Below are 113259 nucleotides of genomic sequence, written 5' to 3'. Positions count from 1 at the left end.
GACGGCCGGGGCATCACCCCCGACCTGATCGTCGGCGACGCCACGGGCGAGCGGGCCGAGGAGCGGGCGAGAACGGTATTGAGTGGCCTCGGAGGGGGCTCGTAGTGCGAAAATGGCCGCACTATGGCAAAGGGACTCGTGAACGTACAGGGCAAGCCTGCGAAGAAGAAGGACGCCGACAAGGCTCCTGAGCGCAAGATGATCGCGCAGAACAAGAAGGCGCGCCACGACTACCACATCATCGACACCTACGAGTGCGGTGTGGTGCTCATGGGCACCGAGGTGAAGTCGCTCCGGATGGGCCGGGCGTCGCTGGTCGACGGCTTCGTCCAGATCGACGGGCACGAGGCGTGGCTGCACAACATCCACGTGCCCGAGTACTTCCAGGGCAGCTGGACCAACCACGCGGCGAAGCGCAAGCGCAAGCTGCTGCTCCACCGCGAGGAGATCGACAAGCTGGAGTCGAAGGCGCAGGAGACGGGTCACACGATCGTGCCCCTCGCGCTGTACTTCCTGAACGGGCGCGTCAAGGTCGAGATCGCGCTCGCCAAGGGCAAGAAGGAGTACGACAAGCGGCAGACGCTGCGGGAGAAGCAGGACACGCGCGAGACGAGCCGCGCGATCGCGGCGGCGAAGCGGCGCCAGCGGGCCGCTCAGCTCTGACCCGCTCGGGCCCCGAGGGAATACGCTGGCAACGGCCCCCGTTGTTCACGTACGATGGGCCCCGCACCTCGACAGCGGGTGCGTCTTTGAAAAATCAACATGGGGATGATCGGTTTCGACAGCGGATGTCGAAGCAGGGGAAGCGTGTCGAGGAAGCGGCAATGATCTCGTAAACCATATGTCGCAACCAATAATCGCCAACTCCAAGAGCGATAACTCCCGCTTCGCCCTCGCTGCCTAATTTAGGTAACGAGTAGAAGCCTCTGTGAGGAGCGTCAGCCCGGGGGTGATCCCGACCCGGATCCTGGCGTCATTAAGGGATCTAAACCTCTAGCCCCGGTCACGGGGGCCTGAGGGAAATCAAACAGTGACTGAGCCCGTCGGAGACTTGTCCGCGTGATCTCCGGGGCTGAGAAACTCGTAGCGGACTGCACACGGAGAAGCCCTGATTCTGCACCGTTGGACGCGGGTTCGATTCCCGCCATCTCCACCGAGCGTCCGGGGGGCATGCCCCGCCCGGACACCTCATCCCATGTGGGCACAGGCCCGGCAGTCGTCACGACGACCGCCGGGCCTTTGTCATGCCGGTGGCCGAGCGCAGGACCAGGGCCATGGCCAGGACCAGGGCCAGGCCCGCCGCCATGGCGGGGACCAGGAAGCCGTACGTCGTCGTCGGGGCGTGCTCGGCCGTCCAGCCGCCCGTGGCCGAGCCGGCCGCGACGCCGCCGAGGAGCGCGGTCACCGCCAGCGTCATGCCCTCGTTGAGCCGGCCCGCCGGGGTCAGGCCCTGGATCAGCGCCATGCCCGTGACCATCGTCGGGGCGGTCGCCATGCCCGCCACCAGCAGGCCGCCCGCGAGGGCGAGGAGCGAGCCGGTCGAGGCGCCGATCAGGGGCAGGACCATCAGGACGGTCATGGCCGCCAGACAGGTGTGCAGGCGGGCCGTGCGCCGGGCGCGGCCGAAGAGCAGGCCCGCCGCGCAGGAGCCCGCGGCCTGGAGGGCGAGGACGGGGCCCGCCACCGGACCGTCCACGTGCGCCAGCGTGACGACCTCCATCGCGCCGAAGACCGCGCCCGTGGCCAGGAAGACCCCGAGCAGGGGCGCCATGCCGGGGGCGCGCAGCAGCGAGCCCGACGTGGCGGTGGTGCGGGGCGCGACCGGCGGTTCGGTGGAGCGCTGGGCCGCGAAGAGCAGGACGCCGGTGAGCAGCAGGATCGCCCCGATGAGGGTGCCGGCCTCGGGGAACAGTGCCGAGCAGAGGAACGCGGCGAGGACCGGGCCGAGCATGAAGCAGAGCTCGTCGGCGGCCTGCTCGAAGGCGTTGGCGGTGTGCAGGGACCGCGGGTCGTTCCGGAAGAGGTGGGCCCAGCGGGCGCGGGACATGCCTCCGGTGTTGGGGGTGGTGGCAGTCGCCGCGTAGGCGACGAACAGGCTCCAGGCGGGTGCCTCGTAATGCACGCACAGCAGCAGGGCGAGCGAGCCGAGCGCGGCGAGCGCGGTGGCGGGGACGGCGATCCGTGCCTGCCCGTACCGGTCGACGAGCCGCGCCGTCCGCGGTGCGACGACGGCGGTGGCGGCGAGCCCGGTCGCCGTCACGGCGCCGGCCAGCGCGTACGAGCCGTACGCACCGGCGATCATGATCACGGCGCTGACGCTGAACATCCCCATCGGCAGGCGGGCGATCAGATTGCCGAGGGTGAAGGCGCGGGTCCCGGGCAGGGCGAAGAGCCGCAGGTAGGGGTTGGTGGACGGGCGGGGTTCGCGGTAGTGGGGGGCGAGCGCGGGGCCCGCGGGGGTGAGGGTGAGGGTGGGGGTGAGGTGCGACTGCGGCATGGATCAAGGTTCGGGCCGGACGGGTCGGGCGGTCCAACACCTACTCCGTGGCCATTCACGCGCCTGCGTTGTTAAATGCGGGGTGGCCATTTCGTACGACATCGATCCACGGCTCCTGCGCGCCTTCGCCGCCGTCGCCGACGAGCTGCACTTCACCCGTGCCGCCGCCCGGCTCTACGTGGCCCAGCAGGCGCTGAGCCGCGACATCCGCCGCCTGGAGCGCGAGCTCGGCGCGGACCTGTTCGTACGGACCACCCGGCAGGTGGCGCTCACGCCGGACGGCGAACGGCTCCTTCCGTACGCGCGCGGGGTCCTGGCCGCCTGCGACGAGCTCGCCGACGCGTTCCGGACGACCCACCGGCCGCTGCTCGTCGACCTCAACAGCGTGGGTCTCTTCCACTGCCGCGTCCTGGAGCGGGCGCGGGAACTCGCTACCGAGCCGGAGCTGATGGCCCGCTTCGAGAGCGGTCTGACCGGGGCGGCCGCGCAGATCCTCGCCGGAGCGCTGGACGTCTCCTTCGGGCGGTACGGGGGGCTGGCGCCGGGGACGCGGGCGCGGCTGGACGCGCAGTTCGTACGGTACGAGCCGATGGCGGTGCTGCTGCCCGAGGGCCACCCGCTGGCGGGGCTCCCCTCCGTCCCGCTGGCCGCGCTGACGGGTGAGACCGTGTACGCGGGCGCGGGCAACGAGCGCACGGGGGAGTGGACCGATCTGGCCACCCGGCTCTTCGCCGGGCGGGGCATCACGGTCGCGCCGCCGGCGCCCATGGCGGTGGGGAAGGAGGAGTTCCGCCGGATCATGGCCAAACTCGGCACCCCGGTCCTCGCGGTCGTCGACTTCCCGCCGATGCCGGGCAGCGTGCTGCGGCCCCTCGTCGACCCCGTGCCGCTCTCCCCGGTGAGCATGGTGTGGCGCAAGGGCCTCCGCCACCCCGGCCTGGACGCGCTCCGCACGGCGGCGACGGAGCTCGGCGCCCGGGAGGGCTGGCTGCACCGCCCGGTGGGAGCCTGGCTCCCGGAGGGGGAGCCTGGACTCCCGGGGGCTTGAGCCAGGGGCCTGAGCCCGGGGGCCTGAGCCCGCGGCCCGGGCCTGGCCCCGCCCCGCGCTCACATCGGGCATCCGCGCCGGGTGAGAGCAAGGTTCCGTACGTGTCACTTCCCGCCACCGGCCTGAAACGCCGCCCCCTTAGCGTCTGACGGCAAGAGGTCCAGAGCATCTGGACGCTCGGGACCCGACACCGTGGAGGTACGTGATGGGCGGCCGGTGGATCGAACGGTGGGAGCCGGAGGACGAGGACTTCTGGCGTGAGAAAGGGGAGCGGATCGCACGGCGGAATCTCCTCTTCTCCGTGTTCTCCGAGCACATCGGCTTCTCCATCTGGAGCCTGTGGTCGGTCATGGTCCTGTTCATGGGACCGCAGTACGGCATCGACCCCGCCGGAAAGTTCTTCCTGATCGCGACCGCCACCTTCGTCGGCGCGCTCATCCGCATCCCGTACACCTTCGCCGTCGCCCGGTTCGGCGGCCGGAACTGGACGATCTTCAGCGCGCTGCTGCTCCTCCTGCCGACCGGGCTCGCCTACGCGGTGATGGAGCCGGGCACCTCGTACAACACCTTCCTGCTGGTGGCCGCGCTCACCGGCGTCGGCGGCGGCAACTTCGCCTCCTCCATGACCAACATCAACGCCTTCTTCCCGCTGCGGAAGAAGGGCTGGGCGCTCGGCCTCAACGCCGGCGGCGGCAACATCGGCGTCCCCGTCGTCCAGCTCGTCGGCCTGCTCGTCATCGGCACCGCCGGCGCCCTGCACCCGCGGATCGTCCTCGGCGTCTACATCCCGCTCATCGTCGTCGCCGCCGTGTGCTCCGCGCTCTTCATGGACAACCTCGCGCCGGTGAAGAACGACACCGGGGCGGTCAAGGAAGCCGTGGCGGCCAAGCACACCTGGATCATGGCCTTCCTCTACATCGGCACCTTCGGCTCCTTCATCGGCTACAGCTTCGCCTTCGGCCTGGTGCTCCAGACCCAGTTCGGCCGCACCCCGCTCCAGGCCGCCTCGCTCACCTTCATCGGCCCGCTGCTCGGCTCCCTGATCCGGCCCGTCGGCGGCTCCCTCGCCGACAAGCACGGCGGCGCCCGCATCACCCTGTGGAACTTCGCCGGGATGGCGGTGGCGACCGGTGTCGTGATCTACGCCTCCGTCATCGAGTCGCTCGCCGTCTTCCTCGTCGGCTTCATCGCTCTCTTCGTCCTCTCCGGGCTCGGCAACGGCTCCACGTTCAAGATGATCCCCGCGATCTTCCTCGCACAGGGCCACCGCAAGGGCCTGTCCGGCGAGGAGGCGGAGGCGTACGGCCGCAGGCTCTCCGGGGCCTCCATGGGCCTGATCGGCGCGGTGGGAGCACTCGGCGGGCTCGGCATCAACCTCGCCTTCCGGCAGTCCTTCCAGACGGCCGGCACCGGCACCGGCGCCTTCGTCGCCTTCCTGGCCTTCTACGCCGCCTGCATGGTCGTGACCTGGGCGGTATACCTTCGCCGCCCGCCCGTCGTACCGGACACGGCCGAGGGCGCGGCAGGTGCCTCGGACGAGACGTCGCCGCGGCTCGGCTACGCCAAGGTGTGATCCGGAGTGGTCCGTAACGGCCAGGAAATACCGGCGAACCGAGTCTGTCACGCATCCCCGTCAGGCTCGGTCGTCATGTACGAGCAAGAGCAGGGTCCCCTCGCGGGGTTCACCGTCGGAGTCACGGCGGCGCGGCGCGCGGACGAGCTGAGCGCGCTCCTTCGCCGCCGGGGCGCGGCCGTGGTCCACGGCCCGGCACTCCGGATCGTGCCGCTCGCGGACGACACGGAACTGCTCGCCGCCACCAAGGACCTCATCGACCACGCCCCGGACGTCGTCGTCGCCACCACGGCGATCGGCTTCCGGGGCTGGGTCGAGGCGGCGGACGGCTGGGGCTACGGCGAGGAGCTCCTCGACTGCCTGCGGGGCGTGGAACTCCTCGCCCGTGGGCCGAAGGTCAAGGGAGCGGTACGGGCGGCGGGGCTCACCGAGTCCTGGTCGCCGTCGTCCGAGTCCATGGCCGAGGTCCTCGACCGGCTGCTCGCCGAGGGGGTGACCGGGCGGCGGATCGCGCTCCAGCTGCACGGGGAGCCGCTTCCCGGGTTCGTGGAGGCGCTGGAGGCGGGCGGTGCCGAGGTCGTCGGCGTACCGGTCTACCGGTGGATGCCGCCGGAGGACATCGGGCCGCTGGACCGGCTTCTCGACGGGGTGCTGGCCGGCACGCTCGACGCGGTCACCTTCACCAGCGCACCGGCCGCCGCGTCCCTGCTGACCCGGGCGCAGGACCGCGGCGTCCTGCCGGAACTCCTCGCGGCGCTGCGGCAGGAGGTGCTCTCCGTCTGCGTGGGGCCGGTGACGGCGCTGCCGCTCCAGGCGCACGGCATCGACACGCTCCAGCCCGAGCGCTTCCGGCTCGGGCCGCTGGTGCAGCTGCTCTGCCAGGAACTGCCTTCCCGGGCCCGCACGCTCCCGGTGGCCGGCCACCGCATCGAGATCCGCGGCCACGCGGTCCTCGTCGACGGTCACCTGCACCCGGTCCCGCCGGCCGGGATGGCGCTGCTCGACACCCTGGCCCGGCGACCCGGCTGGGTCGTCTCCCGCGCCGACCTGCTGCGCGCGCTTCCGGGCGCGGGCCGCGACGAGCACGCCGTGGAGACGGCGATGGCCCGGCTGCGGACGGCCCTCGGCACGCCGAAACTGATCCAGACGGTGGTCAAGCGGGGGTACCGGCTGGCGCTGGACCCGGTGGCGGACACAAAGTACGCCGACGGGTAGGGCTCGCGCCCGGTGCCCGGCGCGGCCGCCCCCTGTTCCAGCGGGTCCTCCACGACGATCCGCCGCCGAGGGTCTAGTCGGGCAGCGGGTTCGAGGGGCACTCTGGTCGGGCGCCCGACCAGCCCCACGACCGCGAGGTGGTGACAGGGTCATGACCGTACGGTTCGACTCCGGGCGGATCTGCCTGGATCTGGCCGCCCAGCCGCTCGACCGCACCGAGGCGCTCGACGCCTTCCTGCGCACCACCGGACTCGTCCCGGCCGCCACCCCGCTGCGCGCCCTCGACGCCCACTGGCTCGCCCGCTTCCGCGAACTGCGCGACAGCGTCGAGGAGTTGGTGAGCGCCCAGGTCGACGGCCGGCGTGCCGACCCGGCCCTGGAGCGGATCAACGAGCTCGCCGCCGCCTCCGCCCCGCCCGCGCCCCGCGCCGTCCGCACGGAAGCCGGGGCACTCGTACGGACGTTGTGCGACGAACCCGACTGCCGCGCGCTGCTCGCCGCCGTCGCCCGGGACGCCGTCGATCTCCTCACGGACCCGGCCGCCCGCGCTCTCCTCAGACGGTGCGAGGGCGACAACTGCGCCCGCTGCTACCTCGACACGTCGCGAGGGCGCCGCCGGCGCTGGTGCTCCAGCGGAACGTGCGGCAACCGTGAACGCGTTGCCCGGCATCGGGCAGCCCGGCGCGGGATCGTGACCGTCTGAAAAAACCTCGCGCGCCGTTGAGTCGATCCCGCCCCCGCCCCGTACCTCTGGGCGACAGCAGGGTCTCGACCGGGAGGTTCAGGTGCGCAAGGATGCGGCCGTGGCCGATGACCGTCCGCATCGGGCACGGCATCGCAGCGAGGTGTCACGCTTCCGACTCGACGTCCCCGACGAGGAGTTGATGCGCGCCCTCTACCGCGAACACGCCGGGCCCCTGCTCGCCTATGTACTGCGCCTCGTCGCCGGCGACCGCCAGCGAGCCGAGGATGTGGTGCAGGAGACGCTCATTCGTGCCTGGAAGAACGCCGGCCGGCTCAACCGGGCGACCGGCTCCGTCCGACCTTGGCTGGTGACGGTCGCCCGGCGCATCGTCATCGACGGCCACCGAAGCCGGCAGGCCCGGCCGCAGGAGGTGGATCCGTCACCGCTCGAGGTCCTGCCCGCGGAGGACGAGATCGACAAGGCGCTGTGGCTGATGACGCTCTCTGACGCGCTCGACGATTTGACCCCCGCCCACCGGGAAGTGTTGGTCGAGACCTACTTCAAGGGGCGTACGGTCAACGAGGCGGCCGAGACCCTCGGCATACCCGCAGGGACCGTGCGTTCCCGGGTGTTCTACGCACTGCGTTCGATGAAGCTCGCGCTGGAGGAGAGGGGGGTATCGGCATGACGTACGGCATGACACCGCCGCACGACGCCGCGGGTGCGTACGTACTCGGCATCCTGGACGACGTCGACGCCGCCGCCTTCGAGGCGCACCTCCTCGACTGCGAGCTCTGCACCGCGCACGTGGAGGAGTTCGCCGGGATGGAGCCGATGCTGGCCATGCTGGCGGACGCCGGCACGCCCGATCGCGCCTCCGCCTCCGACGCTTCCTCCTCCTTCGGCGCCCCCGCCGATGCCGGCACGGACCCCTACGCCGACGACGTCTTCGACGCCTTCGCGCCCCGGCCGCCCGCCCCGCCCGGTCCACCCCGTCTCCGCGTCGCTCCCGCCGCTCCCGTCACCCACGAGAGCTCCGCCCCCCGGCCCCAGCTCCTCGACCGGCTCCTCGACGAGGTCGGCACCAAGCGGGCCCGCTCGCGCCGCCGCACCCTCGCCCTCGTCGCGGCCGCCGCCGTCCTCGTCGTCGGCGGTCCCGCCGTCGCCGTCGTCGCCATGTCCGGAGGCGGGAAGGAGAACCGGGCGGTCGACCCCCACCCCACCAGCCCCGCCGAGGACGCCTTCTTCCAGCACATGGAGGAGAAGGTCCGGGCGACCGACGCCACGACCAAGGTCAGCGCCACCGTCGGCATGGAGAAGAAGGGCTGGGGCACCCACACCGTCCTGGAACTCAAGAACGTCAAGGGCCCCCTCAAGTGCCGGCTCGTCGCCGTCTCCAAGAGCGGCGACGAGGAGGTCGTCACCTCCTGGGCCGTGCCGGAATGGGGGTACGGCATCCCCGACGCCCCGCAGGAGAGCGCCAAGAACCCGCTGTACGTGCACGGCGGAGCGGCCATGGAGCGCGACGACATCGACCGCTTCGAGGTCCGGACCTTCGACGGCGAACGCCTCGTGGAGGTGGACGCCTGACATTTCGGCCCCCTGTGGCGTAGGCTCGACGGCTGCCCAGTGCACGTCAGAAGGGGGCCTCAGTGGCCGCGCAGGAAGCCGTGGACACCGTGGACACGGCCCGGGACCGTGAGATCGGTGTCGAGCAGGAACATCTGGATCAGGTCTACCGCCGCCTCGAGGAGAAGATCCGGGAGGCGGAGTTCCTGATGAACGACGCCGCCCAGCGCGGGCAGGTCGGCACGCCCGGCGCGCTCGCCGAGCGCGACGCCCAGGTCTTCCGGGCCGGTATCCACCTCAACCGGCTCAACAACGAGTTCGAGGACTTCCTCTTCGGCCGTATCGACCTGCTCTACGGCAAGGACGGCAAGAAGGGCCCCGACGGCGCCTACACCTCCGTCGAGCCCGCCGAGAACGCCGTACGGCCCGACAACACCGCCGACATCGGCGAGACCCTCCACATCGGCCGGATCGGCGTCCTCGACTCCGACTACGCGCCGCTCGTCATCGACTGGCGCGCCCCCGCGGCCGCGCCCTTCTACCGCTCCACGCCGGTCGACCCCGGCCGGGTGGTGCGCCGCCGGGTCATCCGCTCCAAGGGCCGCAAGGTGCTCGGCGTCGAGGACGATCTGATGCGCCCGGAGCTGAAGGCGACGCTCGACGGGCGCGAGCTGCCGGTGATCGGCGACGGCGCCCTGATGGCCGCGCTCGGCCAGGCCCGCAGCCACACCATGCGCGACATCGTCTCCTCCATCCAGGCCGAGCAGGACCTGGTCATCCGCGCGCCCGCCGCCTCCGTCACGTACGTCGAGGGCGGCCCGGGCACCGGAAAGACGGCGGTCGCCCTGCACCGTGCGGCCTATCTGCTCTACCAGGACCGGCGGCGGTACGCGGGCGGCATCCTGATCGTCTCCCCGACCCCGCTGCTCGTCTCCTACACCGAGGGCGTCCTGCCCTCGCTCGGCGAGGAGGGCCAGGTCGCCATCCGCGCCCTCGGCTCGCTCGTGGACGGCGTGGAGGCCACCACGTACGACGAGCCGGCCGTGGCCCGCGTGAAGGGCTCCTCCCGCATGGTCGCCGTCCTGCGCAAGGCGGCCCGCGGGGCCCTGGAGACCCCGGCGCCCAGAGCCCAGGCCCAGCTGGCTCTGGGGGAGGACGAGGACGCCCCGGCGCCCGCCGGCACCCCCACCCGCCTCCGGGTCGTCGCCTTCGGCCGCCGCCTCGAGCTGGAGTCCGACGAGCTCCAGCGCATCCGGCACAACGTGCTGGGCGGCTCCGCGCCCGTCAACCTGCTGCGCCCCCGCGCCCGCCGGCTGCTGCTCGACGCGCTGTACGCCAAGTCCGGCGCCGTCGGCCGGCACAGCGACCCCGAGCTCGCCGCCGAGCTGCGCTCCTCCTTCGACGAGGACGTCTCCACCGAGGACTCCTTCCTCCTCTTCCTCGACGCCTGGTGGCCCGAGCTCACCCCTCGGCAGGTCCTCGACGCGATGGCCGACGAGAAGCGCCTCGGCCGCTGGGCCCGGCGCATCCTCAACCCGGGCGAGGTCCGCCGCGTCGCCCGCTCCCTGCGCCGTGACGCCCTCTCGGTGCACGACGTGGCGCTCCTCGACGAGCTCCACACCCTCCTGGGCGCCCCGGCCCGGCCACGCAAGAAGCGGGAGTACGACCCGCTGGACCAGCTGACGGGCCTGGAGGAGCTGATGCCCGTACGGGAGGAGACGCAGTGGGAGCGGGCCGAACGGCTCGCGGCCGAGCGCACCGAGTACGCGCACGTCATCGTCGACGAGGCCCAGGACCTCACCCCCATGCAGTGGCGGATGGTCGGGCGGCGTGGCCGGCACGCGACCTGGACGGTCGTGGGCGACCCGGCGCAGTCCTCCTGGTCGACCCCGGACGAGGCCGCCGAGGCCCGTGACGAGGCGCTCGGCAGCCGCCCCCGGCGCCGCTTCGAGCTCACCGTGAACTACCGCAACCCCGCCGAGATCGCCGAGCTGGCGGCCAAGGTGCTCGCCCTCGCCATGCCCGGCAGCACGTCCCCGCGCGCGGTCCGGTCGACGGGTGTGGAACCGCGTTTCGTGGCGGTGGCGGAGAAGGCCGATCTGGCCGAAACCGTACGGAACGAGGCGCGCCGTCTGCTCGAACGGGTGGACGGCACCGTCGGTGTCGTGGTCGCCATGAACCGGCGCGAGCAGGCCGCCCGCTGGCTGGCCGATCTCGGCGACCGGGTGGTGGCGCTGGGCTCCCTGGAGGCCAAGGGCCTGGAGTACGACGCCACGGTGGTGGTCTCGCCTGCGGAGATCGCGGACGAGTCCCCGGCCGGCCTGCGCGTGCTGTACGTGGCGCTGACCCGCGCGACGCAGCAGCTCACGGTGGTCTCGGGGGCCCGGGACGTGCCCGACGCGGACGGAGTCCCCGACCTGCTCAGGGACTGATTTCCGGTCAACCTGCGTCGCAGGAATCACTTACCAGAGTGGTTTGTTAGCCTGTCTATGGCACCGGCTCGATCCAAGCCCCCGGGCCCAACCTTCGTCCCTCAGAGGGACCACTTGCCGCGAGGCGAGCATGGCGGGTCGGTGCCACCTCGTGCATAGCTACGAAGTTGAGGTCCCTGTCACCCCGGGTGACAGGGACCTCTTCTGTTTCCCCGCAGGTTCTCGTATGGTGGAAACTACTTTCCGAAAACAAAATGACCGCATTACCTGCTACCGGCAGGTAGGTGCGACCATCGGAGGGCGCCGCCGGGCAACCAGCCGGGGCGGCGTAGCAACGAAGCTCAGGGAAAGCAGAGGAACTCGGCCATGGCAACGGCGCCCAGCGTCTCGTACTCGATGACGGTCAGGCTGGAGGTTCCCGCCAGCGGAACCGCGGTCTCCCAGCTCACCACGGCGGTGGAGTCCCACGGCGGTTCCGTCACCGGCCTCGACGTGACGGCCTCCGGCCACGAGAAGCTGCGGATCGACGTCACCATCGCCGCGACCTCCACCGCGCACGCCGACGAGATCGTCGAGCAGCTGCGCACCATCGAGGGCGTCACGCTCGGCAAGGTCTCCGACCGTACGTTCCTGATGCACCTCGGCGGCAAGATCGAGATGGCGTCCAAGCATCCCATCCGCAACCGCGACGACCTCTCCATGATCTACACCCCGGGCGTGGCCCGGGTCTGCATGGCGATCGCCGAGAACCCGGAGGACGCCCGCCGCCTCACCATCAAGCGCAACTCCGTCGCAGTCGTGACGGACGGCTCCGCCGTCCTCGGCCTCGGCAACATCGGCCCCAAGGCCGCCCTGCCCGTCATGGAGGGCAAGGCTGCCCTCTTCAAGCGCTTCGCCGGCATCGACGCCTGGCCCATCTGCCTGGACACCCAGGACCCCGACGCGATCGTCGAGGTCGTCAAGGCGATCGCCCCCGGCTTCGCGGGCATCAACCTCGAGGACATCTCCGCCCCCCGCTGCTTCGAGATCGAGGCCCGCCTGCGCGAGGCCCTCGACATCCCCGTCTTCCACGACGACCAGCACGGCACCGCGATCGTCGTCCTCGCCGCCCTCACCAACGCCCTGCGCGTGGTGGGCAAGGGGATCGGGGACGTACGCGTCGTCATGTCCGGCGCCGGCGCGGCCGGTACGGCCATCCTCAAGCTGCTCATCGCGGCGGGCGTGAAGCACGCCGTCGTCGCCGACATCCACGGTGTCGTGCACGCCGGCCGCGAGGACCTCGTCGAGGCCGAGAAGGACTCGCCGCTGCGCTGGATCGCCGACAACACCAACCCCGAGGGCGTCACCGGCACCCTCAAGCAGGCCGTCGTCGGCGCGGACGTCTTCATCGGCGTCTCGGCCCCGAACCTGCTCGGCGCGGACGATGTCGCCGCGATGGCGGACGGCGCCATCGTGTTCGCGCTCGCGAACCCGGACCCCGAGGTCGACCCCGCGATCGCCCGCCAGACGGCGGCCGTCGTGGCCACCGGCCGCTCGGACTTCCCCAACCAGATCAACAACGTGCTCGTCTTCCCCGGCGTCTTCCGCGGCCTGCTGGACGCCCAGTCCCGCACCGTCAACACGGAGATGATGCTGGCGGCCGCCTCGGCCCTCGCCGACGTCGTCACCGAGGACGAGCTGAACCCGAACTACATCATCCCGTCGGTCTTCAACGACAAGGTCGCGGGCGCCGTGGCGGGCGCCGTGCGCACCGCCGCCAAGGCGGGCGGCGCGGGAGCCGACAACGGGACGAACGGGCTCTGACGAGCCCTGCAGGGCCCGCGTGGGCCGTGACCCGACCCACGCGGGCCGCCGAAACCGGCGCGTCGCGGGTCGCGGCGCCGTAAACCCGCCTTTAGGGTGGCAGTTCGGATTCGAAGAGTTTCGGCGGAGTCGACGGAACGTCACCACGCCAGAGGCAGTGGCGCTTTTCGTGTGACCCCAGAGGGTGCCGGATTGGCGTTCCCGCCGCTGGTGGGGGCAGGATGCCTATTCGGGCGCGAGGGTCTGCAAGCAGACCCGGTCCGGGGACTGTCCGAGGGCCCTGGCAGCATCGGCTTCGCTGTGCCCAACATGCGGCTCCGCCGCGTGGCACGCCTCACAGGCAAGAAGAACACGGGAGTAACAACATGAACCGCAGTGAGCTGGTGGCCGCCCTGGCCGACCGTGCCGAGGTGACCCGCAAGGACGCCGACGCCGTGCTGGCCGCTCTCGCCGAGACTGTCGGCGAGGTCGTCGCCAAGGGCGACGAGAAGGTCACCATCCCCGGCTTCCTGACCTTCGAGCGCACCCACCGTGCCGCTCGCACCGCTCGTAACCCGCAGACCGGCGACCCGATCAACATCCCGGCCGGTTACAGCGTGAAGGTCTCCGCGGGCTCCAAGCTCAAGGAAGCCGCCAAGGGCAAGTAAGGCAGCCTGTAGGCAGTAGAAAGGGCGGCCACCCTGTCAGGGGGTGGCCGCCCTCTCGTTTGCCTCTGTACGGGCCCGGCAGGTGCCTTACACGAGCGCGCTGCCGGGGAGCTCGACCTTGGCGCCCAGCTCCACGAGCTTCGCCATGAAGTTCTCGTAGCCGCGGTTGATCAGGTCGATGCCGTGGACGCGGGAGGTCCCCTGCGCCGCGAGCGCCGCGATCAGGTACGAGAAGCCGCCCCGGAGGTCCGGGATGACCAGGTCGGCGCCCTGGAGCTTCGTGGGGCCGGACACGACCGCCGAGTGGAGGAAGTTCCGCTGGCCGAAGCGGCAGTCCGAGCCGCCCAGGCACTCGCGGTACAGCTGGATGTGGGCACCCATCTGGTTCAGCGCGGAGGTGAAGCCCAGCCGGGACTCGTACACCGTCTCGTGGACGATGGAGAGACCCGCGGCCTGCGTGAGGGCCACCACCAGCGGCTGCTGCCAGTCGGTCTGGAAACCGGGGTGCACGTCCGTCTCCAGGGCGATCGCGTTGAGCGAGCCGCCCGGGTGCCAGAAGCGGATGCCCTCGTCGTCGATCTCGAAGGCGCCGCCCACCTTCCGGTAGGTGTTGAGGAACGTCATCATCGACCGCTGCTGGGCGCCGCGGACGTAGATGTTGCCCTCGGTCGCCAGCGCCGCCGACGCCCAGGAGGCCGCCTCCAGGCGGTCCGGGAGCGCGCGGTGCGTGTAGCCGTCGAGCCGGTCGACACCGGTGATGCGGATGGTGCGGTCGGTGTCCATGGAGATGATCGCGCCCATTTTCTGCAGGACGCAGATCAGGTCCTCGATCTCCGGCTCCACGGCGGCGTTGGAGAGCTCGGTGACGCCCTCCGCCAGCACGGCCGTGAGCAGCACCTGTTCGGTCGAGCCGACCGAGGGGTACGGGAGACGGATCTTGGTGCCGCGCAGCCGCTGCGGGGCCTCCAGGTACTGGCCGTCCGCCCGCTTCTCGATCGTCGCGCCGAACTGGCGCAGCACGTCGAAGTGGAAGTCGATCGGCCGGCCGCCGATGTCGCAGCCGCCCAGACCCGGGATGAAGGCGTGGCCGAGGCGGTGCAGCAGCGGGCCGCAGAAGAGGATCGGGATGCGCGACGAACCGGCGTGGGCATCGATGTCGGCCACGTTGGCGGACTCGACGTGCGTCGGGTCGAGGACCAGCTCGCCCGGCTCCTCACCAGGACGAACCGTCACTCCGTGCAGCTGCAGCAGCCCACGGACCACCCGGACGTCACGGATGTCGGGCACGTTGCGCAGTCTGCTCGGCCCGCTGCCGAGGAGGGCGGCGACCATCGCCTTGGGCACGAGGTTCTTCGCGCCGCGGACACGGATCTCGCCCTCCAGCGGGGTTCCGCCGTGGACAAGCAGTACATCGTCTGTGCCGGTCATGAATCTCGCGTTCCGGAGAGGTCGGGCAGGGGGCCAGGGAAAAGGGTAAGGGGCGGGAGCCCCCCACTTGGAAGGTTCGGGTGCCCTGTCAGATGTAATGAATTCGGCACAACACCCTCTGTTCATACGATCTTGCGGAGCGTCACCGTCCGTTTGTGTCCGCGCGCGTCGCGCGCATCCGTCCTGAACTGCGCCGCCGCCCCGTCCGTGTCCACTGCGCCGGAGGACCCCCGTAATCGCCGAACATGCGGGATCATGTGTCGCATGACCGAGGTGTCCTCGCTCACAGGGCGGCTGCTCGTCGCGACTCCCGCCCTGGCCGACCCCAATTTCGACCGCGCGGTGGTCCTGCTCCTGGACCACGACGACGAGGGCTCCCTCGGCGTGGTCCTCAACCGGCCGACCCCTGTCACGGTCGGTGACATCCTCGCGCCCTGGGCCGACCTCGCCGGCGAACCGGGCGTGGTGTTCCAGGGCGGTCCGGTCTCCCTGGACGCGGCGCTCGGCGTGGCGGTGATCCCCGGCGACGAGGGCCCGCTGGGCTGGCGTCGGGTGTTCGGCGCGATCGGTCTGGTCGACCTGGAGACCCCGCCCGAACTCCTCGGGCCCGCGCTGGGCTCCCTGCGGATCTTCGCCGGGTACGCGGGCTGGGGCCCGGGCCAACTGGAGACGGAACTCGGCGAGGGCGCCTGGTACGTGGTCGAGTCCGAACCGGGCGACGTCTCCTCGCCGCGCCCGGAGACCCTGTGGCGGGAGGTCCTGCGCCGCCAGCGGAGTGACCTCGCGATGGTGGCGACGTACCCGGACGACCCTTCGCTCAACTGACCCCTCCGGTCTTCAGTACCCTGGTGCTCATGAGCACTCTCGAGCCCGAGCGCGGGGCAGGTACGGGAACCCTCGTCGAGCCGACGCCGCAGGTGTCCCACGGTGACGGCGACCACGAGCGCTACGCCCACTACGTCCAGAAGGACAAGATCATGGCGAGCGCCCTCGACGGCACTCCCGTGGTGGCACTGTGCGGCAAGGTCTGGGTACCGGGGCGCGACCCCAAGAAGTACCCGGTCTGCCCGATGTGCAAGGAGATCTACGAGTCCATGGGTTCCGGCGGGGACAAGGACAAGGGTGGCAAGGGCGGCGGCGACAAGTAGCTCGCTCCTGACCGCGGGGACGGCCCCCGGTGCGCGTACGTCGGTACGCGCACCGGGGGCCGTTTCGCGTTGCACGGGGTGCTTCCGCCGGTCACAGAGTGGTTGAGACCACTTGTCGGAGAGGGGGTCCGGCCCTAACCTCTCGCGTGTTGTGCAGCACGAAACGCCCGTTGCGCATGCTGCAACAGGCGCGCTGCAATGCCGATTGGTGGGAGCCCCCGTATGAAGCTTTCTGCCCGTATCGCCGCCCCGGTCACCGCACTTGTCCTGGCCGGCCTCACCGCCACCGCCTGCGCCCCGCAGACCTCCGACGGAGCGTCCGGCAAGGCCGCGACGGACGAGAAGAGCGGCACCCTGCGCGTCTGGCTCTTCCAGGAGGTCAACAACGCGCCCAAGAAGCAGGTCGTCGACGCAGCCGTCGCCGCCTTCGAGCAGCGGCACGCAGGGACGGAGGTCGAGGTCGAGTACATCCCCGTCGACACCCGCGCCCAGCGCATCAAGGCCGCCTTCAACGACCCGAAGTCCGCCCCCGACCTCATCGAGTACGGCAACACCGACACCGCCGGCTACGTGAAGGACGGCGGACTGGCCGACATCAGCGCCGAGTTCGGAGCCTGGGCCGACGCCAAGGACACCGACCCCACCGCGAAGTCCTCCGTCACGGTCGACGGCAAGATCTACGGCGCCCCGCTCTTCGTCGGCGTACGCGCGCTCTACTACCGCACCGACGTCTTCAAGAAGCTCGGCCTGACCGCGCCCAAGACGCAGGACGAGCTCGTCTCCACCGCCAAGAAGATCCGCAAGGCCGAGCCGGACCTCTACGGCATCGCCGTCGGCGGCGCCTACACCTACGGCGCGCTGCCGTTCCTCTGGGCCAACGGCGGCGAACTCGCGACGCGGGAAGGCGGCTCGTACAAGGCCGCCGTCAACAGTGATGCCGCCCGCAAGGGCATCGCCTCCTACACCTCCCTCTTCGGCGACGACAACTGCCCGGCCGCCAAGTGCGCCCAGATGGGCGGCAACGCGACCGTCACCGCCTTCGCCTCCGGCAAGGCCGCGATGGCGATCGGCGGCGACTTCAGCCACGCGGCGGTCGAGGCGGGCACGGTGAAGGGCAAGTACGCGGTCGTACCGCTGCCCGGGGTGACGGCCGGCTCGATCGCCCCCGCCTTCGCCGGCGGCAACAACCTCGGCGTGATGAAGAGCAGTTCACACCGCACCCTCGCCGTGGACCTGATGAAGTCCCTCGCCGGAAAGGAGACGCAGGGCAAGCTCTTCGACGCGATGGGCTTCCTGCCGACCTACACCGACGTACGGGCGCGGGCGGCGCGGAAGGAGCCGTTCGTGAAGCCCTTCATCGACTCCCTCGGCGCCGGCGCCACGTTCGTTCCCGCCTCCCCGGGCTGGGGCAAGATCGACTCCTCGCTGGTGCTCCCGACGATGTTCCAGGAGATCGTCAGCGGCCGGAAGGACGTGAGGACCGCCTCGGACGACGCCGCCAGGAAGATGGACGAGACCTTCGCGGCAGCGGGCCGATGACGGGGACGGCTCCGGACGGTACGCGGACGGCCCCGGAGGGGCCTGTCCCCGAGGGGTCCGCCGCCGAGGGACCCGTCCCCGAGGGACCCGTGCGTGAGGGGCCCGCCGCTGGAGGCCGGACCCCCGGGTCTCGCTCCTCCTCCCGCACCCCCGGGTCCCGGCGCCGCACCCCGCCCGGTCCTCGCGGCCGCTCCGGATGGACGCCCTGGCTCTACCTCCTGCCCGCGCTCGTCGTCCTCGGCGGGCTGCTCCTCTACCCCATCTACCAGCTCGGGCTCATCTCCTTCCTGGAGTACACCCAGGCCCAGGTCAGCGGCGGCGAACCGACCTCCTTCCAGGGATTCGGCAACTACACCGCCCTCTTCTCCGACCCGCAGTTCTGGCAGGTCCTCCTCGCCACGGTCCTGTTCGCCGCCGCCTGCGTCGTCACCACCCTCGCGGTGGGCTGCGCGCTCGCGGTCCTGCTGACCCGCGTACGGGCCCTGCCGCGCCTCGCGCTGATGCTCGCCGCGCTCGGCGCCTGGGCCACCCCGGCCGTCACCGGTTCCACCGTCTGGGTGTTCCTCTTCGACCCCGACTTCGGCCCCGTGAACCGGCTGCTGGGCCTCGGCGACTTCTCGTGGACGTACGGGCGCCTCAGCGCCTTCGCGCTCGTCCTCTTCGAGGTCGTCTGGTGCTCGTTCCCGTTCGTGATGGTGACGGTGTACGCGGGCATCAAGGCCGTCCCGTCGGAGGTCCTGGAGGCCGCGGCGCTCGACGGCGCCTCGCAGTGGCGGATCTGGCGCTCGGTCACGGCGCCGATGCTGCGACCCATCCTGGTCGTCGTCACGATCCAGTCGATCATCTGGGACTTCAAGGTCTTCACCCAGATCTACGTGATGACGAACGGCGGCGGCATCGCCGGCCAGAACCTCGTCCTCAACGTGTACGCCTACCAGAAGGCCTTCGCCTCGTCCGAGTACAGCCTCGGCTCGGCGATCGGCGTCGTCATGCTGCTGATCCTGCTGGCGGTCACGCTGGTCTACCTCCGTCTGCTGCGCCGCCAAGGAGAAGAACTGTGAGCGCGTTCCGCATCCGGCGGCCGGGGCGTCTCGCCGCCGAGGCGGCCGCCCTCCTCGTCGCGGCCGTCGTCGCCTTCCCGCTGTACTGGATGGTCCTCTCCGCCTTCAAACCGGCGGGCGAGATCCAGTCGACCAACCCGCGGCCGTGGACGCTGTCCCCGTCCCTCGACTCCTTCCGGCGCGTCTTCGAACAGCAGGAGTTCGGCCGGTACTTCCTCAACTCGCTGCTCGTCGCCGGAACGGTGGTCCTCGCCTCCGCGCTGATCGCGTTCCTGGCGGCGACGGCGGTGACCCGGTTCCGGTTCCGCTTCCGGACCACGCTGCTGATCATGTTCCTGGTCGCCCAGATGGTGCCGATCGAGGCGCTGACGATCCCGCTCTTCTTCCTGATGCGGGACTTCGGCCAGCTCAACACGCTGGGTTCGCTGATCCTGCCGCACATCGCCTTCTCGCTGCCGTTCGCGATCTGGATGCTGCGCGGATTCGTGAAGGCGGTCCCGGAGGCGCTGGAGGAACAGGCCCAGATCGACGGCGCGAGCCGGACCCGTTTCCTGTGGCAGATCCTGTTCCCGCTGGTCTTCCCGGGGCTCGTGGCGACGAGCGTGTTCTCGTTCATCTCGACCTGGAACGACTTCCTCTTCGCCAAGTCGTTCCTCATCAGTGACACCTCCCAGTCCACGCTCCCGATGGCGCTGCTGGTCTTCTTCAAGCCGGACGAGAACGACTGGGGCGGAATCATGGCGGGGTCGACCGTGATGACGATCCCGGTGCTCGTCTTCTTCGTCCTCGTACAGCGCCGCCTGGTTTCGGGACTGGGCGGAGCGGTGAAGGACTGACGGGCCGCCACCCGTGCCCTGTGCCCCGCGCCCGCGCCCGTGACCCACCTGACCCACCTGATCCGCCGACATCCGCCGACATCCGCTTTCGAAAGGTCGATGCCCATGCATGGCGACCACCACGAGCTGATCCCCGCACCCCGCGGGCTCGACGTCCGGGATCCGAGCCCCGGACACGTCTCACTGGACGAGGACACGACCCTCGACGCGGGGCCGGGCACCGAGGGCGTGGCGCGCTGGCTGCGCTCCGAGCTCGGTGCCGCCACCGGGTTCCCGTTCCCGCCGGGCAGCGGCCGGCGCGGGATCCGGCTGCGCGTCGCCCCCGAGGTCGAGGAGACGTACGGTCCGGAGGGATACCGCCTGTCGACCGCCGGCTCCGACGACGCGTCTGCCGTGGTTGTCGAGGGCGGCAGCGCCGCGGGCGTGTTCTGGGGGGTCCAGACGCTCCGTCAGCTCCTCGGCCCCGACGCGTACCGCAAAGCACCGGTGGCGCGGGACAGGCGCGGCTGGGACCTCCCCCCGCTCACCGTCGAGGACGGCCCCCGCTTCGGCTGGCGCGGGCTCATGCTCGACGTCGCCCGGCACTTCCTGCCCAAGGACGACGTCCTGCGCCAGCTCGACCTCCTGGCCGCCCACAAGCTCAACGTCTTCCACTTCCACCTCACCGACGACCAGGGCTGGCGCGTCGAGATCCGGCGGCACCCGCGGCTCACCGGGACCGGCGCCTGGCGGGCGCGTACGAAGTGGGGTCACCGGGCGTCGCCGCTGTGGAACGACACCCCGCACGGCGGCTTCTACACGCAGGACGACATCCGCGAGATCGTCGCCTACGCCGCCGAACGGCACATCACCGTCGTCCCCGAGATCGACATCCCGGGCCACTCGCAGGCCGCCATCGCCGCGTACCCCGAACTGGGCAACACCGATGTCGTCGACACCGACGCGCTCGCCGTCTGGGACACCTGGGGCGTCAACCCGAACGTCCTCGCCCCCACGGACGCCACCCTCCGCTTCTACGAGGGCGTCTTCGAGGAGATCCTCGACCTCTTCCCGTCCACCTTCGTGCACGTCGGCGGCGACGAGTGCCCCAAGGACCAGTGGAAGAAGTCCCCGACGGCCCAGGCGCGCATCAGGGAGCTGGGCCTCGCCGACGAGAACGAGCTGCAGTCCTGGTTCATCCGCCACTTCGACCGCTGGCTCGCCCACCGCGGGCGCCGGCTCATCGGCTGGGACGAGATCCTGGAGGGCGGCCTCGCGCCCGGCGCCGCAGTCTCCTCCTGGCGGGGGTACGCGGGCGGTGTGACCGCGGCCGAGGCCGGCCACGACGTCGTCATGTGCCCCGAGCAGCAGGTGTATCTGGACCACCGTCAGGCGCCGGGCGAGGACGAGCCGATGCCCATCGGCTACGTACGGACCCTGGAGGACGTCTACCGCTTCGAGCCCGTACCGCCGGGCCTGAGCCCCGAGGCCGCCGCCCACATCCTGGGCACCCAGGCCAACGTCTGGACCGAGGTCATGGAGAACCGCGACCGGGTCGACTACCAGGTCTTCCCGCGCCTCGCCGCCTTCGCGGAGGTCGCCTGGTCGGCCCTCCCCGCCTCCGCGGAACGGGACTTCACGGACTTCGAGCGGCGGATGACCGTCCACTACCGGCGCCTCGACGCCCTCGGCGTCCGCTACCGGCCGCCGGCCGGCCCGCTGCCGTGGCAGCAGCGCCCGGGCGTCCTCGGCCGCCCCATCGAGGGGGCACCCCCGATCGTGTGAGGTACCTGAGGTACCCCGAGGGTGTCCGGCCCCGATCCGCGCCGGACACCCCGATCCGCGCCGGACACCCCGGTCCACCGGACACCCCGATCCGCGCCGGACACCCCCGTCCACCGCACACCCCGATCCGCACGGGACACCGCGAGCACCCCCGTCACCCAAGAGCGGCAAAACGGAAGTTAACGCCACCGGTGGGATCTCCTGGACGGAACCGTCCTTCGCGGACCCTCGCGTCGGGCGGCTCGCAAGATGTGCCAGAGTTGCCACGTCCGGGCTGTGAGCACGTACGGTACGGCCACACAGGCGTCACAGCCGGGGACACGTCGGGGACCGCCGGGGACACCGGGAAGGGGCAGCGGGTTGACCACGCACGCACCACAGACGGCGCAGTCCGTGACGCTGCCCGCCTCGCTCGACGAGGCCGTGGCGGCGCTCACCGCCATGCCCGCCGCCGTTCCCGTCGCGGGCGGCACGGACCTGATGGCGGCCGTCAACAAGGGCCAGCTCAGGCCGGCCGGACTCGTCGGCCTCGGCCGGATCAACGAGATCCGCGGCTGGCAGTACCAGGACGGCCACGCGCTCCTCGGCGCCGGCCTCACCCACGCACGGATGGGCCGCCCCGACTTCGCGGCCCTCATCCCCGCCCTCGCCGCGGCCTCCCGGGCCGCCGGACCGCCCCAGATCCGCAACGCGGGCACGCTCGGCGGCAACATCGTCACCGCGGCCCCCACGGGCGACTCCCTGCCCGTCCTGGCCGCCCTGGAGGCGGACCTGGTCGTCATGGGCCCGCTCGGTACGCGCGAGATCCCCATCTCCCACCTGCTGGCCGGCCGCGACCTGCTGGCGCCCGGCGAGCTGGTCGCGTTCGTCCGCGTCCCGCTCCTGCACGCCCCCCAGATCTTCCTCAAGGCCACCGGCCGGACGGGCCCGGCCCGCGCCATGGCCTCCGTCGCCGTGGTCCTCGACCCGGCCAGACGGGGGCTGCGCTGCGCGGTGGGCGCGATCGCGCCGATGCCGCTGCGCCCGCTGGAGGCGGAGCACTGGATCGCCTCGCTGGTGGACTGGGACGGGGAGCGTGGCCTCGCGCCGGAGGCGCTGACGGCGTTCGGCGAGTACGTGGCCGCCGCCTGCATCCCGGACCCGCCGGGCGACGAGCAGCTGCCGCCGGCCGTACTGCACCTGCGGCGCACGGTCGCCGCGCTGGCCCGAAGGGCACTGGGGAGGGCGCTGTCGTGAGCAATGAAGACCACGGCCACGGGCAGGCGGGCGGCTGGGAGCCGATCCCGCAGAGCGAGGGGTACGACGGCGACGCCACCGCCTTCGTACAGCTGCCGCCCGAGTTCATGCTGGACGGCGTCCCGCTGGAGGCGCCGGGCCACGGCTACGTACCGCCGATGATCACGCCGCTGACCCCGTTGACGCCCGCGGCGACGACGGATCCGGCGGCGACCGGTTCGTGGATGATGCAGCCGCCCACGGCGGGGGCGGAAGCGGCGGAGCCGCAGCCTCAGCCGGAGCACGGGCCGGCCCCGGATCCGCAGCCCGAGTTCCTGACGGAGCCCGATCCGCACGCGACGGGTCAGTGGAGCTTCGAGGCGGCCTCGGATACGGGTCAGTGGACGATTCCGGTCGCTCCGGACTCGTCGGACGAATCGGGCGAGTTCACGGCGTCCATGCTGGCGCAGTACGCGAGCAGCGCACCGGCGACGCTGCCGGGCGGCGCGCCGGCGCCGTGGGCGGTTCAGGAGCCGGAGGAGACCGCGGCCGCGGACGCGGCACCTGAGGCCACGGAGGTCGCCGAGGCCATCGCGGCTCCCGAGCCCGCCGCAGCCGCCGGAGACACGCCCCCGGAGCTGTCGTCCCCGGAGCCGTCGCCCCCCGCCGACACGGTGGACATGGTGGAAGCGGTGGACGCGCCGCCGGCGGCGCTCTCCACGGGCAACAGCGCGGACAGCGACGAGCACCCGCACACCTCGTACGTCCTTCGCGTGAACGGCGCCGACCGCCCCGTCACGGACTCCTGGATCGGTGAGTCGCTGCTCTACGTGCTCCGCGAGCGGCTCGGCCTGGCCGGCGCCAAGGACGGCTGCTCGCAGGGCGAATGCGGCGCGTGCAACGTCCAGGTCGACGGCCGGCTCGTCGCCTCCTGCCTGGTCCCCGCTGCGACGGCCGCCGGGAGCGAGGTGCGTACGGTCGAGGGCCTGGCGACCGACGGCGAACCCTCCGACGTACAGCGCGCCCTCGCCCGCTGCGGAGCCGTCCAGTGCGGCTTCTGCATCCCGGGCATGGCCATGACCGTGCACGACCTGCTCGAGGGCAACCACGCCCCGACCGAGCTGGAGACCCGGCAGGCGCTCTGCGGCAACCTGTGCCGGTGCTCGGGCTACCGGAGCGTCGTGGACGCCGTACAGGAGGTCATCGCCGAGCGCGAGGCGAGCGCGGCCTCCGAGCGCACCGCCTCCGAGCGCACCGCCTCGGAGCGCACGGACGAAGCGCGCATCCCTCACCAGATCCCCCACCCGCACGACGGAGGCATGGCGTGAGCAGCGACGCGACCACCGCCACCCCCACCGCGCTCGACGCCGTCGAGCAGGAGCCGGTCGCCCACGGCCTGGGCTCGTCCCTCCCGCCGACCGACGCACGGGCCAAGACCGAGGGCACGTTCCCCTACGCCGCCGACCTGTGGGCCGAGGGCCTGCTGTGGGCCGCGATCCTGCGCTCGCCGCACCCGCACGCCCGGATCCTCTCCATCGACACGACGGCCGCGGCCGACATGCCCGGCGTACGGGCCGTGGTGACGCATGCCGACGTGCCGGGGGAGGCCACGTACGGCAGGACCGTCGCCGACCGCCCCGTGTTCGCCGCCGAACTGGTCCGCCACCACGGCGAGGCCATCGCGGCCGTGGCCGCCGACCACCCGGACACGGCCCGCCTCGCGGCGGCCGCGATCACCGTCGAGTACGAGGTCCTCGAGCCGGTCACGGACCCGGAGAAGGCCTTCGCGGCCGAGCCGCTGCACCCGGACGGCAACCTGATCCGCCACATCCCGCTGCGCTACGGCGAGGCGGAGGCGACGGGCGAGGTCGTGGTCGAGGGGCTGTACCGGATCGGCCGGCAGGACACGGCCCCCATCGGCGCGGAGGCCGGCCTCGCCGTGCCGCGCCCGGACGGCGGGGTCGAGATCTACACGGCCTCGACCGACCCGCACACGGACCGGGACCTGGCGGCGGCCTGCTTCGGCCTCTCGCCCGACCAGGTGAAGGTGGTCGTGACGGGCGTCCCGGGCGCGACGGGCGACCGTGAGGACCCGGGCTTCCACATTCCGCTGGGCCTCCTGGCACTCCGTACCGGCTGCCCGGTCAAACTCACCGCGACGCGCGAGGAGTCCTTCCTCGGCCACGCCCACCGCCACCCGACGCTGCTGCGCTACCGCCACCACGCGGACGCGGAGGGCCGGCTGGTGAAGGTCGAGGCCCAGATCCTGCTGGACGCGGGCGCCTACGCGGACGCGTCCGCGGAGTCCCTGGCCGCGGCCGTGGCCTTCGCCTGTGGGCCGTACGTCGTGCCGCACGCCTTCATCGAGGGCTGGGCGGTCCGTACGAACAACCCGCCGTCCGGCCATGTGCGGGGCGAGGGCGCGATGCAGGTGTGCGCGGCGTACGAGGCGCAGATGGACAAGCTGGCGGCGAAGCTGGGCGTGGACCCGGCCGAGATCCGTCTCCGTAACGTACTGGCCACCGGGGACATCCTCCCGACGGGCCAGACGGTGACCTGCCCGGCGCCGGTCGCCGAACTCCTCGCCGCCGTCCGCGACTTCCCGCTCCCTTCTTTGCCGATGGACACCCCGGAGGAGGACTGGCTGCTTCCGGGCGGCCCGGAGGGCGCGGGCGAACCGGGCGCGGTGCGACGGGGCGTCGGTTACGCCCTGGGCGTGGTCCACATGCTCGGCGCGGAGGGCGCGGACGAGGTCTCGACGGCGACGGTACGGGTCCAGGACGGCGTGGCCACGGTCATCTGCTCGGCCGTCGACACGGGTTCGGGCTTCTCCACCCTGGCGCGCCAGATCGTCCAGGAGACGCTGGGCCTGGAGGAGGTCCACGTCGCCTCGGTCGACACGGACCAGCCCCCGGCGGGCCCGGCGACGCACGGCCGCCACACATGGGTGTCGGGCGGTGCGGTGGAGCGGGCGGCCAAGATGGTCCGTACGCAACTGCTGCAGCCCCTGGCCCACAAGTTCGGCATGTCGACCGAACTTCTCCAGATCACGGACGGCAAGATCACGTCGTACGACGGCGTCCTGTCGACCACGGTCACGGAGGCCATGGACGGCAAGGAACTCTGGGCCACGGCCCAGTGCCGCCCCCACCCCACCGAGCCCCTGGACGAGTCGGGCCAGGGCGACGCCTTCGTGGGCCTCGCGTTCTGCGCGATCCGCGCGGTGGTGGACGTGGACATCGAACTGGGCGCGATCCGGGTGGTGGAGATGGCCGTCGCCCAGGACGTCGGCCGCATCCTCAACCCGGCCCAACTGGCCACCCGTATCGAGGCGGGCGTCACCCAGGGCATCGGCGCGGCCCTCACGGAGAACCTCCGCACGGCCCGCGGCCTGGTCCGCCACCCGGACCTGACGGGCTACGCCCTCCCGACGTCCCTGGACGCCCCGGACATTCGCATCGTGAAACTCGTCGAGGAACGCGACGTGGTGGCCCCCTTCGGCGCGAAGCCGGCCAGCGCGGCCTCCGTGGTCACGGCCCCGGCAGCGGTCGCCTCCGCGGTCCGCGCGGCGACCGGACGCCCCGTCAACCGCCTGCCGATCAGGCCGCAGGCGGCAGTGGGCGTGTGACGGCGGTTCCAGGAGGCGAGGGTTCCGTTCGCACCATGAAACGCGTCACACGCCGGGGTCCGACCGGATGCGGTCCTTGCTGACCGTACGAATCCAGCCATCGGGGTAGTGGCCGTACGGCTCTTGGCCCAGCCGTCCCATGGTCGGCGTGCCCAATTCGTAACCAGGGGATCTGCGTTGCGCGTGCAACCCAGAGGTGCGCTCTGTCCGTCGTCTTGACTACAGTGAAGCCCTGAGACTTGTCGAACGGGGAGGCGGCGATGGCAGAGGCGATGGACGGCGGCGGGGGAGCGATCGGCTCGCTGTCGACGATGTCGATGTTCGGTGGGGTCGTGGGGGCGGCTGCGGCCGCGGCGAGCCTGGCCGTCGAAGTGAACGAGCTGGCCAACCTCAAGAACCGCGTGGACCAGCTGCTCAAGGACTTCCAGGAGTCCCAGGCCGGCCCGGGCAAGATCGCCGCGGACTGGCTGGACAAGGGCACGCTCGCGGGGCCGGGGTTCAAGGAGGCGGAGTTCCTCTTCTCCTCCTACGACGTCGTGCGCGAGGAGCTGGTCAAGTTCTCCAAGGTCCTCGGGCTGCAGATGGAGAGCATGAAGATCGCGATCGATCTGTCGAAGAACGATTACGAGAACATCGACGACGACATCCGCGCACGCATGAGGTCGCTCAACACGCAGATCACGGACCTTCAGAAGCGCGAGGCCGACGAGGCCGCGAACGCGCACACGATGGGCGGGGCGTCGCAGAGGCCGGTCCCGCAGACGGGTGCGCCCGCGGACGGCGGCGACGGCCGTGGAGAGGTCAGCTACGGGTGAGGTACGAGGCGGAAACGGGGGAAGGTTCGCATGGGTAATACGTCCAAAGCACCGCAGGCGGAGTCGACGCCGCTCGAGGGGCTGACGAACGAGCAGCTGCTGGCGATGCTCACTCCCATCCAGAAGGAGCGGGCCGAGGCGCTCTCGCTCAAGCTCGGAACCGCGGCGAAGGAGATCACCAAGATCGCCGAGTACCTCCGTGCCCGCGCGTCCGGTGGCCTGAACTGGAAGGGTGCGGCTTCGGAGTCCTTCGTCGAGTGGACGGGCGCGACGGCGAGCGCCACGTTCTACCTGGCGCAGTACACCGAGCTGGCCAGTAAGTGCCTGGCCGAGTCGGCTCAGGCCATGGCCGAGGCGAAGAGCGGCGTGGACGGGCTCGCCAAGACGAGCGCGGACGCGAAGACGGACTACGAGAAGGCCGAGCGCAACCGGTACGCGGCCCAGCACGACCCTGGCGCGGGCAAGACCGAGGTGAAGACCTTCTCCGAGGACATGCAGGCGGCGGCCAGTGCACGCGAGAAGGCGCGCATCGAGGCGCTGATGAAGCTGCGGTCGTTGGGTCAGACGTACACGCACAACGGGCAGCGGGTGAACAGCGCGCCGAGGCCGGAGTTTCCGGCGCCGTCCACCATGAACGACGAGTGGCGCAGTCCGCTGGGCCACAAGCAGGTCCCGGGTGGCTCGTCCAGCAGCCGAGTGTCATCGACCACGGGTGGTTACGAGACCACCGGACGGACGAAGTCAACAGGCAGCAGCGACGGATCCGTTGTAGGCGAAACCGACGGCGGCACTGTCCGCCCCGGTGATCAGACTCCGACGAAGCCCGGCACGGTCGTCCCCGACCGCGTCGTGGACATGGAGATCGACGGCGGTCTGGCGCTTCCTGACGCCCCGACGACTCCTTCGACGCAGCCGCCCGGCACCACGATGCCGCAGCGCCCGGACACGATCACGTACCCGGGCGGAGCCACACACGTTCCCCCGTCCCTCACCGGCGGCTCGGGCAAGACGTTTCCGACCGGACCTGGGCCCGGCAAGGTGGGGCCCACGATGCGAGGTATGCCGGGTCCTGGGACCGTCGGTCCCACGCATCCCACGTCGCGGATGCCGCAGCCCGGCATCGTCGGAGGCCGTCAGGTGCCGCAGAACAACGGACGTCCGCAGGTCGGGCTTCCGCGGAGCCCGGTGATCGGCCACGAGAACGCCCTCGGCCGCGGGCCGATGGGCGCCGGTCAGCACCCCATGGGAACCGGGCCGGGACAGGGCACCGGCTCCGCCGGGCGGCGCCTGGCGACGGAGACGGGCGGCGTGGTCGGTGGTCGGGCTCAGCAGTCGGGTCAGGCCAGCGCGCGTCCCTTCACTCCGGGTGGCTCCGGCCTCGTTCGGGGCGCTCAGCCCGGGGCGGGAGCGGGTGCGGCGCAGGGTCGTGCGGTCGGCGCGCCACTCCATGGTGCGGGGGCCCGGACCGGAGACTCTCGTTCCGACGAGAGGAACGGCGAGCGTCCTGACTACCTGACCGAGGACGAGGAGACGTGGCAGCAAGGTGCGCGTCGCATCGTCCCCCCGGTCGTCGACTGATCTCGTAACAAAGGACACGGAGAAGCGCATGCGGACCAGCAGTGGACGGGCCATCGGTTCAGGCTCCCTTGTGGCGGCGACCATGGCCCTGACACTGCTGGGCATCGGCGCGACACCGGCTCACGCGGAGACCGTCCGTCAGCAGCAGTGGCATTTGGATGCCATGAAGGCCGAGGAAATCTGGAAGGTCAGCAAGGGCGAGGGCGTTACTGTCGCGGTCATCGACTCCGGCGTTGACGACTCCGTCGCCGACCTTCGAGGCCAGGTGCTCCCTGGCAAGGACTATTCGTCCCGGGCCGGTGACGAGAACAAAGACATCGACAATCACGGCACGGGCATGGCTGCCTTGATTGCCGCGACAGGGGCACGGGGCGCGACTGCGGGCTCGTACGGATTGGCACCGAAGGCGAAGATTCTGCCCATTCGTGTCGCTAGCAACACAGAACGTCTGCAGGGCAAGAGTACGGCGACGTACGCGCAGGGGATGGCGACGGCCATTCGGTTCGCGGCCGACTCTGATGCGAAGATCATCAACGTCTCTGCGGGTAGTCCTGTGACACCCCACCCCGTGCTCGCCGACGCGGTCCGGTACGCCTTGTCAAAGAACAAGCTTATTTTTGCGGCTGTGGGCAACAGCGCTGACGAGGGGAACGCTGTCGAATACCCGGCTGGGACTCCTGGTGTTGTCGGTGTGGGCGGGCTGAACAGGAAGGCGGCTTGGTGGTCGAAGTCGCAGACCGGGCCACAGGTCGACCTCGCCGCCCCTGCGGAAGACATCACCAACGCCTGCACGGGAGGCACGCAGCTGTGCGAAGGTGACGGCACCAGCGCCGCCACCGCGCTCGCCTCCGCCTCCGCCGCACTGATCTGGTCCAAGCACCCCGACTGGACGAACAACCAAGTCCTTCGGGTCATGCTCAACACCGCAGGAAAGCCCAAGAGTGGTGACGCACGTACCGACCTGGTCGGATACGGCGCTATCCGGCCGCGGGTCGCGTTGACCACCCCCGGGGACCCCGGCCCCGCCGACGTGTACCCGCTCCCCGACCTCGCCGCCGCGGAGAAATCCGCTTCGCCTTCGGTGAGCGCCTCCTCGGCGCCCTCCGCCGCGCCCAGCGAGAAGCCGGCCACGGCCGCGCCGGCGCCTGCCGCGTCGGACAGCGACAGCAACTCCGGTCTGTGGATCGCCCTGGGAGTCGGTGCGGCCGTGCTGATCGGCGGAGCCGTCACCGCGGTCGTCGTGCGGTCCCGGCGGCGGAGTGCGATGCCTCCCGTGCCGACCATGCCCCCCGCCGCTCCGCCGTACGCGCCCGCGCCCTACGGCCCCCCGCAGCAGCTGCCCCCCAACCCGTACCAGCAGCAGCACACCCAGTACGGCCCGCCTCCCGGACCCGGGCAGCCCGGCTGATCCCTTGGAGACCGGTGGCGTCGTCGGTGGCCGTCCGCAGCACCGCCCGACATCTACTGAGTAGAGGCTCAAGGGGACTCATGTCGTTCGAAGCAGAGTGGGCGGCCGCGCGCAGCGAGGCGTCGGCCAACGTGAGCAGCAAAGGATCTGTTCTACTCCAGTAGGTCGGTGAGCTCGATCCTGACCTGCAGTACCTCATGGAGGACCGCAAGTGGCCGCTTGATTCGACTTCCCCGAAGCACAAGGACGAGGGCTACGGCTATGACGAACTCGGGCACGCGCTGGAGGCTGCGACGCTCGGCGTGCCGTACGACTCAACTGAAGCCGTGATCCACCGGGGCGGCCGTACGGCAAACGTCATGACCCAGGTGGCGGAAATCGTCGGCAGTGACATCGAGTACGCCGGTGACCGCCCCGGGGTCGGTGACAGTCTCGCTCGCATGGGGGCCGGCTACATGGATGACCTCAATTGGTCCACGATCAACGAAGGCGGTCGCGGCGACTCCATGGGGCGTGACGAGTTGTACCGCCACGGTGGAGACGGGCACATCAGCGTCACGCAGGCGACCGCCCGGAACTTCCTCTACAACGTAGGCCAGCATGAGGGAAGTTACGAGATTCTCTCATCGGCCCAGCACGCCATGACTATGGGCGCCCTGGAGGCCAACCCCGGGGACCACGGCAAAGCGGAGAAGATCCTCAACAACGGCGGATACGTTCACGGGCTGCTTGACGAGGCGAGGATCTCTGCGCTCGACAAAGAGTTCGGCGACACGGAAGACAAGATCAACCAGAAACTCGCTGAAGCCGCCGAGTGGAAGAAGTTCGGTGCCAGCCAGGGCCTTGGCCTGGCTGCTGGCATCGCAGTCCTGCCGCTGGGCGGGCCGGGTGCCTCGGCGGCAGCGATGTTCGTGGTGCCGACCCTTGTCGAGGGTGCCGCCGGCGCCGTGGAGACCCAGTGGGGCATCGAGATCGACAGGGAGACCAAGGAGCAGGAGAAGGACCTCTCGAATGAGTCGAGGATGTCGGAGAGCAGGTTCGCGGAGCTGGGACAACTCCGCGCCAACAGCCCGGCGCTCCTTTACCAGCAGCAGCATCATCCTGGTCACGACTACACCGAAGGCGTGCTCAACGCTTATGACCGCGGTGCGAACAGCACCGATCGCACCGATGGGGGACGTCGGTGAAATCCGTGCGCCCCACTCGTCCTTCTCGTCCTGCGACCTTGGCTGTCAGTGTCCTTCTGGTTGCGACAGCCTGCGGCGGAAGTGGTTCGGAGTCCGACGTTCTGGAGGGCGCGTGCGGGGGGATCTTCGACAAGCAGGCGCTCGACGAACTGATCCGGGACTTCGAGGCCGGTGAGCTTCGGGAAGCCACGACTGGCGATACGTACGCAGGGGTCGCGGATGCGCTGAGAAAGCGAAAAGCTCCGGCGGATTCGTGCCGCATCGAGACCGTCGCTGGGGTGACGGCAGTACAGGTCCGGTTCAGCATTGGGGGCGATCCACGCAAAGCGAAGCCGGCCGCGGTGTCGGACCTAGTTACGTCTCCCGGGGCTACCTCTGGGCTGAGGCACTCCCCGCAGCACCCCGGAGCCGCGAGTGCACCTCGCTCTCCTCGATGGGGGGAGTGACGTACAAGCCCTTTCGCGCACGGTGACGACTTCAAGCCGCACTCGCTGAGTTCCCAACGTAGTTGGCGGGGCCTTGCAGCAGGCCCACAACCCGTACCAGCAGCAGCACACCACCCAGTACGGCCCTCTCCCCCCGGGGACAGGACACTCCCTGCCGGGCACCTAGCCGGTGTGTCGACGAAACGGACAGTAAGGGTCTTCCGGGCTCTTTCCGGCCGGTGAGTCGGCTGTGACCGATCGCGTCGTCGAGATTCCGCATTGCACTTGTGTACGACGGGGTCTCACCCGGTAGCGTTACCGCTCGCGCGGGAAATTGACGCATCGGGAACCGAACAACGGGGGAGACGCCGTGGCTGGTGAGACGCAACCGCAAAGCCTGCAGCAATTGCTCCAGTTCGAGGGCAGTAGCAGTAGCAGTGGCTCCTCGAGCGACCAGGGGATGAACCTCGCCGGGCTCGCCCCCGACTCCGGGGGCGGTGGCGGAGGCGGTGCCGGCGGGGGAGACGCGGACCTCAAGCAGACCGAGGGGCCGTGGACGCATGCCGCGGGGGCCGTCGTGACGTTGCAGACCGACACCAATGCCGGGCTGACGAGGCTGGGGACCGCGCACGAGGGCGTGCAGGAGCGCACCGAGGGGCTCGAGGCCACCGCCGCGCTCAGTGCCGTCCTCTTTTCCTGGCAGGAGCGGCTGAAGGCCGTTCGGGACGAGGCCGGGAGCCTGGAAGCGCCGCTGAAGCAGGTCGCCGTGGAGCACGGTGAGCTGGAGGCCGCCCAGAAGGCGAAGTACGCGCAGATCGCGCCCCCGCCGGACAAGGGCGCGGGCGAGCACAAGGGCGGTCGGTGAGCGCGATGTTGTCGATACAGGAACTCAAGGACCTCAAGCTCACCGAGCTCACGGAAGCCGGCGAAGGATGGGGTGACGTCAGCAAGCGGGCGTACGAGTCCCGTCGGCAGATCGACAGCGGCGTGGTGCCCAAACTGACCGACGTCACCAAGGGCATGTCCACGATCGCGGCGGCGGTCCGTCTGGGCCGGCTGAGCCGCAACTATCAGTACATCCACACCGAGTGCGGCCTGGTGCAGTTCGCGCTCAACGGTCTGGCCCAGGAGCTCGCCGCGCCCCAGCGCAAGCTGGTCAACGCGCTGGAGGACGCCAAGCACCTCGGGTTCACGGTGCACCCCGACGGCTCGGTCAGTTACCCCGCGGCAGGCCCGGAGGTCGCCGGCCAGAAGCCGCAGGGCGACACGGTCAAGGGCACGAGCGGGTTCTTCAGCGGTGTGATGGCGGACGTCGCCGCCATGACCAACCTCAATCCGAACGCCGCCAAGGCGCAGGACATCGCCGACACGATAGGCGACGCGCTGGCCGAGGCACGGAGGATCGACGCGGAGTACGCCAACGCCGTACGCAGGCTCAAAGCCGAGCAGGGCCTCGACGTCACCGAGAACACCTGGGCGGACGTCAACAGGGACTCGCAGGCGGTGCACGGCGCGGCGGACGACGTCTTCAAGGACGACATCCCGACCGGCAAGAGCCCGGCCGAGCGCAAGGAGTGGTGGGACGGCCTCAGCCAGGACGACAAGATCGCCTACATGGCGGCCTACCCGGACACCATCGGCAACCTGGACGGCATTCCGGCCGTGGCGCGCGACGAGGCGAACCGCAACTACATGCCCCAGCTCATGGGACAGCTTTCGGAGCGCGGCGGCGAGGACGCGGAGACCAAGCTGGCGGGTCTGCGCAAGATCGACGAGCAGCTCAGGGCGGGCGGCCAGCCCCCGATGTACCTGCTCGGTGTGGGCGACCAGGGGAACGGGCGGGCCATCGTCGCGTACGGGAATCCGGACACGTCACGGAACGTCTCCGCGTACGTCCCGGGACTGAGCACGAAGCTCGACGAGGAATTCGCCGGCGGCACCCTGAAGCGTGCGCGGGACACCGCGATCGGTGCGCAGGAGATCGACCCGTCGAGTGCCTCGATCGTCTGGCTCGGTTACGACGCACCGCTCAGCGTGGACGTCATGACCGAGAACGACGCGGCGAACGGGGCGCCCGCATACCAGAGTTTCATGGGCGGTCTCGCGGCCACCAACGACTACGCCGACCCGCACATCACCGCCATCGGTCACTCGTACGGTTCGCTGACCGTGGGCACCGCCAGTCAGCAGCCGGGCGGCATGCCGGACGTCGACGACTACATTCTCCTCGGAAGCCCCGGTGTCGGGGTGGATCGCGCGGAGGACCTGGGCGTGGGCAAGCAGCACGTCTTCGTCGGTGCGGCGGAGAACGACATCGTGACGAAGCTGCCCTCGGGCGGTTCTGTCGTGGGTGGCGTCATCGGTGGAGCCGGCGGGTTCCTGGTCGGCGGGCCGGCTGGAGCGCTGGTCGGCGCCGGTGTCGGCGCGGACCTGGGCGACCTGGGCGACGACGATGTGTGGTTCGGCAAGGACCCCGCCAGCGAGGCCTTCGGCGCGACCCGCTTCCGTACGGAGGAAGGCCCGAACGCGCTCACGAACCTCACGCTCGAAGCCCACTCGAACTACTTCGACCCTCAGAAGGACCAGATGTCCGCGGACAGCATCGCCAACATCGTTGCCGGTAATCCCGGTGGTATCACTCCGGAGGCCAGGCGATGAGGGTAAGGGCAGCGATCGCCGTGGCCGCGCTGGTGCTCCTGGCCACGGCCTGCGGCCCGTCGGAGAAGTCGGGGGGCGCGAACGAAGGAAGGGCGCAGGACATGAACATGCAAGAGGCGGCCGAGCGTGCCGACGAGCTCCTGAACGACACCATCACGTCGATCACTCCCCCGGTGAAGTGGGACCACGGGATTTCCACGGATGGTGGTTGCGAGGTGTCCCGGCGGATCTCCGTGACCACGGTGATCTCCCCGGAGCGCAAGGGGAGCTTCCTGGGTGTGGTGGAGCGCCACTGGGAGAAGCGCGGCTTCACCCACCGGGGCACGAACAAGAGTGAGAAGACCCCGGCGACCTACTTCCTGACCCAGGACGGCTTCCAGATCAGGCTGCTGTTCGGCTACCAGGGCCAGGCGCACTTCGAGGTTGCCACCCCGTGTGTGGAGGAGTCGGCCGTCCAGCCCCCCAAGACGGTACCCGGCGGGCCTGCCTACGACGGGAACAAGGCGCCTCTGCCGACCGAGCAGTCGGAGTTCTGGTCCGCGCGTACGCCGATCTCCAGCACCACACCGAGCAGCTGAAGTGCCGAGCACCCGCGGTACGCACCAGTGCCGGGGATCTCGGCGACGCCGTCCGCCTGTCCGTCCGTCCTCGTCGAGGGCGGGCGGCGCCATGCCGGTCAGAAGACCGGCATGGCGACCACCTTGCCCTGGCTGATCAGGAAGACCCGGTTCCCCGCGCCCGTCATGCTCCAGGGGCCGCGGTCGTCCCGCTCGTACGTCCACACGCGTTTCCGGCTCGGCTTGGAGAAGCCCGAGACACCGAAGTCGTCGTAGCCGCCCTCGACCACCCACAGGCAGTTCCCCTGCACCACGGGCGGTGTCAGCGGCGGCATGCCGCCGTTGAGGTCGGCCCACCAGTAGTCGCCGCGGCCGCCGTCCTTGCCGTAGCGGGTCACGATGACGCCGTCCGCGGCCGTGACCCCGTCGGCATCGACGACGGGCGGCCCCCAGCCTCCCTGGGTGCCCTGCGGTTTCGTACGGGAGGGAACCGCCCAGAGTTGGCGCCCGTCGAGGGTCAGCGCGGTGAGGGTCCGGCCGCCCATGTAGACGACGCCCTTCTCGATCACCGGCTGAAGGGCCGTCGTCGCCTGGCCGGTGATGTGCCACAGCTCCTTGCCGGACTTCGTGTCCAGAACGCGTACGGTTCCGTCCGTGCCGCTCAGGACCAGCCGGTTTCCGCCGACGGCGGCGAGCGGGCCCGTGATGTCCGCCGAGCTCTCCGTGGACGTGACCGTCCAGCGCGTCGTCCGGTCCGCGGTGCCGACGGCACGCAGCTTGCCCTTGGTGGTGAGGACGTAGACCGCATCGGCCTCGGCGGCCAGGAGGAACGCCACGTCGGCGTCCGGAGCCGACCACTCCTGGGCACTGGTGGAGGCGTTGAAGCAGAGGAGCGCACCCGATGCGTCGGCCGCCACGAACCGGTCCTCGTCGAGGGCGAGCTGGCGCGCCCGGGCCGAGAGCCGGGGCAGCGTCCACTTCCGTGATCCGTCGGTCACCTTCAGGGCCGTCAGGCCGCCGTCCCTGGCCGCGAAGATCACCACGTCCCGCAGGACGATCGGGGGCGGGAGGGGGCCGGACGCGGCGGCTTCGACTGGGCCCCACAGCGGCGAAGGCCTGATCCCCTCGCTCGCCTGGGCCAGCAAGGGCGCGTCCGGGGCGTCCCCGGCCGGCGGCAGCTCGGTGGCGGCACGCTCCTTGAGCCACCAGGCCGTACCGCCACCACCACCCGCGAGCAGCAGCGCCCCGCCGGCACCCCAGGCGGTGAGGAACCGGCGTCGGCTGGGAGCCCGCTGGACGACGGTCGTGGGGGCGGCGGCGGTCTGCCGCCGGATCTCGGCCTCGCGACGCTTCACCTCCTGATGCAGCGGGCTCTGCCGCCAGACATCACGGGCCTTCTTGTCCGGTGCGAAGGCGCGGGCGATCTGCTCCGGAGTCGGGCGGAACCGCGGGTCCTTGGCGAGCAGGGGCGCCACGAGGACCCGGGTCGACTCCGGGAGCCCGCTGAGATCGGGCTCCTCGTGAACCACCGCGTACTGGACGGCCGCGACATGCGGGCCGTTGTACGCACGCCGCCCGGTCGCCGCGTACACGAGCACCGCCCCGAGCGAGAACACGTCCGCCGCCCCTGTCACACGCTTCCCGAGGACCTGCTCGGGAGCGCCGTAGCCGGGGGTGACGGGAATCTGCCCGGTGGTCGTCAGAGTGAGCCCGTGCTCCGGGCGGGCGATGCCGAAGTCGATGACCCGGGGGCCGTCCGAGGTGAGGACGATGTTGGCCGGTTTGACGTCACGGTGGACAAGCCCCGCGGCATGGATGTCCCGCAGTGCCTCGGAGAGCGCGGCGGCGAGGGCACGTACGGTCGGCTCGTCGAAGGGGCCGTATCGCCCGACCGCCTGGTCCAGGGTGGGACCGGCCAGGAACTCGGTGGCGATCCAGGGCCGTCCGGCCTCCATCTCCGCGCCGAGGACACGGGCGACGCGCCGGCTCGTCACCGCCTGCGCCGTGTGCGCCTCGCGGACGAAGCGCTGCGCCAGATGGTAGTCGTGGGCGAGTTCCGGACGCAGGACCTTCACCGCGGCCGGGCGGCCGTCCGGTCCGGAGGCGACGTACACCCGGCCCATGCCGCCTTCCCCCAGGACGCCGAGGACACGGTACGGACCGACGCGGAGCGGATCGCCGAGGCCCAGGGGATTCATGGCTGTTCACGTCCTGTTCGAGGGGCTGTTTTTTCGGAGTCGGAGCCGGTGCGGGTGAGGGTGCTGTTGGTCGGAGCGCGACGGGTCATTTCAGCGGGAGAGCGATGAGGAAACCGTCGCCCGTGGCGAACATCCGCTCCTCCCGCGCCTGGGGCAGCAGGTGGTCCACGTCCGTCTGATAGACCCAGGCGCGTTTCCGGGTCTTCAGGTCGAGGGCCGCGAGCCCCAGTTCGGAACGGAAGTAGACGCAGCGTTCGCCGACGGCCAGCGACTGATCGCTCTCCGGGAGCGCCGGGTTGGTGGCGTTGACACGCTCCGTCCACAGAACCTGTCCGGAGGCCGCGCTCACGGCACAGACGGCACCATTCGTCACCGCGTACACCACGCCGTCCTTGAGGACCGGGGCGGACAGCGGATCCACGGCGGAGATCCGGTACGTCCACGCCTCCCGACCGTCCGCGAGCCGGTACGCCGCGAGGACCTCACCACCGGTGTAGACATACCGGTCGTCCAGACAGAGCGGATTGCGGCCTGCGTTCGCGACGGAGATCGGGATCTTCTTCTCCCAGCGCGTCGCGCCCGTCGCTCTGTCGCGCGCGACGACGAGGGTCGTCTTCTCGATCCGGTCGCCGTGTTCGAGCGCGATCAGCAGATCGCCCCGTACCGCCGAGGTGACCACGTGGGAACCGTCTCCCTCTTGCCGATTGGGCAGGTCACGCCGCCACAGTTCCTTCCCCGTACGCGTGTCGACGGCGAGGATGTGCGTGGAGCCGAGCGAGGCCCGGGTTCCCTTGGCGCCGACGAGGTACACGACTCCCTCGGCCGCGCACAGCAGCTGCGTGGAGTACGTGTTGGCGTTGAGCCCCTTGACGGTGACGCCCGCCCTGCTCAGCTCGTACCGCTCGGTGTCGACCGTGCGGACCATCAGGTCGTGATGCTCGTCCTCCATCCTCCGGGCAACGACGTAGACCTGTCGGCCGTCCGACACGGCGGTACGTGGCGCGGTCTCGACCGAGCACACTCCGGAGATCTCACCGGACTTCATGTCGGCGAAGGCGACTCCCATGCCGGCGACGAGGGCCACGTTCCCGCCGGCGAGCATCGGATAGGCACGCTCGTCCTTCAGCGGCACGGCCATGTCCCGGCTCCACAGGGAGGGGGGAGCCTCTCCCAGCAGGGGCGCGGTGGGCAGCTTGGGATCGTCCGGCTGCTTCTCGCTCAGCCACGCCCAGACCCCCGTGCCCGCTCCCGCGGTGGCGAGCAGCGCCCCGCCGCCGAGCGCGAACAGCTTGCGCCGCGTCAGACGGGCGGAGCTGCCGGAGGCCGCCACCGTCTCCGCGTACGGGTCGTCCGCCGGGGCCGGGAGGCGGTGGGGGTGGTGGTGCCAGACCTCCGTCGCGCGGCGGGCGATGTCCGTGAGGAGGTGGGGTGGGAGGTGGTCCGCGAACTCGCCCCGGCCGTCGTGGAGGTGGGTCGTCAGGTCCGTCGTCGTCGGGCGGGCCGAGGGGTCCTTGGAGAGGCAGGCCGTGAGGAGGGGGAGCAGCGGCTCGGGGACGTCCGTGAGGTCGGGTTCGGCGTAGCGGACGCGGTAGAGCAGGTCCGCCGGGGCGCCCGTGCCGAAGGGGCCGTGGCCCGTGGCCGCGAAGACCAGGACGCCCGCGAGGGCGAAGACGTCACCGGCCGGGGTGTGTTCCAGGCCGCCCGCCTGTTCGGGGGACATGAACGCCGGCGTGCCCGCCGCCGCGCCCGTGCGCGTCAGGTGGTCGTCGCCGGCCGCGCGGGCGATGCCGAAGTCGATGATCTTCGGGCCGTAGGCCGTGACGAGGACGTTGGAGGGCTTGAGGTCGCGGTGGACGACGTCCGAGGAGTGGAGTTGCGCCAGGCCGCCCGCGAGGGCGGCCCCGAGCGCGCGCACCGTCGCTTCCGGCAGCCGTCCGCACAGCGCCACCGCGTCGTCGAGCGGGGGACCGAGGACGTACTCGGTGGCCAGCCACGGGGTTTCGGCCAGCGGGTCCGCGTCGACGACGGCCGCCCCGTGCCGGGCCCCGATGATCCGTGCCGCGTCCGTCTCCAGCCGGAAGCGGGTACGGAAGCCGGCCTCGGCGGCCAGCCGGGCGTGCATCGTCTTCAGGGCGACCGTACGGCCGCCGGGCGTGCGGGCCAGATAGACCGTGCCCATGCCGCCGGAGCCCAGGCGGGCGAGGAGACGGTACGTGGCGATGGCCGCCGGGTCGGTGTGGGTGAGCGGTGACAGCATCGTGTCAGTTCCAGGGCAGTTCGGCGGCGAGGATCTCGGAGGACTGGCGCGCGAGCGCCGCGACGACCCGGCCGGGCAGCCAGCCGGGCGTCAGCAGCGATCCTGCCGAGCTGAGCACGGTCTCGTGCGGGGTCGGCGGGGCGAGGCCGGTCAGGACGGCGGCCGCCGTGGGGCGGTGCGCGGGATCGCGGGTGAGACAGGAGGAGATCGACGGGCGCAGGGCGTCCGGGAGTTCGGAGCGCTCCGGGACCGTATGGCCGGTGGCGGCGTACGCGAGGACCGCGCCGAGCGCGTACACGTCCCCCGGTGGCCGGGGCCGTCCGCCCGTCGCCTGCTCGGGCGCGAGCGCGCCGGGGTCCAGGTCCGCGAGCCGGCCCTCCGCCGCCCGTACCGCGCCGAAGCACGTCAGGCGCGGCCCGTCGGCGGTCAGGAGGACGGCGGCGGGGGACACGCCCGCGTGCGTGACGCCCTGCGCGTGCGCGGCGGCCAGCGTCTCCGCGAGGGCGACGCCGATCACCCGGACCGTTTCCACCGGCAACGGTCCGCCGTGCACGGCGAGGGCGACGGGGAGCGGGAGGGAGGGAGAGTACGGCGTCACGCTGTAGGGCGCGCCGGTGGCCGACACCTCCGTGACCGGGGCGATCCACGGGCCGAGGAGCCGCTGTGCCGCCCGGGCCTCCGTCAGGAAGCGGGCGGGGTCGGCGCCCCGCAGGGGCGCGGAGAGCAGCACCGTACGGTCGCCGTCCGCGCTGCGGGCCACGAAACGGCGGCAGGGCGCGAGTGCGCGGGGCGGGTCCAGGCGGGTGATCAGACGGTACGGGCCGATCCGTCGCGCGGACTCGTCGTTCGGGCGTGGCCGCTCCACGTCTGAACCCCCCTGTCGGACAACCCCTGTGGCCCCAGCGGTTGCTGGAGCAACAGGAGCCTACTGGTGGGGGTGCGGCCGTCCGTCCTCGGGAACCTAGGCCGGGTCCTCCGCCGGGCGCGACGCGCCGATCAGCGAGACCGCGAGGATCGAGACGCGCGTGATGAGGCCGGCGAGGAGGATCGTGCCGAACCCCTCCACCTGCCACTGGCCGATCTCGCCGCCCAGCCAGGACAGCAGCCACCAGATCAGCGAGTCCTGCGCGAAGCCCGCGGCCGCGAAGGCCAGCAGCGGCAGGGGCGGGACCGGGGCGGAGGGGCCTATATGGACGATCTGCGTGAGAAGGGCGATCACGATGCCGGCGATCACGATGGAGAGGCCCACGTCCACGGCTTCCGCGCCGAGCGTGACGCCCGGCAGAACGGCCCCGGAGATGCCTACCCCGACGAGCGCGCCCAGTCTGCGTCTCGTGCCTGTATCAGTCATGCGCGGACTCTGACATGCGCGGTGTCACCTTGTGAAGATCCCATGGAGGCGGGATCCAGAGACCGTGATCGGATTCGAACCGACGTCACTCGAGTTGCAGTCGAGCCCCTGAACCACTCGGGCACACGGTCGTGTTGAGCGGTGATACGACCGTAGGGCGGGCGATCGGCGCGGCTCAAGGCTTTCGGGCGCCGTGCAACACGACTGCCATGCGCCGTTCACGATCGCCCGGTCGTACGACCAAGGAACCAGTCGGGACCGGCCCTCGGACAGGGTTCATTCCGGATTACGCCCCTTACGCTGGTCCCATGAGCGCCCTCGAACCCCGCGACGCGGATACCGGTCGCGATACCGATACCGGCGTCGCGCCGACCACGATCCCCACCACCGCCGCCTCCCCGGGCGGCGGGTCCGTGCTCGACCGTGACCACCGGGCGCTCAGCATCGGCATCGTCTCCGTCGTCCTGCTCATCGCCTTCGAGGCGACCGCCGTCGGGACGGCCATGCCGGTCGCGGCCCGCGAGCTCCACGGGATCCCGCTCTACGCGTTCGCCTTCTCCGCGTACTTCACCACCAGCCTCTTCGCCATGGTCCTGTCCGGCCAGTGGTCCGACCGCGGCGGGCCCCTCGCTCCGCTCACCGTCGGCATATCCGCCTTCGCGACCGGCCTGCTGCTCGCCGGGACCGCCGGCACGATGGTGCTGTTCATCCTCGGCCGGGCCGTCCAGGGGCTGGGCGGAGGACTGGTGATCGTGGCGCTGTACGTCGTGGTCAGCAGGGCGTACTCCGAGACGCTGCGGCCGGCGATCATGGCCGCCTTCGCGGCCAGCTGGGTCGTCCCGTCCGTCGTCGGGCCCCTCGCCGCCGGCACCGTCACCGAGCACCTCGGCTGGCGCTGGGTCTTCCTCGGCATCCCGGCCCTCGTCGTCCTCCCGCTCGCCCTCGCCCTCCCGGCGATCCGCCGTACCGCGTCCGGGCCCGCCGACCCCGCCGCGCCGCTCCCGCCGTACAACCGCCGACGGATCCGGCTCGCGCTCGGCATCTCCGCCGGGGCGGGACTGCTGCAGTACGCGGGCCAGGAACTGCGCTGGCTCTCGCTGCTGCCGGCGGCGGCGGGCGCGGCGCTGCTCGTTCCGGCCGCGCGCGGGCTGCTGCCGCGCGGGACGTACCGCGCGGCGCGCGGGCTGCCGTCCGTGGTGCTGCTGCGCGGGGTCGCGGCCGGGTCGTTCATCGCGGCCGAGTCCTTCGTGCCGCTCATGCTCGTCACCCAGCGGGGCCTGAGCCCCACGCTCGCCGGCATGTCGCTCGCGGTCGGCGGCGCGACGTGGGCGCTCGGCTCCTGGATCCAGTCCCGGCCGTGGACGGAGCCGTACCGGGAGCGGCTCGTGGTGATCGGCATGGTGCTGGTCGCCGCGGCGATCGCCGCGGCGCCGAGCGTGCTGATCGCCGCGGTGCCGGTGTGGGTGGTCGCGGTGGCGTGGGCGTTCGGGTGTCTCGGCATGGGCATGGTGATCGCCTCGACGAGCGTGCTGCTCCTGAAGCTCTCGGCGCCGGAGGAGGCGGGCGCGAACTCGGCGGCCCTGCAGATCTCGGACGGCCTCTCGAACGTGCTGCTCCTTGCGGCGGGCGGCGCGGCGTTCGCCGCGCTGGGCGGGGGCGCGGTGGGGCACGCGGCGCACACGACCGCGAACTCGGTCGCGACCTCGCACCCGGCGGCCTTCGCGGTGGTGTTCCTGCCGATGGCGGGGGTGGCGCTGGTGGGGGCGTGGGTCGCTACGCGGCTTCGGGAGCGGTGACGCGCGGGTGGTACCACTTTGACCCCGCGCAAGTGGTACCATTCTGGTATGGCCATGAACCTGCGTCTTCGTGACGACCAGACGGAAGCACTCAAGCAGCGCGCGGAGGAGGAGGGCACCAGCATGCACGCCATACTCCTCAAGGCGGTCGACGACTATCTGGCGCGTACCGCCCAGCAGGCGATCGTGCGAAAGACGGCCATGGAGCAGGCCGCCAAGTGGCATGAGCTGATGGAGCGCCTCAAGTGACGTGCGTCTACCTTTCCGCCGAGGACGTTCTGGTCATCGCCGAGCACGCGGTGGATGACCAGAAGGTTCTCGTGCGCGATGCGGGGCTGCTCGAATCGGCAGTGCACCGGCCTTCCGCCGCCATGTTCGGCGAGGAGGCGTACCCGGACCTCGTCGACAAGGCAGCCGCCCTGCTGCAGTCCCTGGCGGTCAACCACCCTTTCGTCGACGGGAACAAGCGCACCGCCTGGCTGTCCTGCGTGACCTTCCTCGCCATGAACGGCGTCCAGCTCCGCCCGGACATCGACGCGGCCGAACGCCTGGTCATCGCCGTGGCCACCGGAGAGACGGACGAGGTCAAGGCGATTTCGCACGGGCTGCGCGAACTGATCCTCCCGACGTGAGCTGAATCGCACCCGCTCCGCCTCCGGGGCGTTCGTACGGGATTCCCGCCGGGCCGCCGGTAAGGTGGCCCGGTTGTCATATCTGGACGAGCGTCGAACCGGAGACCGTGACTACCACCGCCACCTCCTCCCATCACCTCTCTCCCGCCTTCCCCGGCCGGGCCCCCTGGGGTACCGCGAACAAGCTGCGCGCCTGGCAGCAGGGCGCCATGGAGAAGTACATCCAGGAACAGCCCCGCGACTTCCTCGCGGTCGCGACGCCCGGCGCCGGAAAGACCACCTTCGCGCTGACCCTCGCGTCCTGGCTGCTGCACCACCACGTCGTGCAGCAGGTGACGGTCGTCGCGCCCACCGAGCATCTGAAGAAGCAGTGGGCCGCCGCCGCCGCGCGGATAGGGATCAAGCTCGACCCCGACTACAGCGCCGGGCCGCTCAGCAAGGAGTACCAGGGCGTCGCCATCACCTACGCCGGTGTCGGCGTACGGCCCATGCTCCACCGCAACCGCTGCGAGCAGCGCAAGACCCTCGTCATCCTCGACGAGATCCACCACGCCGGTGACTCCAAGTCCTGGGGCGAGGCATGCCTCGAAGCCTTCGACCCGGCGACCCGGCGCCTCGCGTTGACCGGTACGCCCTTCCGCTCCGACACCAACCCCATCCCCTTCGTCACGTACGAGGAGGGCAACGACGGCATCCGGCGGTCGTCGGCGGACTATACGTACGGATACGGGAACGCCCTCGGCGACGGCGTCGTGCGGCCCGTCATCTTCCTCAGCTACAGCGGCAACATGCGCTGGCGCACCAAGGCCGGTGACGAGATCGCCGCCCGCCTCGGCGAGCCCATGACCAAGGACGCCATCTCCCAGGCCTGGCGCACCGCGCTCGACCCCCGCGGCGACTGGATGCCGAACGTCCTGCGCGCCGCCGACCAGCGCCTGACGGAGGTCAGGAAGGGCATCCCCGACGCCGGCGGGCTCGTCATCGCCTCCGACCAGGACTCCGCCCGCGCGTACGCCAAGCTGATCCGCGAGATCACCGGCACCAAGGCCACGGTCGTCCTCTCCGACGAGGCGGCGGCCTCCAAGCGGATCGACGAGTTCAGCGAGAACAACGACCGCTGGATGGTCGCCGTCCGCATGGTGTCCGAAGGCGTCGACGTCCCCCGCCTCGCCGTCGGCGTGTACGCGACCACGATCTCGACCCCCCTCTTCTTCGCCCAGGCCGTCGGACGTTTCGTACGTTCCCGCAGGCGCGGCGAGACCGCGTCCGTGTTCCTTCCCACCATCCCGAACCTCCTCGGCTTCGCCAACGAGATGGAGGTCGAGCGCGACCATGTGCTCGACAAGCCGAAGAAGGACGGCGAGGAGGACCCGTACGCCGAGTCCGAGAAGGAGATGGCGGAGGCCGAGAAGCAGCAGGACGAGGACACCGGCGAGCAGGACATGCTGCCCTTCGAGGCGCTGGAGTCCGACGCCGTCTTCGACCGGGTGCTCTACGACGGCGCCGAGTTCGGCATGCAGGCCCACCCGGGCAGCGAGGAGGAGCAGGACTACCTCGGCATCCCCGGGCTCCTCGAACCCGACCAGGTGCAGCTGCTCCTGCAGAAGCGGCAGGCCCGGCAGATCGCGCACAGCCGCAAGAAGCCGGACGGCGAGGCGGATCTGCTGGAACTCCCGGCCGAGCGGCGGCCTGTCGTTTCGCACAAGGAACTCCTCGAGCTGCGCAAGCAGCTCAACACGATGGTCGGCGCGTACGTCCACCAGAGCGGGAAGCCGCACGGCGTTATCCACACCGAGTTGCGGCGGGTGTGCGGCGGGCCGCCGAGCGCCGAGGCGACGGCCGGCCAGATCCGTGAGCGGATCAAGAAGGTGCAGGAGTGGGCCACCCGGATGCGGTGAGTCCACGGAGGGTCCGTCCGGGAGACTGTCGCTCCGGATGACCGCTCACTCCGGATATCTGTGGCTTCGGACGACTGTGGGCCCGTACGCGAGGTACGCGTACGGGCCCCGCTCGTTGGACGGTCCGACAAAGCCGATCTTGTCCGGCGAACTCCCCGGACCGGCCGACTTATGCCTGGAACGGGCCGTATCCGGTCGCTCGCGCCCGGATTCTGGACGAGGTCTTCCGCTGAGCGGAGTGGCTCGCTACTGTCCCCCGCAATGCAAACGCCCCGTGGCAGCGCCGCCGCGGAGCGCAGCCGGTGCGCATGGCCTGCCGGCGGCCTCTGACGTGCGTCGCCGCGGGACCGGCGCCGCTGCTCCCGTTTGAAGGTCCGCCGTCACTCACTCCGAAGGAGAGGGCGTCGTGACCGCGGAAACCTCCCAGACGCTCGACCGGGGCCTCAGGGTCCTCAAGCTGCTCGCCGACACCGACCACGGCCTGACGGTCACCGAGTTGTCCAACAAACTCGGCGTCAACAGGACCGTCGTCTACCGTCTGCTCGCCACACTCGAACAGCACGCGCTCGTACGACGCGACCTGGGCGGCCGCGCCCGGGTCGGGCTCGGTGTGCTGCGGCTGGGCCGTCAGGTCCATCCGCTGGTCCGCGAGGCGGCACTGCCCGCGCTGCGCTCGCTCGCCGAGGACATAGGGGCCACGGCCCATCTGACGCTCGTCGACGGTGCGGAGGCCCTGGCGGTCGCCGTCGTCGAGCCGACCTGGACCGACTACCACGTGGCCTACCGGGCCGGTTTCCGTCACCCGCTGGACCGGGGAGCGGCGGGCCGCGCGATCCTCGCGGCCCGGCAGGGCAGCCTGATCGAACCCGGCTTCACGCTGACCCACGGTGAGCTGGAGGCGGGCGCGAGCGGCGCGGCGGCTCCGCTGGTCGGGATCACGGGCATCGAGGGCAGCGTGGGCGTCGTGATGCTCGCCGACGCGGTCCCGGAGCGGGTGGGCCCGCGGGTCGTGGACGCGGCGCGCGAGGTCGCCGACGCGTTGCGCTGAGGCGCGGCCCGTTGTGGGCAATCGCCCCAGCGGGACGATTGCCCACAACGGGAGTGGGGCGGGTGGTCCGCCCCGCGGGGCGAGTGCCCGCAAACGGTTCAGGCGTCGCCCACCAGCAGCGTCCCCAGCGCCGTCCTGCGGTGCTCCACCGCTCTTCCCGCTCGCGCCGTCGTGATCAGGCCCGCGCCCCTCAGCGCCGACGCGTGCGCCGAGGCTGTCGCGTTGCTGACGCCCAGGCGGCGGGCCAGGGACGTCGTCGTGTGGGCGTCGGTGAGCGCGCGCAGGAGTGCGAGGCGGGTGCCGCCGAGGACCGTCGCCAGGGACTCCTCCGTGCCGGGCGCCACGTCCGGTGTGAGCGGCAGGCCCGGCCCCGCCGCGTACGTCACGACCACCGGCCGGCCCGGGAGGTCCTGGACGAGCGGGCGGCCCGTCCAGTGAAAGGTCGGCAGCAGGACCAGCCCGCGCCCGGCGAGGGTGATCTCCCGCCCGCCCGGTGCCGCCCACTCCCACACGCCGTCGTGCAGCCGGGTGGCGGGGACCAGCGCCGGCAGGGCCGCGCCGACGCCGTGTTCGGCGACGGTGAGGGCGTGCCGGGTGAACTCCGCCCGGTGCAGGTCCTGCACCTGCGACCACACCGGTGCCACGACCGTCTCGAACGCCGCCCGCTGGGCGCGGCGCAGGATCTGCCGGGCACCCGTCTCGCCCGCGTGGAGCCCGCGGATCCACCGCGGGGTCGGCCGCCGCCCCCCGTACACCCGCTCCAGCTCCGTCCGCACCAGCTCCGGCGGGGCCGCCGCCACCAGGTCGAGGCCCTCCGTCAGCGTCTCGCCGAGCACGTCGAGGAACAGCGGGGGATCGCCCGCCGGGACGAGGTCCGCCAGCGGTGCCACGGCGTCCGGAAGCGACCGCAGCGCCCGTCGTCGCCAGCGGCCGAAGAGCAGGTCGTCGCCGCCGCCGAGCATCGTCATGAACGCCGCGTTCAGTTCCGGCACCGGGGCGGGGCGGGCGGCGAACCGCACCCGGGCGAAGTCCTCAGCCGTGAAACGGATCCGGGTCACCGCACATGCCTTTCGTCACGAGCCTTTCGTCGCAAGCCTTTCGTCCACAGCCTCAACCTTCGCCGGGGCCCCCGGCCCGGCGGCAGCCTGTCCCGCATGACACCTTCTCCCATGAACCGACGGACCGTCACCAAAGCGGCCGGTCTCGCCGCCGCCCTGGCCCTCGCCCCGTCCCCCGCCCGGGCCGCCGCCCCCGCCCGGGCCACCACCCCGCGCGACCTCGTCCTCCGGCTGCCCGCGCCCACCGGCCCGTACACGATCGGTGCCACCACCCTCCACCTGGTCGACCCCTCCCGCAACGACCCGTGGGAGCCGGCGATCGGGGTACGGGAGGTCATGGTCACCGTTCTCCACCCGGCCCGTACCGTCCGCGGATATCCGCGTGCACCCCAGCTGACCGGCGACGCCGCAAAGCTCTTCACCGTCCTCGCCCCCTGGATCCGCCCCGGCCTGCCCGAGGCCGGGGTCGACTGGGCGGCCACCCGCACGCACGCCCACACCGGCGCCCCCGTGCTGCCCGGCCGGTGGCCCGTGCTGCTCTACAGCCCCGGCGGCGGTGACGCCCGCACCATGGGCACCTCGCTCGCCGAGGAGCTGGCGAGCCACGGCTGGGCCGTCGTCACCGTCGACCACCCGGGGGACGCGAGCGAGGTGGACTTTCCCACAGCGCGCCCCGGCCGCGACAAGGTGCGCCCCAGCGTGTTCGTCCGGCCGCCCGACGCCGAGCAGTTCCGCACCATGATCGAGACCCGCCTCGCCGACATCCGGTTCGTCCTCGACCGCCTCGAAGCCCTGGAGGGGCCCCTCGGCCGCGCCCTCGACCTGGGGCGGATCGGGATCTACGGGCACTCGGCCGGCGGCACCACCGCCGCCCAGACGCTGTACGACGACCCACGCATCGCCGCCGCCGTGAACCTGGAGGGGTACCTGGACCAGGTCGACGGCACGCTGCTCCCGGTGGCCCGGTACGGCGTCGACCGGCCACTCCTCCTGCTCGGCACCGACGGCTTCCGTAACGTCCGGCTCGACCGCTCCTGGTCCGCCGCACTCGCCCACCCCGGGGGCCGCACCCGCCGACGACAGCTCGACGACGCGGACCACTGGGTGTTCACCGACTACGCCGCCCTCGTACCGCAGCTGCACGCCGCCGGCCTGACGACCACCGCCGACCGGGTCCGGCTCGTCGGCGCGATCGAACCGAGGGCGTCCGTGCCCGCCGTGCGCCGGCAGCTCCGCTCGTTCTTCGGCCGTCGGCTGCCGATGAGGGCCGCACAGTAGATTGGGGGCGTGCTCTCCCGTCTCACGCGCAACCGTGCCCTCGCGCTCTGCGCCCTGCCCGTCGCCGCGCTCTTCGCGGTCGTCGGGCTCGCGCCGCTGCCGTACGCCATCGCACAGCCCGGCTCGACGGCCGATGTGCTCGGCAAGGACAAGGGGCGTGAGGTCATCACCATCAGTGGCGCGCCGGTCCGTCCGACGCAGGGCAAGCTGCTGATGACGACCATCGTGGCCACCGGCCCGAGCGTCGCCAACGACTTCGGCGACGTCGCCGACGCCTGGTTCCGTACCGACCGGGCCGTGCTGCCGCGCGACGCCGTCTACCCTCCCGGCAAGTCGGACGCCGAGGTCGAGAAGCACAACCTCGGCGAGATGAAGGAGTCGCAGGACGCCGCGACCCTGGCCGCCCTCGGCCATCTGAAGCTCGACCCGAAGGACGTCAAGGTCACGCTCCACCTCGCCGACATCGGCGGGCCTAGCGCCGGGTTCCTGTTCTCCCTCGGGATCGTCGACAAGCTCGACGGCGACGGCTCGGGCGGCGACCTCACCGGCGGCCGTACCGTCGCCGGTACGGGAACGATCGAGCCGGACGGCACGATCGGTGCCGTCGGCGGGGTCTCCCTGAAGACCCAGGCCGCCGGGCGGGACGGGGCGAGCGTCTTCCTCGTACCGAAGGCGGAGTGCTCCGACGCGCAGGCGGAGCTGCCGGAGGGGATGCGGCTGATCCCGGTCTCCACGCTCAGCGACGCGGTGTCCTCGCTCCGGGCGCTGGAGCAGGAGGCGAAGGTTCCGAGCTGCTGACGCGCTTGGGGGCGGTGCCCTGAGGGGCTGTGTCCTGAGAGGCGGCGTTCTGAGAGGCGGCGTCCATCTCGCGCCAGGACGGGAAGACCATCGGGGCGAGCGTGGCCAGGAAGTAGACGCCGCCGAGCGTGAGCAGCGCCGTCACCAGGCCGGCTCCCTCGATCAGCTGCCCCGCGGCGAGGCCGCCCAGCGGGGTCGTCAGGAGCACCCCGGCCATCGTCACTCCGGAGACCCGGCTGCGCAGTTCGTCGGGGACGCGTTCGTACGCGACGGTGGCCAGGATCGGGTTCAGGAGCCCGGCCCCGAAGCCGCCCGCCGCCATGGTGACGAGCAGCGGGAGCGTGGTGTCGGTGAGCGCGGCCACCACGTACGGCGGCGCCCCGCACAGCAGGAACCCGGCCGTGAAGACGGCCCGGCGCGGGAAGCGATGCCCGACCGCCCCGTACAGCAGCGCCGCGAGCAGCGCGGAGCCGCCGAAGACGGCGACGAGCAGACCCAGGGCGGCGGAGCCCCCGAGGTTCTCCCGGGCGTGGACGGGCAACAGGACCGCACTCCAGCCCTGGTTGAGGCCGTTGGTCACCATCACCATCAGGACGACACCGAGCAGCAGCCGGGAGCGGAGCACGAAGGAGTACCCCTCGCGCAGCTCGGCGCGGTAGCCGGACAGGGAGAAGGGGGCCGGGTAGGGCTCGGGCGCGGCGGACGGGACCTTCCGCAGTCCGACGAGGACGAGCAGGGCGGAGAGGCAGAAGGTGACGGCGTCGAGGAGCAGGACGGTGTCCGCGCCGATGAGGGCGACGAGGACGCCGGCGAGTGCGGCGCCGGTCATCCGGGCGCCCCGCGAGACGGCGTCGTAGAGGCTCGCGGCGCGGGGGAGCGGGGTTCCCGCGCGGCGGGCCAGGTCGGGGACGAGGACGTAGCGGGCGGTCTCGCCCGGCGCGTGGAAGAGGCCGGTCACGGCCATCAGCGCGCACAGCATCCAGAACTCCAGCAGGCCCGCGCGGTGCAGGAGCGGGATCGCGGCGAGCGCGAGCGCGCAGACGAGGTCGGAGACGACGCTGACCCGGCGGCGCCCGATCCGGTCGATGACCGGGCCGCCGACGATCGCGGAGACGACGACGGGAACGGCCGCGCAGAAGGCGACGAAGCCGGCCTTCGCGGGGCTGCCCGTGGTGTCCAGCGCGAACCACGGGACGCCGATGAGGGTGAGCGCGTTGCCGGTGATCGAGATGGCGTTGGCGGCCAGGACGGTGGCCAGTGGAGCGCGTCCCCCCGGCGCGCTCATGCGGTCAGCGCGGGGCGCGGTCGCGCGGTGGCGGGGACGGCCAGGCGCAGCCCTAACGCGACCAGCGCCCAGCCCACGTGGGCCCGAAGCGGGGTACGGGGAGGGAGGCGGGGAGGGGAGTGGGCCGCTGTGGCCCGGAGGTCGGCGGCGGCCCGGAGGTCGGCGGCGCGCAGGCGGTGGAGCTCCAGGTGGATGTCGGCGTGCATGGCTTCCTGATCCCTTCCGTCAGTTCTCGAGCTGAGGGAACGCGTGCAGGTGCATCCGTACGCGCGCGGCGCCCGGCGCGTCGGGGTCGGCGCTCTGGTGGTACTCGTCGATCAGATCGTGGATCTTGACGCTGAGCTCGTGCAGTCGCTCGGGCGGCAGGCGCAGAGTGAAGTCGCTCATGTCGGAGGAGGCGGCCCAGGCCGTGTCCCAGTCGTGGCGGGTGCCGAGCCAGGTGTTCAGCTCCTGGGTGTGGATGGTCGCGATCTCGTGGAGGTAGACCTCCACCGCGCCCCGGACCTCGGGGTCCGCGTTCCGGTGCAGCGACTCGTCGAAGGTCGTGCCCTGCTGGGCCGCCTTCCACCACCGCTCACGGCCCTTGCCCCGGGTCGGGTCGTCCTCGACGAACCCGTGCGCGGCGAGCTGGCGCAGGTGGTAGCTGGTCGCACCGCTGGACTCGCCGAGCCGCTCGGCCAGTTGGGAGGCGGTGGCCGGCCCGTGGTGGCGCAGGGCGCGCAGCAGCTGGATGCGGAGCGGGTGGGCGAGCCCGCGCAGGGAGCGCGGGTCGAGCGTGCGGCTGACGCGTTCCTTGGGTGCGGACATGGGTCGAGCGTAGACTTGCAAAGAAGTGTGTGCAAGGATTTCTTTGCAACTGGTCCTTTGCAGCCGCACCTCGGAATCAGTCGACGTCCTCCGCCGCTTGCTCCACCAGCGGGATGATCCGCAGCGGTACGGGGTTCTCCATCACGATCGCCGTCGAGGCCCGCACGATCCCCTCGAAGCCGACGACCCGGTCGATCACCCGCTGAAGGTCCGCGTTGGAACGGGCGACCAGACGGCACAGCATGTCGCCGTGGCCGGTGGTCGTGTGCAGTTCGAGCACCTCGGGCACGGTCGCCAGATGCCCCCGTACGTCCGCGCCCTGGCCCTGCTTGATCTCCAGCGTCGCGAACGCGGTCACCGGGTAGCCGAGCGCCGCCGGATCGACCTGCGGGCCGAAGCCGCGGATCACGCCGTTCGCCTGCAGGCGGTCGAGCCGTGCCTGGACCGTGCCCCGCGCCACGCCGAGCCGACGGGAGGCCTCCAGGACCCCGATCCGCGGCTCCCGGGCGAGGAGCACGATCAGGCGCCCGTCCAGATGATCGATCGCCACAGCGGCCTCCCCATGGTCATCCTGTACAAGTATCCCGCCCATACTGCTGGGTCGCTGTGCATATTGCCCAGCCCTGAGGCGAACTATTGCGCAGCTTGCCGATCGGCGGGACTCTGCCGTCATGACTGAGACCATCGATCACACCCCCTCCACGGCGCGGCAGGCCGATCCCTTCCCCGTGAAGGGAATGGACGCGGTCGTCTTCGCCGTCGGCAACGCCAAGCAGGCCGCGCACTACTACTCCACGGCCTTCGGCATGAAGCTCGTCGCCTACTCCGGACCGGAGAACGGCAGCCGGGAGACCGCCAGTTACGTCCTGACGAACGGCGCCGCCCGCTTCGTGTTCACCTCCGTCATCAAGGCCTCCACCGACTGGGGCCGCTTCCTCGCCGAGCACGTCGCCGAGCACGGCGACGGTGTCGTCGACCTGGCGATCGAGGTGCCCGACGCGCGCGCCGCGTACGCCTACGCCGTCGAGCACGGCGCCACCGGCATCACCGAGCCGTACGAGCTCAAGGACGACCACGGGGTTGTCGTCCTCGCCGCCATCGCCACGTACGGCAAGACCCGCCACACCCTCGTCGAGCGGTCCGGCTACGACGGCCCGTACCTGCCGGGCTTCGTCGCCGCCGCCCCGATCGTCGAGCCGCCGGCCAAGCGCACCTTCCAGGCCATCGACCACTGCGTCGGCAACGTCGAGCTCGGCAAGATGAACGACTGGGTCGGCTTCTACAACAAGGTCATGGGCTTCACGAACATGAAGGAGTTCGTGGGCGACGACATCGCGACCGAGTACTCGGCGCTGATGTCGAAGGTCGTCGCCGACGGCACCCTGAAGGTGAAGTTCCCGATCAACGAGCCGGCGATCGCGAAGAAGAAGTCGCAGATCGACGAGTACCTGGAGTTCTACGGCGGCGCGGGCGTGCAGCACATCGCCCTGGCGACGAACGACATCGTGGCGACCGTGCGCTCCATGCGCGCCGCCGGTGTCCAGTTCCTCGACACCCCGGACTCGTACTACGACACGCTCGGCGAGTGGGCCGGGGAGACCCGGGTGCCGGTCGAGACCCTGCGCGAGCTGAAGATCCTGGTCGACCGCGACGAGGACGGCTACCTGCTGCAGATCTTCACCAAGCCGGTCCAGGACCGCCCGACGGTCTTCTTCGAGATGATCGAGCGCCACGGCTCGATGGGCTTCGGCAAGGGCAACTTCAAGGCGCTGTTCGAGGCGATCGAGCGCGAGCAGGAAAAGCGCGGCAACCTGTAGTCCCCCGGGGGGCGACGGACCCGGGGCGCCCGCCCCGGGCCCCCGTCCCGCTGGGCGGCCCACCCTCGCCACCCCCGTTGTGGGCAACTGTTCCGCTGGGGCGGAACGAATGCCCACAACCCCCGGGAGGGGTGAGGGTGGGCACCGCCCAGCGGGGCGAACGCCCACACGGGCGTGAGGGTGGGCACCGCCCAGCGGGGCGAACGCCCACACGGGGGTGAGGGTGGGCACCGGCTCAGCGGGACGGCTAGGGCGACGTGGGTGGGGTCGGCGACGAAGGGGGTGAGGGCTTCGGGGTGGTCGGGCGCAGGTCCTTCGGCAGTTCGTCCGGGGGGTCGCCCAGCTCCGCCACCGCCTCCCGCGCCTTCGGCGCCAGCAGCGGCGAGAAGTCCGGGTTGATCCGCAACGCCTCCGCCAGATGACGGCGGGCCGGACCCAACTCCCCCACCGCCCGCTCGATCTCGCCCCGGTGGTACGAGAACAGCGCGCTCCGCAGACCCTCGTCCGTCGCCCTCTTCGCGTACTCCAGCGCCTCCTTCGGCTCCCCCGCCCGGTACAGCGCCCACCCCAGCGCGTCCGCCACCCGCACCGACCGGTGCCCGCGCGCCCACTCCGCCTTCAGCCGCCGCACCGCCGCGTCCGCGTCGCCGTGGTCCGCCTCGAACAGGCCCAGGACGGCCTCCGCGTTGACCCAGGACCGCGTCCGTAGCAGCTCGTACCGGCTCCGCGCGTCCCCGTCCAGGCCCAGCGACTCGTAGAGTTCGCCGGCCTCCAGGACGTACTCCGGCAGCGGCAGCCGTGCCAACGCCGCCGCGTACCCGGCGATCGCCTCGTCCGTGCGGCCGAGCGCCGCCAGCGCCCGTGCCCGGCCGGCCAGCGACGGGCCGTGCTCCCGTACGAGCCCCAGCGCCGCCCCGTACTGCGCGAGGGCCTCGTCCGGCTCGCCCCGCTCCCACGCGAGATCGCCGAGCCGGGCCAGCGCCGCCGCCTTCTCCGCGCCCGTCTCCGCCCGCGCCACCGCGTCGACCGCGGCCGCCGACGCGTCCTCCCGCCAGCCCCGATCGCGGTACATCTGCGCCGCCCGCGCGCTGACCGCCCCGCCCGAGTGCAGCTCCTCAAGCCTGGCGAACGCCTTCTGGGCGGACGTGTACTCCCCGAGCCCGTTGTACGCGTCGATCAGCAGCGGGTACGCCGACCAGCGCTTCGGGTCCTCCTTGCGGACCGCCTCGCCCCAGATCCGCGCCGTCCGCCAGTCACCCCGGGCGTTCGCCAGGGCGCCCAGCCCCAGCTGCGCGTCGAGGTTCCCTCGATCCGTCGACAGCGCCCGCCGCAGCGCCCGCTCCGCCCGCGGGTAGTCCGTGGCGTCACCGAGCCGCGCGCCCCGTTCCGTATAGGCCCTGCCCAGCACGGCCCATGACGCGTCGTCCGACGGATGGTCCTTCAGCCACTTCTCGCGGTCGCCGATGAGCGCGGCCAGATCGGGCAGCGAGGCCTGTGCTCCCGCGTTCGCCGCGAGGGCCGCCCGCGCGGCGGGCCCGGGGGCGGGCGGCGGCCCGTCGTCGAACAGGCCGGGGGCGAGGTCGGGGGCGTACAGCAGAGCCGTCGCCGCGAACACCGCGCCCACCCCGCAGGCCAGGACCGTCCTCGACACGTTCTCGGTCTTCATGGCGCTCACTGTGCGCCTGTACGAAGAGCACACGAAGCGCCCACTCCGGCGGGTTCACACCGATGGCCCCGGGTGCCACGCTGGACGCATGGACGATCTTCTGACGCGGCTCCACACGGAACTCCGCGCGGGCCTGCCCGCCGAGGCGCTGATCACCGACCCGGACGTCATCGCCTCCTACGCCCACGACATGGCGAGCTTCTGCACGGCCGGCACCCCCGCGGCCGTCGTGCTCCCGCGCACCGTCGAGCAGGTCCAGCACGTCATGCGCACCGCGACCGCGCTGCGCGTCCCGGTCGTCCCCCAGGGCGCGCGCACCGGCCTGTCCGGTGGAGCGAACGCCTCGGAGGGCTGCATCGTGCTGTCCCTCGTGAAAATGGACCGGATCCTGGAGATCAGCCCGGTCGACCGGATCGCCGTCGTCGAGCCGGGCGTGGTCAACGCCGTCCTGTCCCGGGCCGTCAACGAGCACGGCCTGTACTACCCCCCGGACCCCTCCAGCTGGGAGATGTGCACCATCGGCGGGAACATCGGCACCGCGTCCGGAGGGCTGTGCTGTGTGAAGTACGGGGTGACGGCGGAGTACGTCCTCGGTCTGGACGTCGTCCTGGCCGACGGCCGGCTGCTCTCCACCGGCCGGCGCACCGCCAAGGGCGTCGCCGGATATGACCTGACCCGGCTCTTCGTCGGTTCGGAAGGCAGCCTCGGCATCGTTGTCGGCGCGACCCTCGCGCTCCGGCCGCAGCCGCCCGTACAGCTCGCGCTCGCCGCCGAGTTCCCCTCCGCGGCCGCCGCCTGCGAGGCCGTCTGCGCGATCATGGAGCGCGGCCATACGCCCTCGCTGCTCGAGCTCATGGACGGCACCACCATCCGCGCGGTCAACAAGCTCGCGAACATGGGTCTCCCCAACACCACCGAGGCACTGTTGCTGTGCGCCTTCGACACCCCGGACCCGGCCGCCGATCTGGCCGCCGTCGGGGAGCTGTGCGCGGCGGCCGGAGCCACCGAGATCGTCCCGGCCGAGGACGCGGCCGAGTCCGAGCTCCTCCTCCAGGCGCGCCGGCTGTCGTTGACCGCCCTGGAGACGATCAAGTCCGCGACGATGATCGACGACGTGTGCGTGCCGCGCACGAAGCTCGCCGCGATGCTCGACGGCACCTCCGCCATCGCGGAGAAGTACGGCCTGACCATCGGCGTCTGCGCGCACGCCGGCGACGGCAACACCCACCCCGTCGTCTGCTTCGACCAGGCGGACGAGGACGAGTCGCGGCGGGCGCGGGAGTCCTTCGACGAGATCATGGCGCTCGGCCTGGAACTGGGCGGCACGATCACCGGCGAGCACGGTGTGGGCGTGCTGAAGAAGGAGTGGCTGGCCAGGGAGTTGGGACCGGTGGGGCTCGAACTGCAGCGGGGCATCAAGCGGACCTTCGACCCGCTGGGGATCCTGAACCCCGGAAAGCTGTTCTGACACTCCGCGGTGGGTGGTCACATCTCACCGTCCTGGGACTCGTCCGACGGCCAAGGGTCACGCAGCCACAGGTCGTCGGCGACGGACGTGGTGGCCAGGAGTTCGGCGAGCCCGTCGTCGATGCCGAGCTGCTCGGACTCGGTGCCCGGGGGAACGGCGCGCAGCGTCCGCTCCAGCCACGCGGACACCTGGGCGGAGGGCGCTTCGAGCAGCGCGTCGCCGTCGGGGGAGGAGAGCGCCATCAGGACGACGTTGCGCCCGTCGACCTTCGTGGGCCAGATACGGACGTCTCCGTGCCCACACGGCCGGAAGACGCCCTCGACGAGCAGCTCGCGGGCGAAGGTCCAGTTGACGGGGTGGTCCGAACCGACGTGGAAGGTGATGTGCACGGCGTACGGGTCGTCGGTGCGGTAGGCGAGCCGGGCGGGTACGGGGATGGAGCGCTCGGGGGAGAGCACCAGCTTCAGCTCCAGCTCGCGCTCGACCACGGTGTTCTCGGTGTTCTGCATGACGACGTCCTCTCCGGTACGGGGCCCCGGACGGGCCCGCACAGGAAGAGAGCGCGGTCGCGGCCGGCCATTACGCGACTTCCGAGAATTTTTTGAGGAGTTTCTCCGCACCGGGTCCCGCACCGGGTCCCGCACGGATCGCCCGTGGATCGTCGGCCCGAGCGTGACGGTGAGTGGCGGGTTTCGTGGGTATGTCGCTCGAAGGCGGGTTTCTGGTGGCCTCTTTGTTCCCGGGGCGGTGTTCTTCGTTACTGTCCTCCCTGAGACAAGCGTTGTGACGGAACGGAGTCGGGGCAGTGGCTACTCCTCCTGGAGCCGGCGGAGAGGTACCGCAGGCCGGGTACTACCCGGACCCGTCCATTCCCGGATACATCCGGTACTGGAACGGGGGCGCCTGGGTGCCCGGGACGAGTCGGCCCGCGCCCAAGGAGGGCGAGGCGCCGCCGGCCGCCCCGGCCGGGGTGATGCCCGCGGGGCCGGCGCTGGCCCCGAACCCCTCACCCGCGCCCGTGGTCCCGTCGACCCCGGTGCCCGCCGTGGAGGAGACCGGACCCGTCTTCCTGGACGAGGAACCGCCCGCCGAGACGCGGCCCGAGCCCGAGCCGGCCTCCGCCTGGCAGGCGGACGTCTCGCGCCAGACCGGCTTCGGCGGAGACCGGGACCAGCGGGTCTCCTGGGGTGCCCCGGAGACGGAGTCCGCCGGCCCGACGGGCGGCGCGCAGGACCCCCGCGTGGCCGCCCCCAGGACCGCGAACCCCGCGCCCGCTCCGGAGCCGGAGCCCACGCCCGCCCCACGCCCGGCCGCGGCCTCCTCGGCCCGGCTCGGCGGCATGCCGGTGACCCCGGCTCCGGCCGCCGATCCGACGGGCGGCGCGCTGCCCGGCGTACGACAGGCGAAGCCCCAGGCACAGGCGTCGGCCCAGGCACCTGAGGGCACGATGACGATGCGCGCCCTCCCGGCACGGCAGGCGCCGCCGCAGGGCGGCCAGGGCGCGGGAGCCGCGCAGGCCACGCCGGCCGCCCAGGGCCCGCAGGCCCTGACGACCCCGCAGACCTCGCAGGGCGCGCCCGGACCGTGGAACCCGCAGGGCGCCCAGGGCCCGCAGGCCCTGACGACCTCGGAGGGACCGCAGGCCCCGAGGGCCCCGCACGACGGGGCGCAGGCCCCACAGGCCCCGCTCCCGCACGTGCCCGGCCAGAACCGCCACGCACCTGCCCCCGAACCCGCACCCGCCGTCTCCACCCCCGTCACCACCGGACCCGGCGGCGGTGCTCCCTCCTGGCCCCAGCAGGTCCAGCAGCTCGCGCAGCCCTCCGCGGCCGCCGGCCGGCAGCCCGAGGCCGAGCAGCCGGTCCTCCCCTGGAAGCCGCCGGTCGAGGACCCGTTCCTCCAGGCCGCCCGGGCCCAGGCCGCGGCCCGCCCCGCCGGTCTCGGCAAGCGCCTCGTCGCCCGGCTCGTCGACACCCTCGTCCTCGGCGCCCTCGTCGGAGGGGTGTCGTTCCCCTTCGTCACCCAGGCGCTCGACCACATCGACGCCAAGATCGAGGCCGCCAAGCAGTCCGGCACCACGGTCCAGGTCTGGCTCCTGGACGGCACGACCTCGCTCCACTTCGGGATCGCGCTCGCCGCCCTCCTCGTCCTCGGCGCGCTGTACGAGGCGCTGCCCACCGCCAAGTGGGGCCGCACGCTCGGCAAGAAGCTCTGCGGCCTCCAGGTGCGGGACATCGAGGCGCACGAGCCGCCGACGTTCGGCGCGGCCCTGCGCCGCTGGCTCGTCTACACCGTCCTGGGATTCCTCGTCGTCGGTGTCCTCAACGTCCTGTGGTGCCTCTTCGACCGGCCCTGGCGCCAGTGCTGGCACGACAAGGCGGCCCACACCTTCGTGGCCGGCTAGCGGCCTGTCGACAGGGGGCAGCGCCTGCCGGTCAACGGGAACCCGTGCGGCGGTCCCCCGAACGGGCGGCGATTCCTTGCGGGGCCCTGCCGCGCGGGATGCACTGCCCCCATGAGCAACGACCAGCCGACGCCCGGCCAGCCGCCCGAGGACGATCCGTTCCTCAAGAAGCCGCAGGAGCCCACGCCGCCGTCGGCGGGCTCTCCGTACGGGAGTCAGCCTCCGCCCGAAGGACCGCCGCCGGGAGGTCCCCCGCCCGGGGGCCCGCCGCCCGGGTCCCCGTACGACGGTGTTCCGCCGCCGCCCCCGCCGTACGGCTCCCAGCCCTACGGCGGCGGGGGCGGTTACGGCCCCACGGACCCGCTCGCGGGGATGCCGCCGCTCGCCGAATCCGGCCGGCGCATCGTCGCGAGGATCATCGACTGGCTGATCATCGCCGTGCCGCTCGCCATCATCGGCATCCCGTTCAACGTGTACGACCGGGCGTCCGACGGGGACGACTTCGGTGACACCATCAGCGCGACCAGCACCGGCACCGGTCTCGTCTTCCAGCTCATCACCATCGTCGCCTACATCGCGTACGACACCGTGATGACGGCGAAGAACGGCCAGACCCTCGGCAAGAAACTGATGAAGCTGCGGGTCGCGATGCTCAACGACGGCACCACGCCGCCGATGAACGCCTCGCTGATGCGCGCCGTCGTGCTGTGGCTGCCCGCGCTGATCTGCTGCGCCTGCCTGTGGCCGCTGCTCCTGCTGATCCTGATCCTGGTCGACAAGCCCTACAAGCAGGGCCTGCACGACAAGGCCGCCAAGACCGTGGTGGTGTCGGTCCCGCAGTAACTACGAGTTCGAACCGATCCGGGTATCGGCCGCCGCGCCCACGCGCGCGGCCGGTACCCGGATCTCGTCGTTCCGGGGGCGGGGCGGCACGGGTGCGGGTGTCGTGCGGTGCACGGGCATCGTCACCGTGACGAGCAGCCCGAGAAGCAGCCCGGCGGCGCAGATGACGACGATCCCCAGCGCGGTCGTGGTGCGGGACAGCAGCAGCAGGGCGACGGTCGAGAAGACGACGGTGGCCGAACCGTAGGCGAGTTGTGCGGCGTTCGGACGCGGCATGACGGGTACCGTCCCTCGAAGCATCGGCGGGTCACTGCCCCTGGCTGGCGCTCGGATGGACCCCCACCCGAGCGACTCTACGACGGTGGATGCCCGAGCGAAACGGGTGGTAAGCGTGACCTAACCCACGGTACGGGTGCACAGGGGGCGCATGGAGTCATCAACCCCACCCCTCACCCTTCCCGGTGCGCCCGTCGAGTGTCCGGATAGCGGAAATCGCCTCCTGCATAGTGCAGTTGGCTTGTTCAAGTCAAGGTCTGTCTTTTCTCTCATAACTCCGGTCGAATGTCGTCACTTGTGACGCGCGCCCCGCCTACGGACAGCACCCCACCTCCGGTCCGAGGCCCGCGGGCGCGGGGGAGGAACACATCAAGTGACCAGCAGACGACGGGCGATCAGAGCGTCCGCAGTCGTCGTGGCGCTCGCGGCCACCGCCGCCACCGCCTCGACCTTCGCCACCGCATGGGCCGACGACAAGGGCCCGGGCGCACCGGCAGCGATCGAGCGCCAGGACCCGGCTCAGGGCGCCGGCGTGGACAAGACGGCGGTCGACCACGACCTCGAGGGCCCGTACAGCAAGCAGCAGGAGCAGCAGCGCAAGGCTGCCCTGGAGCAGGTGCTGAGCGGCGAGAGCAAGGTCGAGCGCCGCGGGGGCTCGCAGGTCGTCAAGCTCGACAGCAAGAAGTACGTCGAGCTGGGCCGGGAGAAGACCGACAAGATCTTCACGATCCTCGTCGAGTTCGGCGACAAGGTGGACAGCACCACCCTGGTGAACCGTGCCGACGACGACACGGACGAGCTGAAGCCGAAGTTCGGCGGCACGCCCGGCCCGCTGCACAACCAGATAGCCGAGCCGGACCGTGCGAAGGACAACTCCACGGCCTGGCAGAAGGACTTCGACCGGCAGCACTTCCAGGACCTGTACTTCGGCACCGGCAAGGACCCGAAGACCGGTCAGCCGAAGCAGTCGCTGAAGACCTACATGGAGAAGACCTCCTCCGGCCGGTACTCGGTCGAGGGCGGCGTCTCCGACTGGGTCAAGGTCGAGTACAACGAGGCCCGTTACGGCTCGAACTACTGCGGCAACAGCAACTGCGCCAACGTCTGGGACGCCGTCCGCGACGGTGTCACCGCGTGGGTCGCCGACCAGAGGGCCAAGGGGCGCACCGACGCCCAGATCAAGGCCGACATGGCGCAGTACGACCAGTGGGACCGCTACGACTTCGACGCCGACGGCAATTTCAACGAGGCCGACGGCTACATCGACCACTTCCAGATCGTCCACGCGGGCGAGGACGAGTCGGCGGGCGGTGGCGCCCAGGGCGGCGACGCCCTGTGGGCCCACCGCTGGTACGCGTACGGCACCAACGCCGGCAAGACCGGCCCGGAGCAGAACAAGGCCGGCGGCACGCAGATCGGCGACACCGGTATCTGGGTCGGCGACTACACGATGCAGCCCGAGAACGGCGGCCTCGGCGTCTTCGCCCACGAGTACGGTCACGACCTCGGTCTGCCGGACCTGTACGACACCTCCGGCAAGCCGGGCGCCGAGAACTCGACCGGCTTCTGGTCCCTGATGTCCTCCGGCTCCTGGCTCGGCCGGGGCAAGGAGTCCATCGGCGACCTGCCCGGCGACATGACCGCCTGGGACAAGCTGCAGCTCGGCTGGCTCAACTACACCAAGGTGAGCGACGAGCAGCGCGGTACGAAGTCCACCCACAAGCTGGGCGTGGCCGAGTACAACACCAAGAACCCGCAGGCGCTCGTCGTCGAGCTGCCGAAGAAGCAGGTCACCACCGATGTCGTCGCGCCCGCCGAGGGTGCCACGCAGTGGTGGAGCGACATGGGTGACGACCTCAAGAACACCCTGACCCGCTCCGTCGACCTCACCGGCAAGTCGGCCGCCTCCCTCGAGTTCAAGGGCTGGTACGACATCGAGCTGGACTACGACTACCTCTACACCGAGGTGTCGACGGACGGCGGCGCCAACTGGACCGCGCTGGACGGCACGGTGGACGGCAAGCCGCTGCCGCGCGACGCGAGCGGCGCCCCGGCGCTGACCGACGTCTCCGGCGCGTACAAGGCGCTCGCCTTCCCGCTGGACGCCTACGCGGGCAAGAAGTTCGACCTCCGCTTCCGCTACCAGACGGACGGCGGCGCGGGCGGCAAGGGCTTCGCGGCCGACGCCATCACGCTGACCGCCGACGGTGCCACCGTCTTCTCGGACAACGCCGAGAACGGTGACAACGGCTGGACGGCCAAGGGCTTTACGCGGATCGGCAAGGGCTTCACGAAGGAGTACGAGCAGTACTACCTCGCGGAGAACCGCCAGTACGTCTCGTACGACGCGACCCTCAAGGTCGGCCCGTACAACTTCGGCTTCGCGGGCGACAAGGCCAGCTGGGTCGAGCACTACCCGTACCAGAACGGTCTGCTGATCTGGCTGTGGGACACCTCGCAGAAGGACAACAACACGGCCGTCCACCCGGGCCAGGGCCTCGTCCTTCCGATCGACGCGCACCCGACGCCGCTGAAGTGGACCGACGGCACGCTGATGCGTAACCGCATCCAGTCCCACGACGCGCCCTTCGGCACCTACCGCACCGACGCCTTCCAGCTCCACAAGGCGGACGTCCCGGTCTGGATCACGCCGCAGGCCGGCAACCCGGTCTTCGACGACCGCAAGGGCACGTACTGGTTCAAGGAGACCGAGCGGGCCGGTGTCAAGGTAACTGACACCAACACCAAGATCGCGATCGTCAAGGAGCCGAAGAACGGCCAGACGATCACCGTCCAGGTGGGTCCCTCGACGAAGTAGTCCACATCGTCGCAGGTCAGAGCATGATCGGCCGTCGCCCTCTAGCGGGCGGCGGCCGATCGTGTTTAGGTGCGTCTTGACCAGTTCTTATTGACAGCGAGCTCACGGGGGAGTGGTTTCGGCATGCCCGGTGGAGGGTTCTGCAAGTTGCCGGGAGGCAGTGTGGTGGTCGCGATCGGGCTGCCCAGCCCGGCCGGCGACGGTGCCACGGTCCGCTTCCTGGTCCACGCGGCGAACCGCGCCCGCGCCCTGACCCGGCTGCGGAACCTGGGCCTGCGCGCCGTCTACCTCCGCGGCAACGCGGAACCCCCGACCCCGGACGAGGTCACCGCGGTCCTTCACCACCCGGACGGCATCCTGTGGCGTACGGCACCGCACGAGCTCTGGCACTCGATACGCTCGCTCCCGAAGGGGCCGGAAACCGTTGTGGCCCCACGCCCCACGGCGCCGGCCACCCCACCGCCCCCGCCGGCGGCCCAGTGGCCCCGCCCCACGCCGAGCGCCGCGCTGACAAGGCCCTAGATGTATTGATCTAGACCACCGGCTTGCCGGTCAGCTCCACCCCGGCCGCGCGCAGCTCCTCCAGGGCCCGCTCCGTGGTGGGCTTCGAGACTCCGGCCGTCAGGTCGAGGAGCACCTGGACCTTGAAGCCCTCCCGCGCCGCGTCCAGCGCCGTCGCCCGCACGCAGTGGTCGGTCGCGATGCCCACCACGTCCACCTCGCGCACGTCCCGCTCCCGCAGCCACTCCGCGAGCGTGCGGCCGTTCTCGTCGCGGCCCTCGAAGCCGCTGTACGCCGCCTCGTACGCACCCTTGTCGAAGACCGCCTCGATCGCCCCGCTGGCGACCGCGGGCGCGAAGTTCGGGTGGAAGCCCACGCCCTCCGTGCCGGCGACACAGTGCACCGGCCAGGAGGTGACGTAGTCGGGCTCCTGGCCCGCCGGGGCGAAATGGTCGCCCGGGGAGACGTGGTGATCGCGGGTGGCGACCACGTGCTGGTACGCGGCGCCCGCCGCGTCCCCGACCAGGTCGGTGATGGCGGCGGCGACGTCGGCTCCCCCCGCCACCGCGAGGCTGCCGCCCTCGCAGAAGTCGTTCTGAACGTCCACGACGATCAATGCGCGGTGCATGGCGGGTGTCCTTAGCGGGTCGATGGGGGGAATGCCGATGGGGGAATGACGTCGAGCCTAGAGACTTCCCCCTCCCCGCGGGAGGGGGCGTCCAAGGGTGTTACACGTACTCCGTCGGCAGCACCGGCTCGCCCCGCGACAGCTGGATCGCCGACATCGGCAGCCCGGCCCGTGCCGCGATGTGCCGCGACCTGGCCGCCTCCAGGGGCTCGCGGGCGACCACGTCGCCGCCCTTGACCAGCTCCACCAGCAGCTGACGGTCGGCGAGCTCCGGCGGCACCGGGCCCGTGCCGACGACCTCGGCCTCCGCGACCCCGTCCGCGTCCGTCCGCCGCGCCGCCCACTTGCGGCCGCCCACCGAGGCCTTCCCGCCGAGCGACTTCTTGGCGACCGCGGTCAGCGGCGCCTTCGGATCGGCCGACCGGGCCCGGGCGACCAGCTTGTAGACCATGGAGCAGGTCGGGTGCCCACTGCCGGTGACCAGCTGCGTGCCCACCCCGTACGCGTCGACCGGCGCCGCCGCCAGCGAGGCGATGGCGTACTCGTCCAGGTCCGATGTGCACACGATCCTGGTGTTCCGCGCGCCCAGCTCGTCGAGCTGCGCCCGCACCCGGTGCGCCACGAGCAGCAGGTCCCCGGAGTCGATCCGTACGGCCCCGAGCTCCGGCCCGGCCACTTCCACGGCGGTACGGACGGCCTCGGCGATGTCGTAGGTGTCGACCAGCAGCGTCGTACCCCGGCCCAGCGTGTCCACCTGGGCCTGGAAGGCGTCGCGCTCGCTGTCGTGCAGCAGGGTGAAGGCGTGCGCGGAGGTGCCGACGGTCGGGATCCCGTAGCGGAAGCCGGCCGCCAGGTCCGAGGTGGAGTCGAAGCCGCCGACGTACGCCGCCCGGGCGGAGGCGACGGCGGCCAGTTCGTGGGTGCGCCGGGCGCCCATCTCGATCAGCCGCCGGCCGCCGGCCGCGGCCGACATCCGGGAGGCGGCCGCCGCGATGGCGGAGTCGTGGTTGAGGATCGAGAGGATCACGGTCTCCAGGAGCACGCACTCGGCGAAGGAGCCCTCGACCCGCAGGATCGGGGAGCCGGGGAAGTACACCTCGCCCTCGGGGTAGCCCCAGATGTCCCCGGAGAAGCGGTAGGCCGCCAGCCACTCCAGCGTCGGCTCGTCGACGATGCCCTGGTCCCGCAGGAAGCCGAGCACGCCCGCGTCGAAGCGGAAGTTCTCGACGGCGTCCAGGACGCGTCCGGTGCCGGCCACCACGCCGTAGCGCCGCCCCTCGGGCAGTCGCCGGGTGAAGACCTCGAAGACGGAGCGCCGGTCGGCGGTGCCGGCCCGGAGGGCCGCCCGCAGCATGGTCAGCTCGTACTGGTCGGTGAAGAGCGCGGTCGACGGCACGTCCACCGGCAGCCCAAGGTCCGCAGCGTTCATGTCAGCGATGCTACCCCGAATACTCGTCAGAGTGACGATTTCTCCGCCGCACGTGCGCCCCGTTTGTGCGGCGCCCCTCCCGAGGTGGCAGCATGGTGTGAGTGAGCGTCGCGCCTATTGAGATCGAACGTACGGAATCGGCCGAGGATATCCACGCGGTCGTCGAACCGGACGTGCCGTGGGTGACCCTCGTCCACAACGATCCGGTCAACCTGATGAGCTATGTGACCTACGTCTTCCAGGCGTACTTCGGTTACTCCAAGGACAAGGCGCACAAGCTGATGCTCGACGTGCACCACAAGGGCCGCGCGGTGGTCTCCAGCGGGACCCGCGAGGAGATGGAACGGGACGTGCAGGCGATGCACGGCTACGGGCTGTGGGCGACCCTCACCCAGGACCGCGGCTGATGGCGGGGCACTTCGAGGCGCTGCCCGGCGGCGGCGCGGCCGTCGCGCTCGACGAGGTGGAGGTCTCCATCCTGCGTTCCCTGGCCGTCCAGCTCATGGAGCTGATCGGGCCGGGCGACGAGCCCGTCGAGGGCGAGGACCCGCTGGCCGCGCTCTTCGCCGAGGGTCCGAGCGAGCCCCCGTCCGATCCCGCCCTCAGGCGGCTCTTCCCCGACGCGTACGGCGACGAGGACGAGGAGCTGCGGGCGGCGGCGGCCGACTTCCGCCGCTTCACCGAGAACGACCTGCGGACGCGCAAGCGGGAGGACGCCCTCGGGGTCATCCGCAGCCTGGACGGACTCGCCCCGGCCGGCGAGGGCGGGGTGGTCCTCAAGCTCACCGCCGACGAGTCCCGCGCCTGGCTCGGTGCGCTCAACGATCTGCGGCTGACGATCGGAACCCGGCTCGAGGTCTCCGACGACGAGGAGAGCGAGCGGCTGTACCGGCTGCCGGACTCCGACCCGCGCAAGCCGATGGTGATGGCGTACCTCTGGCTCGGCGCGCTCCAGGAGTCGCTCGTCGAGACCCTGATGCCCGGCGATTGAGCGCCGTTCGCTCAGCGGACACTCAAATCCGGATAACGAATACGTCACCAAAGTGTTCTTACTGGTCCTCTTGGGTGACCTTTGTCCGCTTCTGCTTGTGACGTGCGCCACTTCGGCACTCCCTGATCACTGTGTCCCCCGTGATAAATCTTCACGACCACCCGGGGACGCCACCCCTGTCCCCGGGGGCGCTTTGGCCGGCTGACCGCCGGTAGCACTCCATCCACATCCGGGGGGATCAGGACCTGATCCGCGGCCAGACCACGTCGGCGCGGATCAGCATGGAGAAAGGCGCACCACCATGACCTCAGTGCAGGTCGACAAGCAGCACGACGGCAGTGAGGCCGCGGACTCCGCCTCGGGCGAGGGTTACCACCGGGCACTCGGCGCCCGCCAGATCCAGATGATCGCGATCGGCGGCGCCATCGGCACCGGCCTCTTCCTGGGCGCGGGCAAGGGCATCTCCAAGGCGGGCCCCAGCCTCATCCTCGCGTACGCGATCGCGGGCCTCGTCATCTTCTTCATCATGCGGGCGCTGGGCGAACTCCTCATGTACCGGCCCGTGTCCGGCTCCTTCTCGGAGTACGCACGCGAGTTCGTCGGCCCCTTCGCGGGCTTCGTGACCGGCTGGACGTACTGGCTCTTCTGGGTCGTCACCGGCATCACCGAGGTGACCGCCGCGTCCGAGTACATGCAGTACTGGACCAAGAACACCGACGGCGTGCTCAATCAGCCGCAATGGGTGTTCGCCCTGATCTTCACGGTCGTCCTGTTCCTCGCGAACCTGATCTCGGTCAAGCTCTTCGGCGAGCTCGAGTTCTGGTTCTCCATGGTCAAGGTCACCGCGATCGTCGGCATGATCCTGATCTGCGCCGGCATCCTCACCATCGGCTTCTCCGACGCCGGCGACACCGCCTCGATGACCCTGCTCTGGTCCGAGGGCGGCTTCTTCCCCAAGGGCATCGGCTCCACCCTGATGACCCTGCAGATGGTCATGTTCGCCTTCCTCGCCGTCGAGCTGGTCGGTGTGACGGCGGGCGAGTCCAAGGACCCGAAGACCGTCCTGCCCAAGGCCATCAACACCGTGCCGTGGCGTATCGCCGTCTTCTACGTCGGCGCGCTGATCATGATCCTCTCGGTCGTCCCGTGGACCCACTTCCAGCCGGGCGTCTCCCCGTTCGTCGCGGCCTTCGAGAAGATGGGCCTCGGCATCGGCGCCGCCATCGTGAACTTCGTCGTCCTGACGGCCGCGCTCTCCTCCTGCAACTCGGGCATGTACTCCACCGGCCGCATGCTGCGCGACCTCGCGCTCAACGGCCAGGGCCCGAAGTTCTTCACCAGGCTCACCAAGAACGGCCTGCCGCTGGTCGGCACGTCCTTCTCCGCGGCGCTGATGATGGTCGGCGTCTGGATCAACTACCAGTGGCCCGGCGACGCCTTCAACTACGTCGTCTCCTTCGCCACCATCTCCGGCATGTGGGCCTGGATCATGATCCTGGTCAGCCAGGTCCGCTTCCGCCTCAAGGCCGACCGCGGCGAGCTGCCCCAGTCGTCCTTCAAGGCGCCGGGCGGCATCTGGGCCAGCCTCTTCGCCCTCGCCTTCATCGGCATGGTCATCGTCCTGATGGGCATCGACAAGGACGCCCGGATCTCGCTGTACTGCGCCCCGGTGTGGGCCCTGCTCCTCGGCGTCGCCTACCTCGTCCTGAAGGCCCGCAACCCGGAGGGCACGGCCTTCGCCAAGCGCTCCTGAACTGCCACGTCTCGGCATCCGGGCCGTTCCGTACCACTCCTCGGTACGGGACGGCCCGTGTGTTTATCCTGTCGGACATGCTGACCATCACCCGGGCCCTGTACGACCAGATCGTGGAACACTCCCGCGCGGACCACCCCGACGAGGCCTGCGGCGTGGTCGCGGGCCCGGTCGGCACCGGCCGCCCCGAGCGGTTCATCCCCATGCTGAACGCCGCGCGCTCGCCCACGTTCTACGAGTTCGACTCCGCCGACCTGCTGAAGCTGTACCGCGAGATGGACGACCGGGACGAGGAGCCCGTGATCATCTACCACTCGCACACGGCCACCGAGGCCTACCCCTCCCGCACCGACATCAGTTACGCGAACGAGCCCGGCGCCCACTACGTCCTGGTCTCCACCGCCGACACCGACGCCGCAGGCCCCTTCCAGTTCCGCTCCTTCACCATCGTCGAAGGCGTCGTGACCGAGGAGGACGTGAAGGTCGTCGAGACCTACGCGTAGCGCGTGCTGCGGAAACGCGCCACGTACGCGGAGGGCGTCACCCCGACATGCCGGGCGAACGCCCTCCGCAGCGACTCGTCGCTGCCGAGCCCGCTGCGCGCCGCCGCACCCGTCACACTCGCCCCGCCCTCCAGCAGGAGCCGGGCCGCCTCCACCCGTACCCGCTCCACATAGCCGGCCGGTGTCGCCCCGGTCTGCTCCCGGAACAGCCGCGTCAGATGCCGCGCGCTCACCCCCGCCCGCCGCGCCAGCGCCGTCGCGCTGTGATCCGCTCCCGGATCGGCGACGACCGCGTCGAGCAGCGGCCGCACCAGCGGATGACGCGTCGGGGGAGTGCGCGAGGCGGCCGAGAACTGCGACTGCCCGCCGGGCCGCTGCAGGAACACCACCAGATCCCGGGCGACCTCACGGGCCACGGCCGGTCCCCGGTCCTGCTCCACCAGCGCCAGGCAGAGATCGATCCCCGCCGTCACCCCGGCCGAGGTGAACACCGGCCCGTCCTCGACGAAGATCGCGTCCGCGGTCACCTCCACCTCCGGATGACGCCGTGCCAGCTCGCTCGCGTGCGCCCAGTGCGTCGTCGCCCGCCGTCCGGCCAGCAGCCCCGCGGCGGCCAGCGCGAAGGCACCCGTACAGACGGCCGCGACCCGCCGCGCCCGCCCCGCGAGCTCCGCGACCGGCCCGACCACCTCCGGCGCCGTCACGAACCGGTCCACGTCCACCGCGCCCGGCACGAGCAGCGTGTCCGCGTCCGTCACCGCCCCCGCCGCGCAGTCGGCCCCGATCCGCAGCCCGGTCGAGGTGCGCACGTCCCGCCCGTCCGGGGTGCAGACCCGCACCGCGTACGCCGGCCCCGCCGTGCCGAACACCTCCAGCGGGGCGGAGACGTCCAGCAGCCGGACACCGTCGAAAGCGAGCACCACCACCGAGTGAGTCATGGGTCCGATTCTGTGGGAAGGCCGTCCGTACGGACATGGCGGGCCCGGGTGCCCGAACGGGAGGCTCGACCCATGGACCCGATCACCTTGATTCCCGACAGCAAGCTCGCCACCGCCGCCACCGAACTCGTCCGCGACACCACCGACGAGCTGATCTACCATCACTCCCGCCGCGTGTACCTCTTCGGCGCCCTCCAGGGCCGCGCCCGCGGCCTCGCCTTCGACCCCGAACTCCTCTACGTCGGCGCCATGTTCCACGACCTCGGGCTCGGTGAGGCCCACCACGGCAGCGGCCGCCGCTTCGAGGTCGACGGAGCCGAGGAGGCCGCCCGCTTCCTGCGCGCGCACGGCGCCGACGAGGACGCCGTACGGCGCGTCTGGACCGCGATCGCGCTGCACACCACCCCCGGCGTCCCCGCGTTCATGGAACCCGAGGTCGCGCTCGTGACGGCGGGCGTCGAGTACGACGTCCTCGGCATCGGCTACGACGACCCGGCCGCACTCGCCCCCGAGGACCGGGACGCGATCGTCGCCCTGCACCCGCGCCCCGACTTCAAGCGCCGTATCCTGCGGGCGTTCGCCGACGGCATCGCGCCCAAGCCGGACACGACCTTCGGCAATGTGAAGGCCGACGTCCTGCGCCACTTCGTGCCCGGATTCGTGCCCGGCGACTTCGTCGGGACCATCCGGGGCTCCGCCTGGCCGGAGTGACGGCCCCGGCCCGTCCACGGGAACTCCGAGCCGAGGTCGTCCGGCGTCCGGGAACGGGCGCCAGGACCGCCCCTGACCTCCTCGGTCCACCTGTCGAGCGCGAACTGTCCGTCATGTGAGATCACATTCCGGAACCCGGACCGGGAATCGATACGATGACCCCATGGTTTCCCACGACGTGAGCGAAGTGACGCCGGGCAGCGTGCTGCTCGTGGCGCGGTTGCACGTCGACCTGTGCCGCCTCGCCAGCGCGATGTGAGCGGGGGCGCACCAGCGCACCCAGGAGCACGACCCCCGAGCACGACGCCCCCGCGCGGGGGCAATCAGAGCCGCGCGCCTTTCACGCCACTTCCGACAGGAGTCCACGTCATGGCCATCGAGGTCCGCATCCCGACCATCCTCCGCACCTACACCGGCGACGCCAAGGCCGTCCAGGGCAGCGGTGCGACGCTCGCCGAGCTCTTCACCGACCTCGAGACCCGTCACCCCGGCATCCAGGCCCGGATCGTCGACGAGGCCAAGGGCGGCGAGCTGCGCCGCTTCGTCAACGTCTACCTCAACGACGAGGACGTCCGCTTCCTGGACGGCATCAACACCAAGCTGACCGACGGCGACAACGTCACGATCCTGCCGGCCGTGGCCGGCGGCATGGTCTGATCCACATGCGTTACGACTCCCCGCTGGCGGCGGTCGGCAACACGCCCCTGGTCCGGCTGCCCCGGCTCTCGCCCTCGGCCGACGTCCGCATCTGGGCCAAGCTGGAGGACCGCAACCCCACCGGCTCGGTCAAGGACCGCCCCGCGCTCCACATGATCGAGCAGGCGGAGAAGGACGGCCGGCTCACCCCCGGCTGCACCATCCTCGAACCGACCAGCGGCAACACCGGCATCTCGCTCGCGATGGCGGCCAAGCTCAAGGGCTACCGCATCGTCTGCGTCATGCCGGAGAACACCAGCGAGGAACGCCGCCAGCTGCTCGCCATGTGGGGCGCCGAGATCATCTCGTCCCCCGCGGCGGGCGGGTCGAACACGGCGGTACGGGTCGCCAAGGAACTCTCGGCCGAGAACCCCTCGTGGGTGATGCTCTACCAGTACGGCAACCCGGACAACGCGGGCGCCCACTACGCCGGCACCGGCCCCGAGATCCTCGCCGACCTGCCCTCCATCACCCACTTCGTGGCGGGCCTCGGCACCACCGGCACCCTCATGGGCGTCGGCCGCTACCTGCGCGAACACAAGCCGGACGTCAAGATCGTCGCCGCCGAACCGCGCTACGACGACCTGGTCTACGGCCTGCGCAACCTGGACGAGGGCTTCGTACCCGAGCTGTACGACGCCTCCGTCCTCACCACCCGCTTCTCGGTCGGCTCGGCCGACGCCGTGACGCGGACCCGGGAACTCCTCCAGCAGGAGGGCATCTTCGCGGGTGTCTCGACGGGCGCGGCGCTTCACGCGGCGATCGGCGTCGGCAACAAGGCCGTGAAGGCGGGCGAGAGCGCGGACATCGCCTTCGTCGTCGCCGACGGCGGCTGGAAGTACCTGTCGACCGGCCTCTACACGGCGGCCACGACGGAAGAGGCGATCGCCACCGTCCAGGGCCAGCTCTGGGCGTAGGCCGTCCCCTCCGTCGTGAGCACGACGGATGTCGCCCTCGCGGGCGCCTCTGCTCCGTGGGCCCGGCCGCCACGGGGCCGGCGCCCGCTCATGGGCCCCGGCACCCGTCAGGCAAGGTGGCGGACCTGGTCCCAGACGACCGGGTCCGCCGTTCCCACTCTGCGGCGGAACTCCCACACCGGGACCTCCCGCAGCTCGTCCGTCTCCAGGAAACTGGGCCGCCCCCGCGTGTCCCCCACCGAGCCCGGCGGAAGCGCGATCACCCCGGGCCGCTCGTCGTGGTACTTGCTGGTGATCTTGGCGACCAGCGCGCAGTCCCCGCGCAGCACCAGCACCAGACACGGACGGTCCTTCGAGCCGGGCCCGTCCTCGTAGGGCACGTCCGCCCACCAGATCTCGCCCGCCCGGGGGAGCCGAGCGGGCGCCTTCCCCGGCGCGCGCGGCCGGGCCGGGGGCCGCGCGGGCGGCCGCGTCCGGCCCCCGGGCCGCCGGCCCGAGCGCTTCACGCCGTCCGCCAGCGCCACGATCAGCGCGATCACCACGACCGCGACGAGCGCCGGCCACCAGGACGTGTCCATACCCCAGAACGTTACCGGCGACCCGTACCCCGCGCTCTTCCGCCCCAGGTCCATCCGAACCGGTGACAGAGCCCGTGAGTTCGCCCACAACGGGACGCCACGGAGGAGCGACGGACCCTGCCGCGCCTTACGCTCGTCGCATCGCACGACCTCCCCCGCCGCTCTCCGCCCTCGGAGGTTCACGCTCCATGAAGCTCACCGTCGTCGGCTGCTCCGGGTCCTTCCCGTCCGCGGATTCGGCCTGCTCGAGCTACCTCGTAGAGGCCGACGGCTTCCGGCTGCTCCTCGACATGGGCAATGGCGCCCTGGGCGAGCTGCAGCGCCACATCGGTCTGTACGACCTCGACGCCATCTTCCTCAGCCACCTCCACGCCGACCACTGCATCGACATGTGCGGATACTTCGTCGCGCGCTACTACCGCCATGAGGGCGGACGCTGCGACGCCATCCCGGTCTTCGCCCCCGAAGGCGCCGAGCAGCGCCTGACCACGGCGTACGCGGACACCCCCTCGGACACGTCCATGAGCGAGGTCTTCGACTTCCGGACGCTGAAGTCCGGCTCCTTCGAGCTCGGCCCGTTCTCCGTCCGTACACAGAAGGTGTGCCACCCGGTGGAGACGTACGGCATCAGGATCGAGCACGGCGGCCGTTCGCTCACGTACTCGGGCGACACCGGCGTCTCCGACGCCCTGCACGAACTGGCGGACGGCACGGATCTGTTCCTGTGCGAGGCGTCCTTCACGCACGGCAAGGAGGACATCCCGGCGCTGCACCTCAACGGCCGGGAGGCGGGCGCCGAGGCGGCCCGCTCGTCGGTGGGACGGCTGGTGCTCACCCACATCCCGCCGTGGACCGACGGCGAGCAGAACCTGGCGGACGCGCGGGCGGTGTACGACGGCCCGTCGGAGCTGGCGTACGCGGGCGCGGTCTACGAGATCTGAGCACGGGACGGCCGAAGCCCCCGCCCTTCCTGAGGAAGGGCGGGGGCTTCGGCGTGTCCGGAGTGCCGGTGGCGTACGGGACTACTTCGCCTCGGCCTTCTGCAGCTCGGCGAGCTCCTCGTCGGACTCGCGGCCCGGCGTCGGGAGGTTGAACTTGGTGATCGCGAAGCGGAAGACCACGTAGTAGACCACCGCGAAGCACAGACCGACCAGCGCCAGGCCCCACGGGTTGGACGCGATGCCCAGGTTGAGCAGGAAGTCGACCGCGCCGGCGGAGAAGCCGAAGCCGTCCTTCATGCCGAGCGCCCAGGTCAGCGCCATGGAGACACCGGTCAGGACCGCGTGGATCGCGTAGAGCACCGGCGCGATGAACATGAAGGTGAACTCGATGGGCTCGGTCACGCCGGTGACGAAGGAGGTCAGCGCGAGGGAGAACATCATGCCGCCGACGACCTTGCGGCGCTCCGGGCGGGCGCAGTGCACGATCGCGAGGCAGGCCGCCGGGAGGGCGAACATCATGATCGGGAAGAAGCCGGTCATGAACTGTCCGGCGGTCGGGTCACCGGCGAGGAAGCGGGCGATGTCACCGCTCTTGCCCTCGTACGAACCGGCCTGGAACCACGGGAAGGAGTTCAGCAGGTGGTGCATGCCGACCGGGATCAGCGCCCGGTTGGCGACACCGAAGATGCCCGCGCCGACGGCGCCGGAGCCGACGAGCCACTCACCGAGGTTGTGAAGACCCGTGCCCAGGACCGGCCAGATGAAGCCGAAGATGATGCCCACGAAGAGTCCCGCGAAGGCGGAGAGGATCGGGACGAGGCGGCGGCCGCCGAAGAAGCCCGCCCAGTCGGGCAGCTTGGTGCGGTAGAAGCGCTGGTACAGCAGCGCGACGATGATGCCCATGACGACGCCGCCGAGGACGCCCGCGTTGACCGCCTTCTCGACCATGACGATCTTGCCATCGACGACCGTGGCCTCCTTGGGGAGGTTCGGGTCCGTGAAGGTGGCCAAGACCTTCTGGAAGACGAGGTAGCCGGTCACCGCCGCGAGGGCCGTCGAGCCGTCCGACTTCTTCGCGAAGCCGATGGCGATACCAACAGCGAACAGCAGCGCCATGTTGTCGAGGATGGCGCCGCCACCTGCGGACATATAGCTTGCGATCTTGGTGATGAAGGTCGGGAACGACTCGCGGCCGAGCATGTCGTCGTTGCCGAGCCGCACCAGGAGCGCGGCGGCGGGCAGCACCGCGACCGGCAGCATGAGGCTGCGGCCGATGCGCTGCATGACAGCCATCGCGCCCGCGCCCTTCTTCTTGTCGGCCGCGGGAGCGGCGCTAGCCGTGGACACAACTTCCTCCAGGGGGCACGGCGCCGCCAGAGGACCGGAAAAGGGGGATGACGGCGGCGTCAGGAAACGCGGTGGTCTGGACCGCGTGGTCTACACCATTGAGTGGTGTAGACCAGTTTTAGCACGTGAGACTTAGATAAGGAACCTGCGAATTCTCCGTGCACGGGCCATAGCGGCGCGTGAACGAGGAAGGCCCCCGGACCATGAGGTCCGAGGGCCTTTCCCTGCGCTGCGAACGGGGCGAAGCCCCGAACCGGCCGCCTGGATCCGGTTACGCCTTGGTGATGTCGCGGTCCATCTCCTCCTCGACCTCCTCCGGCTCCCGCCCCGGCGTCGGCAGATCGAACTTGGTGATCGCGAACCGGAAGATCACGTAATAGACGACCGCGAAACCCAGGCCGATCGGAATGATCAGCCACGGCTTAGTCGCGAGACTCCAGTTGATCGCGTAATCGATCATGCCCGCCGAGAAGCTGAACCCGTCCTTCACCCCGAGCGCCCACGTCACCGCCATCGACACACCCGTGAGCAGAGCATGGATCGCGTACAGCAGCGGGGCGACGAAGAGGAAGGAGTACTCGATCGGCTCGGTGATGCCGGTGACGAAGGACGTCAGAGCGACCGAGAGCATCAGGCCGCCGACCTGCTTGCGCCGGTGCGGCCTCGCGCAGTGGGTGATGGCGAGCGCCGCCGCCGGCAGCGCGAACATCATGATCGGGAAGAAGCCCGTCAGGAACTGGCCGGCGTTCGGGTCGCCCGCCAGGAACATGGGGATGTCTCCGTGGACCGTCGTCCCGTCCGGCCTCTCGTACGAGCCGAACTGGAACCAGATCGGCACGTTCAGGAACTGATGGAGGCCGATCACCAGCAGCGCCCGGTTCGCGACGCCGAAGATGCCCGAACCCCACGCGCCGAGCCCCACCAGCCAGTCGCTGAAGCTCTCCAGCCCGTCGCCGATCGGCGGCCAGACCCACAGACACAGGGCCGCGAAGGCGATCGCCACGAAGGTCATGATGATCGGCACGAACCGGCGGCCGCTGAAGAAGCCCAGCCAGTCGACGAACTTCTTCCGGTGGTACCGCTGCCAGAACCAGGCGGTCAGCAGACCGATGACGATCCCGCCGAAGACGCCGGGATTCTGGTACGTGTAGCCGGCGAAGGAGTCGTCGGGGCCGAGGCAGCCGCCGCCGATGTCCTTCGTGCCCGCCGGGCAGTCCTTCGGGAACTGGCGCAGGACCGTCCAGTACACGAGGAAGCCCACCACGGCCGCGAGCGCCGTCGAGCCGTCCGCCTTCTTCGCCATGCCGATGGCGACACCGATGCAGAACAGCAGGGGAAGGCCGAGGCTGCCGTCCAGCAGCGCGCCACCGGCCCCCGCCATCACCTTCGCGACGTTGTCCCAGCCCAGCCCGTCCACGCCGAAGACGTCCGGCTGACCGAGACGGTTGATGATCCCCGCCGCCGGGAGGACGGCGATGGGCAGCTGCAGGCTGCGGCCCATCTTCTGCAGCCCCTGGAAGAGACCGCCCCCCATCGACTTCTTCGGCGCGGCGGCCGCGCTGTCCGTACTCATCGGCGTCCTCCCTGACCCGGAACAGAGCCGGGCCCGACTCGCGTTGCACACTGGTGTAGACCAGTTGCGATAGGCTCCCGAAGCCCCCTGAGGGCAGGCAGCCGGTGATCGTCATCATTCGGCAGAACGAGGGCACGCGCTCGCGAAGTTGGGCCAACCGTGCGTTACCGTGACACAGCGGACCGCCGGTACGCCGAGACTCGCGTTCTTCGAACGGAACGGACAGGGAGAAACACATGGCCAGCAAGGCTGAGAAGATCGTCGCCGGCCTCGGCGGCATCGACAACATCGAAGAGGTCGAAGGCTGCATCACCCGCCTCCGCACCGAGGTCATCGACCCCAGCAAGGTCGACGAAGCCGCCCTCAAGGCCGCCGGCGCCCACGGCGTCGTCAAGATGGGCACCGCGATCCAGGTCGTCATCGGCACCGACGCCGACCCCATCGCCACCGACATCGAAGACATGATGTGAACCCGTTCCGTACGTGAAAGAGGGCCCGCCCCGACAGGGGGACGGGCCCTCCTTCCGTACGGCTACGCTCGTGGCATGTCTCGTATCGACGGCCGTACCCCCGAACAGCTCCGCCCCGTCACCATCGAACGCGGATGGAGCAAGCACGCCGAGGGCTCCGTCCTCATCTCCTTCGGCGACACCAAGGTCTTCTGCACCGCCTCCGTCACCGAAGGCGTCCCGCGCTGGCGCAAGGGCAGCGGCGAAGGCTGGGTCACCGGCGAATACTCGATGCTGCCCCGCGCCACCAACACGCGCGGCGACCGCGAATCCGTCCGCGGCAAGATCGGCGGCCGCACGCACGAGATCTCCCGCCTCATCGGCCGCTCCCTGCGCGCCGTCATCGACTACAAGGCCCTCGGCGAGAACACCATCGTCCTCGACTGCGACGTCCTCCAGGCCGACGGCGGCACCCGCACCGCCGCGATCACCGGCGCCTACGTCGCCCTCGCCGACGCCGTCGCCTGGGCCCAGGGCAAGAAGCTCGTCAAGGCCGGCCGCAAGCCCCTCACCGGCACCGTCGCCGCCGTCTCCGTCGGCATCGTCGACGGCGTCCCCCTCCTCGACCTCTGCTACGAGGAGGACGTCCGCGCCGAGACCGACATGAACGTCGTCTGCACCGGCGACGGCCGCTTCGTCGAGGTCCAGGGCACCGCCGAGGCCGAGCCCTTCGACCGCAAGGAGCTCAACGCGCTCCTCGACCTCGCCTCCGGCGGCTGCGCCGAACTCGCCGAGATCCAGCGCAAGGCGCTCGAAGGAACCCTGTAAGGAACTCTGCAGGGCGCCGCGGCGTCTTCCTCAACACGGGCGTACGGCCAGAACCGTACGCCCGTACATCCATATCCCTGGGAGGGACCAGTCTTGAAGCGCCGTCTCGCACTCGCCGTGGCATCGGCAGCCGTACTCACCACCACCCTCGTCGGCTGCGGAGCCCTCGACAAGGCAATGGACTGCGTCGCGACCGCCGAAGCGATAGCCACCAGCGTCGACAAGCTCCAGCAGGCGGCCTCCAGCGCCACCAGCGACCCGACGCAGATCAACGAGGCCCTGAACGACATCTCCACCGAGCTCGACAAGCTCAAGGACACCACCGACAACGCGGACCTCTCCAAGGCCGTCGACGACCTCGGCAAGGGCGTCGAAACCGTCCGCACGGCCGTCAAGGAAGGCGACGCCACCCCGGACATCAAGCCGGTCACCGACGCCGCCGCCGAGATCGGCAAGGTCTGCACCTCCTGACCCCGTAGATACTGGGGGGCATGACCCGCCTGATCCTCGCCACCCGCAACGCCGGAAAGATCACCGAACTCCACGCGATCCTCGCCGACGCAGGCCTCACCCACGACCTCGTCGGCGCGGACGCGTACCCGGAGATCCCCGACGTCAAGGAAACCGGCGTCACCTTCGCCGAGAACGCCCTCCTCAAGGCCCACGCCCTCGCCCAGGCCACCGGCCTCCCGGCCGTCGCCGACGACTCCGGCCTCTGCGTCGACGTCCTCGGCGGCGCCCCCGGCATCTTCTCGGCCCGCTGGTCCGGCACCCACGGCAACGACCGCGCGAACCTGGACCTGCTCCTGGCCCAACTCGCCGACATCGACGCCCCCCACCGCGCAGCCCACTTCGCCTGCGCGGCGGCCCTGGCCCTCCCGGACGGCACGGAACGCGTCGTCGAGGGCCGACTGCGGGGCACCCTGCGCCACGCCCCGGTGGGCACGAACGGCTTCGGCTACGACCCGATCCTCCAGCCGGAGGGGTACGAGGTCACGTGCGCGCAGCTGTCTCCGGAGGAGAAGAACGCGATCAGTCACCGGGGGAAGGCGTTCAGGGCGCTGGTGCCGGTGGTGCGGGAGCTGCTGCGCTGAGGCGGCATGGCAAAGGCCCCCGGAAAAGCCGGGGGCCTTTGATTTCATGGTTTGTGCGGCCTGAGGGATTCGAACCCTCACGGGATTACTCCCATCGCACCCTAAATGCGAGGCGTCTGCCGTTCCGCCAAGGCCGCTAGCCGTCTGCCATGTTAGCGGGCGGACCGGCGCGGTTGCCCGGTTGTTGCTGCAACGAGGTCTGGCGCTCGCCTCCCCGGCACCAAGTGCTGGGGATGGCACGGCAGTTGGGGCACAGCAGCCGGGTTCTCGCGGCGGTCATCACGCCAGTCGCCGGCAAAAGAAGAGGTCTCAGATACCCAGGTCCTTGATGATCTTGGCGACATGGCCCGTCGCCTTCACGTTGTACAGGGCCCGCTCGACCTTGCCGTCCTCGTCGACGACGACCGTCGAGCGGATAACGCCCGTCACCGTCTTGCCGTACAGCTTCTTCTCGCCGAACGCGCCGTACGCCTCCAGGACCTCCTTGGACGGGTCACCAACCAGCGTCACCTTCAGGTCCTCCTTCTCACGGAACTTCGCCAGCTTCTCCGGCTTGTCCGGCGACACGCCGATGACGTCGTAGCCCGCGCCCGCCAGCAGCTCCAGGTTGTCCGTGAAATCGCAGGCCTGCTTGGTGCAGCCCGGAGTGAGCGCCGCGGGGTAGAAGTAGACGATGACCTTGCGGCCCTTGTGGTCCGCGAGCGAGATCTCGTTGCCGTCCGCGTCGGGCAGGGTGAAGGCGGGGGCGGTGTCGCCGGGCTGAAGTCGCTCGCTCATGGCTCTCCTCGGAGTGTGTACGCGTACACGGTCGAGCCTAATGGGGGCCTGAGACAGACCTGGGACCGAGAAACTGAGAGACTGTCCGTCAACGACCGATTACGACTACGGAGGCAGCGCGGTGTCGGACGCCAGGACCCCTGCGCAGATCGAGGCGGACATCGTCCGCCGGCGCGAGCAGCTCGCCGTCACTCTCGACGAGATCGGCATTCGGATGCACCCGAAGACGATCGTCGGCGACGCGAAGGCGAAGGTCGCCTCCACGGTCGACCACACCGTCGGACGAGCGTTCGTCGCCGTCAACCGGACCGTGTCCGATGTGAAGGCCCGTTTCACCGACGAGGAGGGTGCGCCGCGTCTGGAACGGGTCCTCCCGGTGGCCGTGGTCGCCGTGGCCCTCGTCGGGCTGCTCGCGGTCTCGGCCCGCAAGCGCCGGGGATGACCCCTCCCGAGTACGGCCGACACGCCCGGGCAGGTAGGTTCGAGTCGTGAGCGAGAACACCCACGACAAGCTGCCCATCCGGATGCTTCATGACCGTGTGCTGGTCCGGAGCGATTCCCCCGAGGGGGAGCGGCGTTCGGGCGGCGGCATCCTGATTCCGGCCACCGCCGCCGTCGGCCGTCGGCTGGCCTGGGCCGAGGTCGTCGCGGTCGGCCAGAACGTCCGTACGGTCGAGACCGGTGACCGGGTTCTGTACGACCCCGAGGACCGCGCCGAGGTGGAGGTGCGGGGCGTGGCGTACGTGCTGATGCGGGAGCGCGATCTGCACGCGGTGGCCGCGGACCGGTTCGAGGGGTCGAAGGACACCACGGGCCTGTACCTCTAGCCGTTCGTGCGGCCGTCCGTTCGGCGAAAAGACCTGGTGACCGGTGTCACCAGGTCTTTTGTATGCCTTTTGCTACTCTGGAGGCACCCGACGAGACGCGCCGTACCGGGCCCATTGCGGTAGTACGCAAAGACGACGCACCCCTGTTGATCCGTCTCGCGGAGGTGTTGTCGTCATGGCTTGGGTTCTTCTCATCGTCGCTGGTCTGCTCGAGGTCGGCTGGTCGATCGGCATGAAGTACACCGACGGGTTCACCCGCCTCTGGCCCAGTGTCTTCACGGGCGCCGGGATCGTCGCCTCCATGATGCTGCTGTCGCATGCCGCCAAGACGCTGCCCATCGGTACGGCGTACGGCGTGTGGGTCGGCATCGGCGCGGCCGGCGCGGCGGTGCTCGGCATGGTGGTGCTCGGTGAGCCGGCGACCGCCGCGCGGATCTTCTTCGTGTGTCTGCTCCTGGTCGCCGTGGTGGGTCTGAAGGCGACGTCGGGGCACTAGAGCGGCGCGTCGGCGGATGGCGTCGGTGGCGTCAGCGGTGGTGGTGGGGGAGTGGTGTCGGAGGGTGGTGTGCTGCCGTCCGCTCCTTCTCGGGTGGTGGCCGGGGGCTCCGGTTGTGGCTGTTGTGGCGAGGGTCGTGTCGTCCGCTGCGGTGCCTGCGATGTCTGCGGTGTCTGGAATGTCTGGGGGCGCGGCTGGGTTCTCCGCGGCTCCGGCCCTTCCATCCCCTCCGTCTCGTCCCCCTCCTCCCCCTCCTCGTACGGGGCGTCCGGCTGCGGCGGTTCCAGCGGGTCCCACGACTCCTCCACGCCCTCCCCGAGCTGGAGCTCGAACTCCCGCGGTTCCGTCCCCGCCAGCGCGCCCCGCGTGAACTGGCCCCAGATCTCCGCGGGCGCCCCGCCGCCGTTGATGCGGGGCAGGCCGAGGGCTCCGTACAGCGGCTTCTGCTCGCCGGTCTCCGGGTCCTGGCCCATCATCGTGACCACCGTCGCCAGCTCCGGGGTGTATCCCGCGAACCAGGCGGCCTTGTCGTCCTCCGCGGTGCCCGTCTTGCCCGCCGCCGGCCGGCCCGCGGACAGCGCCGCCGTCCCCGTACCGAACTCCACCACGCTGCGCAGGACCGCCGTCGTCGTGTCGGCGGCCTCGCGGCTCACCGCCTGCCGGCTTTCGGCGGCCGGCAGTGCCACGTCCTGGCCGTCCTTGGTGACCTTGTCGACGAGGGTGTACGTGCCGTGGCGGCCGTGGTTGGCGAGGGTGGCGTACGCCTCCGCCATGTCGAGGACGCTCGCGGTGGCGGGGCCGAGCGCGATGGAGGGGGAGGCGTTGAGGTCGGGGGTGTTCGCGGGCAGGCCGAGGGCGACGGCGGTCTCCTTGACCTTCACCGGCCCGACGTCCACAGCCATCTGGGCGTACACCGCGTTGACGGAGCTGTCGGTGGCGGTGCGGACGGTGATGTCGCCGTACGACAGGTCGTCCTCGTTGGCGGGGGAGTAGGGCTCGCCGCTCCAGCCCTCCACGGGGCGCTTGTCGGTGCCGTCGTAGTACGTGTTCGGGGTGATCTGCTCGCCCTCTTGGGTGAGCGAGCCGTGCTGGAGCGCCGCCGCGAGGACGAAGGGTTTGAAGGTGGAGCCGACCTGGTAGTCGCGGCGGGTGGCGTTGTTGACGTACTGCCGGGTGTAGTCGATGCCGCCGTACAGGGCGAGGACGCGGCCGGTCGCCGGGTCGATCGCGGCGCCCCCGACGCGTACGAAGCGGTCGGTGGGGTTCCGTGCGGCGTCGAGTTTCGACATCACCTGGTCCTCGACGGCGGTGACGAGGGCGTCCTGTTTCGCCTTCTCCAGGGTGGTGGTGATCCGGAAGCCGCCGCCGGCGAGGGTCTTCTCGTCGACGACGCCGTTGTCGGTGAGGTACTCCTCGACGGCCTGGACGAGGTAGCCGCGCTGTCCGGAGAGGCCGGTGGCGGGGCGGGCGGTCTGCGGGGTGGGGAAGGTGGCGGCGGTCCGGCCGGCGGGGGTGAGCCACTTCTTCTTGACCATGCCGTCGAGGACGTAGTTCCAGCGGGCGAGCGCCTTGGTCCTGTTCTCGGGGTGGGTGGCGACGTCGTAGGCGCTGGGGGCCTTGAGCAGGGAGGCGAGGTACGCGCCCTCGGCGCTGTCGAGTTGTGCGGCGTCCTTGCCGTAGTAGGCGCGGGCGGCGGCCTGGACGCCGTAGGCGTTGCGGCCGAAGTAGCTGGTGTTCAGGTAGCCCTCGAAGATCTCGTCCTTGCTCTTCTCGCGGTTGAGCTTGATGGCGATGAAGAACTCCTTCACCTTGCGGGTGACGGTCTGTTCCTGGCCGAGGTAGTAGTTCTTGACGTACTGCTGGGTGATGGTGGAGCCGGACTGTCTGCCCTTGCCGGTGAGGGTGTTCCAGGCGGCGCGGACCATGGCCTTGAGGTCGACGACGGCCCGTTCGGAGTAGAAGTCGCGGTCCTCGGCGGCGAGTACGGCGTGCCGGACGGTGGCGGGGACGTGTGCGAGCCGTACGTTCTCGCGGTTGACCTCGCCGTCGCGGGCGATCTGGGTGCCGTCCTTGTAGAGGTACAGGTTGGACTGCGCGGTCGCGGCGGAGTTGGCGGGCGGGATGTCGACGAGGAGGTAGCCGGCGAGGAGGCCGCCGGCGAGCAGCAGGGTGCCGAGGAGGAAGGTGCCGAGGAGCGCCCGCAGGATGCGTCGGGGGCGGGAGCGCCGTGGGCGCTTGGGGCGTGGGGTGGGGACGGTGGGGTCCCTGGGCGCCCAGCCGGGCCGGTGTGGCTGGTCGTCGCTCATGGTGGAGCTCCCGTACCGGATGAAGGGGATGGCTCCCCCATACTGCACGCACCGGGACAGAACCTGAGGAATGCGACTCGAAATCCACTCGCGGTGGCGGAGTGCGGGGCGCTAGGGTCGTGCGCTTTGGTGCCGGGAGGCGGGGCAGGTGGGAGGGGACGGGACATGCTGCGGCTGTACGCGACGGTGGCCGCGGGTGGGTTCCGGCGCCATGCCACGTACCGGATGGCGACGGCGGCGGGGGTGTTCACCAACACCGTCTTCGGGTTCATCCTGGCGTACACCTATATGGCCCTGTGGGACGAGCGTCCGCGGCTCGGTGGATACGACATGGCCGAGGCGCTCGCCTATGTGTGGATCGGGCAGGCGCTGATCACGGTCTGCGGGCTGATGGGCGGCGGCTTCGAGGACGAGCTGATCGAGCGGATCAGGACGGGCGACATCGCCGTGGACCTGTACCGGCCGGCGGATCTGCAGGCCTGGTGGTTCTCGGCCAACGCGGGGCGGAGCGCGTACCAGTTGCTCGGTCGGGGCGTGGTCCCCATGGCGGTCGGGGCGCTCGCGTTCGACTTCAGGCTGCCCGAGCGGGCGTCGACCTGGCTCGCGTTCCTGCTGGCGATCGCGCTCGGTGCGACGGTGAGCTTCGCGATCTGGTACCTGGTCGCGATGAGCGCGTTCTGGCTGATGGACGGTCAGGGGGTGGTGCAGGTGGCGTGGCTGGGCGGGCTGTTCTTCTCCGGGATGCTGCTGCCGCTGAGCGTCTTCCCGGGGGTGCTGGGGGAGGTGGCGCGGGTGCTGCCGTGGGCGTCGATGCTGCAGATCCCGGCGGACGTGTTCCTGGAGAAGTACGAGGGGTGGGGGCTGTTCGGGGCGTACGCGTTCCAGTTCGGCTGGGCGGCGGTGCTGCTGGTGGCGGGGCGGCTGGCGCAGTCGCTGGCGACGCGGAAGGTGGTGGTGCAGGGTGGGTGAGCCGTCCGCGGTGGGCGAGTGGTCCGCGCCCGGGAAGTCCTCCGCGCTGGGCGAGTCCTGGCGGACGTACCGGATGGTCGCCGGGATGTGGGTCCGGTCGACGATGACGTACCGCACGTCCTTCGCGCTGACGCTGGTCACCTCCTTCACCGTGACCTTCTTCGACTTCGTCGTCATCCTGCTGATGTTCGGTCAGGTGGAGGGTCTCGGCGGCTTCTCCTTCGCCGAGGTCGCGTTCCTGTACGGGACGGCGGGCACCGCCTTCGGGATCGCGGACCTGACGATGGGTTCGCTCCAGCGGATGGGCAAACGGGTGCGGGACGGCTCGCTCGACATGTTTCTGATGCGGCCGGCGCCGGTCCTTGCGCAGGTGGCGGCGGACAAGTTCGCGCTGCGGCGGCTGGGCCGGGTGGCCCAGGGGCTGTTCGTGCTGGTCTGGTCCCTGCTGATCCTGGACGTGGAGTGGACGGTGGTGAAGGTGCTGCTGCTGCCGATGACGGTGGTGTGCGGCGCGGTGATCTTCGCGGCCGTGATGGTCGCGGGCGCGTCGGTGCTGTTCTGGGCGCAGGACGCGGCGGAGGTGACCAGCTCGTTCACGTACGGCGGGAACACGCTGCTGCAGTACCCGCCGGTGATCTTCGCGCAGGATCTGGTGCGGGGGGTCGTGTTCGTCGTGCCGTTGGCGTTCGTGAGCTGGCTGCCGGCGCTGTACATCCTGGGGCGCGAGGCGCCGGCGGGGGTGCCGGACTGGTTGGCGTTCGGGTCGCCGCTGGTCGCGGCGGCGTGTTGCGGGCTGGCCGGCCTCGCGTGGCGCGCGGGCCTTCGTTCGTACCGAAGTACAGGGAGCTGAGGCATGGCCTTCATTGAGCTGGACGCCGTCGAGAAGGTCTTCACGGTGCGCCGGAGGACGGGGCTCCTGCGGCGGGAGAAGCGGGACGTGCGGGCGGTCGACGGGATCAGCTTCGGTGTGGAGCGCGGCGAGATGGTCGGCTACATCGGCCCGAACGGCGCGGGCAAGTCGACCACGATCAAGATGCTGACCGGGATCCTCACCCCGAGCGGCGGCCGGCTGCGGGTCGCGGGCATCGACCCGTCGCGGGAGCGGACGCGGCTCGCGCAGCGGATCGGGGTGGTGTTCGGGCAGCGGACGACGCTGTGGTGGGACCTGCCGCTGAAGGACTCGTACCGGCTGATGCACCGGATGTACCGGATCCCGGACGAGCGCTTCGCCGCGAATCTCGCCCGGTGCGTGGATCTGCTTGAGCTGGGCGACCTGCTCGACGTACCCGTACGGCAGTTGTCCCTGGGCCAGCGGATGCGCGGCGACATCGCGGCGGCGCTGCTGCACGATCCGGACGTGCTGTATCTGGACGAGCCGACGATCGGGCTCGATGTCGTGTCGAAGGCGCGGGTACGGGAGTTTCTGCGCGAGCTCAACGCCTCGCGGGGCACGACGGTGCTGCTGACGACGCATGACCTGACGGACATCGAGCAGCTGTGCAAGCGGGTGATGGTGATCGACCACGGGCGGCTGATGTACGACGGCGAGCTGGCGGGCCTGCACGAGGCGGGGGAGAGCGAGCGTCTTCTGGTCGTGGACCTGGAGCGGGAGCTGCCGCCGATCGAGGTGGCGGGGGCGCGTTTCGTACGGCGGGAGGGTCCGCGGCAGGTGCTGGCCTTCCCGGCCTCGGCGTCGGCGGCGCCGCTCGTGGCGGCGGTGGCGGAGGCGTATCCGCTGGTGGACCTGTCGGTGCGGGAACCGGACATCGAGGCGGTGATCGCCAAGATGTACGGGGAGCGGGGCGGGGAACGCTCCACGGATCGGGAACTCGGGGTGCGCGCGGAGAGTCACTGAGGTAGGGAGGTGGGGTGATGAGCGAGACCACGACTGATACGAAGCGGCCCCTGGTGGCGTTCTCGTACACGGCGGCGGATGCCGAGAGGCACCGCGGGGTTCGTCGTATGAAGGCCCTCGCCACGGGCCTTCTTCTCGTGGTGGCGGTCATCTACGCCCTGGCGACGTGGGCGGAGAGCGCAGGGCTCGGCGCGTGGGCCGGTTATGTGGCGGCCGCGGCGGAGGCCGGCATGGTGGGCGCGCTGGCGGACTGGTTCGCGGTGACGGCGCTGTTCCGCCGCCCGCTGGGGCTGCCGATCCCGCACACGGCGATCATCCCGACGAAGAAGGACCAGTTGGGGGCGACGCTGGGTTCCTTCGTCGGCGAGAACTTCCTGTCGGCGGATGTCGTACGGGGACGGCTGCACGGGCTGGGCATCGCCGGCCGTCTCGGCGCCTGGATCGCGGACCCGGCGCATGCCGACCGGGTGACGACGGAGCTGGCCACGGCGTTGCGCGGCGCCCTGACGGTGCTGCGGGACTCGGACGTGCAGGCGGTCGTCGGTGAGGCGATCACGCGACGGGCGGAGGCGGCGGAGATCGCGCCGGGGATCGGCAAGACGCTGGAGAGGATCGTCGTCGACGGGGCGCACCACCGGGCGGTGGACCTGGTGTGCGCGCGGGCGCACGACTGGCTGGTCTTCCACGCGGACTCGGTGATGGACGCGGTCCAGGGCGGCGCACCGGGCTGGACGCCGCGCTTCGTGGACCGCCGGGTGGGCGAGCGGGTCTACAAGGAGCTGCTGCGCTTCGTCACGGAGATGCGGGACATGCCGGCGCACCCGGCGCGGGGCGCGATCGACCGCTTCCTGACGGACTTCGCGGCCGACCTCCAGGCGGACACGGACACCCGGGCGCGGGTGGAACGCCTGAAGGCGGACCTGCTGGCGCGCCCGGAGGTCCAGGACATCATCGCCTCGGCCTGGTCGTCCGTACGCGGCATGATCATCGCGGCGGCGGAGGACGACCGCAGCCAGCTGCGCCTGCGGGCGCGGGCCTCGCTGATCTCGCTGGGCGGCAGGCTGGTGACGGACGGCCGTCTGCAGTCGAAGGTCGAGGGGTGGGTGGAGGACGCGGCGGCGTACGTGGTGACGACGTACCGGAACGAGATCACGTCGCTGATCAGCGACACGGTGGCGGGCTGGGACGCGGACCAGACGTCGAAGAAGATCGAGGCGAACATCGGCCGCGACCTCCAGTTCATCCGCATCAACGGCACGGTGGTGGGCGCGCTGGCGGGCCTGCTGATCTACACGGTGAGCCACGCGCTGGGCGGGTAGGGGGTAGGGGGCCCACCCGCCCAGCGCTCATGGGAGGGCACTGGGGAGTACGTACGGGAAGGGCGGAGCGTTCAGCCCTTGTTCCGGGTGACGGCGTTCCGGGTGACGGCCCAGGAGGTTCCGGCCATGGCCCCGGCGACGGTGAACACGGCGGGCCAGGCCCCCACCTTCTTGGCGAGCGGATGCGACCCGGCGAACGCGGCGACGTACGCGGCGGTGAGCCCAGCGGCAGCCTTGCCCCCAACCTCCTGCCGCCACTCCCGCACGGCAAGCCCCCCGGCCCCGGCGAGCACCACACCCCCGAGGGGCCGCCTCTTGGTCCACCGGGCGACGGCGTACCCGCCGACGAGGCCGGCGGCGGCTATGGCGGGGGAGGGGATGCGGGGCATGAGGGGCGCCTTTCTCATGGGTGAGGGTCTCGATCTACGAGCCTAACGTCAGCTCTCGGGGTCACCACGGCACACGGAGGCCGCGCTTGCGGCCCGGGCGGCGTCACGTCTCAGTGAGCCAGAATGTCCGAGAAGAAGCCCAAATGAGGATCTTCCGGGGTGCCGACGAGCAGTGCGCGGTCGAGCAGGGTGTTGTTGTGCTCGCAGCTGGTCTCCGGGAGCATCACGCAGGCGTGGCAGGCGGCGAGGTTCGTTCCGCCGGTGCCGGAGGCCTCGGTCTCGATGCACAAGGGATCGGCGGAGCACCAGGAGGCTCGGCGGATCGCCGAGGGGATCGCGCTCGCCAGCCTCTCGGGCTCGCCCTGAGCGACCAGGCCGCCGAGACTTCCCGCGGAGTCGCTGGTGGCGGTGTAGACGAGCAGGCCGGCCATTTCCTCGTCGGCGTAGAGGCGTTCGCGGAGGGCCGCGGCCGGGTAGCCGGCGTCCAGGCTCCACTCGTTGATCAGCACGTGGGCCAGGGTGTGCAGCAGGACCATGCGGGGGGTGGCGGGAGAGACCTGGACCTGGGTGGGGTCGGAAGCCCTCTGCTCCATCATGCGGCGGTGTGCGGTGTGGATGCGCTCGGCGCGCGCGACCACGGCGGGGGCTTCTTCCCAGGCGGCGAGACGGTCTTCGGCCAGCCGGAGAAAGACGCCCTCGCCCCGAACCTCCATGGCGGGCAGCCAGTTCAGAACTTCCGAGGAGAGCGCCGCCTCGTTGCCGTCGGCGACGGAGTCGGGTTCGGCGAGCCGGGTGAACGCCTTGAGCGCGCGGACCTCGCGAAGTTTCTTGACCTGCATGGGCCCGGTGATCCCGAGGCCGTCGAGAGCGGTCGGGTCGCCGAGCGGGGTCTCGCAGATGAACTGCTCGTCGCGTGAACGCTCGCGCTCGTCGTTGCCGGCCCGCAGACGTTCGTACTCCTTGTTGCGCAAAGCCCGATAGTGGTGGTCGAAGGTGCGTTCCTCGCTCTCGGTGGCGTCCTCCTCCTGCTCAGCGGCGAGCAGCTCCATCACCTCGTCGACGGAGACAGGGCACTCGTCGCCGAAAAGAACCTTGAGACTGATCGCGACCTCGGACCGGTCCGTGAGATCGCGCAGTCGGCTCCAGTACGGAGCAAGTGGATCCGCGCGACCGTCGCTCCACGGCGGGATGGACAGCGCGGACTTCAGCACCGGCTGCCAGACGGCGGAGGAACCACGCTGGAGGGTACGTGGGGTGCGGCTGCAGGACTCCGCCGGCACGGAGGTCCCGAGCCACGGACGGGTGCCCCGGCAACGCAGACCGAGGTCCTTGAGTGCGCTCCTGCGGAAGGAACCCTCCATCGACACCTCGGGCACTCCGCAGCTGCACGACACGAGGATCGAGCGGAGCGAGGAACTGAGGCCGGAGGTGCGCAGCCTGAGCGTGCCGCCGCATTGGCCGGCGGTCGTCGTGCCGCGCCCTGTGGCGCGGTGAACCCAGTGCCAGTACGGAAACTCATCGAGGTGGCCGGCCTCGCAGGCGATGACGAAGCGGGAGGGGACCAGGTCGGCCTCACAGGTTCCGCAGAGGCTTTTGCCGGGCGGCGGGTTGAAGTCGCGATGGCGGCGCAACTCGTCGCACTCGGGGCAGGAGTGCATGAGGGGGAAGCGACGGACCCGGATGCCGTCCTTGCTGTGCTCGTCGGACGCGGGCGGCAGCCGAAAGTGCTCGACTTTCAAAATGCGAGCGAGTCGACGTTCGTGGATGCGCGGCGCCTCGTCCGTGCTCCAGTGGTCTTCGGCCCCGTCCAGGCCGGAGACGACGAAGGACTCGTGGTCGACCGCGATCAGTGAACCGACCCCGTACGTGGTGATCGCCTGGGCACGACGGACCGCGCCGCGACGCGGGAGGTTGTGGGCGGGCGCCGGGCCGTTCGAGCCGGAACGGCGACGGCGCGCGGGGGGCGGGGTCATCGGGTGGCCTCCATGAACAGGGCGGACTCGGCGTCGACGTCGCGCAGGCTCCACAGGGTGGGCCATGCCTCGGCGTTCTCGGCCTCATCGTCGTACGGCTGCAGAAGCGAGGGGGTGCGCCTGCCCTTCCTCGGTTCGAAGAGCAAGCCGTTGTGGATGTCGGCCTCGTCGCACCACCAGTCGAGGAACTCGTCGAAGGCGCGGGAGACGGCGTCGGTCTCCTCGGGAGTGACGGCGCGTACTCGGCCGAGGAGTACGGGCTTGATCTCGTCGCGGATGCGATGCTCGTACGACTCCACCATGCCCGCCGCCTCGTTGGGCCGAGCCTCCGGGATCATGATCCGGGTCAGAGCGACGATCACCGCGTGCAGTCCGCGTTCGCGGGCGCGGGCGGAGAAGGGGGTGACGGAGGTCGACTCGACCTCGCGGTACAGCGCGGAGTGGAAGTGGAGGAAGTTCTCGTAGTGGGAGCGGTCGCGTGAGCGGGTCGCGTTGAGCATCACGGCTACCAGACCGGGGTGGGCGCGGCCGACGCGACTGGTTGCCTGGATGTACTCGGCGGTGGTCTGCGGCTGGCCCATCACAGCCATGAGGCCGAGCCGGTCCACGTCGACGCCGACGGCGATCATGTTGGTGGCCAGGAGGACATCGACGACGTCCGGGTCGGGGAGTGCCCGCTCGATGCCCTTGAGACGGGACGGGATCTCGCTGGCGTCGATGCGACTGGTCAGCTCCGAGTAGTTGGCGACGGCACGCACGGTGGTCTCCTCGCGTGCGGCCAGCAGTTCCAGATATGCCACCACGTCGTCGTGGACCTGGAGTTCGGCCGCGGAGAGCAGTCGCAGGCTGTTGAAGTAGCCGACCAGGCTCCAGTAGGCGTCCCGTACGTCGTCCGAGGTCTTCGCCTGCTTCGCTCGGTGCAGGAGAGTCGCGTAGGTACGGATGAGCAGGGTGGACTGGCTGGTGCCGGGGGCGAGGAGGCCCACGTAACGTCGGCTCGCCTTGTCCTCGCGCGGGGTCTCCACGGCGAACCAGGAGTCCCGGGAGTCGAGGCCTGCGGGTGGGAACTGGCGGACCTCGCGGTCGAAGAGGCTGCGGCCCTGATCGGCGGCGCGCCGGATGGTCGCCGTCGAGGCGATCACCTTCGGGCGACCGGCGAGCTCGTCGACGGCCGTCTCGTAGAGACCGGTGAGCGTCCCCAACGGGCCCGAGATGAGGTGAAGTTCGTCCTGGACGATCAGCTCGGGCGGCGGCGTGCGGTCGCTCGGATCGTCCCGGTTGAACAGGGCGGCGGTGGCCGGACGCCACGGCATCGACGCGAACTTGTCGACGGTGGCGATGACCAGCGTCGGCCGGGCGTCGTACACCGCCTCGTCGATCAGGTGGACGGGCAGACCGTTCGCGAAGTCGCAGCCGGCGCCGGGGCAGCGGACGTACATGCGCCTGGCGTCCTCGTCGACCTCGTACGCGCGGGCGTCCAGGCGGGTCCCGCACCAGGGGCAGGCGTGCAGCTGGACCGGATTCTTGGTCGCCAGACGCCTGTCGAGGTCCTTGTGCAGTTCTGCCAGCTGGTCGTTCGCGTCCTTCAGCTTGTTGGGGGTGGCGGATTCACCGACCCACATGCCGAGGGAGAACGGTTCGCGGCCCAGCTCGGACAGGTTGCCGAGACGAATCCGCTCCATGGCGCAGAGCAGGATCGTGGCGCGCTCGAACTGCTGGAGGGTCAGCAGGCGCAGCGTGTATCGCATCAGGACGGTGACACCGCCGCCGTTCTCACGGAGTCGGATCCGTCGCAGGAAGGAGGTGAGTGCGATCAGCCCGAGGTACGCCTCCGTCTTGCCGCCGCCGGTGGGGAACCACAGGAGGTCGGAGACCTCGCGGTCTCGGTGCTGGGGGTCGTCGATGCCGGCCAGGCAGAGCAGGACGAAGGCGATCTGGAACGGGCGCCAGCGGCCCTTGGCGGGCTCGGGGGAGCCCTTGCGGCCGTTCTTCACCCAGGCGCTTCGGGCCCGTTGCTCGGCCATGGCCCGGTTGGCCAGTCGGAACGCCCGCATCAGGTCGGGCTTGGTGCGCAGGAGGTCGATGCCCTCGCGTATCCGGCCCAGCGCCTCGCGGCAGGCGTCGACCTGGTCGTGGGCGGCCTTTTCGTATGGACTGCCGATCAGGGCCTCGGCCTCGGCCAGCTTCCGGTCGATCCACCGTTCGTAGCCCGCGGCGAGCGCTTCCAACGCGGCGACGACCTCCGAGTCCGGGCGCTCCGCCAGACCGAGCATGGACAGGGCGGAGCTGTCGATCTCCGGGTTGGAGTCGGTGAGCAGCACCTCCACGGTGGGCACGAACTCGCTCCGCACCTCGGACACACCGGCCCATACGGAGTCCGACATGCCGATCGGGGGCGGCGTCCAGTCCCATTCGGCGGCGCAGCCGTGCCCGACGGCGAAGGTGGGGGCGTGGCGGTGCAGCAGGCGGCTGGTGGCGACCTCGGGATCGTGCGCGACGTCGGGGGCGGGACGCTCGACGAAGGCGCTGGAGCCGTCGGCCGCGCGGACGACGAGGCCGCACTGGAACAGGGAGAACGCGTCCTGCAGCTCCCGCTCGCCGACCTTGTGCGTGTTGACCAGGGTCACCGTGACGGTCACCGTGCCCAGCCTCGCGTCGGGGCGCCGGACGTTGACGCGCAGCGCGACTCCGTCGGCCAACTCGAACCGCAGGTCGGGGGCAGGCGTGGTGACGTCCACAGGGGTGTCGGGCAGCGTCAGTTCCTCGCGCCGCCAATGCTCCTGCTGATCGGAGGTGGTGCGGGCCTCGGCGCGGCGGGCGGGGACAGGATTGCCGTCCGCGTCCATGGGCCGGTAGGCGGCGGCCCGCGCACGGACCACGACGGAGTCGCTTATGGTCGGGTCGATCGCGAAGGTGAGCCCCATGGAGGAGGGCCGGCGAGCCCTGGCGGATCCGACCTCCTGCGCGGTTCCGGACTCCTCCGTGTTGTCCCGGGTACGCAGCGGGGTCAGGTCCGGACCATCGTGCTCCGCCTCGTCCTCGAGCATTCTCTGCTCGGCCTCGTCGTCCGCCGACCTCGGGTAGAGGACACCGGTCAGGTAGCGGTCGATCGGGGCGTCCCGGGAGAGGACTTCCGCTCGGTCCTCCGGTGAGGCGTCCGGGGCAGGGCCGAGAAGCTCGCGGCGAAGGCCGAGCAGCAGCTCCTCGTCCCGGACCCGGTAGTGCTCGGCGTGTCGGTTCTCCGTGTCGTTCATGCGCGCTGCTCCTCGTCGTCCGCCCGTCGGTACCTTCCGATTCCGGTGATGCGGGGCGCGATCCAGACACCCCGGTCACCGAGGCCGGCATTGGCGCCGGCGGCAGTGCTGCCCGCGACGGCCTCCAGGGTGTCCACCCGTAGCCCGTGGATCTCGTCGGGCCACCAGGGGTCCCACGTGCGGTTCACCTTCTGTACCTGGAACAGCTCCTGCCGGAACCGCTCCGAGACCTCACCGATCTCCCGCCCGCTGTGCAGGATGGCGTACGGCGGGCTCTGCGCCTCGCCCAGCGGCAGGTCGTGCCGCCTGCGCAGCACCACCTCGTGGCCGGGGGCGACGCGTTGCAGAAGGTAGGTCTGGATCGCCACGGCGTCGGTCTCGTGACCGGGAGGGTTGTCCGCGCACACGTCACCGGACTCGCCGACGATCCCATAGCGGTCGTACTGCCTCCAGCCGCCCAGGAACCTGCGGCCGTTCTTCCTGCCACCGGCCCGCCTGAAGATCGGCAGATCGGGCCGGTCCGTGTGATACAGGTCCTGACGGGCGCGCGTCAGGGCCACATACAGGGCCCGGGCCTCGGCTGGGAGATCCAGTTCCTCTTTGAACTGCTTCTGCAACTCGGCGACGGTCGGCGGGGCGAGGACGATCACCCGGTCGAACTCCAACCCCTTCGCCCGGTGGACCGTGGAGACCATGATGCGTGCCGTCTCGGGATCGGCCAGTTCGTCCGGGAAGCGGCCGTCGGCGACCAGGCGGCGCAGCCGGTCCAGGTCGAGGACGCCTCGCCCCGGGCCTCGGGCGGCCCGGCGCAGCGCGGTCCACACCGCATCCGGGGCCGGCTCGTACGGCAGAGGTATCTCCGCGAACAGCGACCGGAACCGGTCCTCGGAGAGCGTCGCGGACTCGGTGCGGCGCAACAGCTCGGCCACCCAGTACGGGACCGGGCGGTCCTCCAGCGGGCGCCGCAGCCGATGCTCCACCCCGCGCTCGTGGAGCAGCTCGGAGACGACGAGGGCCTGCCGGTTGTCACGGGTGAGAATCGCGCAGGTGTCGGGAAAGTCGCGCAGTCCGTCGAGGGTGAACGGGGCGGTGAGGGCTCCCATCCCGTTCGCCGGATCCAGGAGCAGCTCGCGCATCTCTTCGTAGAGGGCCGCGGCCTCGTCGGCATCAGTGACGTTCTGGAGGCGCTGCCCGTGTGCCAGCGCGATCCGGGCCTCCGGGGTGGACGCTCGGAAGTTCTTGGTGAGGCGAAGTTCGACCAGGTCGTCCGGGTACGAGGCTCGCAGCCAGTCGAAGAACCGGCCGGTCTCGTCGGCGCGTTCGCTGAAGTCCGTGATCTGGAACCCGTAGACGGACTGCGCGGCGTCACCGACCACGGTGAAGCCGCAGCTCGACTGATAGCGATCGAGCAGTGCCTCCACGAGATCCCGACGGTCGCCCAGCAGGTCCTGCACCTCGTCGATGACCACGTGCGTGGGAGGCACGGCATCGCCCGCCTCCAGCGCCCCCTTCTCGACCGCGCGGGCGGCGGCCTCGATCCGCTCCAGGAAGGAGGCCGCAGTCCAGTCGTGGTCCGGGTACGCCTGCCGCAGCACGCCGTAGGCCCAGGCGTCGAAGGTCTGCGCCCGCACCCGGTGAGCGCGCTCGCCGTGCCGGGCGATCCGCTCCCGCAGCTCCCGAGCCGCCGCCCGGGAGAAGGTGAGCACCAGAATCTCGGAGGCCGCCAACGCCTCCTCGGGGTCCTCGTGCCCGCACAGCGCGTCGAGGCGGCGCACCAGCGTGTGGGTCTTGCCGGCCCCCGCGCCGGCGGTCACCAGGACGCGGGCGTCCCAAGGCTGCTCCACAACGGCCCGCTGCTCCTCGGTGAGCGGAGGACTGTCGAGGTAGGCGTCGGTCACGAACGGCTCCAGAGGTGCTCGAACTGGGTGAAGGCGAGCTTGGTGTCGAAGTTCTCGATGTTGTCGCTGACGTTGAGGATGAGGCAGCTGTCCTTGCCGCCGTTCCGGGGTCCGCGCAAGCCGCGACCGATCATCTGCTGGTACACGTTGGTGCTGTAGACCGGCCTGGCCACGACGACGGCGCGGGTGGCCGGCGCGTCGAAGCCCTGAGTGAGAACACCGTAATTGGTGAGCACACGGATGCGGCCGTTTCGGAAATTCTCGATACGGGTGCGACGGTCCTGGGCGCTGGTGGTCGAGTCGACGGCCGCGGATCGGATGCCGTGGTCGTTGAGCATGGCCGTCAGGTACTTCGCGTGATCCACAGAGGTGGCGAAGAGCAGCGTCGGCCAGTCCGCAGGCAGAGCGGCCACCTCGTCGACGATGCGACGGCTTCGCTCGTGGTCGTCGGCGAGCCGCTGCTCGGCGGAGCGAGAGAGCATCGCCATGCGGTCGGCGTGGGTCCTCTCGTCCCGGGTCAGCTCGATCTTGCCGCCCTGCAGGGTGCGGTGCTCGACCTGGGCGAGCATCCCCCAGTCCTGCAGGTCCCGATACGGGTCCCCGGACGGGAAGACACCCTCGTCGAGACGTCGGTTGCCGAAGCGGTTGACCAGCCGGCGCGTCTCCTCCTCGTTGGTGTTGCGGAACGGGGTCGCCGTCAGGCCGAGCAGATGCCGCCCGGTCTCGTACTGGGTGAGTCCCAACCGTCCCAGGATCTCGGTGTATCGCTTGGAGATGGCGGTGTGCGCCTCGTCCACGATCACCAGCGTGGCCTGTCGCAGCCAGGCGTACTGGTCGGTGCCCAGGCACCGCTCCAGCTTCGCATCGGTCGCGACCACCAGGTGGGGGTGGTCGACGACGTTTCCGACCTCGTTGCTGCTCCACAGCCGGCTGATGGTGAGCGGCCGCTCCGCGCCGACCTTGTTCCAGACGAACTTCCAGCTCTGGACGGCCTGTTCGCACAGCTCCTCGGTCTGTGCGATCCACAGGAGCGGACCCCTGAGGTCACCGAACCGCTTGACCCAACGGATCACGGCCTCGGCGGTGATCCTGGTCTTGCCCGCGCCGGTGGGCAGAGACAGCATGCCGCGCTGCGGAGCCAGCCGGTCGAGCATCGTGGAGATGTTGCGGACCAGGTCCTCCTGGTAGTCGTGAAGGCTCGGAAAGTCCCGAGGGCCCTCGACCGTCTCGAACGCGGGCGGGGAGGGAGTCCTCGAACCGGCGAACGAGACAGGCAGCTTCAGTTCCGAGACGAAGGCGATGGCGGCGGACGAACCCGCGTAGCCGACCGGCGCGTTGGGGAAGCGAGCCTGGATGTCCCGTGCGTGCTGCTGAAGCACCCCGTCGCCGTGCGCGTTGAACGCCATCTGCGCGATCCGGCGCCCGGACGGCTCCACGCCGTCGGTCGCCTGCAGCTCGGCCTCCATCAAGCCTTCGGGCAACCCGGCACGCAGCGCCTCCGCCCCGATCAGCAGCTCGATCTTGGCGACCACGTCCTCGGCCTCGCGTACGGCCTTCTGGGCGGCCTGCATCGCGCTGTCCCGTGCCATGCGGTCCTGGTGCTCCAGGACGGCCCGGCACCCGGCCGCTCCGAGTCCGAGCCCCAGTTCGTGGTCGATCAGGATGAGCATCGGCTCCGGTTCCAGCGGGACGCGAACCTTGACGATGCCGTTCTGACTGACTGCTTCGAGCGGGGCGGCGTGTGTGCCGTTGGGCGTGCGGGTGATCTCCTCCAGCTCGGAGCAGCGCTGTACCAGGCTGTTGCGGTTTCCGCTGTTCAGACGCTGGCGCAGGGCCGGGTACAGCTCCACGAGCGGCACCGGGTCCCCCTCGGCCACCTCGCGGGTCTCCCGACTGATCACGTCGGCGTAGCGGAGCATGCCCCACTTCTCGACCATCAGCTCGGCGTCCTCGGCGGTGGGCACGAGCAGCGCGGGCAACTGCTCGGCACGGAGCGCCCGATATTCGGCGGCATTGACGGCGAGGGTGATCTCGTCGTCGGGTCGGGTCTCCCACGTGTCGCCGATCCGGCAACGTGTCAGGGAGTCCTCGGGGAACTCGGCACCGAAGCGGGTGAGCATGACGTACGTGGCGCCGACGAAGGAGTCGTCCTCGCTGCGGGACACCTCGTCGAGGAGCGCGTCCCAGCGGTCTGCGGGAACCTCGTCGACAGTGGTCGGGAGCCGTAGCTTTCGAGCCTTCTCGGGGGAGATGTCGGCGACCGGCAGTACGTCGCGGTAGGCGGCGAGCTGGGGGCCGACGGCCTCCGCCAGCGGCTTGAGGCCCTGGGAGGTGGCGACCGTGCCGTACTTGCGCAGCATCCATCGGATCGGCGACATCACCGCCTGCCGCGTGCCGGCCTGGGCGCCGAACTGTCGCGTCCAGTTGTCCACGACAGCGTCGTCGGGCAGCGCCTTCAGGAAGCGGGCGCGGGACTCCTCCGAGAGGGCGCGGAAGAGGTGGAGCGGGCCACCGATCGCGGCGCCCTCGACCTTCATCCGGTTCAGTGAGGGGCGCGGGGCGCCGCTGTCCAGGTTGCGCAGGGATGCCGCGTGGACGGCCGCGCGGTACTCCTCGAACCAGGCCTCGTCGGCATGCGGCTGGACTCCACCGGCCGGCCGGTCCCGTAGGCCGATCTGGGAGAAGAAGAAGGTGTCGTCGGAGTGGAATCCCATGTCGACGGCCACGGTGGGGTCGCGCTCGGCGTCGACCACGGTCCCCGCCAGCATGCAGTCCTCGACGGGTCGGAACCGCCCGTCGGCGGTGCGCACTCGGAGCGTCGAGCGCGGCGTGGGCACCCGCTCCAGGACCTTGTGGGCGAGCCGCCGGACACCGGCCTGGCGGAACAGCTCCCAGAACCGCTCCCAGTCCGAGCCGGTGTAGTGGTCGAAGCCCTGGTCGAGCACGCTGCTGAACCTGCCCTCGGCATCGGCCTCCCGGATGCCCAGGACATTGAGCGCGTGCGCCAGAGAGAGGTCCTGGGCCAGTTCGTCGACGACGTACACCAGGGACTCGCGCAGCCCCCCCTGATCGGCACGGCGGAACACCGCGCCGTGTACGGGGGCGATGAGACCATGCTCCTCGGTCAGTACGACGCGGGCCTTGCGCGCCTCGTCGGCGTGCGGGGAGCCGTGCTCGATCATGTCGGCGAGGATGCGGACGGCCGCGGCCGACGCCTGAGGAGTGCCGCTCTCGACCAGGGCCTCCAGCCACTCGCGGACCTCGGCACGGCCGTGCCCGGCCGTGCCGATGATGTGCTCGACCTTTCCGGAGCGCAGAGAATCGGCCTCGACGCTCGGGTGCAGCCAGTTCGAGGGGCGCTCGGGACACTCGTGCCACATCCGCAGCCAAGCGGACAGCTTCTTCAGGTCCTTGTCGAGCCGCGGGTGGATCCGAAGGGCCGTCGGCACGCGCAGGACGCCGTCCTGGTCGGGCAGCGACGGACAGGCCGCGGCGCGGGCCCAGATCTCCCGGGTCAGGAACTCGTCGGCCCAGCTGATGGCCTCCTTGACGCGGCCGGGGAGCAGCGGGAGGTAGGCGGCCGGGTCCTCGGCGGGCGCCAGGGCGGGAAGGGAGTCGACGACCAGCTGTGCCGACTTTCGGATCATCTCCTGGTTGAACGGCGAGGAGTCGAGCAGGTTCTGCCGGTCCTCGTTGGTCTTCCACGCGCCGTTGAGGATGCCGCTCAGCGACATCTCGTACTTGGTGGGGAAGAAGGACCAGAACCTGCCGCGACCGCGCGAGCGCGGGCTGACGTACAGGCTGCTCTCCGGATCCCTCTCCAGGGCGGGGACACCCCAGGAGAGGTCCAGTTGGAGCCGGTCGTGGAGCTCTCCGGCGTCCGCGCGGGCTGCGGGACCGGGCTCGTGCGTGGTCGTGAAGACGCGCCACCGCTCGGTGGTGGCCGCTCTGCCGGTGCGCTCCTCGACCACGGTGTGCAGATCCCCGGCCTGCCGGGTGGTCAGGACGCGGCGGGCCACAGGTCGAGGCCGGCGGTCCTCCAGCACGACCTTCGCGACGTGCGGCGAGAAGAGCTGGAAGCCGACAGGGAACTCTTCGCGGGGCTCGCCGTGTTCCTTGGCGCGACCGCCGTGCATGTCCCGGCCCAGTCGGTCGTCGGCCTTCGGGAGCAGGGGCAGGCGAACGACGGTGGTCGCCCACGTCAGCAACTCGTTCAGAACGCCGTCGGAAGCGCGTTCGGCCTGCACGTCGAGCGGGCGGGCCATCCGCAGTACCGGAGCGTCGAACTCCGGGCCGTAGCGCGCCGTCACACCGGGCACGGACTTGATCTGCTCGTAGGACCAGGCACGGTTGAACCCGAAACTCCCGGTGCTGCTGAAGAATTCTGGAGTGTCGGTCACCACGAGGACCGATTTCACACCCACCCCGAATCGACCGATCTGGCCACCGCGCTTCTTCGACATGCTCATCCGGAGAATTGTCTCCGCGCCCTCGGGGGTTACCGGATTGCCCTCGTTCGCGCAGTACAAATGCGTTTCGGTCAGGACCACGTAGATGCCGCCACCGGGGTGTTCCGCGATTTCGTCGGCCGCATTCTGGACGAGTTCGAAAAGCTGGCGATCGCCGTATCCGCCCTGCGTGATCCGGCGCTCGCCATTGGCGTGCTCGGCCACCAGGCCAGGGTCCACGGCATACGTCTGGAGGACACGGGCGGACTGTTCGAGAACGGTTTCGATCACAGGGGAGGACGAGGACGACACTGCTGCTGCGCTCCTGGGTGTCGAGGGACGGACGAAGGCGTGGGTGACGGGGCCGGCCTCACCGGCTGAGGCAAGCCGGCCCCTGTGTCGTTGGGCGCGCTGGGGGCGCTCCTGGCAGCGTCAGGAGGCAGGGGGGCTCTCGTCAGGCAGGTCCCCGAACACCTTGAACAGGCAGGGGAAGCCCTTGGCGAGATCCTCCTCGGACAGCTCGTAAGCCTGAAGGATCTCCCTCGCTTCGGCCTTGCTCGTGGCCGTTCGGACACCCAGCCCTAACGAGCTGTGCTCCCGATGCGAGAGCAACAAGCGCCCGCATTCGTCCTCGTCCATGGAGTCCTCACCCCTGTCGCATCATGCCGTGGTGGTCGCACAGGGGTATAACGGGTCACGCCCCCCGTGAAACGAAATGGTTCTGCCTGCGGGATTCTTTTCCCGTTGATCACGCTAGCGGGCGGAGGTGTGGGGCCGCCAGCCGTTTCCAAAAAATGCTTCCGCAAGATAGTCGACCGCCTGCGGACGCACTTCTACCCTCTCGCTCCGGGCGAAATGTGGGCACAATTTTCCCCCGGTCGCCCGGCCCTCCAGATTCGGATTGCACGAGCGAGATGGCTTTTCCAACGTCGCTGAAGGTATCGGCATTTCGGGAAGCGTGCAACCCGAACTCCCGTTCACCTGTGCGGAGTTGAGGATTCCACTTGCTTGCCGGGTGTGAATCGGGTGGATCAGAGTGATAAGGGGCAAGTTGGACAGTCATGCAGAGTCGATGGGTCGATGCCCTCCGGTTAACTGTTGGTTGACGCCCTCGCGTTCGTCAAATTAGCCTCCTCGGTACGACCCGAGGAAGAGCAGGTGGCGCGTGGAGACAGGTGAGGAGTTCGGGCCTTGGCTGGCCCGTCAGCTCAAGCTGGCGAGGAAGACGCAGGCCGAACTGGCCGAGGAGCTCGGGCTGACCAGGGCCGCCGTCTCGGCGTGGATCACCGGAAGGTCGACCCCGCGCCCGACGGTCATGCAGGACATCGCCAGGGCGCTCGGTACGGACCTGGGTACGGTGCACACCCGTACCACCGACACCCAGGCCGGCCTGCCGGTCACCTGGTACCACCGTCCCGGGTACCCCGACGGTGGCCGTGACCTGGGCAATGCCGCAGCCTTCGCCTTCGACGCGGACGTGCAGGTCCTCGCGCGCGAGACGTGTCAGAACAGCCTCGACGAGCGACTGACGGAGAACGGCCGCCCGGTCCGTGTCCGTTACACCCTGCACGAGCTGACCGGCGAACACCTGGACGCCTTCCGCGAGGCGATCCTCTGGAACGATCTCTTCCCGCACTATTCCGCCGTCTCCGAGGTCGCCGGCAATCAGAAGGTCGGCCGGGTCGTGGACGCCGGTGTGCGCGACATGTACGAGAAGGGTCGTCTCGTCCTGCTGCGGGTCGACGACTACAACGCCTCCGGTCTGACCGGCGACGACTACGCGGACGGCAAGTTCGCAGCCGTGGTCAGGCGTCAGCTGGAGAGCCTCAAGTCCGGGCCCGCCGCCGGCGGTTCCTACGGCTTGGGCAAGGCCACGCTGTGGGCCTCCAGCGCTCTCGGCCTCGTGCTCATCAACTCCACTCTGTCCGTGCCCCATGAGGGGCGGACAGAGCGGCGAGTGATCGGCCGTCTCGAACTGCCCTGGCGTCAGGTCGACGGCGAACCGTACGCAGGCCCCGCCTGGCTCGGGCGCCCCGACCCGGATTCACCCGGCGCCATGGTCGCCCGTTCATGGTGGGCGGACGAGGAGACCGTGGCCCGTCTGCACCTCACCCGCGAGAGCGACGAGCCTGGTACTTCCTTCCTCATCGTCGGCGCGCACGATGTGGCCGGCCTCGAAGGGGGTTCGTCAGAAGACGACGACGAGGCCCTGGAGGAGGGCGACCAGGACACGCGCGACATCCGCACGATGCACCGCCGTCTCGTCGCGGCGCTGGGCCGCGACTTCTGGGCCGCGATGACCGGCGGAGGCAGCAGACTCCCCCTCCTGGAAGCATCTGTCCGTTCTCTGCGCAACGGCGACGTGGTCCTGCCGGAGGAGCAGGTGGACCCGTCTGCCGAGCAACCCGCCCGGACCCGCGCCTTGCGGGCCCACTACGAGGGCACCACGGTGGATCGACTCACCGAAGCCGGGCAGGTGGCAGCACGGAGCATTCCGCTGAAGCTGCCGCTGTCCGGAGGCGCCCCCGGGACGCTCGGGACACACCAAGCAGTTCTGTTGATCACCGACGCCACCACTGACACGGACACACCGAAGAACTGGGTGCATTCCCTGCGCGGCAACCGCATGACCGTCAGGAAGGCTGTGGTCCCCAATCTTCCGCTCGGGACGAATCCGTTCCAGGCCGTTCTCCTGGCGGGCGAGGCAGCCGGGGAATCGGCTCCGTTCGCACACGAGGCCGAAGAGTTCTTGCGCGCGGCGGAACCCCCTGAGCACGACCGCTGGGGGCAGACGGAGGAGCTGACCCTGCGGTGGTCGCCTTCCGCTTATCGGCGGATCAACAAGCTGACCACCGAGGTCAACAGTGCGGTCAGGGAACTCGTCGCACGGCCGAAGCGCAGCAGCCGCGAAGGCGGCGAGGCCTTGCGCAAGGCGTTGACCGTCAAGAACCGGCCCAAGGCCAAGGTGCCGTCCGGCCCGGTGGTCCCGACGCTGAACGGGCTCGAGGCGACCATCGGCGACGACGGGGAGTGGCGGATCACCGCGGAAGTGAGCATCCCGCGCGGTGACGAGATCGTCCCGATGGCGCCGGTCGCCCAGCTGGACGTGCGGTCCGGGGCCCGTCCGAAGCTGGACTGGGCGGAACTCGTGGCCGTCGAAGGCTGTGAGGTGGAGGACGGGACTCTGCACTTCACACCCGGCGTGCGGCGCGCGAAGTTCCGAGGATCCACCGATGTGACCAGCCACCCGGTCAGGACCACGCTCACCCGCCTCGTCCTCGAACTGCGTGCGGGCAAGGGGGAGTGACGCGTGAAGATCTACCCGTACAAGCGGCTCAACCGTCCGATCACCCTCAGGGTGACGTCGGTCTCCCTCCGGCTCTCCGACGGCACCCGTGACCAGCTGGAGACCAGCGCGTACTCGACGCAGCAGCAGGCCGTCGCGCTCGGTATCGCGGGCCACACCGACTGGGTGAGCGCCACGATCGGCCTCTCCGCGACGCTGCCGCCAGGGGCGAACGCACCCGACGCGGCCTGGTCCGATCTGTGCGTCCTCGCCGTGCTGACGGACGGCGAGACCAACGTCCGCACCGCGGCGGACCTCACGCGCGACGCGGAGGACAGCCATGACTGGTCGGGCTCCTTGGAGGTGCTCCGCGACGACCACCTGGGGCGGGCCTCCCTCGCCGCGTACGCCGTCGGGACCGTGGACGGAGTGCGGGGACGGTCGATCGCCGAGACAGACCGGAACTGGATCGTCGACACCGTCTCCGACGAGCCGGTCAGCGGGCTCCAACTGGAGGTCCAGAAAGCCTCGTTCGGCAGGAGTTCGAGGGAGTGGCTGCGGGCCTACGCCGACGTGCCCTGGATCGTGGACACGTCGGCTCGGGTCCCCACGGTGTTCGTGAACACAGATGTCGAAGGGGTCCTGGGACTGTTGGACAGCAGCGGCTCGGGAGTGGACAGCAAGGTGCGAGACCTTCTGGTCGCCCAGATGGCCACCGACGTCTGGACGGCGGTGTTCCATGGCGCCATCGGTGATCTGGAGGTGGAACCCGGCGGCGGTCCGGTCTTCCCGACCGACTGGCAGGGCGATGTGTTGCGGGAGATGCTCCCGGATGTGATTCCCGGCGTTCATGTCGAGGAGGCGCTGCGCCAGGTGCATCGCCGGCGCACCGGCGAGTCGGGCTGGGTGGAGCTGCAGACCCGCGTCCACTACGCGGCGGCTCGCCGTGCCGATGCCACCAGGGCACTCGCCTACGCCATCCGAAGTCTGGAACAGATGAACCGGGAGAGCGCGACGTGATCACACAACCGAACCACGTACCGGAGCGCTTGGCGCTCCTCTCCGCCTCGGCCGCCGATCCGTTTCTCACCGAGGACCTGCTCAAGGGCGAACAAGTGCACGGTGGCATCGAACTCGCCAAGGTGGTCGAGCCGCTCCTCGAGGACGACGCCAGGTGGTCGGTCGAGCCGATCCGGAGCCTGGTGGAAGACGCCATGTTCGAGTTTCGTGAGGACCGCACCCGAGCCGACGCCTGGCTCGCGCCACGGCTTCATGCCACGCTGCGCCTGACGCGGCGGGAAGCGGCGGACAAGCGTCTGTGGAATCACATCGCCCTGGCGGTGGCTCCCGATTACGTCCTGTGGCGTCACCTGCCGGAGGCGACGGTGCACAGGCCGGTGCGGCGTGTTGCGGCGGACCGCTTTGTGGGCCCTGCGGACCGCCAGTGTTTCTCCCGTCTGTGGTGGGCGGCCGAACTCTTCCGGAACGGGCCTGACTATGAACCCGTCGAGATCGCCTGCGGCAACCAGGACCTCATCCACACAGTTCTGCGGAGAGACGTGATCGACCACCGTCCCACCGCCCAAGCCTTGGTTCGCCTCCTGAAGAACGGGCAGGTCACCACCGGTCGAGAGATCAACGGCCTCAGCCTGGCGATCAGCACGGCGGGAGCGACCCTGACCTACGATGTGCTCGCCCCGGACGAGCCGAAGGATCCCATCCCTTTGCGAGAGTGGATCGCAGAGGCGGACACGGCGCCCCCGGTCGCGCGACAGGCACTGCCCGAGGGACCCGACGAGGATCCCGTTCCCGAGGAGTCCGTGGCGGCGCTCACCAGCTACTTCATGGAGCTGTTCGAGTCCGCGCCGGTCAGGGGCAGGAAGACCGCGGACTGACCGGTGGCCCCGGAGCTACTGGCCCGACACCCGCTCGTTCTTGCGTGGGCGCGAGGTCGAGCGGGGCGGCGACTGGTCCTCCGGGGACGGGCAGCGGGCGGTGCAGTCGTCCGCAGCTCCGCAGCCGTGGCTCCGCAGCTTGGCCTGCTGTTCGTCCGTGGCCCGCTGCCACGGCGTCCTCAGCGCCTTCGGGTCCGGCGCGGGAAGACCGAGCGCCGCGCTCAGGAGGTGCGCACCGAACAGAGGGGGCACGGCATTTCCCACCTGTTGGGCCTGTGCCGTACCGGACCACGGATAGTCGGGCGGGAAGCTCTGCAGCATCCCCGCTTCGTTCATGCTGAACCGAGGACCCTCGTACACGATGTTCTCGTCGAGGTGTTCGAAGACCACGAAGCGGGAGATACGGCCGGTGACGGTGGCGGCGGGCTGTCGATCGGTCCGTACTCCGCGTCGCCCCGGGATTCCGGAGCTGCCGTAGTTGGAGCGGACCAGGAAGGGAGTCTTGCGTCCCGGATGCGTGCCCACCGGGTCGGCGAGGGCTTTGCCCATCGATGTCCAGTGCTCCCGAACGTCGTCCTTCCCCCGGCGCTCCTCGGGCTGCGGGGCACTGTCCTCGTCGAGGGTCGGCTGATGGACGTCGGTCGAGGTTCGGTCGCTCCTGCGATTCCATTCCTTCGCCTCGTAGGCGTGGTGGGTCGGCGCGGGCAGCGAGGGCTCACCCAGCCCCTCACGACGAGCGATCAGCACGGCGCGGGACCGCGTCTGCGGTACGCCGTAGGTCTCGGTGTCGAGGACGTCGACGACGACCTTGTACGTAGTGCCATCGGGGAGGCCCGTCTTCTCCAGCACCCTGGCGTAGTGGTGCCAGAGCGCCTCGACCGCGGGGACCTGTTCCAGGACGATGACGTCGTACGGACGGAAGTCCCGGCTCGGGCTCCGGGTCGCTCGAATCGCGTACCGGAGGGGTTCGAGGACCATCGCGGTGCGGGGATCACTGAGGTTCTTCAGGTCCTTGTCGATCTCCTCGTCGGAGTCGCCCGCCATCAGTCGTTCGATGTACTCCTTGACCTCGTCCAGAGCCTTGCGGCCGGCGCCTTTCCCGGCCACCGAGTAGGTCTGGCACGGGGGACCACCGGCGAGCATGTTGATCTCCGGGGGCAGGGACTCGAAGGCATCCCTGCGTACGGCGCTCACGTCGGCGTGGAGAGTGTCCAGCCCGGCCGCGTAGCGCGTCAGGCAGGCGCTCCGGTCCCACTCGATGCCGAGACTCGGGATGTCGAGCGAGTGCCCGGCGACATCCAGCCCTCCGGGCCCCGCGAAGAGGTCCAGGACATAGGGTTTGTCGAGGATGGACTGGTGTGGCGCCGCGCTGGTCATGTGGCGGAAGTCTAGCCGGCGGAGGGGGCTGCCGGTTCCCCGTCCAGCGCGTTGGCGATGGCCTGTCCCAGCGCCCTTCCGACCGGCGGAGGCGTCGCGTGTCCGATCTGGCGGTACCGAGCGGTCTTGAGTCCGGCGATCTCCCACGATTCGGGAAAGCCCTGCAGCAGCGCTGCCTGCTCGACTGTGATTTTCACCATGTTGTCCCTGCCGAGGGCGGGATCCCAGACGAAGTCCGGTCCGGGAACCTTGTCGCCCACCGTGTGAGCGTTGACGCCCATGGTCGCCCACTTCCGCTTCGCTCCGGTCGGTCCCAGGTCGGCGCCGCCCCGGTTCTTCGAGCCCCCGACCAACGTCGGAGCCGGCTGATCCGCTTGGGCGGCCCAGCGGGCGGCGTCCTGCCAACCGCGTGAGGCCATGGACGGCCCCAGAACCACTCCGACCGTCGTCGGCTCCTGCACGATGGGTGCCGGCGGTCGGAGTGCCTCGGCCCGATGCCGTTCGACAGCCAGCAGGACGCCCTGCTTGCGATTCTGCGGTACGCCGAAGTCGACGGCGTTCATGACGAACCAACTGAACTCATAGCCGAGGTGGGCGAGTTCGGCCCGAGCGAAGTCGCGGAACTGCTCGTACCTGTCCGAATGGGCGAGATCAGGAACGTTTTCGATGAGCACCGCCCGAGGCCTGATCGCATGGACGAGATAGACGGTGGCCTCCAACAGCCGCTCCTCGACGCGTGAGTCCGTCCGCCCGACGGTCGCACTCGACTTCACGCGTGGCAGGCCGGCCGAGAGGAGATCCACGTCGTAGCTCACGGGGTGCTCGGACGGGTCGAAGTCCAGCAGGTCGGTGTGCACCACGTTCCACTGCGGCCGATTGGTCCGCAGAGTCCTGACGGCGTGTTCGTCGTCATCCAGCAGCAGGCGCGGCTCGAAGCCGGCCCGCTCCAACCCCAGAGCGAGCCCACCCGCCCCGGAGCACACGTCGACAAAGGTCAGCCCGCTCAACGATTCCTCCCCCGCCCCCGGTGGGCCTTCCGCCGTTCGACTGCAGCCGCGACGCGCAGCGCCACATCCTCCGGCGCCTCATGCTCCCAGAAGCGCAGCACTTCCCACCCGGCCGAGGTCAAATGCGCGGTGGTCTCCGCATCACGGGCCATGTTGCGGTCGAGCTTCTGCCGCCACCACTCGGCGTTCGACTTCGGCTGCGTGGCGTGCCGCGGGCAGCCGTGCCAGAAGCAGCCGTCGATCAGGACAGCCACTTTGACAGAGGTGAAGGCCACGTCGATCCGGCGCCGGGCCATTCCCGGCACGGGGTACTCGACGCGGTAGCGCAGTCCGGCTGCGTGGAGCAGACGCCGGACCGCGAGCTCACAAGCTGTGTCCTTGCTGGCCTGCCGGCTCATTCGTGCCGAGACAGCAGGTGAGAGCGGCTTCATCGTGTTCAAGGCGTGGTGTTTCACGATCATGGCTCGGGCCGGTTCTGTCATCGCCGAGCCGTTGTGCCACGGCTCCCGCATCCATTCCATCATGGGCGGGGTCCCGGCCGACGGGAACGTCCGACTGCGCCGGCCCTCAGGCCTCCGCGCCCCCGTGGCACTCCCCGTACGTCCTCCCCGACCCGCACCAGCATGCCGCCCCCCGTGCCGGGGGCCAGGCCGTCGCGCGGCCGCGGGCTGCCAGGGTGGTGGCGTACTGGGGGAGCAGGGAGGCGTTCGACGGGGAGGTGGATTCGGAGGCGGCGAAGGCCTCGTAGGAGGGGACCGTGGCCGGGACGATGCCCAGGTTGGGGGTGCCCGCCGCGGCGAGTTCGCGGAGGGAGGCTTCGATGTCCGTGAGGTGGGCGCGGTACGTGGGGTACTCGGATTCGAGTTCCGGGTAGGAGGCGAGGAGCTCGTCCAGTTCCCGCTCCGGCCAGTGGAGGACCGCCACCGGGAAGGGGCGGGACAGGGCCGTGCGGTAGGAGCCCAGTTCGCTGCGGAGGCGGGTGATCTCCGCCTGGAGTTCCGCAGGGTCCGAGGAGCCCAGCGACCACAGGCGCTTCGGGTCGTGGAGCTCGTCCAGGGGGACGTCCGCCGTGTGGAGGGTGTCCGCCAGGGTGTCCCAGTCGTCGTGGGGGAGGGCGAGCATCCGGCGGATGCGGTGCCGGGTGACCAGGAGCGACTGGGTGGCGTGCGGGAGGTCCGCCGACGCGGCCGCCGGTGCCAGCAGCGCCGCCGCCTCCGTGGCGACCGTCTCCGACAGTTCCAGTTCGTCGTGGGACTCGAGCGTCTCCGCGAGGATCTCCCACGGGGACGCCTCCGCCGGGCGCTCCGCACGGACGCCCTCGATGATCGCCCGCGCCTCCGCCTCGTGGCCGTACTCCCACAGGTTCGCCGCCTTGAGCGAGCGGATCAGATGGGGTTTCGACGGGGAGGAGGACAGCAGCGTGTCGTACAAGGTCGTCGCTCGTGCGCGCGCGCCCGCCAGTTCCAGATGGGCTGCTGCCTGGAGGAACAGGGGCTCCTGGTCCTCCGGGTACCTCTCGGCGGTCCGCAGCAGGCGCTCGGCTTCGGTGACGTGGGCGGCAGGCGTGTCGGGGCGCATGTCGACACCGTACTGCTGTACGGCCCTGGAGAGTTGGCGCGTCAGCCCTTATCGTGCCCCGCGTGCGGGACAGGGTGCCGGTCGTCGTCCAGACAGGCGGGGTGCGGAGCACGCCCGCCCGCGTGCTGTGGGCGGGTGCCGAGGCCGTCGTCACCTGCGGGGTTGTTCTGCTGCTGCTCGTGGCGCACCAGCTCTGGTGGACCAACCAGCAGGCCCGGGCCCAGGCCGGCCGGCAGGTCCAGGCCCTGGAGCGGGAGTGGGAGGGATCACCCGCCGTACTTCCCTCAGAGGTGCCCGCACAGTCGCCCGCACAGTCGCCCTCGGAGTCGGCCGGTGCGGAGTCGGCCGGTGCGGAGCCGTCCGTATCGCCGTCGGTGACCGAGACCCAGCCGGCCGGCGCGGCACCGTCCGCCGAAACCGCCTACGCCATCATCCGCATCCCCCGCATCGGCCTCACCGCCCCCGTCGCCCGCGGCGTCGGCAAGCGGTCCGTACTCGACCGCGGGTACGTCGGGCAGTACCCCGGCACCGCCTCACCCGGCCGCCCCGGCAACGTCGCCCTCGCCGGGCACCGCAACACCCACGGCGAGCCCTTCCGGTACATCAACCGGCTCCGCAAGGGCGACCGGATCGAGATACAGACCCGCGAGCGCCGGTACGCGTACGTCGTCGATCAGGTCCTGAGCCAGACCGCACCTCGCGACACCGGCGTCATCCAGCCCGTCCCCCGCTCCCTCGTCAAGCCCTCCTACGGGTACTCCGCCCCCGGCTCCTACCTCACCCTGACGACCTGTACGCCCGAGTTCAGTTCCGCGTACCGGCTCGTCGTGTGGGCGACCCTCGTACGGTGAGACCCGGCGCCGGCCGCAGGCCATCGTGTATAACGGCTGAGAGGTGTGAACGAGCGCGAAAGGAGGCGGAGATGATCAGGAACCTGCTCCTGCGCGTGCTCGCCCCGCTCTTCTTCCTGCTCGCCCTCGCCGATCTGCTCCTCTCCGACGGTTCGAGCCTCTCCGCCGCCGTCGCCCTCGCCGCGACCACCGTCGTCTGCGCCCTGATCGGCGCCCCCGCGGCCCCGCCCGTGGCTCCCACCCGGGTACGCACCGCCCTGCGCGACCGCGCGCGGCGCACCGCCTTCCTGCCGCAGCGCGATCCCGACGCCTCAGGCCGCCGCAGGCCCCGGGCACCCGGCCGTCCCCTCCCGACGGCCGCGTAGCGCAGCAGACTCCCTCTACGCGGTTCCGTCATGCCGACCCGTACGTCTCCCGGCACGACGAGACCCCTCGGAGGGCTCCCATGTCCGTTTTCGCCTCCCTGGTCGAGCAGCTCGCCGACCTGCTCCAGCCGCTTTTCGCCACCACCGCGACCGCCGCCGCGATCGTCCTGTTCACCCTGCTCGTCCGGCTCGCGATCCATCCCCTCTCGCGGGCCGCCGCTCGCGGGCAGAAGGCCCGTACCCGTCTCGCGCCGCAACTCGCCGAGCTGCGCACCCGGCACGCCGAGAACCCCGAGCGGCTCAAGAAGGCGGTCATGGAGCTGCACGCCAAGGAGAAGGTCTCGCCCTTCGCCGGCTGCCTGCCGAGCCTCCTGCAGGCGCCGGCGTTCCTCCTCATGTACCACCTGTTCGCCGGCGACCGCATGGCCGGTCACTCCCTCTTCGCCGCCCCGCTCGGCGACCACTGGGCCGACGCCCTCGCCCACGGCGGCGCCTTCGGCCCGGCCGGCCTGGTCTACCTCGCCCTCTTCGCGATCGTCGCCGCCGTGGCGACGTTCAACTTCCGGCGTACGAAGCGGCAGCTCGCCGCGCAGCCCCTGGACACCGGACTTCCGCCGACGCCCGGCGCGGACACGATCAACAAGGTGATGCCGCTGCTCTCCTTCGCCACCCTGGTCACGGTCGCCGTCGTCCCGCTCGCCGCCGCGCTCTACGTCGTCACCAGCACCACCTGGACCGTCCTCGAGCGGGCCGTCCTCTTCCGCGACCAGCTGCCGCCCGAGCAGCCGCCGATGAAGGCCCTTGCCACTCGGACATAGCTACTCGGGCGTAAGGGTCCAGTCCGTGAACGGGGTCTTGCCGAGTGGTCGGATCTCTTGGAGGATCGACCAACCCTCCGATCCATCCGATGGCCGCACTCCATCGGCCGGGGCTCACCAGGGCCCGACCCCGGGCCCACCTCGACCACAAGGAGAAGACCATGAAGCTGCTGCGAGTCGGGCCGGCGGGCGCCGAGCGCCCCGCCCTGCTCGACCAGGACGGGACGCTCCGCGACCTGTCGGCCCTGGTCGACGACGTCGACGGCAGCCTGCTGGCCGACGCGTCCGCGCTCGACCGGATCCGGGCCGCCCTCGGGGCCGGTGTGCTGCCCGCGCTCGACGCGACCGGGCTGCGCATCGGCCCGCCGGTCGGCCGGATCGGCAAGGTCGTGTGCATCGGGCTGAACTACCACGGGCACGCAGCCGAGGTCGGCGCCGCGATCCCGGAGGAGCCGGTCGTCTTCCTCAAATCCGCCGACACGGTCGTGGGCCCCGACGACACCGTGCTCGTACCGCGCCGCAGCACCAAGACGGACTGGGAGGTCGAGCTGGCGATCGTCATCGGCCGCACCGCCCGCTACCTGGAGACCGACGAGGAGGCCCTCGCGCACGTCGCCGGTTACGCCCTCGCTCACGACGTCTCGGAGCGCGAGTTCCAGATCGAGCGCGGCGGCACCTGGGACAAGGGCAAGAACTGCGAGACGTTCAACCCGCTCGGCCCGTGGCTGGTCACCGCCGACGAGGTGCCGGACCCGCAGGCGCTGTCGCTCAAGCTCTGGGTCAACGGCGAGCTGAAGCAGGACGGGCACACCTCGGACCAGATCTTCCCGGTCGCGGAGGTCGTACGGTACGTCAGCCAGTTCATGACCCTGTACCCCGGCGACATCATCAACACCGGCACGCCGGCCGGCGTCGCGATGGGACAGCCGGAGCCGAAGCCGTACCTGCGGGCCGGTGACGTGGTGGAGCTGGAGATCGAGGGGCTGGGAAGGCAGCGGCAGGAGCTCAAGGACGCGTAGCTGTAACTCCGGCTATGGCAGGTCGCCGAGCAGGCGCTCCAGTGCCTCGACGACCATCGCGTGGTCCTCGGCCTGCGGCAGCCCCGACACGGTGACCGAGCCGATCACCCCCGCGCCCTCGACCGCGATCGGGAACGAACCGCCATGGGCGGCGTACCGGTCGGGGGCGAGGCGCGAGGACTGCTCGAACGTCGTGCCCTTGGCCCGGAACCGGGCCCCGACGAGGAACGAGCTCTCGCCGTACCGCTCGACCACCCGCCGCTTGCGGTCGATCCAGGCGTCGTTGTCCGCGCTCGATCCCGGCAGCGCGCAGTGGAAGAGCTGCTGCGCGCCCCGCCGGATGTCGATCGCCACGGGCGCGCGGCGCTCGCGCGCCAGGCCGACGAGGAGGCCGCCGAGCGTCCAGGCGTCGTCGTACGTGAAGTGGGGGAGGGGCAGGCGGACCTCCTGCGCCTCGAGCTCGGTGATCTCCGGAGTCTGGGTGCTCACAGCGTCACCGTGATCCCCTCGCGGGCGGACCGCTTCGCCGCCTCCAGGACATCGAGCGTGGCCGCGGCCTCGTGGGCGGTGACCGGGTTCGCGCCGGTGCCGCGCAGGGCGGCTGCGACGGCCGCGTAGTACGCCGGGTAGTCGCCCGGCAGCGTCTCGACCGGGGTGCCGCCGCCGGTCAGCGGGGACTCCCCGGCGCCGAGGGCGCCCCACATCGACTGCGGCTCCACGCCCCACGGCGCTCCGGGGGCCGGACGCAGTCCCTCGCGCAGGGCCGCCTCCTGGGGGTCGAGGCCGTACTTCACAAAGCCCGCGCTCGAACCCAGGACCCGGAAGCGGGGGCCGAGCTGAGCGGTCGTGGCGCTCACGTACAGGTGGGATCGGACCCCGTTCGCGTGCGTGATCGCGAGGAACGTGTCGTCATCCGCCTCCGCGCCCGGTCGACGGACGTCCGACTCCGCGTACACGCGCACGGCCGGGCCGAAGAGGACCAGCGCCTGGTCGACGACATGGCTGCCGAGGTCGAACAGCAGCCCACCGATCTCCTCCGGCGCGCCGGACTCGCGCCAGCCGCCCTTGAGCTGCGGACGCCAGCGCTCGAACCGCGACTCGAAACGCTGCACGTCACCGAGCGCACCGTCCGCGAGGAGGGCGCGGAGAGTGAGGAAGTCGTTGTCCCAGCGGCGGTTCTGGAAGACGGAGAGGAGCAGGCCGCGCTCCTCGGCGAGCGCGGCGAGCGAGCGCGCCTCGGCGGCGGTGCCGGCGACCGGCTTGTCCACGACGACCGGGAGCCCCGCCTCGAGCGCGGCGGTGGCGATCGGCACGTGCGTCTTGTTCGGGGAGGCGACGACGACCAGATCGAGCTCGTCCGCCCGCGCCCACAGCTCTTCGGGGGAGGCCCCGACCCGTACGTCCGGGTGCGCGACACGCGCCTGTGCCTGGCGCTCCGGGTTGCCGGTGGTGACCGTGTCGAGGACCAGGCCCTCGGTGGCGGCGATCAGCGGGGCGTGGAAGACGGAGCCCGCGAGGCCGTAGCCGACGAGTCCGACGCGGAGGGGGGCGGGGTCGGTGCCAGTCATGGAACCCACTTAAGCAACGCTGTTGCCAAAGTGCAAGCGAAGGGGACAATGGCCTTGTGAACCGGAGTGTCAGGAGTGCCAGGGGTGCCGACGGTGGCCGCAGTGGGGCGGGTGCCGATCTGTCGGCGCTGCGCAGCCACAACACCGCGCTGGTACTCGATCTGCTGCGCACGGCGGGGGAGGCCGGCATCAGCCGCCTGGAGCTGGCGGAAGGGACCGGGCTCACCCCGCAGGCGGTCAGCAAGATCACGGCGCGGCTGCGGGCGGAGGGCCTGGCACGGGAGGCCGGCCACCGCGCCTCGACCGGCGGCAAACCCCGTACCGTCCTGCGGCTGGTCCCCTCGGCGGCGTACGGCGTCGGCGTTCACCTGGACCGCGACGAGCTGACGGCCGTCCTGGTGGACCTCGCGGGGGTACGGATGGCCCTGCGCCGCGCCCCGCTCGACCTCGGTGCGGGCGTCGACGCGGTGTTCGGGGTGGTGGAGGGGGAGGTGGGAGCGCTACGGGAGCTCATCGCGGCCGGGTCGGAGGCGACGGTGGCCTCCGAGGCGTCTGAGGCGTCCGAGACCGTCGAGGTCTCTGGGGCCTCCGAGGCGTCACCGCACACCGAGGCGCCCGCCCTAGCCCCCGCCCTGCTCGGCGTCGGGGTCGCCATGCCCGGACCCCTCGATCACCTCACCGGCACCCCCGGGC

101 protein-coding genes, 2 tRNA genes, 1 other RNA gene, 1 pseudogene and 1 riboswitch (2 of these 106 cut by a window edge) are annotated in these 113259 nt (G+C 70.7%); of the genes and pseudogenes, 69 read left to right on the top strand and 36 right to left on the bottom strand.

Going from position 1 to position 113259, the window contains the following annotated elements:
* The 3 genes from ACFYV5_RS22295 to ssrA form a co-directional block, all read left to right on the top strand.
* Positions 1 to 105: the final stretch of a S41 family peptidase gene (locus tag ACFYV5_RS22295; protein WP_389171022.1), read on the top strand. 1092 nt of this gene lie to the left of the window's left edge; the window shows 105 of its 1197 coding nt (coding positions 1093–1197); its start codon lies beyond the left edge, outside the window; its stop codon occupies positions 103 to 105.
* Between the two features lie 18 nt (positions 106 to 123).
* Positions 124 to 663, top strand: a complete 540-nt coding sequence (smpB, locus tag ACFYV5_RS22290; RefSeq protein ID WP_355112510.1) for an SsrA-binding protein SmpB — start codon at positions 124 to 126, stop codon at positions 661 to 663.
* A 101-nt stretch (positions 664 to 764) separates the two neighbouring features.
* Positions 765 to 1156: a transfer-messenger RNA gene (gene ssrA, locus ACFYV5_RS22285) on the top strand.
* 63 nt (positions 1157 to 1219) lie between these two features.
* Here the strand turns inward: ssrA and ACFYV5_RS22280 are convergent.
* Entirely contained in the window at positions 1220 to 2497 is a 1278-nt protein-coding gene (locus tag ACFYV5_RS22280) for an MFS transporter (protein ID WP_389171018.1), read from the bottom strand.
* A gap of 88 nt (positions 2498 to 2585) precedes the next feature.
* Here ACFYV5_RS22280 and ACFYV5_RS22275 point away from each other — a divergent pair, with 88 nt between their 5' ends.
* The 9 genes from ACFYV5_RS22275 (at position 2586) to ACFYV5_RS22235 (ending at position 13469) form a co-directional block, all read left to right on the top strand.
* Positions 2586 to 3545: a LysR family transcriptional regulator gene (locus tag ACFYV5_RS22275; RefSeq protein WP_389171120.1), complete on the top strand. Its 960-nt coding sequence runs from the start codon at positions 2586 to 2588 to the stop codon at positions 3543 to 3545.
* 205 nt (positions 3546 to 3750) lie between these two features.
* Positions 3751 to 5118 (top strand): nitrate/nitrite transporter, encoded by a 1368-nt coding sequence (locus ACFYV5_RS22270; protein WP_389171015.1) that lies wholly within the window; start codon positions 3751 to 3753, stop codon positions 5116 to 5118.
* A gap of 75 nt (positions 5119 to 5193) precedes the next feature.
* Positions 5194 to 6333 (top strand): uroporphyrinogen-III synthase, encoded by a 1140-nt coding sequence (locus ACFYV5_RS22265; protein WP_355112502.1) that lies wholly within the window; start codon positions 5194 to 5196, stop codon positions 6331 to 6333.
* A 151-nt stretch (positions 6334 to 6484) separates the two neighbouring features.
* A complete protein-coding gene (locus ACFYV5_RS22260; protein WP_355112500.1) occupies positions 6485 to 7036 on the top strand; it encodes an ABATE domain-containing protein in 552 nt (183 codons plus the stop codon).
* An 82-nt stretch (positions 7037 to 7118) separates the two neighbouring features.
* Complete coding sequence (locus ACFYV5_RS22255; protein WP_355112498.1) at positions 7119 to 7706, top strand: sigma-70 family RNA polymerase sigma factor; 588 nt, start codon at positions 7119 to 7121, stop codon at positions 7704 to 7706.
* Positions 7703 to 8608 carry an RNA polymerase subunit sigma gene (locus ACFYV5_RS22250; RefSeq protein ID WP_389171010.1) on the top strand — a complete coding sequence of 302 codons (906 nt, stop codon included), beginning with the start codon at positions 7703 to 7705 and terminating at the stop codon, positions 8606 to 8608. Before ACFYV5_RS22255 ends, ACFYV5_RS22250 begins: the two co-directional genes overlap by 4 nt.
* Positions 8609 to 8670: 62 nt before the next feature.
* Positions 8671 to 11019 (top strand): HelD family protein, encoded by a 2349-nt coding sequence (locus ACFYV5_RS22245; RefSeq protein WP_389171007.1) that lies wholly within the window; start codon positions 8671 to 8673, stop codon positions 11017 to 11019.
* A gap of 366 nt (positions 11020 to 11385) precedes the next feature.
* Entirely contained in the window at positions 11386 to 12822 is a 1437-nt protein-coding gene (locus tag ACFYV5_RS22240; protein ID WP_389171005.1) for an NAD-dependent malic enzyme, read from the top strand.
* Between the two features lie 365 nt (positions 12823 to 13187).
* Positions 13188 to 13469, top strand: coding sequence for an HU family DNA-binding protein (locus ACFYV5_RS22235; RefSeq protein WP_017237029.1), 282 nt, complete (start codon positions 13188 to 13190; stop codon positions 13467 to 13469).
* A gap of 87 nt (positions 13470 to 13556) precedes the next feature.
* On the opposite strand, the gene murA is transcribed toward ACFYV5_RS22235, so the two are convergent.
* Entirely contained in the window at positions 13557 to 14897 is a 1341-nt protein-coding gene (gene murA, locus ACFYV5_RS22230; RefSeq protein ID WP_355112489.1) for a UDP-N-acetylglucosamine 1-carboxyvinyltransferase, read from the bottom strand.
* Between the two features lie 264 nt (positions 14898 to 15161).
* Between murA and ACFYV5_RS22225 the strand changes: the two genes are divergently transcribed.
* From ACFYV5_RS22225 to ACFYV5_RS22150, 16 genes are all read left to right on the top strand, one after another.
* On the top strand, positions 15162 to 15722 hold the full coding sequence (locus tag ACFYV5_RS22225; protein WP_355112487.1) for a YqgE/AlgH family protein: 561 nt from the start codon (positions 15162 to 15164) through the stop codon (positions 15720 to 15722).
* A gap of 29 nt (positions 15723 to 15751) precedes the next feature.
* Entirely contained in the window at positions 15752 to 16045 is a 294-nt protein-coding gene (locus tag ACFYV5_RS22220) for a DUF3039 domain-containing protein (RefSeq protein ID WP_355112485.1), read from the top strand.
* A 222-nt stretch (positions 16046 to 16267) separates the two neighbouring features.
* Positions 16268 to 17584: an extracellular solute-binding protein gene (locus ACFYV5_RS22215; RefSeq protein ID WP_389171000.1), complete on the top strand. Its 1317-nt coding sequence runs from the start codon at positions 16268 to 16270 to the stop codon at positions 17582 to 17584.
* Entirely contained in the window at positions 17581 to 18645 is a 1065-nt protein-coding gene (locus ACFYV5_RS22210; protein WP_389170997.1) for a carbohydrate ABC transporter permease, read from the top strand. Before ACFYV5_RS22215 ends, ACFYV5_RS22210 begins: the two co-directional genes overlap by 4 nt.
* Complete coding sequence (locus ACFYV5_RS22205) at positions 18642 to 19481, top strand: carbohydrate ABC transporter permease (RefSeq protein ID WP_389170994.1); 840 nt, start codon at positions 18642 to 18644, stop codon at positions 19479 to 19481. Before ACFYV5_RS22210 ends, ACFYV5_RS22205 begins: the two co-directional genes overlap by 4 nt.
* A 105-nt stretch (positions 19482 to 19586) precedes the next feature.
* The gene (locus ACFYV5_RS22200) at positions 19587 to 21245 is read left to right on the top strand and encodes a beta-N-acetylhexosaminidase (RefSeq protein WP_389170991.1); all 1659 of its coding nucleotides are present in this window, start codon (positions 19587 to 19589) and stop codon (positions 21243 to 21245) included.
* A 360-nt stretch (positions 21246 to 21605) separates the two neighbouring features.
* Complete coding sequence (locus ACFYV5_RS22195) at positions 21606 to 22481, top strand: FAD binding domain-containing protein (RefSeq protein WP_389170988.1); 876 nt, start codon at positions 21606 to 21608, stop codon at positions 22479 to 22481.
* Entirely contained in the window at positions 22478 to 23788 is a 1311-nt protein-coding gene (locus tag ACFYV5_RS22190) for a 2Fe-2S iron-sulfur cluster-binding protein (RefSeq protein WP_389170985.1), read from the top strand. The genes ACFYV5_RS22195 and ACFYV5_RS22190 overlap by 4 nt, the downstream gene beginning before the upstream one ends.
* Positions 23785 to 26088 (top strand): xanthine dehydrogenase family protein molybdopterin-binding subunit, encoded by a 2304-nt coding sequence (locus tag ACFYV5_RS22185; protein ID WP_389170982.1) that lies wholly within the window; start codon positions 23785 to 23787, stop codon positions 26086 to 26088. Before ACFYV5_RS22190 ends, ACFYV5_RS22185 begins: the two co-directional genes overlap by 4 nt.
* A 260-nt stretch (positions 26089 to 26348) precedes the next feature.
* A complete protein-coding gene (locus ACFYV5_RS22180; RefSeq protein ID WP_389170979.1) occupies positions 26349 to 26903 on the top strand; it encodes a hypothetical protein in 555 nt (184 codons plus the stop codon).
* 30 nt (positions 26904 to 26933) lie between these two features.
* Positions 26934 to 28481, top strand: coding sequence for a hypothetical protein (locus ACFYV5_RS22175; protein WP_389170976.1), 1548 nt, complete (start codon positions 26934 to 26936; stop codon positions 28479 to 28481).
* Between the two features lie 28 nt (positions 28482 to 28509).
* Entirely contained in the window at positions 28510 to 29889 is a 1380-nt protein-coding gene (gene mycP, locus ACFYV5_RS22170; RefSeq protein ID WP_389170973.1) for a type VII secretion-associated serine protease mycosin, read from the top strand.
* A gap of 197 nt (positions 29890 to 30086) precedes the next feature.
* Entirely contained in the window at positions 30087 to 31076 is a 990-nt protein-coding gene (locus ACFYV5_RS22165; protein WP_389170970.1) for a hypothetical protein, read from the top strand.
* 885 nt (positions 31077 to 31961) lie between these two features.
* Entirely contained in the window at positions 31962 to 32366 is a 405-nt protein-coding gene (locus tag ACFYV5_RS22160; RefSeq protein WP_389170967.1) for a hypothetical protein, read from the top strand.
* Positions 32367 to 32371: 5 nt separating this feature from the next.
* Positions 32372 to 34159, top strand: a complete 1788-nt coding sequence (locus tag ACFYV5_RS22155) for an alpha/beta hydrolase (protein WP_389170964.1) — start codon at positions 32372 to 32374, stop codon at positions 34157 to 34159.
* Positions 34160 to 34260: 101 nt separating this feature from the next.
* The gene (locus ACFYV5_RS22150) at positions 34261 to 34737 is read left to right on the top strand and encodes a hypothetical protein (RefSeq protein WP_389170961.1); all 477 of its coding nucleotides are present in this window, start codon (positions 34261 to 34263) and stop codon (positions 34735 to 34737) included.
* Positions 34738 to 34835: 98 nt separating this feature from the next.
* Here the strand turns inward: ACFYV5_RS22150 and ACFYV5_RS22145 are convergent, their stop codons facing one another.
* From ACFYV5_RS22145 to ACFYV5_RS22125, 5 genes are all read right to left on the bottom strand, one after another.
* On the bottom strand, positions 34836 to 36914 hold the full coding sequence (locus ACFYV5_RS22145; protein WP_389170958.1) for a PQQ-binding-like beta-propeller repeat protein: 2079 nt from the start codon (positions 36912 to 36914) through the stop codon (positions 34836 to 34838).
* Positions 36915 to 36999: 85 nt separating this feature from the next.
* Positions 37000 to 39171 (bottom strand): PQQ-binding-like beta-propeller repeat protein, encoded by a 2172-nt coding sequence (locus ACFYV5_RS22140; RefSeq protein ID WP_389170955.1) that lies wholly within the window; start codon positions 39169 to 39171, stop codon positions 37000 to 37002.
* Between the two features lie 4 nt (positions 39172 to 39175).
* Entirely contained in the window at positions 39176 to 40036 is an 861-nt protein-coding gene (locus tag ACFYV5_RS22135) for a serine/threonine protein kinase (RefSeq protein WP_389170952.1), read from the bottom strand.
* 96 nt (positions 40037 to 40132) lie between these two features.
* Positions 40133 to 40522 carry a hypothetical protein gene (locus ACFYV5_RS22130; RefSeq protein WP_389170949.1) on the bottom strand — a complete coding sequence of 130 codons (390 nt, stop codon included), beginning with the start codon at positions 40520 to 40522 and terminating at the stop codon, positions 40133 to 40135.
* 59 nt (positions 40523 to 40581) lie between these two features.
* Positions 40582 to 40653 (bottom strand) — tRNA-Cys (locus ACFYV5_RS22125).
* A 177-nt stretch (positions 40654 to 40830) separates the two neighbouring features.
* On the opposite strand from ACFYV5_RS22125, the gene ACFYV5_RS22120 reads away from it, so the two are divergent.
* The 5 genes from ACFYV5_RS22120 to ACFYV5_RS22100 all read left to right on the top strand — a co-directional run bounded on the left by ACFYV5_RS22120 (position 40831) and on the right by ACFYV5_RS22100 (position 45896).
* A complete protein-coding gene (locus ACFYV5_RS22120; protein WP_389170946.1) occupies positions 40831 to 42318 on the top strand; it encodes an MFS transporter in 1488 nt (495 codons plus the stop codon).
* Positions 42319 to 42366: 48 nt separating this feature from the next.
* Positions 42367 to 42567 carry a CopG family transcriptional regulator gene (locus ACFYV5_RS22115; protein WP_355112447.1) on the top strand — a complete coding sequence of 67 codons (201 nt, stop codon included), beginning with the start codon at positions 42367 to 42369 and terminating at the stop codon, positions 42565 to 42567.
* Positions 42564 to 42950 (top strand): type II toxin-antitoxin system death-on-curing family toxin, encoded by a 387-nt coding sequence (locus ACFYV5_RS22110; RefSeq protein WP_389170943.1) that lies wholly within the window; start codon positions 42564 to 42566, stop codon positions 42948 to 42950. Before ACFYV5_RS22115 ends, ACFYV5_RS22110 begins: the two co-directional genes overlap by 4 nt.
* A 107-nt stretch (positions 42951 to 43057) precedes the next feature.
* A complete protein-coding gene (locus ACFYV5_RS22105; protein WP_389170940.1) occupies positions 43058 to 44848 on the top strand; it encodes a DEAD/DEAH box helicase in 1791 nt (596 codons plus the stop codon).
* Positions 44849 to 45254: 406 nt separating this feature from the next.
* Positions 45255 to 45896, top strand: a complete 642-nt coding sequence (locus ACFYV5_RS22100; RefSeq protein WP_189975433.1) for an IclR family transcriptional regulator — start codon at positions 45255 to 45257, stop codon at positions 45894 to 45896.
* Positions 45897 to 45994: 98 nt separating this feature from the next.
* On the opposite strand, the gene ACFYV5_RS22095 is transcribed toward ACFYV5_RS22100, so the two are convergent.
* Positions 45995 to 46954, bottom strand: coding sequence for an ArsR/SmtB family transcription factor (locus tag ACFYV5_RS22095; protein WP_389170936.1), 960 nt, complete (start codon positions 46952 to 46954; stop codon positions 45995 to 45997).
* A 111-nt stretch (positions 46955 to 47065) separates the two neighbouring features.
* Here ACFYV5_RS22095 and ACFYV5_RS22090 point away from each other — a divergent pair, with 111 nt between their 5' ends.
* Positions 47066 to 48232: an alpha/beta hydrolase family protein gene (locus ACFYV5_RS22090; protein ID WP_389170933.1), complete on the top strand. Its 1167-nt coding sequence runs from the start codon at positions 47066 to 47068 to the stop codon at positions 48230 to 48232.
* Positions 48233 to 48241: 9 nt separating this feature from the next.
* Positions 48242 to 49030 carry a S16 family serine protease gene (locus tag ACFYV5_RS22085; RefSeq protein ID WP_389170930.1) on the top strand — a complete coding sequence of 263 codons (789 nt, stop codon included), beginning with the start codon at positions 48242 to 48244 and terminating at the stop codon, positions 49028 to 49030.
* Here ACFYV5_RS22085 and ACFYV5_RS22080 read toward each other — a convergent pair.
* The 4 genes from ACFYV5_RS22080 to ACFYV5_RS22065 all read right to left on the bottom strand — a co-directional run bounded on the left by ACFYV5_RS22080 (position 48969) and on the right by ACFYV5_RS22065 (position 51672).
* Positions 48969 to 50315, bottom strand: coding sequence for an MFS transporter (locus ACFYV5_RS22080; protein WP_389170927.1), 1347 nt, complete (start codon positions 50313 to 50315; stop codon positions 48969 to 48971). The two genes, ACFYV5_RS22085 and ACFYV5_RS22080, sit on opposite strands and share 62 nt — an antisense overlap.
* Positions 50312 to 50521 (bottom strand): hypothetical protein, encoded by a 210-nt coding sequence (locus ACFYV5_RS22075; protein WP_389170924.1) that lies wholly within the window; start codon positions 50519 to 50521, stop codon positions 50312 to 50314. Before ACFYV5_RS22075 ends, ACFYV5_RS22080 begins: the two co-directional genes overlap by 4 nt.
* A gap of 19 nt (positions 50522 to 50540) precedes the next feature.
* Positions 50541 to 51122, bottom strand: coding sequence for an ArsR/SmtB family transcription factor (locus ACFYV5_RS22070; protein WP_389170921.1), 582 nt, complete (start codon positions 51120 to 51122; stop codon positions 50541 to 50543).
* Between the two features lie 76 nt (positions 51123 to 51198).
* The gene (locus ACFYV5_RS22065; RefSeq protein ID WP_355112431.1) at positions 51199 to 51672 is read right to left on the bottom strand and encodes an Lrp/AsnC family transcriptional regulator; all 474 of its coding nucleotides are present in this window, start codon (positions 51670 to 51672) and stop codon (positions 51199 to 51201) included.
* A 121-nt stretch (positions 51673 to 51793) separates the two neighbouring features.
* On the opposite strand from ACFYV5_RS22065, the gene hppD reads away from it, so the two are divergent.
* Positions 51794 to 52939, top strand: coding sequence for a 4-hydroxyphenylpyruvate dioxygenase (gene hppD / locus ACFYV5_RS22060; RefSeq protein WP_389170918.1), 1146 nt, complete (start codon positions 51794 to 51796; stop codon positions 52937 to 52939).
* 247 nt (positions 52940 to 53186) lie between these two features.
* On the opposite strand, the gene ACFYV5_RS22055 is transcribed toward hppD, so the two are convergent.
* Positions 53187 to 54605 (bottom strand): tetratricopeptide repeat protein, encoded by a 1419-nt coding sequence (locus tag ACFYV5_RS22055; protein WP_389170915.1) that lies wholly within the window; start codon positions 54603 to 54605, stop codon positions 53187 to 53189.
* An 88-nt stretch (positions 54606 to 54693) separates the two neighbouring features.
* Between ACFYV5_RS22055 and ACFYV5_RS22050 the strand changes: the two genes are divergently transcribed.
* Entirely contained in the window at positions 54694 to 56073 is a 1380-nt protein-coding gene (locus ACFYV5_RS22050) for an FAD-binding oxidoreductase (protein WP_389170912.1), read from the top strand.
* 17 nt (positions 56074 to 56090) lie between these two features.
* Here ACFYV5_RS22050 and ACFYV5_RS22045 read toward each other — a convergent pair whose 3' ends face one another.
* A complete protein-coding gene (locus ACFYV5_RS22045) occupies positions 56091 to 56582 on the bottom strand; it encodes an SsgA family sporulation/cell division regulator (protein WP_355112423.1) in 492 nt (163 codons plus the stop codon).
* Positions 56583 to 56878: 296 nt separating this feature from the next.
* On the opposite strand from ACFYV5_RS22045, the gene ACFYV5_RS22040 reads away from it, so the two are divergent.
* Complete coding sequence (locus tag ACFYV5_RS22040; protein WP_389170909.1) at positions 56879 to 58477, top strand: RDD family protein; 1599 nt, start codon at positions 56879 to 56881, stop codon at positions 58475 to 58477.
* Positions 58478 to 58588: 111 nt separating this feature from the next.
* Complete coding sequence (locus ACFYV5_RS22035; protein WP_355112416.1) at positions 58589 to 59320, top strand: RDD family protein; 732 nt, start codon at positions 58589 to 58591, stop codon at positions 59318 to 59320.
* On the opposite strand, the gene ACFYV5_RS22030 is transcribed toward ACFYV5_RS22035, so the two are convergent.
* On the bottom strand, positions 59321 to 59596 hold the full coding sequence (locus ACFYV5_RS22030; RefSeq protein ID WP_355112414.1) for a hypothetical protein: 276 nt from the start codon (positions 59594 to 59596) through the stop codon (positions 59321 to 59323). It lies immediately after the preceding gene.
* 373 nt (positions 59597 to 59969) lie between these two features.
* On the opposite strand from ACFYV5_RS22030, the gene ACFYV5_RS22025 reads away from it, so the two are divergent.
* Positions 59970 to 62414: an immune inhibitor A domain-containing protein gene (locus ACFYV5_RS22025; protein WP_389170900.1), complete on the top strand. Its 2445-nt coding sequence runs from the start codon at positions 59970 to 59972 to the stop codon at positions 62412 to 62414.
* 123 nt (positions 62415 to 62537) lie between these two features.
* Complete coding sequence (locus ACFYV5_RS22020) at positions 62538 to 62936, top strand: hypothetical protein (RefSeq protein ID WP_355112410.1); 399 nt, start codon at positions 62538 to 62540, stop codon at positions 62934 to 62936.
* Positions 62937 to 62946: 10 nt separating this feature from the next.
* Here the strand turns inward: ACFYV5_RS22020 and ACFYV5_RS22015 are convergent, their stop codons facing one another.
* Positions 62947 to 63543, bottom strand: coding sequence for an isochorismatase family protein (locus ACFYV5_RS22015; RefSeq protein ID WP_389170897.1), 597 nt, complete (start codon positions 63541 to 63543; stop codon positions 62947 to 62949).
* Between the two features lie 100 nt (positions 63544 to 63643).
* Positions 63644 to 64972, bottom strand: coding sequence for a nicotinate phosphoribosyltransferase (locus ACFYV5_RS22010; RefSeq protein ID WP_389170893.1), 1329 nt, complete (start codon positions 64970 to 64972; stop codon positions 63644 to 63646).
* 101 nt (positions 64973 to 65073) lie between these two features.
* Between ACFYV5_RS22010 and clpS the strand changes: the two genes are divergently transcribed.
* The 4 genes from clpS to ACFYV5_RS21990 all read left to right on the top strand — a co-directional run bounded on the left by clpS (position 65074) and on the right by ACFYV5_RS21990 (position 68219).
* Positions 65074 to 65379 carry an ATP-dependent Clp protease adapter ClpS gene (clpS, locus tag ACFYV5_RS22005; protein WP_389170890.1) on the top strand — a complete coding sequence of 102 codons (306 nt, stop codon included), beginning with the start codon at positions 65074 to 65076 and terminating at the stop codon, positions 65377 to 65379.
* Entirely contained in the window at positions 65379 to 65963 is a 585-nt protein-coding gene (locus ACFYV5_RS22000; protein ID WP_355112404.1) for a DUF2017 domain-containing protein, read from the top strand. Before clpS ends, ACFYV5_RS22000 begins: the two co-directional genes overlap by 1 nt.
* Before the next feature lie 301 nt (positions 65964 to 66264).
* Complete coding sequence (locus tag ACFYV5_RS21995) at positions 66265 to 67716, top strand: amino acid permease (RefSeq protein ID WP_389170886.1); 1452 nt, start codon at positions 66265 to 66267, stop codon at positions 67714 to 67716.
* Between the two features lie 77 nt (positions 67717 to 67793).
* Complete coding sequence (locus ACFYV5_RS21990) at positions 67794 to 68219, top strand: M67 family metallopeptidase (RefSeq protein ID WP_355112400.1); 426 nt, start codon at positions 67794 to 67796, stop codon at positions 68217 to 68219.
* Here ACFYV5_RS21990 and ACFYV5_RS21985 read toward each other — a convergent pair.
* Positions 68210 to 69157 carry a GlxA family transcriptional regulator gene (locus ACFYV5_RS21985; RefSeq protein WP_389170881.1) on the bottom strand — a complete coding sequence of 316 codons (948 nt, stop codon included), beginning with the start codon at positions 69155 to 69157 and terminating at the stop codon, positions 68210 to 68212. The two genes, ACFYV5_RS21990 and ACFYV5_RS21985, sit on opposite strands and share 10 nt — an antisense overlap.
* A gap of 72 nt (positions 69158 to 69229) precedes the next feature.
* Here ACFYV5_RS21985 and ACFYV5_RS21980 point away from each other — a divergent pair, with 72 nt between their 5' ends.
* The 4 genes from ACFYV5_RS21980 (at position 69230) to ACFYV5_RS21965 (ending at position 71481) form a co-directional block, all read left to right on the top strand.
* Positions 69230 to 69868 (top strand): HD domain-containing protein, encoded by a 639-nt coding sequence (locus ACFYV5_RS21980; RefSeq protein ID WP_355112396.1) that lies wholly within the window; start codon positions 69230 to 69232, stop codon positions 69866 to 69868.
* 163 nt (positions 69869 to 70031) lie between these two features.
* Complete coding sequence (locus ACFYV5_RS21975) at positions 70032 to 70127, top strand: putative leader peptide (RefSeq protein ID WP_329120100.1); 96 nt, start codon at positions 70032 to 70034, stop codon at positions 70125 to 70127.
* A 110-nt stretch (positions 70128 to 70237) separates the two neighbouring features.
* Positions 70238 to 70525 carry a MoaD/ThiS family protein gene (locus tag ACFYV5_RS21970; RefSeq protein WP_389170876.1) on the top strand — a complete coding sequence of 96 codons (288 nt, stop codon included), beginning with the start codon at positions 70238 to 70240 and terminating at the stop codon, positions 70523 to 70525.
* Positions 70526 to 70530: 5 nt separating this feature from the next.
* Positions 70531 to 71481: a PLP-dependent cysteine synthase family protein gene (locus ACFYV5_RS21965; protein WP_389170873.1), complete on the top strand. Its 951-nt coding sequence runs from the start codon at positions 70531 to 70533 to the stop codon at positions 71479 to 71481.
* A 107-nt stretch (positions 71482 to 71588) separates the two neighbouring features.
* Here the strand turns inward: ACFYV5_RS21965 and ACFYV5_RS21960 are convergent, their stop codons facing one another.
* Positions 71589 to 72059 carry a type II toxin-antitoxin system PemK/MazF family toxin gene (locus ACFYV5_RS21960; protein ID WP_355112390.1) on the bottom strand — a complete coding sequence of 157 codons (471 nt, stop codon included), beginning with the start codon at positions 72057 to 72059 and terminating at the stop codon, positions 71589 to 71591.
* A gap of 188 nt (positions 72060 to 72247) precedes the next feature.
* Between ACFYV5_RS21960 and ACFYV5_RS21955 the strand changes: the two genes are divergently transcribed.
* Positions 72248 to 73000 carry an MBL fold metallo-hydrolase gene (locus tag ACFYV5_RS21955; RefSeq protein WP_355112388.1) on the top strand — a complete coding sequence of 251 codons (753 nt, stop codon included), beginning with the start codon at positions 72248 to 72250 and terminating at the stop codon, positions 72998 to 73000.
* An 81-nt stretch (positions 73001 to 73081) separates the two neighbouring features.
* Here ACFYV5_RS21955 and ACFYV5_RS21950 read toward each other — a convergent pair whose 3' ends face one another.
* Both ACFYV5_RS21950 and ACFYV5_RS21945 read right to left on the bottom strand, forming a co-directional pair.
* A complete protein-coding gene (locus ACFYV5_RS21950) occupies positions 73082 to 74347 on the bottom strand; it encodes a PTS transporter subunit EIIC (protein ID WP_355112386.1) in 1266 nt (421 codons plus the stop codon).
* A gap of 271 nt (positions 74348 to 74618) precedes the next feature.
* The gene (locus ACFYV5_RS21945; protein ID WP_355112384.1) at positions 74619 to 75920 is read right to left on the bottom strand and encodes a PTS transporter subunit EIIC; all 1302 of its coding nucleotides are present in this window, start codon (positions 75918 to 75920) and stop codon (positions 74619 to 74621) included.
* Positions 75921 to 76153: 233 nt separating this feature from the next.
* Here ACFYV5_RS21945 and ACFYV5_RS21940 point away from each other — a divergent pair.
* The 4 genes and pseudogenes from ACFYV5_RS21940 to rdgB form a co-directional block, all read left to right on the top strand.
* Positions 76154 to 76390: pseudogene (locus ACFYV5_RS21940) on the top strand (glucose PTS transporter subunit EIIB); the annotation flags it as partial.
* 75 nt (positions 76391 to 76465) lie between these two features.
* Positions 76466 to 77197, top strand: coding sequence for a ribonuclease PH (gene rph, locus ACFYV5_RS21935; RefSeq protein ID WP_355112382.1), 732 nt, complete (start codon positions 76466 to 76468; stop codon positions 77195 to 77197).
* Between the two features lie 93 nt (positions 77198 to 77290).
* Positions 77291 to 77668 (top strand): hypothetical protein, encoded by a 378-nt coding sequence (locus ACFYV5_RS21930; protein ID WP_355112380.1) that lies wholly within the window; start codon positions 77291 to 77293, stop codon positions 77666 to 77668.
* 20 nt (positions 77669 to 77688) lie between these two features.
* Positions 77689 to 78291, top strand: coding sequence for an RdgB/HAM1 family non-canonical purine NTP pyrophosphatase (gene rdgB / locus ACFYV5_RS21925; RefSeq protein ID WP_389170866.1), 603 nt, complete (start codon positions 77689 to 77691; stop codon positions 78289 to 78291).
* A gap of 54 nt (positions 78292 to 78345) precedes the next feature.
* Here rdgB and ACFYV5_RS21920 read toward each other — a convergent pair.
* Both ACFYV5_RS21920 and bcp read right to left on the bottom strand, forming a co-directional pair.
* Positions 78346 to 78428: transfer RNA gene (locus tag ACFYV5_RS21920), tRNA-Leu, on the bottom strand.
* 172 nt (positions 78429 to 78600) lie between these two features.
* Positions 78601 to 79068, bottom strand: a complete 468-nt coding sequence (bcp, locus tag ACFYV5_RS21915; RefSeq protein ID WP_355112376.1) for a thioredoxin-dependent thiol peroxidase — start codon at positions 79066 to 79068, stop codon at positions 78601 to 78603.
* A 121-nt stretch (positions 79069 to 79189) separates the two neighbouring features.
* Here bcp and ACFYV5_RS21910 point away from each other — a divergent pair, with 121 nt between their 5' ends.
* The 3 genes from ACFYV5_RS21910 (at position 79190) to ACFYV5_RS21900 (ending at position 80391) form a co-directional block, all read left to right on the top strand.
* Positions 79190 to 79510: a DUF3618 domain-containing protein gene (locus ACFYV5_RS21910; RefSeq protein ID WP_355112374.1), complete on the top strand. Its 321-nt coding sequence runs from the start codon at positions 79190 to 79192 to the stop codon at positions 79508 to 79510.
* A gap of 46 nt (positions 79511 to 79556) precedes the next feature.
* Entirely contained in the window at positions 79557 to 79895 is a 339-nt protein-coding gene (locus tag ACFYV5_RS21905) for a co-chaperone GroES (protein ID WP_137989112.1), read from the top strand.
* Positions 79896 to 79955: 60 nt separating this feature from the next.
* A riboswitch (guanidine-III (ykkC-III) riboswitch) is annotated at positions 79956 to 80037 on the top strand.
* A 33-nt stretch (positions 80038 to 80070) separates the two neighbouring features.
* Positions 80071 to 80391, top strand: a complete 321-nt coding sequence (locus ACFYV5_RS21900; RefSeq protein WP_389170861.1) for a DMT family transporter — start codon at positions 80071 to 80073, stop codon at positions 80389 to 80391.
* On the opposite strand, the gene ACFYV5_RS21895 is transcribed toward ACFYV5_RS21900, so the two are convergent.
* A complete protein-coding gene (locus tag ACFYV5_RS21895) occupies positions 80388 to 82697 on the bottom strand; it encodes a transglycosylase domain-containing protein (RefSeq protein ID WP_389170858.1) in 2310 nt (769 codons plus the stop codon). The two genes, ACFYV5_RS21900 and ACFYV5_RS21895, sit on opposite strands and share 4 nt — an antisense overlap.
* 168 nt (positions 82698 to 82865) lie before the next feature.
* Between ACFYV5_RS21895 and ACFYV5_RS21890 the strand changes: the two genes are divergently transcribed.
* The 4 genes from ACFYV5_RS21890 (at position 82866) to ACFYV5_RS21875 (ending at position 86840) form a co-directional block, all read left to right on the top strand.
* Entirely contained in the window at positions 82866 to 83666 is an 801-nt protein-coding gene (locus ACFYV5_RS21890; RefSeq protein ID WP_355112590.1) for an ABC-2 family transporter protein, read from the top strand.
* Positions 83667 to 83739: 73 nt separating this feature from the next.
* Positions 83740 to 84516, top strand: coding sequence for an ABC transporter permease (locus ACFYV5_RS21885; RefSeq protein WP_389171117.1), 777 nt, complete (start codon positions 83740 to 83742; stop codon positions 84514 to 84516).
* Positions 84517 to 84519: 3 nt separating this feature from the next.
* Positions 84520 to 85521, top strand: coding sequence for an ATP-binding cassette domain-containing protein (locus tag ACFYV5_RS21880; protein ID WP_389170855.1), 1002 nt, complete (start codon positions 84520 to 84522; stop codon positions 85519 to 85521).
* 17 nt (positions 85522 to 85538) lie between these two features.
* The gene (locus tag ACFYV5_RS21875; RefSeq protein ID WP_389170852.1) at positions 85539 to 86840 is read left to right on the top strand and encodes a DUF445 domain-containing protein; all 1302 of its coding nucleotides are present in this window, start codon (positions 85539 to 85541) and stop codon (positions 86838 to 86840) included.
* Between the two features lie 71 nt (positions 86841 to 86911).
* On the opposite strand, the gene ACFYV5_RS21870 is transcribed toward ACFYV5_RS21875, so the two are convergent.
* From ACFYV5_RS21870 to ACFYV5_RS21845, 6 genes are all read right to left on the bottom strand, one after another.
* A complete protein-coding gene (locus tag ACFYV5_RS21870; protein ID WP_389170849.1) occupies positions 86912 to 87229 on the bottom strand; it encodes a hypothetical protein in 318 nt (105 codons plus the stop codon).
* A gap of 110 nt (positions 87230 to 87339) precedes the next feature.
* Positions 87340 to 89202: a DrmB family protein gene (gene drmB / locus ACFYV5_RS21865; protein ID WP_389170847.1), complete on the bottom strand. Its 1863-nt coding sequence runs from the start codon at positions 89200 to 89202 to the stop codon at positions 87340 to 87342.
* Positions 89199 to 92456: a helicase-related protein gene (locus ACFYV5_RS21860; RefSeq protein WP_389170844.1), complete on the bottom strand. Its 3258-nt coding sequence runs from the start codon at positions 92454 to 92456 to the stop codon at positions 89199 to 89201. Before ACFYV5_RS21860 ends, drmB begins: the two co-directional genes overlap by 4 nt.
* Positions 92453 to 94354, bottom strand: a complete 1902-nt coding sequence (locus ACFYV5_RS21855; RefSeq protein ID WP_389170841.1) for a UvrD-helicase domain-containing protein — start codon at positions 94352 to 94354, stop codon at positions 92453 to 92455. Before ACFYV5_RS21855 ends, ACFYV5_RS21860 begins: the two co-directional genes overlap by 4 nt.
* Positions 94351 to 99114, bottom strand: coding sequence for a DEAD/DEAH box helicase family protein (locus ACFYV5_RS21850; RefSeq protein WP_389170838.1), 4764 nt, complete (start codon positions 99112 to 99114; stop codon positions 94351 to 94353). Before ACFYV5_RS21850 ends, ACFYV5_RS21855 begins: the two co-directional genes overlap by 4 nt.
* Before the next feature lie 120 nt (positions 99115 to 99234).
* Entirely contained in the window at positions 99235 to 99441 is a 207-nt protein-coding gene (locus ACFYV5_RS21845) for a hypothetical protein (RefSeq protein WP_389170835.1), read from the bottom strand.
* Between the two features lie 526 nt (positions 99442 to 99967).
* Here ACFYV5_RS21845 and ACFYV5_RS21840 point away from each other — a divergent pair.
* From ACFYV5_RS21840 to ACFYV5_RS21830, 3 genes are read left to right on the top strand one after another with little or no spacing between them, the layout of a single operon-like run.
* The gene (locus tag ACFYV5_RS21840; RefSeq protein WP_389170832.1) at positions 99968 to 102109 is read left to right on the top strand and encodes a helix-turn-helix transcriptional regulator; all 2142 of its coding nucleotides are present in this window, start codon (positions 99968 to 99970) and stop codon (positions 102107 to 102109) included.
* Positions 102110 to 102112: 3 nt separating this feature from the next.
* On the top strand, positions 102113 to 103108 hold the full coding sequence (locus tag ACFYV5_RS21835; RefSeq protein ID WP_389170830.1) for a hypothetical protein: 996 nt from the start codon (positions 102113 to 102115) through the stop codon (positions 103106 to 103108).
* Complete coding sequence (locus ACFYV5_RS21830; RefSeq protein ID WP_389170827.1) at positions 103105 to 103983, top strand: DUF6339 family protein; 879 nt, start codon at positions 103105 to 103107, stop codon at positions 103981 to 103983. Before ACFYV5_RS21835 ends, ACFYV5_RS21830 begins: the two co-directional genes overlap by 4 nt.
* A 15-nt stretch (positions 103984 to 103998) precedes the next feature.
* Here ACFYV5_RS21830 and ACFYV5_RS21825 read toward each other — a convergent pair whose 3' ends face one another.
* The 4 genes from ACFYV5_RS21825 to ACFYV5_RS21810 form a co-directional block, all read right to left on the bottom strand.
* On the bottom strand, positions 103999 to 105360 hold the full coding sequence (locus tag ACFYV5_RS21825; protein ID WP_389170824.1) for a DNA cytosine methyltransferase: 1362 nt from the start codon (positions 105358 to 105360) through the stop codon (positions 103999 to 104001).
* Between the two features lie 11 nt (positions 105361 to 105371).
* Complete coding sequence (locus tag ACFYV5_RS21820) at positions 105372 to 106367, bottom strand: DNA cytosine methyltransferase (protein ID WP_389170821.1); 996 nt, start codon at positions 106365 to 106367, stop codon at positions 105372 to 105374.
* A complete protein-coding gene (locus ACFYV5_RS21815) occupies positions 106364 to 106765 on the bottom strand; it encodes a very short patch repair endonuclease (RefSeq protein WP_389171114.1) in 402 nt (133 codons plus the stop codon). The genes ACFYV5_RS21820 and ACFYV5_RS21815 overlap by 4 nt, the downstream gene beginning before the upstream one ends.
* Positions 106766 to 106934: 169 nt before the next feature.
* Positions 106935 to 107945: an SEC-C domain-containing protein gene (locus tag ACFYV5_RS21810; protein ID WP_389170818.1), complete on the bottom strand. Its 1011-nt coding sequence runs from the start codon at positions 107943 to 107945 to the stop codon at positions 106935 to 106937.
* Between the two features lie 62 nt (positions 107946 to 108007).
* Here ACFYV5_RS21810 and ACFYV5_RS21805 point away from each other — a divergent pair, with 62 nt between their 5' ends.
* From ACFYV5_RS21805 to ACFYV5_RS21790, 4 genes are all read left to right on the top strand, one after another.
* Positions 108008 to 108796 carry a class E sortase gene (locus ACFYV5_RS21805; protein WP_389170815.1) on the top strand — a complete coding sequence of 263 codons (789 nt, stop codon included), beginning with the start codon at positions 108008 to 108010 and terminating at the stop codon, positions 108794 to 108796.
* Between the two features lie 71 nt (positions 108797 to 108867).
* The gene (locus ACFYV5_RS21800) at positions 108868 to 109161 is read left to right on the top strand and encodes a DUF6412 domain-containing protein (RefSeq protein WP_389170812.1); all 294 of its coding nucleotides are present in this window, start codon (positions 108868 to 108870) and stop codon (positions 109159 to 109161) included.
* An 80-nt stretch (positions 109162 to 109241) separates the two neighbouring features.
* Positions 109242 to 109979: a YidC/Oxa1 family membrane protein insertase gene (locus tag ACFYV5_RS21795; RefSeq protein ID WP_389170809.1), complete on the top strand. Its 738-nt coding sequence runs from the start codon at positions 109242 to 109244 to the stop codon at positions 109977 to 109979.
* Between the two features lie 161 nt (positions 109980 to 110140).
* Positions 110141 to 110998, top strand: coding sequence for a fumarylacetoacetate hydrolase family protein (locus ACFYV5_RS21790; protein WP_355112338.1), 858 nt, complete (start codon positions 110141 to 110143; stop codon positions 110996 to 110998).
* A 12-nt stretch (positions 110999 to 111010) separates the two neighbouring features.
* Here the strand turns inward: ACFYV5_RS21790 and ACFYV5_RS21785 are convergent, their stop codons facing one another.
* Both ACFYV5_RS21785 and ACFYV5_RS21780 read right to left on the bottom strand, forming a co-directional pair.
* Entirely contained in the window at positions 111011 to 111487 is a 477-nt protein-coding gene (locus ACFYV5_RS21785) for a heme-degrading domain-containing protein (RefSeq protein ID WP_389170804.1), read from the bottom strand.
* A complete protein-coding gene (locus ACFYV5_RS21780) occupies positions 111484 to 112566 on the bottom strand; it encodes a Gfo/Idh/MocA family oxidoreductase (protein WP_389170801.1) in 1083 nt (360 codons plus the stop codon). Before ACFYV5_RS21780 ends, ACFYV5_RS21785 begins: the two co-directional genes overlap by 4 nt.
* 56 nt (positions 112567 to 112622) lie before the next feature.
* Between ACFYV5_RS21780 and ACFYV5_RS21775 the strand changes: the two genes are divergently transcribed.
* Positions 112623 to 113259, top strand: the 5' portion of a protein-coding gene (locus tag ACFYV5_RS21775; RefSeq protein ID WP_389170798.1) for an ROK family protein. The gene runs 569 nt beyond the window's last position; the window shows 637 of its 1206 coding nt (coding positions 1–637); the start codon lies at positions 112623 to 112625; its stop codon lies beyond the right edge, outside the window.

It is taken from the genome of Streptomyces sp. NPDC003035, from assembly GCF_042888285.1.
Lineage (GTDB): Bacteria > Actinomycetota > Actinomycetes > Streptomycetales > Streptomycetaceae > Streptomyces.
Note: the sequence above shows the minus strand (reverse complement) of the source record. Positions and strands in the feature narration are given on the sequence as shown.

Bases quoted from the DNA above. Each gene is read 5' to 3' on its own strand.
- ACFYV5_RS21970 (WP_389170876.1), top strand. From the start codon at position 70,238: ATGGCCATCGAGGTCCGCATCCCGACCATCCTCCGCACCTACACCGGC.
- ACFYV5_RS22210 (WP_389170997.1), top strand. From the start codon at position 17,581: ATGACGGGGACGGCTCCGGACGGTACGCGGACGGCCCCGGAGGGGCCT.
- ACFYV5_RS22235 (WP_017237029.1), top strand. From the start codon at position 13,188: ATGAACCGCAGTGAGCTGGTGGCCGCCCTGGCCGACCGTGCCGAGGTG.
- ACFYV5_RS22280 (WP_389171018.1), bottom strand. From the start codon at position 2,497: ATGCCGCAGTCGCACCTCACCCCCACCCTCACCCTCACCCCCGCGGGC.
- ACFYV5_RS21985 (WP_389170881.1), bottom strand. From the start codon at position 69,157: ATGACTCACTCGGTGGTGGTGCTCGCTTTCGACGGTGTCCGGCTGCTG.
- ACFYV5_RS22145 (WP_389170958.1), bottom strand. From the start codon at position 36,914: ATGAATCCCCTGGGCCTCGGCGATCCGCTCCGCGTCGGTCCGTACCGT.
- ACFYV5_RS21960 (WP_355112390.1), bottom strand. From the start codon at position 72,059: ATGGACACGTCCTGGTGGCCGGCGCTCGTCGCGGTCGTGGTGATCGCG.
- ACFYV5_RS22270 (WP_389171015.1), top strand. From the start codon at position 3,751: ATGGGCGGCCGGTGGATCGAACGGTGGGAGCCGGAGGACGAGGACTTC.
- ACFYV5_RS21780 (WP_389170801.1), bottom strand. From the start codon at position 112,566: ATGACTGGCACCGACCCCGCCCCCCTCCGCGTCGGACTCGTCGGCTAC.
- rdgB (WP_389170866.1), top strand. From the start codon at position 77,689: ATGACCCGCCTGATCCTCGCCACCCGCAACGCCGGAAAGATCACCGAA.
- ACFYV5_RS22130 (WP_389170949.1), bottom strand. From the start codon at position 40,522: ATGACTGATACAGGCACGAGACGCAGACTGGGCGCGCTCGTCGGGGTA.
- ACFYV5_RS22260 (WP_355112500.1), top strand. From the start codon at position 6,485: ATGACCGTACGGTTCGACTCCGGGCGGATCTGCCTGGATCTGGCCGCC.
- ACFYV5_RS22020 (WP_355112410.1), top strand. From the start codon at position 62,538: ATGCCCGGTGGAGGGTTCTGCAAGTTGCCGGGAGGCAGTGTGGTGGTC.
- ACFYV5_RS22160 (WP_389170967.1), top strand. From the start codon at position 31,962: ATGAACCTCGCCGGGCTCGCCCCCGACTCCGGGGGCGGTGGCGGAGGC.
- ACFYV5_RS21870 (WP_389170849.1), bottom strand. From the start codon at position 87,229: ATGCCCCGCATCCCCTCCCCCGCCATAGCCGCCGCCGGCCTCGTCGGC.
- ACFYV5_RS22265 (WP_355112502.1), top strand. From the start codon at position 5,194: ATGTACGAGCAAGAGCAGGGTCCCCTCGCGGGGTTCACCGTCGGAGTC.
- hppD (WP_389170918.1), top strand. From the start codon at position 51,794: ATGACTGAGACCATCGATCACACCCCCTCCACGGCGCGGCAGGCCGAT.
- ACFYV5_RS21995 (WP_389170886.1), top strand. From the start codon at position 66,265: ATGACCTCAGTGCAGGTCGACAAGCAGCACGACGGCAGTGAGGCCGCG.
- ACFYV5_RS22215 (WP_389171000.1), top strand. From the start codon at position 16,268: ATGAAGCTTTCTGCCCGTATCGCCGCCCCGGTCACCGCACTTGTCCTG.
- ACFYV5_RS22030 (WP_355112414.1), bottom strand. From the start codon at position 59,596: ATGCCGCGTCCGAACGCCGCACAACTCGCCTACGGTTCGGCCACCGTC.
- ACFYV5_RS22050 (WP_389170912.1), top strand. From the start codon at position 54,694: ATGGACGATCTTCTGACGCGGCTCCACACGGAACTCCGCGCGGGCCTG.
- ACFYV5_RS21965 (WP_389170873.1), top strand. From the start codon at position 70,531: ATGCGTTACGACTCCCCGCTGGCGGCGGTCGGCAACACGCCCCTGGTC.
- ACFYV5_RS22035 (WP_355112416.1), top strand. From the start codon at position 58,589: ATGAGCAACGACCAGCCGACGCCCGGCCAGCCGCCCGAGGACGATCCG.
- ACFYV5_RS22070 (WP_389170921.1), bottom strand. From the start codon at position 51,122: ATGTCCGCACCCAAGGAACGCGTCAGCCGCACGCTCGACCCGCGCTCC.
- ACFYV5_RS22250 (WP_389171010.1), top strand. From the start codon at position 7,703: ATGACGTACGGCATGACACCGCCGCACGACGCCGCGGGTGCGTACGTA.
- ACFYV5_RS21900 (WP_389170861.1), top strand. From the start codon at position 80,071: ATGGCTTGGGTTCTTCTCATCGTCGCTGGTCTGCTCGAGGTCGGCTGG.
- ACFYV5_RS21875 (WP_389170852.1), top strand. From the start codon at position 85,539: ATGAGCGAGACCACGACTGATACGAAGCGGCCCCTGGTGGCGTTCTCG.
- ACFYV5_RS21860 (WP_389170844.1), bottom strand. From the start codon at position 92,456: ATGAACGACACGGAGAACCGACACGCCGAGCACTACCGGGTCCGGGAC.
- ACFYV5_RS22220 (WP_355112485.1), top strand. From the start codon at position 15,752: ATGAGCACTCTCGAGCCCGAGCGCGGGGCAGGTACGGGAACCCTCGTC.
- ACFYV5_RS22225 (WP_355112487.1), top strand. From the start codon at position 15,162: ATGACCGAGGTGTCCTCGCTCACAGGGCGGCTGCTCGTCGCGACTCCC.
- mycP (WP_389170973.1), top strand. From the start codon at position 28,510: ATGCGGACCAGCAGTGGACGGGCCATCGGTTCAGGCTCCCTTGTGGCG.
- ACFYV5_RS21880 (WP_389170855.1), top strand. From the start codon at position 84,520: ATGGCCTTCATTGAGCTGGACGCCGTCGAGAAGGTCTTCACGGTGCGC.
- ACFYV5_RS22155 (WP_389170964.1), top strand. From the start codon at position 32,372: ATGTTGTCGATACAGGAACTCAAGGACCTCAAGCTCACCGAGCTCACG.
- bcp (WP_355112376.1), bottom strand. From the start codon at position 79,068: ATGAGCGAGCGACTTCAGCCCGGCGACACCGCCCCCGCCTTCACCCTG.
- ACFYV5_RS21895 (WP_389170858.1), bottom strand. From the start codon at position 82,697: ATGAGCGACGACCAGCCACACCGGCCCGGCTGGGCGCCCAGGGACCCC.
- ACFYV5_RS22000 (WP_355112404.1), top strand. From the start codon at position 65,379: ATGGCGGGGCACTTCGAGGCGCTGCCCGGCGGCGGCGCGGCCGTCGCG.
- ACFYV5_RS22240 (WP_389171005.1), top strand. From the start codon at position 11,386: ATGGCAACGGCGCCCAGCGTCTCGTACTCGATGACGGTCAGGCTGGAG.
- ACFYV5_RS22055 (WP_389170915.1), bottom strand. From the start codon at position 54,605: ATGAAGACCGAGAACGTGTCGAGGACGGTCCTGGCCTGCGGGGTGGGC.
- ACFYV5_RS22120 (WP_389170946.1), top strand. From the start codon at position 40,831: ATGAGCGCCCTCGAACCCCGCGACGCGGATACCGGTCGCGATACCGAT.
- ACFYV5_RS21825 (WP_389170824.1), bottom strand. From the start codon at position 105,360: ATGACCAGCGCGGCGCCACACCAGTCCATCCTCGACAAACCCTATGTC.
- ACFYV5_RS21845 (WP_389170835.1), bottom strand. From the start codon at position 99,441: ATGGACGAGGACGAATGCGGGCGCTTGTTGCTCTCGCATCGGGAGCAC.
- ACFYV5_RS22150 (WP_389170961.1), top strand. From the start codon at position 34,261: ATGAACATGCAAGAGGCGGCCGAGCGTGCCGACGAGCTCCTGAACGAC.
- ACFYV5_RS22075 (WP_389170924.1), bottom strand. From the start codon at position 50,521: ATGCACGCCGACATCCACCTGGAGCTCCACCGCCTGCGCGCCGCCGAC.
- ACFYV5_RS22090 (WP_389170933.1), top strand. From the start codon at position 47,066: ATGAACCGACGGACCGTCACCAAAGCGGCCGGTCTCGCCGCCGCCCTG.
- ACFYV5_RS22080 (WP_389170927.1), bottom strand. From the start codon at position 50,315: ATGAGCGCGCCGGGGGGACGCGCTCCACTGGCCACCGTCCTGGCCGCC.
- smpB (WP_355112510.1), top strand. From the start codon at position 124: ATGGCAAAGGGACTCGTGAACGTACAGGGCAAGCCTGCGAAGAAGAAG.
- ACFYV5_RS21815 (WP_389171114.1), bottom strand. From the start codon at position 106,765: ATGAGCCGGCAGGCCAGCAAGGACACAGCTTGTGAGCTCGCGGTCCGG.
- ACFYV5_RS21810 (WP_389170818.1), bottom strand. From the start codon at position 107,945: ATGCGCCCCGACACGCCTGCCGCCCACGTCACCGAAGCCGAGCGCCTG.
- ACFYV5_RS21885 (WP_389171117.1), top strand. From the start codon at position 83,740: ATGGTCGCCGGGATGTGGGTCCGGTCGACGATGACGTACCGCACGTCC.
- ACFYV5_RS21945 (WP_355112384.1), bottom strand. From the start codon at position 75,920: ATGAGTACGGACAGCGCGGCCGCCGCGCCGAAGAAGTCGATGGGGGGC.
- ACFYV5_RS22115 (WP_355112447.1), top strand. From the start codon at position 42,367: ATGGCCATGAACCTGCGTCTTCGTGACGACCAGACGGAAGCACTCAAG.
- ACFYV5_RS22165 (WP_389170970.1), top strand. From the start codon at position 30,087: ATGGAGGACCGCAAGTGGCCGCTTGATTCGACTTCCCCGAAGCACAAG.
- ACFYV5_RS21800 (WP_389170812.1), top strand. From the start codon at position 108,868: ATGATCAGGAACCTGCTCCTGCGCGTGCTCGCCCCGCTCTTCTTCCTG.
- ACFYV5_RS21990 (WP_355112400.1), top strand. From the start codon at position 67,794: ATGCTGACCATCACCCGGGCCCTGTACGACCAGATCGTGGAACACTCC.
- ACFYV5_RS21790 (WP_355112338.1), top strand. From the start codon at position 110,141: ATGAAGCTGCTGCGAGTCGGGCCGGCGGGCGCCGAGCGCCCCGCCCTG.
- murA (WP_355112489.1), bottom strand. From the start codon at position 14,897: ATGACCGGCACAGACGATGTACTGCTTGTCCACGGCGGAACCCCGCTG.
- ACFYV5_RS21980 (WP_355112396.1), top strand. From the start codon at position 69,230: ATGGACCCGATCACCTTGATTCCCGACAGCAAGCTCGCCACCGCCGCC.
- ACFYV5_RS22140 (WP_389170955.1), bottom strand. From the start codon at position 39,171: ATGCTGTCACCGCTCACCCACACCGACCCGGCGGCCATCGCCACGTAC.
- ACFYV5_RS22045 (WP_355112423.1), bottom strand. From the start codon at position 56,582: ATGCAGAACACCGAGAACACCGTGGTCGAGCGCGAGCTGGAGCTGAAG.
- ACFYV5_RS22010 (WP_389170893.1), bottom strand. From the start codon at position 64,972: ATGAACGCTGCGGACCTTGGGCTGCCGGTGGACGTGCCGTCGACCGCG.
- drmB (WP_389170847.1), bottom strand. From the start codon at position 89,202: ATGACCCCGCCCCCCGCGCGCCGTCGCCGTTCCGGCTCGAACGGCCCG.
- ACFYV5_RS22015 (WP_389170897.1), bottom strand. From the start codon at position 63,543: ATGCACCGCGCATTGATCGTCGTGGACGTTCAGAACGACTTCTGCGAG.
- ACFYV5_RS21795 (WP_389170809.1), top strand. From the start codon at position 109,242: ATGTCCGTTTTCGCCTCCCTGGTCGAGCAGCTCGCCGACCTGCTCCAG.
- ACFYV5_RS22180 (WP_389170979.1), top strand. From the start codon at position 26,349: ATGGCAGAGGCGATGGACGGCGGCGGGGGAGCGATCGGCTCGCTGTCG.
- rph (WP_355112382.1), top strand. From the start codon at position 76,466: ATGTCTCGTATCGACGGCCGTACCCCCGAACAGCTCCGCCCCGTCACC.
- ACFYV5_RS22200 (WP_389170991.1), top strand. From the start codon at position 19,587: ATGCATGGCGACCACCACGAGCTGATCCCCGCACCCCGCGGGCTCGAC.
- ACFYV5_RS21975 (WP_329120100.1), top strand. From the start codon at position 70,032: ATGGTTTCCCACGACGTGAGCGAAGTGACGCCGGGCAGCGTGCTGCTC.
- ACFYV5_RS22175 (WP_389170976.1), top strand. From the start codon at position 26,934: ATGGGTAATACGTCCAAAGCACCGCAGGCGGAGTCGACGCCGCTCGAG.
- ACFYV5_RS21955 (WP_355112388.1), top strand. From the start codon at position 72,248: ATGAAGCTCACCGTCGTCGGCTGCTCCGGGTCCTTCCCGTCCGCGGAT.